The organism is Acinetobacter sp. 797_lipA (assembly GCF_058243025.1).
In genome coordinates this window covers 576,713-692,055 of the sequence record NZ_JBZAYQ010000001.1, presented here as the reverse complement: position 1 = coordinate 692,055, position 115,343 = coordinate 576,713, and the positions used below count along the sequence as shown (strand labels likewise).

At 41.9% G+C, this 115,343-nt stretch carries 102 protein-coding genes, 6 tRNA genes, 3 rRNA genes, 2 pseudogenes and 1 riboswitch; of the genes and pseudogenes, 53 read left to right on the top strand and 60 right to left on the bottom strand.

The annotated features are described in order from the left end of the window. Positions 1-483 precede the first annotated feature (483 nt). The 3 genes from AC4CU2_RS03355 to AC4CU2_RS03345 all read right to left on the bottom strand — a co-directional run bounded on the left by AC4CU2_RS03355 (position 484) and on the right by AC4CU2_RS03345 (position 2,554). On the bottom strand, positions 484-879 hold the full coding sequence (locus AC4CU2_RS03355) for a VOC family protein (protein WP_087012525.1): 396 nt from the start codon (positions 877-879) through the stop codon (positions 484-486). A gap of 587 nt (positions 880-1,466) precedes the next feature. After that, the gene (locus AC4CU2_RS03350) at positions 1,467-1,739 is read right to left on the bottom strand and encodes a hypothetical protein (protein ID WP_005400275.1); all 273 of its coding nucleotides are present in this window, start codon (positions 1,737-1,739) and stop codon (positions 1,467-1,469) included. A 107-nt stretch (positions 1,740-1,846) separates the two neighbouring features. Continuing rightward, positions 1,847-2,554 (bottom strand): hypothetical protein, encoded by a 708-nt coding sequence (locus AC4CU2_RS03345; RefSeq protein ID WP_424904535.1) that lies wholly within the window; start codon positions 2,552-2,554, stop codon positions 1,847-1,849. Positions 2,555-2,931: 377 nt separating this feature from the next. Between AC4CU2_RS03345 and AC4CU2_RS03340 the strand changes: the two genes are divergently transcribed. Continuing rightward, positions 2,932-3,120, top strand: a complete 189-nt coding sequence (locus tag AC4CU2_RS03340; protein WP_227557038.1) for a hypothetical protein — start codon at positions 2,932-2,934, stop codon at positions 3,118-3,120. An 81-nt stretch (positions 3,121-3,201) separates the two neighbouring features. On the opposite strand, the gene AC4CU2_RS03335 is transcribed toward AC4CU2_RS03340, so the two are convergent. The 7 genes from AC4CU2_RS03335 to acnD all read right to left on the bottom strand — a co-directional run bounded on the left by AC4CU2_RS03335 (position 3,202) and on the right by acnD (position 9,456). Next, on the bottom strand, positions 3,202-3,408 hold the full coding sequence (locus tag AC4CU2_RS03335; protein WP_005400272.1) for a hypothetical protein: 207 nt from the start codon (positions 3,406-3,408) through the stop codon (positions 3,202-3,204). A gap of 231 nt (positions 3,409-3,639) precedes the next feature. After that, positions 3,640-4,215: a DUF4126 domain-containing protein gene (locus AC4CU2_RS03330; RefSeq protein ID WP_201952332.1), complete on the bottom strand. Its 576-nt coding sequence runs from the start codon at positions 4,213-4,215 to the stop codon at positions 3,640-3,642. A 118-nt stretch (positions 4,216-4,333) separates the two neighbouring features. Next, positions 4,334-4,477: a zinc ribbon-containing protein gene (locus AC4CU2_RS03325; protein WP_004695201.1), complete on the bottom strand. Its 144-nt coding sequence runs from the start codon at positions 4,475-4,477 to the stop codon at positions 4,334-4,336. Positions 4,478-4,607: 130 nt separating this feature from the next. Beyond that, the gene (gene vapC, locus AC4CU2_RS03320) at positions 4,608-5,027 is read right to left on the bottom strand and encodes a type II toxin-antitoxin system tRNA(fMet)-specific endonuclease VapC (RefSeq protein WP_201952335.1); all 420 of its coding nucleotides are present in this window, start codon (positions 5,025-5,027) and stop codon (positions 4,608-4,610) included. Continuing rightward, positions 5,027-5,257, bottom strand: a complete 231-nt coding sequence (locus tag AC4CU2_RS03315; RefSeq protein ID WP_201952338.1) for an antitoxin — start codon at positions 5,255-5,257, stop codon at positions 5,027-5,029. The genes vapC and AC4CU2_RS03315 overlap by 1 nt, the downstream gene beginning before the upstream one ends. Positions 5,258-5,442: 185 nt before the next feature. Continuing rightward, positions 5,443-6,771: a PIN-like domain-containing protein gene (locus AC4CU2_RS03310; protein WP_279691929.1), complete on the bottom strand. Its 1,329-nt coding sequence runs from the start codon at positions 6,769-6,771 to the stop codon at positions 5,443-5,445. A 78-nt stretch (positions 6,772-6,849) separates the two neighbouring features. Next, the gene (gene acnD / locus AC4CU2_RS03305) at positions 6,850-9,456 is read right to left on the bottom strand and encodes a Fe/S-dependent 2-methylisocitrate dehydratase AcnD (protein ID WP_201952348.1); all 2,607 of its coding nucleotides are present in this window, start codon (positions 9,454-9,456) and stop codon (positions 6,850-6,852) included. 261 nt (positions 9,457-9,717) lie between these two features. Between acnD and ygfZ the strand changes: the two genes are divergently transcribed. After that, complete coding sequence (gene ygfZ, locus AC4CU2_RS03300; RefSeq protein WP_201952351.1) at positions 9,718-10,440, top strand: CAF17-like 4Fe-4S cluster assembly/insertion protein YgfZ; 723 nt, start codon at positions 9,718-9,720, stop codon at positions 10,438-10,440. A gap of 73 nt (positions 10,441-10,513) precedes the next feature. On the opposite strand, the gene AC4CU2_RS03295 is transcribed toward ygfZ, so the two are convergent. Continuing rightward, entirely contained in the window at positions 10,514-11,704 is a 1,191-nt protein-coding gene (locus AC4CU2_RS03295; protein ID WP_201952355.1) for a PQQ-dependent sugar dehydrogenase, read from the bottom strand. Positions 11,705-12,044: 340 nt separating this feature from the next. Further along, positions 12,045-12,290, bottom strand: a complete 246-nt coding sequence (locus AC4CU2_RS03290) for a hypothetical protein (RefSeq protein ID WP_004695190.1) — start codon at positions 12,288-12,290, stop codon at positions 12,045-12,047. A gap of 293 nt (positions 12,291-12,583) precedes the next feature. On the opposite strand from AC4CU2_RS03290, the gene AC4CU2_RS03285 reads away from it, so the two are divergent. After that, the gene (locus tag AC4CU2_RS03285; protein WP_201952358.1) at positions 12,584-13,393 is read left to right on the top strand and encodes a tetratricopeptide repeat protein; all 810 of its coding nucleotides are present in this window, start codon (positions 12,584-12,586) and stop codon (positions 13,391-13,393) included. A gap of 42 nt (positions 13,394-13,435) precedes the next feature. Here the strand turns inward: AC4CU2_RS03285 and AC4CU2_RS03280 are convergent, their stop codons facing one another. The 3 genes from AC4CU2_RS03280 to AC4CU2_RS03270 form a co-directional block, all read right to left on the bottom strand. Beyond that, the gene (locus tag AC4CU2_RS03280) at positions 13,436-14,359 is read right to left on the bottom strand and encodes an AEC family transporter (RefSeq protein WP_183175216.1); all 924 of its coding nucleotides are present in this window, start codon (positions 14,357-14,359) and stop codon (positions 13,436-13,438) included. Between the two features lie 109 nt (positions 14,360-14,468). Then, entirely contained in the window at positions 14,469-15,584 is a 1,116-nt protein-coding gene (locus AC4CU2_RS03275; protein ID WP_201952360.1) for an NADH:flavin oxidoreductase/NADH oxidase, read from the bottom strand. A gap of 108 nt (positions 15,585-15,692) precedes the next feature. Next, a complete protein-coding gene (locus AC4CU2_RS03270; protein ID WP_201952364.1) occupies positions 15,693-16,973 on the bottom strand; it encodes a carbohydrate porin in 1,281 nt (426 codons plus the stop codon). A gap of 353 nt (positions 16,974-17,326) precedes the next feature. On the opposite strand from AC4CU2_RS03270, the gene mutM reads away from it, so the two are divergent. The 3 genes from mutM to AC4CU2_RS03255 are packed head-to-tail and all read left to right on the top strand — an operon-like array spanning position 17,327 to position 18,893. Continuing rightward, positions 17,327-18,181 carry a bifunctional DNA-formamidopyrimidine glycosylase/DNA-(apurinic or apyrimidinic site) lyase gene (gene mutM / locus AC4CU2_RS03265; protein ID WP_201952366.1) on the top strand — a complete coding sequence of 285 codons (855 nt, stop codon included), beginning with the start codon at positions 17,327-17,329 and terminating at the stop codon, positions 18,179-18,181. Further along, complete coding sequence (locus tag AC4CU2_RS03260; protein ID WP_062034147.1) at positions 18,178-18,468, top strand: peptidylprolyl isomerase; 291 nt, start codon at positions 18,178-18,180, stop codon at positions 18,466-18,468. The genes mutM and AC4CU2_RS03260 overlap by 4 nt, the downstream gene beginning before the upstream one ends. Continuing rightward, positions 18,465-18,893 (top strand): hypothetical protein, encoded by a 429-nt coding sequence (locus tag AC4CU2_RS03255; protein WP_125274703.1) that lies wholly within the window; start codon positions 18,465-18,467, stop codon positions 18,891-18,893. Before AC4CU2_RS03260 ends, AC4CU2_RS03255 begins: the two co-directional genes overlap by 4 nt. Position 18,894: 1 nt before the next feature. On the opposite strand, the gene AC4CU2_RS03250 is transcribed toward AC4CU2_RS03255, so the two are convergent. The 3 genes from AC4CU2_RS03250 to typA all read right to left on the bottom strand — a co-directional run bounded on the left by AC4CU2_RS03250 (position 18,895) and on the right by typA (position 21,832). Next, positions 18,895-19,230, bottom strand: coding sequence for a gamma-glutamylcyclotransferase family protein (locus AC4CU2_RS03250; protein WP_201952369.1), 336 nt, complete (start codon positions 19,228-19,230; stop codon positions 18,895-18,897). A gap of 127 nt (positions 19,231-19,357) precedes the next feature. Then, entirely contained in the window at positions 19,358-19,792 is a 435-nt protein-coding gene (gene mscL, locus AC4CU2_RS03245) for a large conductance mechanosensitive channel protein MscL (protein ID WP_004695171.1), read from the bottom strand. 201 nt (positions 19,793-19,993) lie between these two features. Then, on the bottom strand, positions 19,994-21,832 hold the full coding sequence (typA, locus tag AC4CU2_RS03240; protein ID WP_004695169.1) for a translational GTPase TypA: 1,839 nt from the start codon (positions 21,830-21,832) through the stop codon (positions 19,994-19,996). Between the two features lie 171 nt (positions 21,833-22,003). On the opposite strand from typA, the gene AC4CU2_RS03235 reads away from it, so the two are divergent. From AC4CU2_RS03235 to AC4CU2_RS03225, 3 genes are all read left to right on the top strand, one after another. After that, complete coding sequence (locus AC4CU2_RS03235; RefSeq protein WP_201952372.1) at positions 22,004-23,374, top strand: uracil-xanthine permease family protein; 1,371 nt, start codon at positions 22,004-22,006, stop codon at positions 23,372-23,374. Positions 23,375-23,441: 67 nt separating this feature from the next. Next, entirely contained in the window at positions 23,442-24,467 is a 1,026-nt protein-coding gene (locus AC4CU2_RS03230) for a methyltransferase (protein WP_201952374.1), read from the top strand. A gap of 9 nt (positions 24,468-24,476) precedes the next feature. After that, complete coding sequence (locus tag AC4CU2_RS03225; protein WP_490768271.1) at positions 24,477-25,940, top strand: amino acid permease; 1,464 nt, start codon at positions 24,477-24,479, stop codon at positions 25,938-25,940. Positions 25,941-26,586: 646 nt separating this feature from the next. Here AC4CU2_RS03225 and omp38 read toward each other — a convergent pair. Next, positions 26,587-27,594: an outer membrane protein Omp38 gene (omp38, locus tag AC4CU2_RS03220; RefSeq protein WP_126037838.1), complete on the bottom strand. Its 1,008-nt coding sequence runs from the start codon at positions 27,592-27,594 to the stop codon at positions 26,587-26,589. A 374-nt stretch (positions 27,595-27,968) separates the two neighbouring features. Between omp38 and AC4CU2_RS03215 the strand changes: the two genes are divergently transcribed. The 3 genes from AC4CU2_RS03215 (at position 27,969) to AC4CU2_RS03205 (ending at position 30,405) form a co-directional block, all read left to right on the top strand. Continuing rightward, entirely contained in the window at positions 27,969-28,493 is a 525-nt protein-coding gene (locus AC4CU2_RS03215; protein WP_490768270.1) for a GspH/FimT family protein, read from the top strand. 100 nt (positions 28,494-28,593) lie between these two features. Further along, a complete protein-coding gene (locus AC4CU2_RS03210; protein ID WP_004983123.1) occupies positions 28,594-29,769 on the top strand; it encodes a thiolase family protein in 1,176 nt (391 codons plus the stop codon). A 183-nt stretch (positions 29,770-29,952) separates the two neighbouring features. Next, positions 29,953-30,405: a VOC family protein gene (locus AC4CU2_RS03205; protein ID WP_176538226.1), complete on the top strand. Its 453-nt coding sequence runs from the start codon at positions 29,953-29,955 to the stop codon at positions 30,403-30,405. Positions 30,406-30,417: 12 nt separating this feature from the next. On the opposite strand, the gene AC4CU2_RS03200 is transcribed toward AC4CU2_RS03205, so the two are convergent. From AC4CU2_RS03200 to AC4CU2_RS03175, 6 genes are all read right to left on the bottom strand, one after another. After that, on the bottom strand, positions 30,418-30,771 hold the full coding sequence (locus AC4CU2_RS03200; RefSeq protein ID WP_279693732.1) for a DMT family transporter: 354 nt from the start codon (positions 30,769-30,771) through the stop codon (positions 30,418-30,420). Positions 30,772-30,873: 102 nt separating this feature from the next. Continuing rightward, positions 30,874-31,359 (bottom strand): DUF934 domain-containing protein, encoded by a 486-nt coding sequence (locus tag AC4CU2_RS03195; RefSeq protein ID WP_078389032.1) that lies wholly within the window; start codon positions 31,357-31,359, stop codon positions 30,874-30,876. Continuing rightward, positions 31,352-32,995: a nitrite/sulfite reductase gene (locus AC4CU2_RS03190; protein ID WP_178928401.1), complete on the bottom strand. Its 1,644-nt coding sequence runs from the start codon at positions 32,993-32,995 to the stop codon at positions 31,352-31,354. Before AC4CU2_RS03190 ends, AC4CU2_RS03195 begins: the two co-directional genes overlap by 8 nt. Positions 32,996-33,376: 381 nt before the next feature. Beyond that, positions 33,377-35,779 (bottom strand): glucose/quinate/shikimate family membrane-bound PQQ-dependent dehydrogenase, encoded by a 2,403-nt coding sequence (locus tag AC4CU2_RS03185; RefSeq protein ID WP_201952379.1) that lies wholly within the window; start codon positions 35,777-35,779, stop codon positions 33,377-33,379. Between the two features lie 184 nt (positions 35,780-35,963). Next, positions 35,964-37,241, bottom strand: a complete 1,278-nt coding sequence (locus tag AC4CU2_RS03180; RefSeq protein WP_201952381.1) for a carbohydrate porin — start codon at positions 37,239-37,241, stop codon at positions 35,964-35,966. 120 nt (positions 37,242-37,361) lie between these two features. Beyond that, positions 37,362-38,480 carry a CaiB/BaiF CoA transferase family protein gene (locus AC4CU2_RS03175; RefSeq protein WP_201952384.1) on the bottom strand — a complete coding sequence of 373 codons (1,119 nt, stop codon included), beginning with the start codon at positions 38,478-38,480 and terminating at the stop codon, positions 37,362-37,364. Between the two features lie 209 nt (positions 38,481-38,689). Between AC4CU2_RS03175 and AC4CU2_RS03170 the strand changes: the two genes are divergently transcribed. The 4 genes from AC4CU2_RS03170 to AC4CU2_RS03155 all read left to right on the top strand — a co-directional run bounded on the left by AC4CU2_RS03170 (position 38,690) and on the right by AC4CU2_RS03155 (position 44,042). Next, positions 38,690-39,700, top strand: a complete 1,011-nt coding sequence (locus AC4CU2_RS03170; protein WP_490768269.1) for an AraC family transcriptional regulator — start codon at positions 38,690-38,692, stop codon at positions 39,698-39,700. A gap of 190 nt (positions 39,701-39,890) precedes the next feature. Next, complete coding sequence (locus AC4CU2_RS03165) at positions 39,891-41,096, top strand: acetyl-CoA C-acetyltransferase (RefSeq protein WP_490768268.1); 1,206 nt, start codon at positions 39,891-39,893, stop codon at positions 41,094-41,096. Between the two features lie 283 nt (positions 41,097-41,379). After that, positions 41,380-43,512, top strand: coding sequence for a 3-hydroxyacyl-CoA dehydrogenase NAD-binding domain-containing protein (locus tag AC4CU2_RS03160; RefSeq protein ID WP_490768267.1), 2,133 nt, complete (start codon positions 41,380-41,382; stop codon positions 43,510-43,512). Between the two features lie 188 nt (positions 43,513-43,700). Then, entirely contained in the window at positions 43,701-44,042 is a 342-nt protein-coding gene (locus AC4CU2_RS03155; protein ID WP_005400239.1) for a hypothetical protein, read from the top strand. Positions 44,043-44,074: 32 nt separating this feature from the next. On the opposite strand, the gene AC4CU2_RS03150 is transcribed toward AC4CU2_RS03155, so the two are convergent. Both AC4CU2_RS03150 and AC4CU2_RS03145 read right to left on the bottom strand, forming a co-directional pair. Continuing rightward, positions 44,075-44,509 carry a GNAT family N-acetyltransferase gene (locus tag AC4CU2_RS03150; protein ID WP_419276911.1) on the bottom strand — a complete coding sequence of 145 codons (435 nt, stop codon included), beginning with the start codon at positions 44,507-44,509 and terminating at the stop codon, positions 44,075-44,077. A gap of 59 nt (positions 44,510-44,568) precedes the next feature. Further along, positions 44,569-45,783 (bottom strand): class I SAM-dependent methyltransferase, encoded by a 1,215-nt coding sequence (locus AC4CU2_RS03145; protein WP_004695127.1) that lies wholly within the window; start codon positions 45,781-45,783, stop codon positions 44,569-44,571. Between the two features lie 106 nt (positions 45,784-45,889). Between AC4CU2_RS03145 and trhA the strand changes: the two genes are divergently transcribed. The 3 genes from trhA to AC4CU2_RS03130 all read left to right on the top strand — a co-directional run bounded on the left by trhA (position 45,890) and on the right by AC4CU2_RS03130 (position 48,553). After that, positions 45,890-46,531 (top strand): PAQR family membrane homeostasis protein TrhA, encoded by a 642-nt coding sequence (gene trhA, locus AC4CU2_RS03140; RefSeq protein WP_058870232.1) that lies wholly within the window; start codon positions 45,890-45,892, stop codon positions 46,529-46,531. 143 nt (positions 46,532-46,674) lie between these two features. After that, a complete protein-coding gene (locus AC4CU2_RS03135; RefSeq protein ID WP_490768266.1) occupies positions 46,675-47,988 on the top strand; it encodes an MFS transporter in 1,314 nt (437 codons plus the stop codon). Between the two features lie 142 nt (positions 47,989-48,130). After that, positions 48,131-48,553 (top strand): hypothetical protein, encoded by a 423-nt coding sequence (locus AC4CU2_RS03130; protein ID WP_159153300.1) that lies wholly within the window; start codon positions 48,131-48,133, stop codon positions 48,551-48,553. A gap of 7 nt (positions 48,554-48,560) precedes the next feature. On the opposite strand, the gene AC4CU2_RS03125 is transcribed toward AC4CU2_RS03130, so the two are convergent. Continuing rightward, positions 48,561-49,571 carry a metallophosphoesterase gene (locus AC4CU2_RS03125; RefSeq protein ID WP_490768264.1) on the bottom strand — a complete coding sequence of 337 codons (1,011 nt, stop codon included), beginning with the start codon at positions 49,569-49,571 and terminating at the stop codon, positions 48,561-48,563. A 101-nt stretch (positions 49,572-49,672) separates the two neighbouring features. On the opposite strand from AC4CU2_RS03125, the gene AC4CU2_RS03120 reads away from it, so the two are divergent. Next, positions 49,673-51,301, top strand: a complete 1,629-nt coding sequence (locus tag AC4CU2_RS03120; RefSeq protein WP_490768263.1) for a phospholipase D family protein — start codon at positions 49,673-49,675, stop codon at positions 51,299-51,301. Between the two features lie 4 nt (positions 51,302-51,305). On the opposite strand, the gene AC4CU2_RS03115 is transcribed toward AC4CU2_RS03120, so the two are convergent. Continuing rightward, complete coding sequence (locus tag AC4CU2_RS03115; protein ID WP_490769202.1) at positions 51,306-52,130, bottom strand: lysophospholipid acyltransferase family protein; 825 nt, start codon at positions 52,128-52,130, stop codon at positions 51,306-51,308. A 301-nt stretch (positions 52,131-52,431) separates the two neighbouring features. Between AC4CU2_RS03115 and hflX the strand changes: the two genes are divergently transcribed. The 5 genes from hflX (at position 52,432) to AC4CU2_RS03090 (ending at position 56,124) form a co-directional block, all read left to right on the top strand. Next, on the top strand, positions 52,432-53,763 hold the full coding sequence (gene hflX, locus AC4CU2_RS03110; protein WP_004695107.1) for a ribosome rescue GTPase HflX: 1,332 nt from the start codon (positions 52,432-52,434) through the stop codon (positions 53,761-53,763). Positions 53,764-53,806: 43 nt separating this feature from the next. Continuing rightward, positions 53,807-54,178: a hypothetical protein gene (locus tag AC4CU2_RS03105; RefSeq protein WP_004695106.1), complete on the top strand. Its 372-nt coding sequence runs from the start codon at positions 53,807-53,809 to the stop codon at positions 54,176-54,178. A gap of 10 nt (positions 54,179-54,188) precedes the next feature. After that, positions 54,189-54,863: an LrgB family protein gene (locus tag AC4CU2_RS03100; protein WP_201702537.1), complete on the top strand. Its 675-nt coding sequence runs from the start codon at positions 54,189-54,191 to the stop codon at positions 54,861-54,863. A gap of 87 nt (positions 54,864-54,950) precedes the next feature. Continuing rightward, positions 54,951-55,394: a DUF2147 domain-containing protein gene (locus tag AC4CU2_RS03095; RefSeq protein WP_058870235.1), complete on the top strand. Its 444-nt coding sequence runs from the start codon at positions 54,951-54,953 to the stop codon at positions 55,392-55,394. A 280-nt stretch (positions 55,395-55,674) separates the two neighbouring features. Continuing rightward, positions 55,675-56,124: a DUF2147 domain-containing protein gene (locus AC4CU2_RS03090; protein WP_004695101.1), complete on the top strand. Its 450-nt coding sequence runs from the start codon at positions 55,675-55,677 to the stop codon at positions 56,122-56,124. A 43-nt stretch (positions 56,125-56,167) separates the two neighbouring features. Here AC4CU2_RS03090 and AC4CU2_RS03085 read toward each other — a convergent pair whose 3' ends face one another. Genes AC4CU2_RS03085 through pdxA form a run of 3 tightly spaced genes read right to left on the bottom strand, consistent with a single transcriptional unit; the run spans position 56,168 to position 58,831 of the window. Next, a complete protein-coding gene (locus tag AC4CU2_RS03085) occupies positions 56,168-57,016 on the bottom strand; it encodes a symmetrical bis(5'-nucleosyl)-tetraphosphatase (protein ID WP_160362178.1) in 849 nt (282 codons plus the stop codon). 1 nt (position 57,017) lies between these two features. Beyond that, positions 57,018-57,830: a 16S rRNA (adenine(1518)-N(6)/adenine(1519)-N(6))-dimethyltransferase RsmA gene (rsmA, locus tag AC4CU2_RS03080; RefSeq protein ID WP_004695098.1), complete on the bottom strand. Its 813-nt coding sequence runs from the start codon at positions 57,828-57,830 to the stop codon at positions 57,018-57,020. Positions 57,831-57,862: 32 nt separating this feature from the next. Beyond that, the gene (pdxA, locus tag AC4CU2_RS03075; protein ID WP_078426773.1) at positions 57,863-58,831 is read right to left on the bottom strand and encodes a 4-hydroxythreonine-4-phosphate dehydrogenase PdxA; all 969 of its coding nucleotides are present in this window, start codon (positions 58,829-58,831) and stop codon (positions 57,863-57,865) included. Between the two features lie 491 nt (positions 58,832-59,322). Here pdxA and rplM point away from each other — a divergent pair, with 491 nt between their 5' ends. Both rplM and rpsI read left to right on the top strand, forming a co-directional pair. Next, the gene (gene rplM / locus AC4CU2_RS03070) at positions 59,323-59,751 is read left to right on the top strand and encodes a 50S ribosomal protein L13 (protein WP_004695096.1); all 429 of its coding nucleotides are present in this window, start codon (positions 59,323-59,325) and stop codon (positions 59,749-59,751) included. 12 nt (positions 59,752-59,763) lie between these two features. Beyond that, entirely contained in the window at positions 59,764-60,150 is a 387-nt protein-coding gene (rpsI, locus tag AC4CU2_RS03065) for a 30S ribosomal protein S9 (RefSeq protein ID WP_004695095.1), read from the top strand. A gap of 123 nt (positions 60,151-60,273) precedes the next feature. Here rpsI and AC4CU2_RS03060 read toward each other — a convergent pair whose 3' ends face one another. Beyond that, entirely contained in the window at positions 60,274-60,708 is a 435-nt protein-coding gene (locus AC4CU2_RS03060) for a hypothetical protein (protein WP_490768262.1), read from the bottom strand. 123 nt (positions 60,709-60,831) lie between these two features. Between AC4CU2_RS03060 and AC4CU2_RS03055 the strand changes: the two genes are divergently transcribed. From AC4CU2_RS03055 to AC4CU2_RS03025, 7 genes and pseudogenes are all read left to right on the top strand, one after another. After that, on the top strand, positions 60,832-61,485 hold the full coding sequence (locus AC4CU2_RS03055; protein ID WP_490768261.1) for a glutathione S-transferase N-terminal domain-containing protein: 654 nt from the start codon (positions 60,832-60,834) through the stop codon (positions 61,483-61,485). Positions 61,486-61,493: 8 nt separating this feature from the next. Beyond that, positions 61,494-61,925, top strand: a complete 432-nt coding sequence (locus AC4CU2_RS03050) for a ClpXP protease specificity-enhancing factor (protein ID WP_005400226.1) — start codon at positions 61,494-61,496, stop codon at positions 61,923-61,925. A gap of 17 nt (positions 61,926-61,942) precedes the next feature. Continuing rightward, entirely contained in the window at positions 61,943-62,602 is a 660-nt protein-coding gene (locus AC4CU2_RS03045; RefSeq protein ID WP_490768260.1) for a hypothetical protein, read from the top strand. Between the two features lie 395 nt (positions 62,603-62,997). Further along, a pseudogene (locus tag AC4CU2_RS03040) lies at positions 62,998-63,357 on the top strand (roadblock/LC7 domain-containing protein). Between the two features lie 490 nt (positions 63,358-63,847). Further along, the gene (locus tag AC4CU2_RS03035) at positions 63,848-64,405 is read left to right on the top strand and encodes a hypothetical protein (RefSeq protein ID WP_227509230.1); all 558 of its coding nucleotides are present in this window, start codon (positions 63,848-63,850) and stop codon (positions 64,403-64,405) included. A gap of 9 nt (positions 64,406-64,414) precedes the next feature. Further along, on the top strand, positions 64,415-64,963 hold the full coding sequence (locus tag AC4CU2_RS03030) for a GTP-binding protein (RefSeq protein ID WP_490768259.1): 549 nt from the start codon (positions 64,415-64,417) through the stop codon (positions 64,961-64,963). Between the two features lie 18 nt (positions 64,964-64,981). Then, positions 64,982-65,389: pseudogene (locus tag AC4CU2_RS03025) on the top strand (roadblock/LC7 domain-containing protein). A 169-nt stretch (positions 65,390-65,558) separates the two neighbouring features. On the opposite strand, the gene rrf reads toward AC4CU2_RS03025, so the two are convergent. The 5 genes from rrf to AC4CU2_RS03000 form a co-directional block, all read right to left on the bottom strand. Beyond that, positions 65,559-65,673, bottom strand: a 5S ribosomal RNA gene (rrf, locus tag AC4CU2_RS03020). Between the two features lie 218 nt (positions 65,674-65,891). Next, a 23S ribosomal RNA gene (locus AC4CU2_RS03015) occupies positions 65,892-68,785 on the bottom strand. Positions 68,786-69,180: 395 nt separating this feature from the next. Continuing rightward, positions 69,181-69,256 (bottom strand) — tRNA-Ala (locus AC4CU2_RS03010). A gap of 67 nt (positions 69,257-69,323) precedes the next feature. After that, positions 69,324-69,400, bottom strand: a tRNA-Ile gene (locus AC4CU2_RS03005). Positions 69,401-69,461: 61 nt separating this feature from the next. Then, positions 69,462-70,999, bottom strand: a 16S ribosomal RNA gene (locus AC4CU2_RS03000). Together the 16S, 23S and 5S rRNA genes with 2 tRNA genes alongside form the textbook arrangement of a ribosomal RNA operon. Before the next feature lie 507 nt (positions 71,000-71,506). Between AC4CU2_RS03000 and yfiR the strand changes: the two genes are divergently transcribed. From yfiR to yfiB, 3 genes are read left to right on the top strand one after another with little or no spacing between them, the layout of a single operon-like run. Continuing rightward, positions 71,507-72,007: a regulatory sequestration protein YfiR gene (gene yfiR, locus AC4CU2_RS02995; RefSeq protein ID WP_078425718.1), complete on the top strand. Its 501-nt coding sequence runs from the start codon at positions 71,507-71,509 to the stop codon at positions 72,005-72,007. A gap of 4 nt (positions 72,008-72,011) precedes the next feature. After that, positions 72,012-73,250, top strand: a complete 1,239-nt coding sequence (gene dgcN, locus AC4CU2_RS02990; protein WP_490768258.1) for a diguanylate cyclase DgcN/YfiN — start codon at positions 72,012-72,014, stop codon at positions 73,248-73,250. Continuing rightward, positions 73,244-73,720: an outer membrane lipoprotein YfiB gene (gene yfiB, locus AC4CU2_RS02985; protein WP_490768257.1), complete on the top strand. Its 477-nt coding sequence runs from the start codon at positions 73,244-73,246 to the stop codon at positions 73,718-73,720. Before dgcN ends, yfiB begins: the two co-directional genes overlap by 7 nt. A 115-nt stretch (positions 73,721-73,835) precedes the next feature. Here the strand turns inward: yfiB and AC4CU2_RS02980 are convergent. From AC4CU2_RS02980 to AC4CU2_RS02940, 9 genes are all read right to left on the bottom strand, one after another. Next, positions 73,836-73,912 (bottom strand) — tRNA-Pro (locus AC4CU2_RS02980). A gap of 18 nt (positions 73,913-73,930) precedes the next feature. Then, positions 73,931-74,006, bottom strand: a tRNA-His gene (locus AC4CU2_RS02975). 35 nt (positions 74,007-74,041) lie between these two features. Further along, positions 74,042-74,118: transfer RNA gene (locus AC4CU2_RS02970), tRNA-Arg, on the bottom strand. Positions 74,119-74,164: 46 nt separating this feature from the next. Further along, a tRNA-Pro gene (locus AC4CU2_RS02965) sits at positions 74,165-74,241 on the bottom strand. A gap of 153 nt (positions 74,242-74,394) precedes the next feature. Beyond that, positions 74,395-75,462 carry a quinolinate synthase NadA gene (gene nadA, locus AC4CU2_RS02960; RefSeq protein ID WP_151836119.1) on the bottom strand — a complete coding sequence of 356 codons (1,068 nt, stop codon included), beginning with the start codon at positions 75,460-75,462 and terminating at the stop codon, positions 74,395-74,397. Between the two features lie 145 nt (positions 75,463-75,607). Continuing rightward, positions 75,608-76,828, bottom strand: a complete 1,221-nt coding sequence (argJ, locus tag AC4CU2_RS02955; protein ID WP_490768256.1) for a bifunctional glutamate N-acetyltransferase/amino-acid acetyltransferase ArgJ — start codon at positions 76,826-76,828, stop codon at positions 75,608-75,610. A gap of 157 nt (positions 76,829-76,985) precedes the next feature. Beyond that, positions 76,986-77,333, bottom strand: coding sequence for a hypothetical protein (locus tag AC4CU2_RS02950; protein WP_004983653.1), 348 nt, complete (start codon positions 77,331-77,333; stop codon positions 76,986-76,988). 192 nt (positions 77,334-77,525) lie between these two features. Beyond that, entirely contained in the window at positions 77,526-80,249 is a 2,724-nt protein-coding gene (gene secA / locus AC4CU2_RS02945; RefSeq protein ID WP_125274392.1) for a preprotein translocase subunit SecA, read from the bottom strand. Positions 80,250-80,463: 214 nt separating this feature from the next. Next, the gene (locus tag AC4CU2_RS02940; RefSeq protein WP_279692643.1) at positions 80,464-80,883 is read right to left on the bottom strand and encodes a hypothetical protein; all 420 of its coding nucleotides are present in this window, start codon (positions 80,881-80,883) and stop codon (positions 80,464-80,466) included. 357 nt (positions 80,884-81,240) lie between these two features. Here AC4CU2_RS02940 and AC4CU2_RS02935 point away from each other — a divergent pair, with 357 nt between their 5' ends. From AC4CU2_RS02935 to AC4CU2_RS02925, 3 genes are all read left to right on the top strand, one after another. Continuing rightward, positions 81,241-81,882, top strand: coding sequence for a peroxiredoxin (locus AC4CU2_RS02935; RefSeq protein WP_336000366.1), 642 nt, complete (start codon positions 81,241-81,243; stop codon positions 81,880-81,882). A 310-nt stretch (positions 81,883-82,192) separates the two neighbouring features. Continuing rightward, a complete protein-coding gene (locus tag AC4CU2_RS02930; RefSeq protein ID WP_279677567.1) occupies positions 82,193-83,017 on the top strand; it encodes an MBL fold metallo-hydrolase in 825 nt (274 codons plus the stop codon). Next, the gene (locus tag AC4CU2_RS02925; RefSeq protein ID WP_490768255.1) at positions 83,014-83,589 is read left to right on the top strand and encodes a dual specificity protein phosphatase family protein; all 576 of its coding nucleotides are present in this window, start codon (positions 83,014-83,016) and stop codon (positions 83,587-83,589) included. Before AC4CU2_RS02930 ends, AC4CU2_RS02925 begins: the two co-directional genes overlap by 4 nt. Before the next feature lie 26 nt (positions 83,590-83,615). Here the strand turns inward: AC4CU2_RS02925 and AC4CU2_RS02920 are convergent, their stop codons facing one another. Genes AC4CU2_RS02920 through trpA form a run of 4 tightly spaced genes read right to left on the bottom strand, consistent with a single transcriptional unit; the run spans position 83,616 to position 87,596 of the window. Next, positions 83,616-84,629, bottom strand: coding sequence for an SPOR domain-containing protein (locus tag AC4CU2_RS02920; protein ID WP_490768254.1), 1,014 nt, complete (start codon positions 84,627-84,629; stop codon positions 83,616-83,618). Further along, the gene (folC, locus tag AC4CU2_RS02915; RefSeq protein WP_490768253.1) at positions 84,620-85,903 is read right to left on the bottom strand and encodes a bifunctional tetrahydrofolate synthase/dihydrofolate synthase; all 1,284 of its coding nucleotides are present in this window, start codon (positions 85,901-85,903) and stop codon (positions 84,620-84,622) included. The genes AC4CU2_RS02920 and folC overlap by 10 nt, the downstream gene beginning before the upstream one ends. After that, positions 85,900-86,796, bottom strand: coding sequence for an acetyl-CoA carboxylase, carboxyltransferase subunit beta (accD, locus tag AC4CU2_RS02910; RefSeq protein ID WP_004697788.1), 897 nt, complete (start codon positions 86,794-86,796; stop codon positions 85,900-85,902). The genes folC and accD overlap by 4 nt, the downstream gene beginning before the upstream one ends. Beyond that, a complete protein-coding gene (trpA, locus tag AC4CU2_RS02905; protein ID WP_004983629.1) occupies positions 86,793-87,596 on the bottom strand; it encodes a tryptophan synthase subunit alpha in 804 nt (267 codons plus the stop codon). The genes accD and trpA overlap by 4 nt, the downstream gene beginning before the upstream one ends. A 372-nt stretch (positions 87,597-87,968) precedes the next feature. On the opposite strand from trpA, the gene AC4CU2_RS02900 reads away from it, so the two are divergent. Further along, complete coding sequence (locus tag AC4CU2_RS02900) at positions 87,969-89,300, top strand: Na+/H+ antiporter NhaC family protein (RefSeq protein WP_490768252.1); 1,332 nt, start codon at positions 87,969-87,971, stop codon at positions 89,298-89,300. Positions 89,301-89,352: 52 nt separating this feature from the next. Here the strand turns inward: AC4CU2_RS02900 and AC4CU2_RS02895 are convergent, their stop codons facing one another. Then, a complete protein-coding gene (locus AC4CU2_RS02895; protein ID WP_490738238.1) occupies positions 89,353-90,375 on the bottom strand; it encodes an AraC family transcriptional regulator in 1,023 nt (340 codons plus the stop codon). A 135-nt stretch (positions 90,376-90,510) separates the two neighbouring features. Between AC4CU2_RS02895 and AC4CU2_RS02890 the strand changes: the two genes are divergently transcribed. Then, positions 90,511-91,386 (top strand): metal-dependent hydrolase, encoded by an 876-nt coding sequence (locus AC4CU2_RS02890; protein WP_490768251.1) that lies wholly within the window; start codon positions 90,511-90,513, stop codon positions 91,384-91,386. A gap of 60 nt (positions 91,387-91,446) precedes the next feature. Here the strand turns inward: AC4CU2_RS02890 and AC4CU2_RS02885 are convergent, their stop codons facing one another. The 4 genes from AC4CU2_RS02885 to AC4CU2_RS02870 form a co-directional block, all read right to left on the bottom strand. Beyond that, complete coding sequence (locus AC4CU2_RS02885) at positions 91,447-92,439, bottom strand: DUF2804 domain-containing protein (RefSeq protein WP_490768250.1); 993 nt, start codon at positions 92,437-92,439, stop codon at positions 91,447-91,449. 161 nt (positions 92,440-92,600) lie between these two features. Next, positions 92,601-93,113 carry a DUF1543 domain-containing protein gene (locus AC4CU2_RS02880; protein WP_490768249.1) on the bottom strand — a complete coding sequence of 171 codons (513 nt, stop codon included), beginning with the start codon at positions 93,111-93,113 and terminating at the stop codon, positions 92,601-92,603. A gap of 397 nt (positions 93,114-93,510) precedes the next feature. After that, positions 93,511-94,740: a tryptophan synthase subunit beta gene (gene trpB / locus AC4CU2_RS02875; RefSeq protein WP_004697773.1), complete on the bottom strand. Its 1,230-nt coding sequence runs from the start codon at positions 94,738-94,740 to the stop codon at positions 93,511-93,513. After that, positions 94,724-95,365, bottom strand: coding sequence for a phosphoribosylanthranilate isomerase (locus tag AC4CU2_RS02870; RefSeq protein ID WP_490768248.1), 642 nt, complete (start codon positions 95,363-95,365; stop codon positions 94,724-94,726). Before AC4CU2_RS02870 ends, trpB begins: the two co-directional genes overlap by 17 nt. A 143-nt stretch (positions 95,366-95,508) precedes the next feature. Further along, positions 95,509-95,715, top strand: a riboswitch (cobalamin riboswitch). A 35-nt stretch (positions 95,716-95,750) separates the two neighbouring features. On the opposite strand from AC4CU2_RS02870, the gene AC4CU2_RS02865 reads away from it, so the two are divergent. The 7 genes from AC4CU2_RS02865 to AC4CU2_RS02835 all read left to right on the top strand — a co-directional run bounded on the left by AC4CU2_RS02865 (position 95,751) and on the right by AC4CU2_RS02835 (position 103,125). Next, positions 95,751-97,604 (top strand): TonB-dependent receptor plug domain-containing protein, encoded by a 1,854-nt coding sequence (locus tag AC4CU2_RS02865; RefSeq protein WP_490768247.1) that lies wholly within the window; start codon positions 95,751-95,753, stop codon positions 97,602-97,604. A 100-nt stretch (positions 97,605-97,704) separates the two neighbouring features. Then, entirely contained in the window at positions 97,705-98,283 is a 579-nt protein-coding gene (locus AC4CU2_RS02860) for a cob(I)yrinic acid a,c-diamide adenosyltransferase (RefSeq protein ID WP_278345366.1), read from the top strand. A 307-nt stretch (positions 98,284-98,590) separates the two neighbouring features. Continuing rightward, on the top strand, positions 98,591-99,313 hold the full coding sequence (locus tag AC4CU2_RS02855) for a glycerophosphodiester phosphodiesterase (protein ID WP_490768246.1): 723 nt from the start codon (positions 98,591-98,593) through the stop codon (positions 99,311-99,313). A 276-nt stretch (positions 99,314-99,589) separates the two neighbouring features. Then, the gene (locus tag AC4CU2_RS02850) at positions 99,590-100,756 is read left to right on the top strand and encodes an acyl-CoA desaturase (protein ID WP_490768245.1); all 1,167 of its coding nucleotides are present in this window, start codon (positions 99,590-99,592) and stop codon (positions 100,754-100,756) included. A gap of 74 nt (positions 100,757-100,830) precedes the next feature. Next, positions 100,831-101,160: a DHCW motif cupin fold protein gene (locus tag AC4CU2_RS02845; protein WP_490768244.1), complete on the top strand. Its 330-nt coding sequence runs from the start codon at positions 100,831-100,833 to the stop codon at positions 101,158-101,160. A 78-nt stretch (positions 101,161-101,238) separates the two neighbouring features. Beyond that, the gene (locus AC4CU2_RS02840) at positions 101,239-102,684 is read left to right on the top strand and encodes a protein adenylyltransferase SelO (RefSeq protein WP_490439001.1); all 1,446 of its coding nucleotides are present in this window, start codon (positions 101,239-101,241) and stop codon (positions 102,682-102,684) included. 69 nt (positions 102,685-102,753) lie between these two features. Beyond that, complete coding sequence (locus tag AC4CU2_RS02835; protein ID WP_490768243.1) at positions 102,754-103,125, top strand: MmcQ/YjbR family DNA-binding protein; 372 nt, start codon at positions 102,754-102,756, stop codon at positions 103,123-103,125. Positions 103,126-103,951: 826 nt separating this feature from the next. On the opposite strand, the gene AC4CU2_RS02830 is transcribed toward AC4CU2_RS02835, so the two are convergent. Then, positions 103,952-104,884 (bottom strand): IS5 family transposase, encoded by a 933-nt coding sequence (locus AC4CU2_RS02830; RefSeq protein WP_081405714.1) that lies wholly within the window; start codon positions 104,882-104,884, stop codon positions 103,952-103,954. Positions 104,885-105,107: 223 nt separating this feature from the next. On the opposite strand from AC4CU2_RS02830, the gene AC4CU2_RS02825 reads away from it, so the two are divergent. Beyond that, positions 105,108-106,409: an IS4 family transposase gene (locus tag AC4CU2_RS02825; protein WP_039891156.1), complete on the top strand. Its 1,302-nt coding sequence runs from the start codon at positions 105,108-105,110 to the stop codon at positions 106,407-106,409. Positions 106,410-106,460: 51 nt separating this feature from the next. Here the strand turns inward: AC4CU2_RS02825 and AC4CU2_RS02820 are convergent, their stop codons facing one another. From AC4CU2_RS02820 to baeS, 3 genes are all read right to left on the bottom strand, one after another. Further along, entirely contained in the window at positions 106,461-107,816 is a 1,356-nt protein-coding gene (locus tag AC4CU2_RS02820; RefSeq protein WP_490768242.1) for an amino acid permease, read from the bottom strand. A gap of 210 nt (positions 107,817-108,026) precedes the next feature. Continuing rightward, entirely contained in the window at positions 108,027-108,713 is a 687-nt protein-coding gene (locus AC4CU2_RS02815) for a response regulator (protein ID WP_004697755.1), read from the bottom strand. Positions 108,714-108,732: 19 nt separating this feature from the next. Further along, positions 108,733-110,385 carry a sensor histidine kinase efflux regulator BaeS gene (baeS, locus tag AC4CU2_RS02810; RefSeq protein ID WP_490769201.1) on the bottom strand — a complete coding sequence of 551 codons (1,653 nt, stop codon included), beginning with the start codon at positions 110,383-110,385 and terminating at the stop codon, positions 108,733-108,735. 137 nt (positions 110,386-110,522) lie between these two features. On the opposite strand from baeS, the gene AC4CU2_RS02805 reads away from it, so the two are divergent. The 3 genes from AC4CU2_RS02805 (at position 110,523) to AC4CU2_RS02795 (ending at position 115,227) form a co-directional block, all read left to right on the top strand. Continuing rightward, entirely contained in the window at positions 110,523-111,140 is a 618-nt protein-coding gene (locus tag AC4CU2_RS02805) for a hypothetical protein (protein ID WP_279681965.1), read from the top strand. Positions 111,141-111,445: 305 nt separating this feature from the next. Continuing rightward, positions 111,446-113,248: an acyl-CoA dehydrogenase C-terminal domain-containing protein gene (locus tag AC4CU2_RS02800; protein WP_490768241.1), complete on the top strand. Its 1,803-nt coding sequence runs from the start codon at positions 111,446-111,448 to the stop codon at positions 113,246-113,248. A gap of 197 nt (positions 113,249-113,445) precedes the next feature. Then, positions 113,446-115,227 (top strand): acyl-CoA dehydrogenase C-terminal domain-containing protein, encoded by a 1,782-nt coding sequence (locus AC4CU2_RS02795; RefSeq protein ID WP_490768240.1) that lies wholly within the window; start codon positions 113,446-113,448, stop codon positions 115,225-115,227. The last annotated feature ends 116 nt before the right edge of the window (positions 115,228-115,343 follow it).

Below are 115,343 nucleotides of genomic sequence, written 5' to 3'. Positions count from 1 at the left end.
AATTAAATGATGTAAGTGAAACTACAACAGCAGGATTTTTCGATTTTCGCCGGAAATATTAAAATTTATTTTTTTGATTTATATTTTATTCGAGTTCAAATTTTTTAGGGTGTCTGGGAAAACATGTTGTTTACTTCAACTATCATAACTTTGTAAGTGATGACCTTATAGCCTATAAACTTTTGATTTATAGCGTCCTAAGCCGAATCAAGACCTTTTGGGTAAGTACTACTCACGCGTTTTGCGCCACTGGTAGCATGCTACTCTTTTCGATCCCGTCACACCCTTGAGATATAATTTAACAATCCAAGGGCGGGATTGTTTCCCGAAGATAAAGTCTTTTTGGCTATTTTTGGAAAAAAATCTTGGCTTTCAGGTTATCTAAAAAATATTTTCCCAAATGCAGCGTATTTATGATTTTTTTCTCACATAAAAGCGCTTTTCTCAGGATTTTATTTCTTTACTGCATCACAGATGAGAAAATCAACTTCCTGCGCAGACCTGCATCAGCTGAATGAGATTCCCGCAGGTATCATCAAAGACTGCAACTTTAACTTTTCCTGCCCGCATCGGTTCACTGGTAAAACGTACCCCTAAGTTTTTGAGTCGCTCATATTCCGCATCAAGGTCACCCACTTGAAAAGAAGTATAGGGAATCAGATCTGCTTTAATCGCAGCTTTAAACGGCTGTGCCGCAGGATGTGCATCAGGTTCCAGTAGCAGTTCAACACCCTCTGGACTTTCGGGTGAAACCAAGGTCAGCCAGCGATACTCCCCCACAGGTACATCATGTTTGACTTTAAAACCGAGTTTTTCTGTATAAAACTGACAAGCTTTTTCTTGGCTATCGACCATGATGCTGGTGACATATATTTTCATTGTTGTTCCAGATTTTTATCAGACTTTTAATGGTTATAGCAGAACTCTAAGCGTTCCAATGTTATCAAATCGCAATTTTTTAAAGTCTTTTTCACAAACCAAAGCGCCAATTTGTTTTGACACAGTTAGAGCAAATATTTGGATAAATTCAGGGCAATATAGACGCTTAAAATGGAAGAAAATATTTGAATGGATGTATTTTTTATCGTGTTGTTTTTATCGTTTAGTTTCTAGGGATCAGGAGATAACTTCAACGGTTAAAACTGGGTAAGTTCTAAACTTTTGCCTATAAATGGATAATCTATAGCGTCCTAAGCTGAATCGAGACCTTGTGGGTAAGTACGACGCTGATCTGATAGATAACGAGTCGCAAACTACTCTTTTCGATTCCTGTGCCCTTAAACGCTATATTAAGCAAATTGGTGCGGGATGAATTTCCGAAGATTAGCTAATTTCAAGCAATGATGAAAAATATTTCCCTAAATAAAACCAGATTTGATAAAAATATTCATAATGACAATTGAATCATCTATTTCATCGCATAAAAATGAACTTCTATCATTTTTTACACCATCATTTCAGAACGTTTAAGTCCCCATATAACCTTGCAACCAAGTTGCAATAAACCACCACAAACTGATCGCGGACATACCACAGAGTAAATTAGCTAAAACTTTCTGCAGATTACTGAGCTGAGACAGATAGATTTTTCGGTTAATTACATACGCAACCACAGCTAAGGCTCCACCGATTGCACCACCAATCATCACTAAAAACAAAGGCCAGCCTGCCATCAAATGGGCAGCCGTACTCAGCTTAGGTTTCTCTGCAGCACTCAAGAGCAGTTCTTTATTTTCCATCGCTTTCCCCTATACATAATCCAAGCAGTCATGTGACTGATGCCTCAGACTCACGTCACTCATAAAAGTGCATTTTGAGATATAAGTTAGCAAAAACTAAGCCAACACTATTCAAGACTCAGATCATCGATGTCCTGAATTTTGCTCAAATACAGCGGAGCAACACTCACTTTGCTCCATATTTCTTTAAATTTAGGGTCGCTATCCGAGTCTTTGTTGAGATTTTCTCTGACCAGCTTCTTAGCCGTGAGAAAATTGACACTGGTTTCACTGTTCACATAAGGGCCAAAATTATCGGAGCTGTCATAGCCAATCAAGCGCATATCACGCCCCTCTAAACGAAACTGATAGGCCCAATATCCATAACGGCCATGGGCATAATGTAGTTTTAACACGCCTTTTTCGATAGAGGGCACCAACTCAGGCGCAAAGTACACACCGCCATCTTCATTTTCTGAAGAAAACAGTGACAAGTTCTGAACGACTTTTTTGTACTGCCCTTTGGTATTCAACAGCACAATCACACCACGGCGGTTGCGGTCTAGTTTTCCGCGGTATTCATCGGTGACCCACTGTTTCGGATCTGTACCTTTGACGATTAAAACCACATCTTTCAAGCCATCTTTGTTTAAGTCTCCTTGCACGACCTCAAACACCGTATATTTTGCGGGAAGGTAAACTTTGTATTGGCTGGTGGCTTCTTGACGCTGAATATCTGCTATATCCGCTGCGCTTAAGTTTTCAGCATACAAATTGGCGGAGATACCCAACATTGCAACGAACATTAAAGAAGTTTGAATGAACTGTTTTTTCATAGTTTTGTTAATTTTTTAAATAAAGTAGTTAAGCGAGCACGCTAATGAATGCCTCATTTTTGGCATCTGTACTACAGATTAGCATTTATCAGAAGCCTATTTATAGGATGCTCTACAATTAAAACAGATGACTGTATCCATGTCATATTTTGATTGCTCCCGTTGAAAACTTTCGGCTAAAGTGACGGAAGACCATTCAAATACGTTTCATCATGAAAACCAAAACTGCCCTGCTAATGCTGTGCCTTGCGCTTTCCCTCAGTGCATGCAAAATGTTAAAAACACATATCGTTAAAGTCACCAGCTCAACTGGAGCATAGCCACATGAAGTGTTATTAAAAACCACCAAAGGCTACGTGTACTTATCGACACAGAACATGACGGATAAACAGAAGCACATCCTAAAAAATCTGCGTCCCTTTCAGTGCTTAGAAATTAAAACACCTGAACAGTTTGCTATGCAAAACCGAGTAGTGCGATTTTCTGACTTTAAAATTCGCTCACTACTCGAAGCTGACCGAGAGTGTCGAAAAATTAAGGTCACGACCCGAGTTGAAATTCATTAATGTTGTAATGCTTAAAAAATAGAACCTCCATATCCAACAATGAAAAGCTCAGCATAATTCGCAGAGCTTTTTTGCTTTTGGCTATTTGAAACAACACTTGTCACAACCTTCGACTTTTTCTCTGGGCCAGTTCATTCTTGCCCGTTTATAAGCCAGCTCATAATTGGCAAAATAACCAATCAAAATTTGATCCTCCGAGCTGGGTAAATCTGTACAGCCTAAGGATGCATTATGAATATGATGGATGCCTTTTTCACTAGGCTGTTCATTTACAATAAATTTTATCATTTACAGTTCCCCGAATAATTTTTATAAAGTTCAACTACAAACAAACCCATACAAAAAGTATGTATTTATAAAATTAAACGGATTCCGTATAAAAATCAATCATTATTTTAAAAGTGAAACTGACCTCTAAGTCATATCAACCTAAAAGAATTGATGTCCACATAAGCGAAAAATTAGCCACTCTATCTTTAAATTTAGAGGCCCAGCAACACCATAAGAAAACGACTGAAACTATAAAGGTGTGCTGATACTTTCTTGTTTTTTGCGTTTAAACCAACGCACGGCCCAAATCGCCAAAATAATGCCCACAATCACCACCAAGACTGGAACCAGTAGTGAAAGCACGGACAATAAAACGGCACCCACCCACTCCACTGTAGACACCAGTGGGTTGGTGACCCCGCCTGTCGTCGCGGTTGACACCCCTCGAACGGCAACGGTACTCATTTGCACGGCGCCTGCTGTACCGCCACCGACAATGATTGCGGCAGCCCAACTGGCAAACTGCGACATTTCTCCGCTACTGACCGCCATAGTGGTGAGGGTGCCTGCGACCATTGCGGCTGGCGTTGCAATGGTGTCTAAAGCGTTGTCGACCCATGGTATGTAATAGGCTGCGATTTCACAGACAGTTGCAATCGCTAAGGCGATACATACCGATGGCATACTTAACCATTCAAAACCTTGCATGGGTTCGAACCATCCCATAATAGATGCAAGGCTCATGACCAAGAGTGGGACAAAGACACGAAAGCCACAGGCAGCACTTAAGCCAATGCCGATACAAAGTCCTAATATGGTTTCCATGTACTTTTCCTATATCGCCTAAGTCGGGATGTTTTTATCTTTTTTATAACTTAGCAAAAAGCCCTATCGGGTGATAGGGCTTTTCTTTTAAACAGTGGGTAACTGTTAAATCTTTGGCTTAGGCATTCTTATTGTTAAATTGATTGCCTTGGCATTTGGTACACGGGGGTAAACGATCTGTACCAATTTCTAAGTAGACGCGGTGTCCGCATTGAACACAAAAATAGAAGCCTGTTCCAGGTTTTTCGCCAGCAGTAACCATTTTTGTTCTCCATATGTTTAGAAAATGGTCTTACTAGTATATGCATTTTATGATGAATGTCTATTGATCATTTCGACAAATGATGATGGCATTTGGGCAAGAAATAATTTCCATAGAAAATCTAAACGTCTTACAAGATGTTAGACACCCAATTTTCGATCTGCAATCCATCGACACGCAAAAATTCTTTTTCATTATTGGTCACCATCACCCAATTATTCGCACGTGCATGCGCGGCAAGCCACAAATCATTCGCACCAATAATTTGTCCCTTGGATGAAAGATCGTGACGTATTTGTGCATAGTGGTCAGCGACATATTCATCTAACTCAACCACTTGAATCATTGAGGTTAATTCATCTATCACTTTGAGGGCTTTTTCTTTTTGCTGACTTTTCTCTGCACCAAAACGCAACTCCCCCAAAGTAATGACTGAAATTAAAATATTTCGATGTGGGAGATGTTTTTCAAAATGCTGACGGACAATTTCAGGTTGATGTTTGATGATGTAGATACAAATATTCGTATCCAATAAATATTGTGTCTGCATTAGAACTCTTCTCGTTCCTGTGGTGGTTCATCCACTCTTTCTTCTGCATAAAAGTCATTCGGCATTTGCGCTAATACTTTAAATAACCGATCTACGGTAACTGGTTTTTCACGCAGAATCACTTCATCGCCACGACGGAAAATTTCGACTTCTGTACCTTCAAAGCGAAATTCTTTGGGTAAGCGAACAGCTTGACTTCGACCACTCATAAAAACTTTTGCGGTAGTCATGAAGCGACTCCATCAGTTTTGGTATATACCTTATGATAGGTATTTGTTGGGTGTTTTTCAACCTATTTAACCAAACTCAAAAGCTCCATCAACGGATAGAGCTTTTTATAATGATTTTCTATAACAAATTTAACAGATAGCTATGATAGTTATAATTAATTGCTAATAAAGAGCAATTAATTAGATTAATCATCTTTTACATAATCAGGATCACGTCTACATCTAGGACAGAGTGATTCAATATCCCCCTCATCTGTCCAAGGAATATCTATAATCTCCGAGTTGGGCCATCGTTGACCGCACATAGTGCAATCTATTTCAATTTCATCTGAATCTTCATTTTCACAATAAGTACATTTATAACCAGTTGAACTTAATTCATCTGGAATCATAGCTTCTAGCCCACATTCAAGACATTCGAGCACTTCTGTTGGAAATTCTGCTATTCCACCATTTCTATATATTTCATAATTTATACTATCTTCAAATCTTTTTACTTTTTCTAAAGCAATGGCTTTTTTTAACCTTTCAAAAGAAGCCGCTCTATTCTCTTTCATTCTTTGAAAATTTGATTTTGTTATATTTTGATTATAAATTTCAATTGTATCTTTAACCTCTTGAACAGAACTATCAGATACTTCAACTTCCAAATAATTTGAAGAATAACTCAGAAATTTTTCAGAATCATACATAATGAAATGACTTATACCGCCAATATGTAAAGCTTCATCTATTAGTTCTGGTCTAGGTTGATTAAATTTTTCCCCTGATGCATCAAATTTCCACCACCAATCTTCTTTTAAATCATTTGTGATAAATATTACTTTCGTTAACCCTTTAGCTTTTGTATATTCTAATAGTTGATTCCATACAAAATAATCACCAAATTTATTTTTATATATTAATCCTAAGTCCATACATAACTCAGGTTTACCTTCATCTAAATAACCTGGTGGAATTTTATTTTTATATCTAGTTTCAGCAATTTTATTAAGTTCATCTATATATTTCTGATCTTTTGGAGCTTCGCCAACCTTATTTTCAAATAAGTTTTCTAATTGTTCTTTTAAAGCATCTGGTTTTGACAAATGTTGCTGAGTAGATTTTAAAGTTTCCAAACTTTTTTTAAAGCTTTCAACTAGCTCATTAAACTGCTCAACAAAACCATCAATATTTATTTGTGAATGTCTTTTTTTCAATTTTAGCTTTTCAAACTCTACATTTAGAGCTTTTTCAGTACCTTCTAAAGCTTTTTTTGTTTTTGCAAATAATTCTTTTTGTTCAGAAATTACTATTAGTCTATTTCTCTGAAACTCTAAAGCTACATGATAAGGAATCCAAATCCTATCCGAGATTATCCCTAAAACCTTTAAAAACTCATCCCTAGTATCTTCTTGATATCTATATAAATTTAACAGTGTATTAGTATCAAAAACAAATAATGCATTTTCCCAAATATCTTTATATTCTTCTTGAGTATAAAAGTAGTTGTATTGTTTAAACATATTTTTCATATAGTGAGTATCAAAATAAAACCCCACATAAATGTAGGGTCTTTTTACAATAATATCAATTACTTTTAGCTGTAAATATTACGCTACATTCCCTTCCAAAAAATCCTGTGCAAAGCGTTGCAATACACCACCCGCTTCATATACAGACACTTCTTCTTCAGTATCTAGGCGACAGGTTACAGGCACTTCAACGATTTCACTCTTACCATCTTCCGTCGCACGTTCAATCACTAAAGTTAACGTCGAACGCGGTGCGATATTACCAATCACGCTATAAAGTTCAGTACCATCCAAACCTAAAGTTTTACGGTCAACACCCGCTTTAAACTCAAGCGGTAACACGCCCATACCCACTAAGTTAGTACGGTGAATACGCTCAAAACCTTCCGCCACAATCGCTTCAACACCAGCAAGGCGTACACCTTTTGCAGCCCAGTCTCGGCTAGAACCTTGACCATAGTCCTTACCTGCAATAATGATCAACGGTTGCTTACGATTCATATAGGTTTCAATCGCTTCCCACATACGCATTACTTCGCCTTCAGGCTCAACACGTGCTTTCGAACCTTGCTTGATCGTACCGTCCGCACGAACCACCATTTCATTAAACAGTTTCGGGTTAGCAAAGGTTGCACGTTGTGCAGTCAAGTGGTCACCACGGTGCGTTGCATAGGAGTTAAAGTCTTCCTCAGGTACACCCATTTTATGTAGGTATTCGCCTGCTGCCGAATCCATCATGATTGCATTCGATGGTGACAAATGATCCGTAGTGATGTTATCAGGCAAGATAGCAAGCGGACGCATATTTGCCAGTGTACGTGGCGCAGCCAAAGCCCCTTCCCAATACGGCGGACGGCGAATATAAGTACTTTGTGGACGCCAGTCATATAGCGGACTTGCTGCTTTTTCAGTAACCCCCAAGTCAAACATTGGAATATACACTTTACGGAACTGTTCAGGTTTCACCGCTTCTTTGACCAAAGCATCAATTTCTTCATCTGATGGCCAGATGTCTTTCAAGTAAATTGGATTACCCTCTTTATCATGACCCAAAGCATCTTTTTCGATGTCAAAACGGATCGTTCCTGCAATCGCATACGCTACAACGAGCGGAGGTGATGCCAAGAATGCTTGTTTTGCATAAGGATGGATACGACCATCGAAGTTACGGTTACCCGAAAGTACCGCAGTTGCATACAAGTCACGGTCAATAATTTCTTGTTGTAGTTTAGGGTCTAAAGCACCAGACATCCCGTTACAGGTGGTACATGCATAGGCCACAATACCAAAACCGAGTTTTTCTAAGTCATCCAATACGCCTGCTTCTTCAAGATATAAAGCAGCAGCTTTGGAACCCGGTGCAAAAGATGATTTCACCCAAGGTTTACGGGTTAAGCCCAATTCATTGGCTTTACGTGCCAATAAACCTGCGGCAACGGTATTACGTGGGTTTGATGTATTGGTACACGACGTAATTGCGGCAATAATCACAGCACCATCAGGCATTAAACCATCGGTACGGTTTTCAACCACACCTGCTATGCCTTTTTCTTTTAAATCAGCCGTAGAAACACGAGCATGTGGGTTTGATGGGCCTGCAATATTACGTGTTACCGTTGAAAGATCGAAACGCAGTACACGTGGATATTCCGCTTGTTTCATATCCGATGCCCAAAGACCAATTTCTTTGGCATAGTTTTCAACGAGTGCAACTTGCTCAGCTTCACGACCTGTCAGGGTTAAATAATCAATGGTGTTTTGGTCGATATAGAACATTGCCGCAGTTGCGCCATATTCAGGTGTCATATTGGAAATCGTGGCACGATCACCCACTGACATGCTGTCCGCACCTTCACCAAAGAACTCAAGGTACGCACCGACTACACGTTCTTTACGTAAGAATTCAGTCAATGCTAAAACGATATCGGTTGCTGTGATCCCCGCTTGACGTTGTCCAACAAACTCAACCCCGATAATGTCTGGAAGACGCATCCAAGATGCACGACCGAGCATCACATTTTCAGCTTCTAAACCACCGACACCAATCGAAATCACACCAAGCGCATCGGTATGTGGTGTGTGTGAGTCTGTACCGACACACGTATCTGGGAATGCCACGCCTTCACGACTTTGCACCACAGGAGACATTTTCTCCAAGTTGATTTGGTGCATGATGCCATTCCCCGCAGGAATCACATCAACATTTTCAAAAGCGGTCTTGGTCCATTCGATGAAGTGGAAACGGTCTTCGTTACGGCGGTCTTCAATGGCACGGTTTTTCTCAAATGCATCTGGATCAAAACCACCGAATTCCACAGCAAGAGAGTGATCGACAATCAACTGAGTCGGCACAACAGGATTCACTTTCGATGGGTCACCACCTTGGTCTGCAATGGCATCACGTAAACCTGCAAGGTCAACCAATGCCGTTTGTCCAAGAATGTCATGGCAAACGACACGTGCAGGATACCAAGGGAAATCGTGATCTTGTTTTGAGAAAATCAGTTCTTTTAGTGACTGCTCCAAAATGGCAGGATCACAACGACGCACTAACTGTTCAGCCAATACTTTTGAGGTGTATGGAAGTTTTGCATAAGCGCCTGGCTGAATCTGTTCAACGGCTTCTCGCACATCAAAGTATTCTAGCTGAGTGCCTTGCAGTGGTTTGCGGTGATTATTGTTCATAGCGTTCCTGCCTTTGGTGTTTCATTTTTCTTCACTGTCTTTACTAGACAATTCATCTTTGTCTGCTAGGCATACTACACTGTCGAAAACCCATTTCCCAAATCGTTTATATTTCATAAACTTAGATATAAAAACAGGGGTTTTTGAAATATTTGGTTACATTAACTTTTAAATATTTACTCTAAATATGATTTTTTCTGAAAAATAGCGGAAAATAGCCCTAATTCTTTAGTATTAGATTTTAAGGTAGGCGAGCAATTCATGAGCGATCTAACTTTCTCCTCTTTCACTTTAATTGGTGTAGATGCACTCAAATTTTTACAAGGCCAAGTGACGGTCAACGTTGAAGCTTTAGCTGAAAATATAACGCAGTACACCGCCATTTGTGACTTGAAAGGTCGTATCCACTTTGGTTTGTGGCTGACAAAACGTAACCCTGAACATTTTGAAATTGTGACCACTCAAGACCAGTCGGAAGAATTTGCTAAGCACATTAAAAAGTTTGGTGCTTTCTCTAAAATGAAACTTGAACCTATGGGTTCAGTTTTTCCAACCTTTACGCAAGACCGCACCACCTTTTCTGCTGAGCCTACCGATATTGCTGCATGGCAAGTGCAAGCCATTACTCATGGTGAAGCGTTTATCGACCAAGCCATTGAGCATGTGTTTCAACCTCAAGAGCTACGTTTACACCAACGTGAAGGCGTGCACTATGACAAAGGATGTTACTTGGGTCAGGAAGTAATTGCGCGTTTATGGTTTAAAGCCAAACCCAAAGCATGGTTGCATTTAATTCAGGGTACAGGCAGTGCGCCTGCGCAAGCTGAACAGTTGAATAAAGGTATTCAAGTGGTGAATAGCGCTGCGATTGATGGCGGTTATGTCGCACTGGTGGTGGCACGTCCTGAGTCTTTGACCGAACTGGATGTGACGGTTTTAGACTTACCAGAACGCCTAAATGGTGATGTGGCACGACCTGCTTAAGTCTTTAAATTTTATGCTGTTATAATAAATGAGCCTCTAAAACTTATTCTTGGTTTTGGGGGCTTTTTTAAACTTAGAGCGATGAGAACTCTTTCTTCCTCACATAATAAACCACACCGCCCTTATCATCAGAAAAATAAAAGGAATTTGCATCTATACGGTAAATATCCGCAGGTCGACCATACACATTTTTACCCACTAAAAAACCATCCATAAAGGTTTCAAGTTTTTTCCCTTTACGCATAATCACAATTTTATAACCATGACCAATCGTGGCATCCGTAGAACCATGTAAAGCAACTAAAAAAGAGTTTTTAATCGTTTCATCCGTATTTGGATCATCAAAATAGTCAAAGCCTAGTGCAGATGAATGCGATGGGAAATAGGCATAAGGAGGCGGTACATTTTTGCATCCTGTTGGACGTTTGAATTTTGGGTCTGCAAAAATTTTACCATTCGACGAATAACAAGATGGCCAACCATAATCTGCATCACGCTTGAGTGCATAAAAAGTTTCATCAGGTTTATGTTTACCCAAATGGTCTGCACCTTGATTGGTAGCAAATAAAAATTTACCCACCCATTTCAAACCGACGGCATTACGCAAGCCTGTGGCATAAATCTTTTGTTCAGAACCATCGGGGTTCATTTCTAAAACTGTCGCTCTAACTTTCTCTTTCTCGGTACAAGCATTACAACTTGAGCCGACTGAAACATAAATTTTCCCGTTTCCACCCACTGCAATGGTTCGTGTTAGATGCCAGCCACCATATTTATAACTTAAACCATAATCAGGAAAAGTCGCTAAAACTTCAGCTTTAGCCGTTGGTTTTATTTCACCTTGGGTAAATTTCCGTCGGGTGAGCTGATGCGTTTCAGCCAAATATAACCAATCTTGCCCGGAAGTGTCGGTATAAAACTGGACTGAATTTGGATTTTTCAAACCTGTCATATAAGGAACTATTTTGCCGAATTTTCCCGTTTCAGCATTCCATTCATCCAAAATATAAACGATGCCTTTTTTATTGTCGGTCAAATCGTGCATATCTGTGACAAACATTCTACCGTCAGGTGCTTTGCTAAAAAAACGAACACGTTTTAAGCCCTCAGCCGCAGGAATGATTTCGTAATTTTCTGGAAGGTTTAGAGAAAAACGCTTCCCATTTTTCAAGTTGATTTGATGAGGCACAAGATTTGGCTGCCCTGCTAAAACTGCCATTGAACCAACTAAACATATGAATAAGATTGAGAATATTTTTATCATTTTAGATACGTCTCGATTCATCTTATAAAATACAGCATCTTTTTTATAGGATATAACTTGAATGATGAGCAGATAGTCAAACGCTTTTGGTAACAAACACATAGACTCATCATATACAAACTATTATTTTATATTATCTTTTAGCCTGACCACTGCAAGCGTCTTTACAGTGGGTAAAGACATTCACGCTCGTTCTTCGGGTATAAACAGGACATAAAAAAATTGTTGCTTTAGAACTCTATAGCAACCATCAGTCCTTGGGCGAAAGGCTCACTCAAGGACTTAAACCCTTTTTAGAGCCTTATTTAACAATTCACTCATTTTCAATGAATATTAAATATCAAAAATCATGAAACAGCTTATTCATGTCTTTGCAGAGATAGTCTTTAAATGAAAAGTCTCGTGCATGTTTAGCATCAAATTTTGCGGTCACACCATCTTTTTCAAAGATATATACACGGTCATCTTTGCTCACTAAAAACTCACCACCCAATTTCATCAATAAGGCATCAATTTTTTCGCCATCTGGAATCGACTCATCGGCCAAAACTTTTAAATAATTTCGCTTAATTGACTTAATAAACATGCTGAACTCACTACTCATTTTCAGCGCTATTTAAACAGAATCTAAGCCAGAATCCTAATAAAACCCGAAGCTCATCAGCTACAAATACCAATAACACGTTTCAGACTTTTCCACTACACAGCACGCGGTTTGTATTGGAAAAAGATATACCGATCAACACAATCAACGGAAATTTGTAAGACCAAGACACAATTCAGATATTTACATTCACACAATTCAACTTATGATGTGAAATGACTAAAAACAAATACACACATAGATGGACTTATGTGTAAGAAAAAGGTTTATAAAACATGAAGAAACTCGTACTTGCAAGCTTAATTGCACTCTCTAGCCAGCTTGCACTTGCAGCCTCCACTCAAGATACCATTAACCCCGAATTTGCCAAGATTGAGGAAATGGTCAAAGCCAATAATATGACAGGGGCGTATCAGGCTTTAGAAAAACTGGCAAAATCTGGCAACCCACAAGCCATGTACAACTTGGCTTATTTGACTCAGACTGGTCAAGGCACAGCGAAGAATGAGAAGAAAGCCATTCAGCTCTATCAAGATGCTGCAAACAAAGGCTACCCTGTTGCGCATTATGTGCTTGCGAAAAACTATGTCACTGGTACTTTAGGCTTGCCTCAAGACATTAACAAAGCCAAACAACACTTTGAAGCCGCATCTAAATTAGGCTTTGATGATGCAACCGTTGAATATGCCGTGCTGTTATTTTCTGAAAATAAACCAGAGTCTGAAAAGTTAGCCCTTAAGAAACTTGAGCCTTTGGTGAAAAAAGGCAACTATCAAGCCATTCATGCACAAGCCCTGTACGACATCAGCACAGGCTTTAAAAATAAACAAGAAGCACCCATTCAAAAAGGTCTCAACAGCATTCAAGACTTAGCCAAAAAAGGTTACATTCCTGCCCTGATGGCCGTAGGCAATATGTTTGCCAATGGCAATATCATTCCGCAGAACTTGCCTGAAGCGAAGAAAATTTTCACCGCTTTAGCTAAAGAAAATGTACCGCAAGCCAAAGAATCTTTGGCGATGGTTGATAAAATGATTGCCGATCAAGCCAAAGCCCCTGCTGCAACAGCTGCGGTCAAAAAATAAATCTCTTCTTCAAAAAAATACTCTCAATTGAGAGTATTTTTTTCACCACCAAAGACCAATCAAGACACTGACCACCACAAAACTCAATAGCGTGCTAATCATCAGTGGAGTGAGTGCTTTTTCATTTAAGCCATACACTTGCCCAAAAATTCCAAATAGAGAGGGCATCGGTAAAGCTGCAATCAAGGTCCCTGCATAAATCATCTTTGGGTCCAATTCAGTCAAATAGGTCAGCCCTAAATAAACCAAAAGTGGCATACAAATATTTTTAGATACCACCAGATAAATGGTTTGTAAGTTAAACGATTGAATGGTTAGCCCAACCATTCCCCCACCAATAATAAAGAGCGCTAAAGGTGCAGCGGTCTGACCTAACATCGCAAACACTTGGTCGATTAAATGTGGAATTTGAAGTTCAAAAATCGCACAACTCATGCCAAGCATTACCGATAAGAACAACGGATTTTTAAGTAGCGTAAGAAATGTGGTTTTTAAAATAGAGGCTAAATTGGCTTGTCTTTGTCGCCCTATTTCTGCCAGTGTAAGCATCAATGGAACCAAAAATACACTTTCAATGATCACCACCAATGAAATGTATATCATCGCTTCACTTCCCATCAGCAGCGTTAAAATTGCTGCTCCCAATAACCCCGTATTGGACATGGATGCACCCAGTGAAAAAACTGCAGCGTGGGTAAAGTGATTTTTAAACAGCTTTTGACCTAAAATAAAAGCCGTAATAAATAAGCCAAAGGTCACAGCGGCATAAACATAAAAATATGACGGATACCAAATTTCATGCAAATCTTTTGAAGCTAAGGCATGCAACAATAAAGCAGGTAACGCAATTTTGATGACAAAAGCACTGATCGCAGTCATTTGCTCTTTAGCGAGCAACTGGATTTTGACAGAGGCAAAACCAAGGAAGAGCAGGAAAAAAACTGGAAAAATTACCGAAAAAATCATTCAAGCTGTTCCTTTTCCAGATGATGTAAGTAAAGACCTATCCTAGGATACACCTTTACTCAGTTGAAATATTTTATAAGACCAATGGCGAAGCAAAACACTTATGAGATTAGAACGCAGAAAACAAATCTTTGATCCCATGTGGCTGACACCGTAAATACTGCGGTGCGATAGAGACTTTCCCACCCAGTTCTGCGGCTGCATGCCACGGCCATCGTGGGTCATACAACATGGCACGCGCAAGACCAATAGCATCGGCTTCTTGCGCTTCTAAAATATGTTCAGCCTGCTTGGCTTCTGTAATCAATCCCACCGCAATGACTGGAATTTTCATCGCTTGTTTCACTGCGTGGGCAAAAGGCACTTGATATTTGGCCTTAATCTGAATGTCTTGTTCCACATGCAAGCCGCCACTTGAAACATGAATATAAGCCGCACCGAGTTGCTCTAACGCTTTCGACAGCCCCACTGTTGAATCAATATCCCAACTTTCTGTTGCGGTCGACTCCATCCAGTCGGTCGCAGATAAACGTATACCCACGGGATAATGTTCAGGAACAGCTTGTTTAATGGCTTGGAAGACCTCTAAGGTAAATCGAATGCGGTTTTCAAAACTTCCGCCATATTCATCTGTACGTCGGTTCGACAGCGGTGACATGAACTGATGCAACAAATAACCATGGGCTGCATGTAGTTCGATCAGCTCAAAACCTGCATCTACTGCACGTACTGCAGCACTGGCAAAGTCATCAATGATGTCTTGCATCTCCGGCACACTCAAAGCATGTGGTGCGTGCTCTTCGGGCTTAAAGGGCACATCACTGGCAGACACCGTTTGCCAACCATGCGGTTCATTCGGTTTGATCTGACCTTTTCCCGACCAAGGACGATCGGTCGATGCTTTACGTCCCGCATGTGCCAGTTGAATGGCAAAAGGCATTGGAGAGAGTGTTTTGACTTTTTGAAGTAAAGCTTTCATTTGTGCACGTTGCAAATCATTCCACAGTCCTAAATCCGCAAAACTGATCCGTCCTACCGCTTGTACGGCTGTCGCTTCAACAATACATAAGCCCGCACCTGACAATGCATAATTAGCCCATTGTTGCTCATGCCAATAGCTCAACTCACCCGCATCATTGGCTGAATATTGGCACATCGGTGCAATCACGATTTTATTTGTTAAGTTTAGATCCCCAAATTGAATGGGTTGAAATAATAATGGCATCACAGCTCTCCCTTTACTCACTATGATCTATAACAAATAAAGTGCCTTGCATTCAACGCTAAAAGTGCAAATCTGCTGTCAAACCTTTGCACTTTTATGGCTATCCATTTAGAAAATAATACGGCTTCCGAGCCCCAAGACCAGTGCATTATCCACCACATGGCTTGAACCTGAGTTGACCACATACTGAATGTTGGGACGTAACATTAACCACGGCGTAGCGTTATAGCTATAGTTCAGTTCAATATTGTATTCCGCGCTCGCATCATACTGTGCTTTCCCCGCAGTGAATCGCTCATTCAGATGTACACGATTCACCCCCAAACCTAAAATATCCGTCGGATGCTGCTCAAATACCCCAATATATTTCAGCCCCACTTGTTGTGAGTTATCTACTTTATTGGTGATGCGGTCATGCCATGTAAAATTGGCAAAACTATGCAAGCCTTGGCGCCCTGCACCCGTTGAAGTCAGTTGCTGTTCGATGGCAATCCATCCTGCAAATGTTCGGTCTTCGCCAACCACACCTTTGCCATAAGCCACGTCATATTGGTTATTTGGATCATCTGCGGTGTTATATATCCCACCGACCCGATAACTCCCCGCCAAACCATTGAATAGTGCTTTCGGTGTCCAAATCACTTCTACTGGAATAGTCACACCGTCGGCATGTTCTGTGTCTAGGCTCCAACCTTGTCCCTCGGCTTTGCCATTGCCATTATCTGGATTGAATTCATAAACACCCACTTGAGTTGTCACTTCAGGGGTCAGTTGATATTTAATGCGACCGCCCCATTGTGAAACCGGCGTATTCATCCAGATATTGCCCTGCCATTTCCCCATTTGTGCGGCACAAAAGGCATTACTGACAAAATCACACGCCATCACATCAAAATCAGAACCCAAACCCAGTCGCCCAACTTTGACACTGAGCCCTTGTTCTTTAAATCGCTTTTCAATCGAAAGCTCAGATAAACGGCTGCCTTGGTTTCCACGGCCATAGGTGGCTTGCACATTGGCTAATTGCGGTGCAGTAGGATCTTGCAAATCTCGAATTGAGGTACTTTGTCCTTGACGCGCAGTCACAACAAAACGAACAGTGACCCCTTCCCAGCCGGCTAGCTTTTCTAAATCAAATTGTGTACCTAACCAAAACTGCGAAGCGGTACTTGGGCTTACACCTGCATTGCGGCCGCCATCCGCCAAATAGTTGGTATCTGTTAAAGCATTGGCTTCAAACTTAATGCCTTTTTGCGCCAATTCAGTTCGTTTTCCCTGCCAGTCACCAAACAAATACTGACCCTGTACATCTAACATCTGCTCCGCATGACTCACTGTCGCCCAGGCACACATTGCTGTTGCAAATAAAGAGAAAGAAAACTGTCGCATAAAACCTAAGCCCCAAACTAAAATGAAGAACAATTCATTTCATTTAAATGAAAAATTTAATGAAAAGTACATAATTTTTAAACAAAGATCTCAGCAAAATTTTTATCATTAAGTCAAAAAAAAGTTATCAATATCACCCACAGTGATAAATAGAAGATTTGATTTGGGTGATTCATGGCAGTTTTCACACGATTCGAGAACGCAATTTAAAGAGGATAATTCCTGATCACAGCAAGCAATCCCGCAGTTTAGCTTTCTAAAAATGTGCTAAAGCCAAGCCTCTCGCTGAAATCACTTGCAATCTTGCGTGTACACCGCAATATTAGCCTCAAGTTTTATCAGCTCATGTTGCCATGCCAGAATTACCCGAAGTTGAAACCACCAAAGCCAGTTTAGCGCCGTTATTAGATCAGCAAGTGCTCAGTATTGAAGTTCGCCAGTCGAGCCTACGCTGGCCGATTCCCGCAGATCTCAACAAACTGGTGGGTCAGCGTTTAATTCAACTCAAACGCCGCTCTAAATACATTTTGGCCATTTTTGAACAAGACACTATGCTTTGGCATTTGGGCATGTCAGGGAGTTTCCGTATTTGTGAGGTGGGTGAAACGCTGCGTAAACACGATCATTTGATTATTCGTTTTGAAGATGTCGAGCTACGCTATCATGACCCACGCCGCTTCGGCTGTATTTTATGGTTGGATGAATATTCGCAAACCAAGTTAATCGATACCCTTGGGCCTGAACCGCTGAGTGCTGATTTTAACGCTGAATATTTAAGTCAAAAGTTGAAAAACAAACAGGTCGGCATAAAAGTTGCAGTCATGGATAATCATGTGGTGGTTGGTGTCGGAAATATCTATGCCACAGAGAGTTTGTTTAATTTGGGCATACACCCTGCGCAAGTGGCGTCTAGTTTAACGCCCAGCCAAATTGAAAAATTGGTGGTCGAGATTAAACGTATTTTGCAGCAGGCCATCAATTTAGGTGGTTCTACCCTGCGGGACTATTCCAATGCGATGGGTGAAAATGGTTACTTTCAACAAACTTTATTGGCTTATGGTCGAGCAGGTGAAATGTGTGTGAACTGCGAGACTACGCTTGAAAACATCAAACTGGGACAGCGTGCTTCTGTGTTTTGTCCCGAATGCCAACCGCTGAAAAAAGTGCAACCTAAGCCCAAAGCCACAGTTCGAGGAAAAACCAAATGAAAACTGCTATTGTTCGTCATATTTTGGTCAAAGACAAAGACCTCGCTGAACAACTGAAAAAGAAAATCCACGATGGCGCCGATTTCGCCAAAATTGCCAAGCAATATTCCACCTGTAATTCAGCTAAACGCGGTGGTGAACTGGGTGAAGTCAAAAAAGGCCAATTGGTGCCTGTAATTGATAAATTGGTTTTTAGTGCAGCTGAAAAGGTACTACATGGCCCCATCAAGAGCCAATTTGGTTTTCATTTACTAGAAATTAAATTTCGTATGGATGGCTTAAGATGATTAAACAAGATGGTATTAAGCTTACAAAAATTGAATATCGAACACTCAATTCAAAAGCACAAGAAACATATAATTTCCATAAAATGGCAGCGATACTAGCAGATTATGGCTACAACTGTCTTTGGCTTAATGACGACTGGAATGGCGCAGATTGTATTGCTGTTCATATTGATGGTATTTCAGATTTTAAAATTCAGCTAAAGGGCAGTATTTCCTTTGCACGAAAATATTGGGCAAAGAATATCTATATTGCCTTTTTTGAACAAGGTGATTTATATATTTACCCTCATGACTATATATTAGCACAAGTAGAAAATAATATTGCAGATAAGACATGGTTGGAAAAAGGCACATATTTCCAAACTAAAATTACCAAAAAATTTAGAGAAATTCTTGAGCCTTATAAAGTTCCTAAAGTAAACTAGTTCATCGTTGCTTTGGTTTCATCTCATAAGTCCACGCATCAACAGGTTCACCAGAGGCTAACACTCCCTGCACCTTTACCCGTTGGTACTGTATCCCTTCAAACTCATCCAACGCATCCCAATGTTCGGTTAATTTTTCACTGCTAAAAAAATATCCTTCAACTGCTGCTGCTTGCGGATCTAAAACAATGGCGAATAAGCCTTTGTCGGGTCCCCAATCCAAAATATGCACCACGCCATGCACATAGCCTTTTTGCCATGTTCCACCTATACGCTCTAAAAGATGGGCATTTTCATGATTGGGACGAAGTGTCCCATAGACAAATAATTGGTTCATTCGGCATCACCACAGCTATTCAATCAGCGCGCATCATAAAGTCAAAATTGTACAAAAACCAGTCTTCGGATAAGTCTCAGACATAAAAAAATGGCACTTGATGTGCCGTTTTTTTGTAACCGTTCGATTACTGACGTTTTTTCAATTCATCACGAATTTCACGTAGCAACTCGATATCTTCTGGCGTTGCTGCTGGTTCTGGCGCTGCTTCTTCTTGTTTACGACGCATACGATTAATCATTTTCACCATTAAGAACACCACCCATGCCAAAATGATGAAGTTAATTAAAATCGTAAGGAAGTTACCATAAGTCAGGACGTTCACCCCAGCTTTGGTCAACTCATCTAAAGACTGTAAATTGTTTGGGTTATCCCCTAAAACAAAGAATTTCTGTGTGAAATCTACACCACCACCAGTCACAACCGTGATCAATGGCATGATGATGTCTTTCACCAATGAATCGACAATTTTACCAAATGCTCCCCCGATGATCACACCGACAGCCAAATCAATCATGTTACCTTTTACCGCAAATTCGCGGAATTCTTGAACAATACTCATCTAAATCTCCAGTTATTTTTTGACTTTAATTTATGTAACGAAGTATACATTAATTTTATAGCTTCATTTCCACGTAATTTACTCGGAAATCATCTGCTTTTATATATTGGTTTGCTAATTTTAAACAAAAAAATGCCATCAATAAATTGATGGCATTTTTAAATGTTGTGGCCCCGCATGGGGCAACATCATTTTTAAAACTTATTTACCAGAACGGTTACGTTTACGTTCGTTTTCAGTCAAGTAACGCTTACGAATACGAATTGACTTAGGTGTTACTTCAACTAATTCATCATCTTCAATGAATTCAAGCGCTTGTTCAAGCGTATATTCAACAGCAGGAACAAGAGTCAAGGCATCATCAGTACCAGAAGCACGTACGTTTGTTAACTGTTTTGCTTTAGTTGGGTTAACTGTCATGTCATCTGAACGAGAGTTAATACCAATGATCATACCTTCGTAAACTTCTAACTGAGGTTTAGCAAATAGACGACCACGGTCCTGCAATGTGAACAATGCATAGCCAAGGCAAGTACCTTGAACCATAGAAATCAACACACCGTTTTGACGTTTCGCAACAGTACCTTGTTTCATTGGACCGTAGTGCGAGAAGCTTGATGTCATGATTCCTGTACCAGAAGTCATGGTCAAGAATTCTGAACGGAAACCAATTAAGCCACGTGAAGGAACAGTTGCTTCAATACGGATACGGCCTTTACCGTCAACTTCCATATTCGTCATTTCGCCTTTACGGTGACCCATTTGTTCCATTACAGAACCTTGGTGCTGTTCTTCAACGTCAAATGTTACGTTTTCGTATGGCTCTTGCTTTTCGCCATCAACTTCTTTCAAGATTACTTGTGGACGAGATACGCCCATCTCGAAGCCTTCACGACGCATGTTTTCAATAAGAACTGAAAGGTGAAGTTCACCACGACCAGATACTTTGAAGCGGTCTGGACTATCAGTGTCTTCAACACGTAACGCTACGTTATGAATTAATTCACGGTCTAAACGCTCACGGATGTTACGTGAAGTTACGAACTTACCTTCTTTACCAGCAAACGGTGAGTTGTTTACTTGGAAAGTCATCGTTACTGTAGGTTCATCTACAGACAATGGTGGTAAAGCTTCAACATTTTTCGGATCACAAATTGTGTCAGAGATATGAAGTTCATCAATACCTGTGATACATACGATATCGCCTGCTTGAGCAGAATCAACATCAACACGTTCTAAACCGTGGTAACCCATGATTTTTAAGATACGACCGTTACGAGTCTTACCTTCTTTATCAATTACAGTAACTTGAGTGTTCAGACCAACTGAACCACGTTGAATACGACCAACACCGATAACACCTACGAAGCTGTTATAGTCAAGTGAAGAAATCTGCATTTGGAATGGACCATCAACATCAACTGCTGGTGGCTCAACAATGTCTACGATGGTTTGGAACAACGGCGTCATATCTTCAGCAAGTTCTTCTGGAGATGGACCAGCAACACCACGAAGACCTGAAGCGTAAACAACTGGGAAGTCTAACTGTTCGTCAGAACCACCAAGGTTATCAAACAAATCAAATACTTGGTCAATAACCCAATCTGGACGCGCGCTTGGCTTGTCGACTTTGTTGATAATTACGATTGGCTTCAAACCACGTGCGAACGCTTTTTGCGTTACGAAACGAGTTTGTGGCATTGGGCCTTCTTGAGAGTCAACAAGAAGAAGTACACAGTCAACCATCGACATTACACGTTCAACTTCACCACCGAAGTCCGCGTGTCCTGGAGTGTCGACGATGTTAATACGGTATTCTGTATTGGTACGTGCATCTAACCATTTGATTGCAGTGTTTTTTGCAAGAATGGTAATACCACGTTCACTTTCAATCGCGCCTGAATCCATGACACGCTCAATCTCGCCTGCACGATCGCCAAGTGCACCTGATTGCTGTAAAAGTTTGTCTACTAGAGTGGTTTTACCGTGGTCAACGTGCGCAATGATGGCAATGTTGCGGAGAGTTTTGATATCTGACATGTAAATTCGATACGCCTAAAGTTTGAGGGCAAATTATACAGAAAAATAATAGAATTTAGTAGTGACAGTTTATTGACAGACTCATTTTTTTTGATAAGTGGTGTGTAATTAATTTTGTAAAGCTGTGTAAAGCGATTAGAATAGCGCCACCTTGCTAACACCCTTTGACATATGTCTGATCAGAAACTCTCTCCCAATCAAACAGATCAACTCGATTTGGTCTATGGTTTAAACGACCGCCCTCGCCCAATCATTGCTTTTCTTGCTGCCTTTCAACATCTTCTTGCAATTATTGTCCCAATTGTGACACCAGGCTTACTCATCTGTCTAGCGCTTGGTGTGTCGAAAGAAGACACCAACATGATTTTATCCATGTCTTTGGTCATTTCAGGGATTGCAACCTTCTTACAATGTAAAAAAGTTGGACCTTTTGGTGCAGGCTTATTGATTGTTCAGGGTACCAGTTTTAACTTTATCGGGCCGATTATTGGAATTGGCTCTGGCATGGTTGCTGCAGGTACTCCTGTAGAGTCTGTCATGGCTGCAATTTTTGGTGTGGTAATCGCAGGTTCATTTATTGAAATGGGCGTGTCACGTATTCTGCCTTGGGTGAAAATGCTCATTACCCCATTGGTAACAGGCATTGTGGTGTTATTGATTGGTTTGACTCTCATTAAAGAAGGTCTGATCAGCATGGGTGGTGGCTATCAAGCCATGTCAAACAATACCTTTGCCAATGCAGACAACTTAATCATGTCGTGTACAGTATTGGCACTGATCATTATATTGAACCGCATTCGTATTACTTGGGTGAAAAGCTCGGCTATTTTAATCGCACTGATTGTCGGTTATGTGTTGGCAGGGTTTATGGGGCATCTCGACTTTTCAGGTCTTCAGGATGCACCTTTGGTTCAAATTCCAACCCCAATGCACTTTGGTTTAGACTTCTCTTGGAGTTTGTTTATTCCAATGGCCTTTATTTACCTTGTGACCTCTTTAGAGGCAATTGGTGATATTACAGCAACCTCTAAACTCTCGAACCAACCTGTCGATGATGCTACATGGATGGAGCGTATTAAAGGTGGTGTCTTGGTGAATGGTGCAAACTCTTTCCTTGCGGGTATTTTCAACACCTTCCCTAGCTCGGTCTTTGCACAAAACAATGGCGTAATTCAACTCACTGGCGTTGCGAGCCGTTATGTCGGCATCTGGATTGCCGCATTATTGGTGATTCTAGGTTTACTCCCTGCTGTTGCAGGTGTGATTCAGGCAGTGCCTCAAGCTGTTTTAGGCGGCGCTGTAATGGTGATGTTTGGAGCTGTAGCAGCTTCTGGAATTAACATTCTGTCAGGTATTCATCTTGACCGCCGCGCACTACTGATTATTGCCATTTCATTGGCACTCGGCTTAGGTGTTGCACAAGTTCCACAAATTTTGGAACACTTACCTGAATTATTCCGTAACATCTTCAGTTCAGGTGTTGCGACAGGTGGTATTGCAGCCTTGTTATTAAATATTATTCTTCCTGAAACGAAGAAATAATTGTTCATTTCAGTATGCACTTTGCCCAGCACTGTCTGGGCATCGTTTTTACAATGGAGTATATAAAATGGATCCACGAAGTGAAGTTGTTCTTCGCCAGCAAGAATTTCTCTCTGGTTCAGTTTTACTGGTCAATGCACCGTGTGACGAATTAAACACACAGTTAATTGGTACTGTAGAACCACATTTTTGGACATGGAATTTTAACGAATTACAATATTTCCAAAACCAACAAAGTGATGTGCATTTTGGTACAGATTTGCCTGATGTCGCTTTTGATCAAGCCATCGTGTTTGTTCCAAAGTCAAAAGAACTACTCAATTATGTACTACACCAACTGGTGAGTCGTTTGGCCGTAGGCGCATCGATCTTTTTAGTTGGTGAAAAGAAAGGCGGTGTAGAGCGCGCCTCTAAACAACTACAACCTTTTGGTAAAACCCTCAAATTAGACAGTGCTCGACATTGTCAAATGTGGCAATTGGTCACCGAAAAAACCGTAACCGCAAAACCTTTGGCCGATTGGGCACAACTCTATACAGTGCCAACCCCGAAAGGTGAATTACAGATTTGCGCATTACCGGGTGTATTTAGTCAAAATCGTCTGGACGTGGGTACAGCCGTGTTATTGCCTCATCTTTCACAGGTCACTTCTGGAAAAATTGCAGACTTTGGCTGTGGTGCAGGCGTGATCAGTGCTTATTTAGCCAAGTTAAATCCGAAAAATCGCATTTTTGCACTCGATGTCGATGCCTTTGCATTAGCTTCAACAAAAATGACTTTTGAGAAGAATAACCTTTTACCAGAACAACTTGAGATTAAAGCAGTACACGGAATTGAGGATGCTCCTCTGTTTTTACACGCAATCGTCAGTAATCCCCCATTCCATCAAGGCATTCATACAGATTACAATGCCAGCGAAAATTTATGCAAAACATCCCGTCACCATCTTAAATCGGATGGCGAGTTGTTGATTGTTGCCAACCGCTTTCTGAATTATCCATTACTCATTGAGCAAAGTTTTGGCCAATGTACAACCAAAGCCGATCAACAAGGCTTTAAAGTGCTGTTTGCCAGCACACAAAAGAAATCTTAAGGAACAATGATGAGCGAAACGACTCAACCAGCTCAACTCAAGCGGAAGCTTGGAGCTCGCCATCTGAATATGATCGCCATTGGTGGTTCAATTGGTACAGGTTTATTCCTTGCCTCAGGTGCAACCATTGCAAATGCTGGCCCTGGCGGGGCGTTATTGGCCTACTGCTTAATTGGTGTGATGATTTACTTTCTCATGACCAGTCTGGGTGAGTTGGCAACACACAACCCAACATCGGGTGCATTTTTCACCTATGGCACCAAGTATGTTGAAGGCGGTTTTGGTTTCGCCCTTGGCTGGAACTATTGGTATAACTGGGCCATTACGGTTGCATTTGAATTGGTTGCAGTCCAATTCATCATGAAATTCTGGTTTCCCGACCTGCCCGGTTTCTACTGGAGTGCTCTCTTCTTAGCTGTTGTCTTTGGGATCAATGCACTGACAGTCAAAGGCTTTGGTGAAAGTGAGTTCTTCTTCTCCTTGGTTAAAGTCCTTGCCATCATTGTGTTTATCATCATTGGTATTTTCATGATTGCTAAAATCATGATGACGCCTGGTATCGCAACTTTTGCCAACTGGACCAAAGGTGAAGCGCCCTTCGTTGGCGGCTTATCTGCACTGATTGGTGTGGCGATGATTGCAGGGTTCTCGTTCCAAGGTACCGAAATGGTCGGTGTTGCTGCAGGTGAATCGAAAGATCCACAAAAGACGATCCCGATTGCCATCAAACAGATTTTTTGGCGCATTTTACTGTTTTATGTGGTGTGTATTTTCATTATCGGCACACTCATTTCATATGATGATCCACTTCTATTACAAGCAGCTTCATCAGAGAATATTGCACTCTCGCCATTTACCCTCCTCTATGAAAAAGCTGGATTTGCCTTTGCTGCCAGCGTAATGAATGCCGTAATTTTAACCGCAATTCTATCTGCTGGTAACTCAGGGATGTATTCATCGACGCGTATGCTGTTCAATATGGCTCAAAATGGCAGTGCACCTAAAGTGTTTGCCAAATTAGACCCACGCGGCGTACCCATGAATGCGCTTTATGCAACAACAGCAATTGCTGCACTTTGCTTCTTAACCACCTTCATTGGCGAAGAACAGGTCTTTAATTGGCTGCTCAACATGTCGGGTATGTGTGGCTTTATTGTTTGGTTAGGGATTGCTGTTTCACACTATCGTTTCCGTAAAGGCTATGTTGCCCAAGGGTATAAGGTTGAAGACTTAGCTTATCGTGCAAAATTCTTCCCATTTGCTCCGTGGTTTGCCTTTATCCTGTGTGCGATTGTTGTTTTAGGTCAAAACTACCAAGCAGTGCTTGATGGCGAATGGCTCTCTGTTTTATCGACCTATATTGGTATTTTCTTATTCTTGGCGATTTGGCTAGGCTATAAATGGAAATACAAAACCAAACTGGTTTCTTACCAAGAAATGGATGTCAGTCCAATGAGTCCTGATCGCGAATAAAATCCTTTCATCATAAAAGACAGCCTTCGGGCTGTTTTTTTATTATCATTTATCCATTTGCTAAAGCCGTAAAGCATAAATTAATAACGTAATTTTCAATAAGACAGTTTAATTATTGAAGTTACATAGAATCGATAGTTATGACTCGGATCCATCCTAAACTTAGTTAATATTCTGCAACCAGCATCCGCTCACTTATACGATTAACAATTTACATATCTAGGTTGTAAAAATTTAGCCTCTCAATTCGCACAGCAATAACTAAATGTTACGGTTCATTGAGTACTGATCTCTATCTAATTCTTAGCCCCTAGATATCAAGCCAGAAATATTATCTCGCTGGCAAACAAATCTTTATAAAAATAAATATAAATATCCATTCATTCTAAAGACAAAATTATTATCGATGTCGTGAAGCATGAGTAATAGAAATCCCCCTTTTCATTCTTCTTATATTCATCCTCTAAAATTAAATACTTCTAACTGTATTTAATATCCTATACGTAACTAACCATGACCACCGTAAACCTTAAAGGCTCTTGCATTGAGCTCAAGTTTATTTTCAACGACACGAGTTAACATAAATTTCATTGGTTTAGACATAAAAAAACGACTCCGAAGAGTCGTTTTTTAGTTAAAACTCAGATTATTGAGCTTGAACTGTACGGCTGCCAGAAATTGTCGCGAATACACGACGGTTCATAGCACGACCTTCTTTAGTGTTGTTGTCAGCAATCGGTTGGTCCCAAGCGAAACCTTGAGTAGACAAACGAGCTGGGTCAACGTTGTATTCGTTTACTAGAGACGATTTAACAGAGTTAGCACGAGCTAAAGATAAACGTTCGTTCAATGCACGTGGACCAGTGTTGTCTGTGTGACCTTCGATGCGAGCAGTAGCGTTTGGATATTCAACTAACTTCTCAGCAACTTTAGCGATTTCTGGCTTGTATTGGTCTTTGATGTTTGATTTGTTTGTATCAAAGAACACACGAAGTTCCATGTTAAGGTCTTCAGTTAACTCTTGTGGTTGAACTGGAGCAACTGGCTCAACTGGAGCAACTTCTACTACTGGAGCAGCAGGTTTCAAGTGACCACCAAGAACGACATTAAGACCAGCAAGTGCTGTGTAGTTCCAGAAATCTTCATCGATGTTGTAAGTAGCACGAGCTTCAGTACGTAGAGACAAAGCATCGTTCAAGCGCCAGAAAGCACCGAAACCAGCATTACCTAAAGTACCTTCTTCGTCTTTAGCAATACCATCGATGTCATATTTGTAGTGACCAGCACCTAAAAGTACGTATGGCTTGATTTTGCTGTCGTAGTTTTTAGTGATCAAATCAGAAGTAGCATAGAAGTTACCGTTGATTTGAGTTTGCTTATATTCAGCACCAGCAGCAAGACCGTCTACATCACCTTTAACTTGGTTGTATTCAGCTTCGAAACCTAACCAAGGAGTCAATTCAACACCAAGTGCAGCGCCAACGAATAAATCGTCTTGAATTTCAGGAGCAGAAGTTAAATGGTCAACACCGTTGTTGTGTTGACTATCTTGCCAAGTGTAACCAAGCATTAATGGAGTAACAGTTACGCCCGCGTTTGCAGCAGCTAAAGGAGCAGCTACGAGCATTGCTAATGCAATACGACTCATTTTCATGGATTTATCCTCCAGAGATAACAATTGTTTTTCAAGCTTAAGCTTAAAATTATTTAACCATTCTGAGATAGGCTTTTTTATACCCCAGTTTTATTTTTAAGCTATTCGCAATGAATCATACAAACACTTTATTTTTTTTCCAAGTGCTTGATAACTTTAATCAAGTAAATTATTGACAAAATTACTTACAATGTCCGTTGTAATTCGGTAATTTTTTACTCAATTTTTACTTGCGAATAGCTTATTTTCACTTGTCTTACATTTTAACAGCTTTTTAAACAAGTTGAGTACTACTAATTATGTATAAAATTTGTTTGATAAACAAAGCTTTAATAAATAAAAAATAACTCTATAACAAAAAACCGGATAACCATATGTTTTTTATCAATAAAAAAGGGCTCACTTTATTTGAACTCACGATCGCTATTAGCATTATTATGATCATTTGTACAATCGCACTTCCTCATTTTCATCAGTACATGGCTTCGCAAGAGCGAATCAAAACATTGAATACATTACGAAATAGTATTCAGACAGCCAAAAATATGGCCAATCTGCAACGTCAAAATATCACCATTTGTCCAAGTCAAGACCTCGTTCAATGTCAGAATCATCAATGGAACACAGGCTTTATTGTATTTATCGATAATAATAAAAACCGACGAGTAGATACCAACGAAACGATTATTCGGACAGAACAACAGCAGCTCAAATATGGCAATCTTGATTGGCGTGGCGCACTCAGTCTTCCATCATTAAGCTTTAAAGCTGAAAATGGCTTACCCCTTGGCTCAAATGGAACCTTCTATTACTGTTCTACACAAAGTCAGGATCACTTTAAACTGGTCATGAGCAAAATGGGACAGGTCCGCCCCGAACCACTCAATACCTGTAACTAGACCCATGAGTCCATAATCACGTTTTCAGCTTTTCTCGCTAGCAAATTTGCATATACTGCTTAAGTTTCCAACAAAACGCATAAGTGATTCGGAGAAGAAAATGACAGACATCGTAATTGTGAATGGTGCTCGTACGGCAATGGGCGGTTTTCAAGGCAGTTTAGCCAGTGTAACCGCGCCTGAACTCGGTGCTGTGACGATTAAAGAAGCGATTGCTCGTGCTGGCCTACACGCAAACGATGTAGAAGAAGTAATCATGGGTTGTGTTCTACCTGCGGGATTAAAGCAAGGTCCAGCGCGTCAAGCGATGCGCCAAGCAGGTTTACCTGATTCAACAGGTGCTGTGACCATCAATAAATTATGTGGTTCTGGCATGAAAGCGGTAATGCAAGCTGCGGATATGATCAAAGCAGGTTCAGCAAATATCGTGGTTGCAGGTGGCATGGAGTCGATGACCAATGCTCCTTATATTTTAACCAAAGCACGCGCAGGCTACCGTATGGGGCATGGCGATGTTAAAGACCACATGTTCCTTGATGGCTTAGAAGATGCTGAAACAGGCCGATTGATGGGTTCTTTTGCACAAGATATGGCCAACACCCGAGGCTATACGCGTGAGCAAATGGATGCATTCGCGATTCGCTCTTTAGAGCGCGCACAAACAGCGGTCAACGAAGGTTACTTTGCCGATGAAATCGTGCCTGTGACAGTTTCATCTCGCAAAGGTGATGTTGTCGTTGATAAAGATGAACAACCGTTCAATGCCAACATTGCAAAAATTCCAAGCCTTCGCCCTGCTTTTGCTAAAGACGGCACCATCACTGCAGCAAATGCAAGTTCAATCTCGGATGGCGCATCCGCACTAGTTTTAACTTCAGCAGAAAATGCATCGAACAAAGGTTTAGCACCATTAGCCAAAATTGTGGCTTATGCATCGAATTCACAACATCCATCAGAGTTCACCATTGCACCAGTCGGTGCAATTGAAAAAGTGCTTAAGAAAACAGGTTGGAATGCGCAGGACGTAGACCTTTGGGAAATCAATGAAGCTTTTGCGATGGTAACTATGTGTCCAATCGACGACTTCAAACTTGATCCAGCAAAAGTGAACATCAATGGTGGAGCTTGCGCATTGGGTCACCCTGTCGGCTCAACTGGTTCACGTATTATCCTGACTTTAATTCATGCGCTTAAACGTACAGGTGGTAAAAAAGGGATTGCGGCACTCTGCATCGGCGGTGGTGAAGCGACTGCTGTAGCGATTGAATTACTTTAAGATTCAAGCAACTTTCTTTTATTGACATATTTTATACAATAAAAGATTGGATGATTAGCTGATATAAAAGCGATATTTATGAAAATCCCTCGACTGCGAGGGATTTTTTATTACAAGATTGTATTAGGGTCGATCTCAACGACTTGTTAAAATAACGACGAAAAAAACAACAAGGATAAGACAATGCAACTGAATCACTACCTCAACTTTGATGGTCAAACTGAAGCCGCTTTTAATTTTTACAAGTCTGTCTTTGGTGGAGAGTTTGCAACGTTTATGCGTTATGGAGACTTACCTCCAGATGAAAGTTCAGTCACCCTTTCCGACGTTGATCAAAAAAAAATCATCCATGTTTCGCTTCCCATCAATGCCAGCACGATTCTGATGGCTTCGGATACCAATGATCAGTTTTGCGCCCAAAGCAATACTGTCTTTACTGTAGGCAACAACCATTATATTTCGATTAACTTGGATGCCCATGAACAAGCCGATGCAAAACGCTTATTTGATGCACTTTCAGTCAATGGAAAAATAGAGATGCCTCTGGAGAAAACCTTCTGGGGCGCACTCTATGGTGCATTTACCGATCAATTTGGAGTGAAGTGGATGGTGAATTGCCAATTAGAAGAAGGATAAAAGCGTCTTCTTTTAAACATCAATATTTGAAAATTGCGCAATAATGGTAAGCCCCACGGTAATAAAACCGATACCGAGCCATCCAGCCAAATCAATATTCTGTCCTAAGAATGTTTTAGCAAGGAGTGTTGTGGCAATGACACCAATGCCAGACCACAGCACATATAAAATTCCCGCTTGCATAAATTTTAAGGCATAGGCGGCACACGCAAAAGAAATCATGTAAAGCACCAGTGCAATACCTTGATCCAATTTATTGACCAAGCCATTACCTTTTGCGGAATAAAAAGTCGAAAGCACATCTGTAGCAATAGCAATAAGTAGCCAAATGACACCGGGATTAATTTTTGCAAAAAGTGCCATCATGTCCAATCTACCTGCTTCTTTTTCTTCAATTTGTTCATCAAAAATGCTGCGTATAAATACAAAAAGCTGAACCGAAGTCCAGCTTTTTATTCACTTGAAAATTTAAGCGCCCGTTTGATAACTGGCTTGTGCAACGGCTGTTGATGCTTGATATGGATTTCTAAAATCATTTAAACCCGCAGCAGCTTCAAGAATGTCTTTACCTTCCTTAATAACAAAGGTATCAAAGCCTGAACGTTTCATGTAATTCAAGACATCTTTAAACACATCACCTGTTGCACGTAGTTCACCTTGAAAACCTTGGCGACGTAAGAGCGCTGCAAATGAATAGCCACGACCATCGTTAAAGCCCGCAAAATCAATAAAGATGGCATCTAACTGATCTAAAGGGAACTCATGCGTTTCAGGAGAAGCATCGACTGTAACAAGGAGTGCTTTTTTACCTGAAACTTGAGCCAATTGATCTAACTGCTCAACCGTTAAAACCACATCACCTTGCGGTAAAACACCATCTTCACCAATCACCTGATAAGTATTGTCTGCAATCGAGCCATCTTTAGAGAGGACTTGTAGTGCTGTATTAAGCATATGCACGCTCCTTAAAGGGTTGAATGCCCACACGGCGATAAGTATCGATGAATTCTTCACCCTCAGCACGAAGGTCAAGATAGGTATTTAAAATTTCTTCAACGATATCTGGCACAACTTCAGCTGCAAATGATGGGCCTAAGATGTCACCAATTGAAGCATCATGATCGGCATTACCACCCAAAGTGATTTGGTAGAATTCAGCGCCTTTTTTGTCCACACCTAGAATACCAATGTTGCCCACATGGTGATGACCACATGCATTCATACAACCTGAAATATTCAGATCCAGTTTGCCAAGGTTATAAATGGTATCTAAGTCATCAAAACGACGTGAAATCGCTTCTGAAATAGGAATTGATTTCGCATTTGCCAGTGAACAGAAGTCACCGCCTGGGCAGCAAATAATGTCGGTTAAGAAACCAATGTGCGCACGAGCTAAATTGTTTTTCTCAAGAATAGTCCACAATTCAAACAAATCTTTCTGCGGAACATCCACCAAAGAAATATTTTGCTCATGCGTGGTCCGCAGTTCACCAAAGGTGTATTTGTCTGCAAGGTCTGCAATCAAATTCATCTCTTCCGTGGTCACGTCACCCGGTGCAATACCCGTACGTTTCAACGAAATCGTTACAATACGGTAGCCCTTCACTTTGTGAGCATTGGTGTTGATATTGAACCACTGTTTGAATTTTGGATGTGCAGCAAACTGTTCAGAAAAATCTTCATCTGCATAATCTTGATAATCAAACGGCATAAATTCTTCGTCTAATTTCTGCAAAATTTCAGGCTGAATTTTTAAAGTTTTAATGGTGTGCTCAAACTCAGCTTCGACTTTTTCAGCAAAGACTTGAGGCGTCAACGCTTTCACTAAAATTTTGATACGTGCTTTGTATTTGTTATCACGACGACCGTGTAAGTTATAAACACGCAGTACGGCTTCTAAGTAAGCAATCAGGTCTTCACGTGGCAAGAAGTCACGAATGAAACTACCAATCACAGGGGTACGACCTAAGCCACCACCGACTTTAATTTTATAGCCAATTTCGCCCGCTTCATTTTTAACGATATACACCCCAATATCATGGAATGAGGTCGCTGCACGATCGGTTTCTTCAAGTGCTGATACAGCAATCTTGAACTTACGTGGCAAGAAAGCAAACTCTGGGTGGAAGGTTGACCATTGACGGATCAATTCACACGTTGGACGTGGGTCAGCCACTTCACCAGCAACCACACCTGCATATTGGTCTGTAGTCGTGTTACGAATACAGTTACCCGAAGTTTGGATCGCATGCATTTGTACAGAAGCTAGCTCTTGAAGCATGTCTGGAACATTTTCTAGCGCAGGCCAGTTAAACTGAATATTCTGACGCGTTGAAACGTGTGCATAACCACGGTCAAACTCAGTTGCAAGTTCTGCAACTTTGCGCAATTGCGTTGAGTTCATTAAGCCATAAGGCACAGCAATACGTAACATTGGCGCATAGCGTTGTACATAGAGACCGTTTTGAAGACGTAATGGGCGGTACTCATCTTCAGTGAGTTTTCCAGCTAAATAACGTTCCGTTTGGTCACGGAACTGTGCAACACGTTCATTGATCAGTTGCTGATCGAAATCAGTATATAAATACATGGCGTACAGCTAGTAGTTTCATTATAACGGCTGACAGCATAACGAGATTTAAACTATCAACAAAATGCGTTTTTTACATATTTCATAGCTGTTTTATTGATAAGGATAAGTAGATGTACTGTTTGTCCCTAATCCTAAAGGTTTTTTCTGATTAAAGTATTTTTTATTAGATACTTATACATTATTCAGCTAACTCCGTTCAGCTGATCACATACACACTAATTCATTCATTGCTACCACGTAAATTTTAAACTCGGCTTATCTGGGTAGAACTCAATTTTTCTATTCTTTTCTCGTCGTTACTTTGCCCTTTTAAACCGACTGCATATAAAAATAGCCTGACGAATCAGGCTATTTTAAAGTTTAAATAACTACAGACGATTATTTTGCATCGGGTAAGGCATACGCCACCAAAGCATCTCCCATCTTAGTACCAAATGAACCATGACCACCCGCCATAATGACCACATACTGTTTGCCATTGGCTTCATAGGTCATTGGTGTTGCTTGACCACCTGCTGGTAGACGACCTTTCCAAAGTTCATCACCATTGGTCACGTTGATGGCACGGATATAATTATCCTGCGTACCACCGACAAACATCACATTACCCGCAGTTGAGATTGAACCACCAAGCATAGGAACCCCCATTTTAAATGGTGGTAATTGAATCCCCGGTAAGCTGTCACGGATCGTACCAATACGACGTTTCCATGCAACTTCGTGAGTATTTAAATCCACACCCGCCACAAAGCCCCAAGCAGGCTGTTTACATGGCAAACCAAATGGAGACAAGAACGCACTGATCTCTACACCGTAAGGCACACCATACATCGGTTGTACACCCGCTTCGGTGCCTGCACCTTTGGCTGTTTTCGGACGGTTTGGATCGGCTGGAATGAGTCGAGAAACAAACGGTAAACCGATTGGGTTCATCACCGCGATTTGACGATCAGGGTTAACGGACATACCGCCCCATTCAAATACACCCAAGTTGCCTGGGAAAACTAAAGTTCCATTTTCTGAAGGTGGGGTATAAATACCGTCATAGTTCAGTTTGTGGAAAGACACACGGCACATCAACTGGTCAAACATGGTTGCACCCCACATTTGCTTATCCGTCAGTTTCTCTTTTGGCGCAAGATCAAAGTCAGAGAAAGGTTGTGTCGCAGAGTAACGCTCACCTTTGGTTTGCGGCCCACGTTTCACTGTTTGTGGTACAGGTTTTTCCGTAATTGGAACAATGGCTGCACCAGTACGACGGTCTAGAACAAAGGCATTGCCTGTTTTCGTTAACACGTAAATGGCAGGAACCATTTTGCCTGACTTATCTTTAATATCCGTCAATGTCGGCTGTGATGGTACATCCATATCCCACAAATCATGATGCGTAGTTTGGAAATTCCACACCAACTTACCTGTTGAGGCATTCAGTGCCAGCATTGAGTTGGCATAACGCTCATGCAACTCAGTACGGTTACCACCCCAAATATCTGGCGTACCCACACCCGTTGGAATGTAAACGATATCCAAAGCTGCATCATAGGCTAATGGGGCCCATGCATTCGGTGAGTTTTGAACATACTTTTGACCCGGAGCTGGAATCGCATTTGGATCTTCTGCACCTGTGTCAAAGACCCACAACAATGCGCCGGTATTCACATCATAACCCCGGATCACACCTGAAGGTTCTTCAGTTGAATAGTTATCTGTGGTTGAACCCGCAATAATAATCGTCGTTCCTGTGACCACAGGTGGCGACGTTGGGATATAACCGCCAGGATAAGGGAACGGCATATCTTTTTGTAAATCGACTTCACCATTTTTACCAAAGTCAGTACATGCCTTCCCTGTATCTGCATTTACAGCAACAAGACGGCCATCATTGACAGGTAAAATCACTTTTTTTGGACATTCAGTCGATGTTGATTTTTTTGAAGCCAAACTGGTTTCAAAACCAGCCATATTGTTCGCATCATAATAAGACACGCCACGACAGGTTAAATGCTGAAAAGTATTGTCCGCTTTGAGTTTCGGATCAAAAGTCCATTTCGCCTTACCTGTCGCTGGGTCAAGTGCAACCAGTTTTTGGTGCGTGGTACAGATATACATATTGTCCCCAACTTTAATTGGGGTGACCTGATTGGTGGTTTCACCAGAGTCATTTTCTGTTTTAAAGTCGCCTGTGTTATAGGTCCAAGCAACTTTTAAATCCTTAACATTCTCAGAATTAATTTGCGTTAAAGGAGAATAGCGCAAGCCAGATTGAGTACGGCCATATGCAGGCCAGTCGCCATCAGCAACACCTGGAATGGACTGCGCGGTTGCAGGCTGCTTACTGCCCAGCTCACCTCGAATTTCTTGAGGGTCATTAAATACAGCATAGATCATCACTGCAATGGTAATTGCCAGTGAACCTGTTAAAGCAATTTTTGCACCTTTAGCATTGTCAAAACCACGCGTTACCGCTGGAATGAGTAACCATAAGCCAAATAAACCAAGGATATCTAAACGTGGCGCCAAGGCAAAGAAGTCTGAACCCACTTCCCATAAGCCCCAAACCACTGTACCCAAGACCAACAACGCATAAACGATTAATGCCGTACTTTTTAATTTTTGCAGTAGAACTGCAGTCGCGATGAAGAGTAAACCTGCAATGATGTAGTACCAAGACCCACCAAGCACTGCAAGATAAATCCCTCCTATCAGCAGGACTAAACCAAAGATCACAGCAATCACAGCTGTAAAAGTTTTAAGCCCTGAACCTGAAGACGGAGTACTCATATTGACCACCTTTTTCTTAGATTCTGTTAAAAGCCCATATCGCTTCAATATCGATATGAGCACCTAGACAGTTTTTAGATTTTAAGTATCTGTCCAAACGACTTATTTCGAACAGTTTTATGCTTTGAACAACCGTAAAAAGTATTTATCAACCTTGTTGTACAAATACTTATCGATCTAGAAACTAAAATGCGGTCTGGAATTTAATTCCGCCGACCCATGCATTTTCACCATTTTTATACGCGCCTACATGGCGGATATATTGGATATTGGGACGAATGGTTAACCAATTGGCTGCATGTATACCGTAGTAAATCTCGGCATCATATTCTTCACTTTGTAGACCACGGGCATCGACGCTGCTATTGGTAATATTCACGTCATTGACATCATCATTGATATTAATACGGGCTAAGCCAATCGCGATTTCGTCTTGAGGACGAGCATCAAAAGCGCCTTTATAGACCAAACCAATGTTCTGCATGTCGCGAACCGTATTGGTATCTGAATCATGTAGCGTGAGATTCACAAAACCTGTTAAACCACGTGCAGCATCACCGTGATGTGCTGTGAGTTGCTGCTTGGCAACCACCCAGCCGCCTTGTTTATGTGAGGTTTGCTGTGGGTTTTGAATGTCTGTGGCATCTGCCGAACTGTAGTAATAACCCGCACGATATTCGCCAGGTAACTTATTTATACCTACAGCAGGTTGCCACACCACTTCAGCAGGAATAATGGCCCCCTGCGAACCATCGGTACTTAAGTTCCAGCCTTTGCCACGTTCTAAGTTTTCAGGGTTATATTCATACACCCCAACTTGTGCATACAGGTCTGGCCGAAGATTATATTTGACTCGCGCAGCCCATTGGCTGACAGGCCAGTTGTACCACTGGTCACCGACCCCGTTACCAACTTGAGAGCCACAGAGCGCAAGGTTTTGGAAATCACAGTCGAAACTGTTGAAGTCTTCGCCTTCACCAAAGCGACCGACTTTGATGTCTAACTTTTGATCCATGAACTTTTTCTTAATCCACAAATCGGTTAAACGCCACGTCTGTCCACGTCCCCACACTTCTTGAGTGGAACTTAAATGTCCATCTAAAGCATCGGATGTTTGAGAAAGTGAACGCCCATTGCGCTGGGTAATGGTGATTTGAGCCTCAGTATCCTGCCAGCCCAAAATCTTGTCTAAATCGAAGTGCGTACCGAATGCAAACTGGTCTGCATATTCGGTACCATGACTTGAAGAATGTGAGGCATCGAGCAACGTTGCCATTTCACCCGTATAACCAAAGCTAAAGTCGTAGCCTTTTTGCTGCAATGCGCTGCGCTGACCATTCCAGTCACCCAGCATCCAAGGGCTTTCTGCCTCAAAGGCATTTGCAGCATACACACTTTGAAAGCAGCAACTGAGCGCTAAGAGACTGAGGTTAAAACACCAACTTCTTTTACATTTATTCATAATTGGTGACCTTTCTTACAAAATTACAACTAATCGATATGATACGCTTTATTTGTATAAAAACCCATTTTATGACGTTTTTTTTGTTTTAAATATATCCAAATTATCGTTATATGATATTTACAAGGAATCAAAACCAAGTGGTTTGCCTATAAATTCATATCTTATTTTTGAACGTGAAAACTTAATTGGACAAGCTAATTGTTGTTCGCTTTTTGTACTCCCCTCTTGTAAAGGTACAGAAATCACCCATGCACGATCTTTGGCTAACTGCGAATCGAGTGCTTCATCCAACTTTAATACAGGCTCAACGCAGACATCTTGCTGCTGAAAAATTGCGTTCCACGTGGCAAAATCTTGAGTTTTAATTTTGTCTTTTATTGCTTGTTTCACCACCTGACGGTCTTCGGTTGTCAATGAGGCTCCTTTTTCAGCCACAATCGGCAATTCTAAAATCTGGGCCAACCCATGTAAAAACTGTGGCTCTAAACTCCCAATCGATAAATAACGTCCATCTTGCGTTTCATAATAGTCATAAAAAGTCGCACCATTGAGATAGCTTTGCTCAGGCCCTTGTTTTTCCTGTCCTGCTAAGCTCGCAGCTGCGGCCATGCTACTGAGCCCTACCACACAGTCGGTCATAGAAATATCAATAAACTGCCCCAAACCACTCCGCTGCCTTTCAATTACTGCCGCTAAAATCCCAATCACACTATGCAAAGAGCCTCCAGCAATATCCGCAATTTGAATCCCCATTGGTGGTGGTCCACTGTGCTGTCGGCCACTATGTCCCGCAATCCCTGACAAAGCCACATAGTTGATATCGTGTCCTGCTTTATTTTGATACCCTCCTGTTTGCCCATAACCCGTAATGGAACAATAGATCAAGCGCGGATTAATTTCAGATAAGGTCTGATAGTCGAGTCCCAATCTTTGCATCACGCCTGGACGGAATTGTTCAATCACAATGTCATAGTCTGAAATTTTCGATTTGATCAGTTCAATATTGGCAGGATCTTTCAAATCAAGAGCGACAGCATGTTTATTTCGGTTGAGATAACTATGTGCAGTGGCCTGTCCATTGGCATAAGGTGGCATTAAACGGATCAGATCGGGGCGGGTTGGAGACTCGATGTGGAGCACTTCTGCACCTAGGTCTGCTAAGTACATTGTTGCAAAAGGTCCGGGCAAAAGTGTAGAAAAATCGAGAACTTTCAATCCTTTCAATGCCATATCCATGTTTATTTTCTCTTTTTATGTTGATTTTTTAGCTATTTTAGAAATATAAAAGCAACAAAACAATGTCATGTTCAGCCATTTACCTTGATCATTTCGGCAATTTAACATGTAAAAAGGCAAAAAACTTTAGTGTAAATTGCCTAAAATACTTTTTTTAGCGTCATTTAGGTCAAACGCAAGTGAATATAAAAGAGACTGAAGGATTAAATATGAGCCGCGATACCATTAGTATCCATTTCGTCAATGCGGCTTTAACTGGCGTAAAACGTCTCGGCATGGATGTCGAAACATTACTTTCTCACGTAGGGATTGAGGCAGAACTGCTACGTCAACCTAAAGCCCGTATTTCTCCAGAACAATATACTCGCTTCGTTAAAATGTTATGGATGGTGACTCAAGACGAACATGTTGGCTTCGATAAGCAACCACGGCGTTTAGGTACGTTTGCCATCATGTGTCAGCTGATTATTCATGCCAAAACCTTAGGTGATGCTTTAGAACTGTCTTCACAGTTTTATAAATTGTTTGGCGATGAGTGGTCGGTGACATTAGAGCGCGACAAGCATGAAGCTCGTCTTGTTCCTCAGATTCCAAAATCGATGGATCCAGATCACTTCATTACCGAAAGTATGCTAATGATTTGGCATGGTCTCGCGTCGTGGTTGATTGAACGTCGTTTACCACTGGAACGTGTACACTTTGGTTATGAACGTCCGACTCATGCAGATGAGTATGATGCCCTGTTCTTCGCACCTGTGATGCAGTTCGACATGCCGCGTACCGAAATCACTTTTGCCGCAGATTATTTGGACTTACCAATTCGTCAAAATGAAGAAACGTTAGAAGAATTTTTAAAAGCCGCGCCTGCACAGTTGTTGGTGAAATTTAAAAACACCAACTCACTCACTTCACGTATTCGTGATGTGTTGAAGAGCCAAATTGGTGAAGAAATGCCAACTCTGAATGATGTGGCTTCTATGCTGTATTTATCTCCACAAACGCTGCGTCGCCGCTTAGCTGCTGAAGGTAAAAGTTACCAAGGCGTGAAAGATGCATTACGTCGTGATGCCGCGATCCACCTACTATTAAACCCTGATTTGACGTTGGAAGATGTGGCACAACAAGTGGGCTTTAGTGAAACCAGTACCTTCCACCGTGCCTTTAAAAAATGGACTGGTGTTACACCTGGTTTATATCGCCAACTACACGGCTATCACTAATTTTCTAGTTTAACGACGGTTCGGCACATTGCTAAACCCAAGATTTCGATCTTGGGTTTTTTTATGCTGCAATCTTCAGTCTATTGGCAAAAACACTCATCTGACCTGACCCGTTCTAGTCATTGCATCACAGCCATTAATTTGTACACTCAAATGCATAACAACTTAAAAGTCATAACAAGGAACAGCTATGAGCGAGGCTTATATCATTGACGCCATTCGCACACCACGCGGAAAAGGAAAGAAAGATGGTTCATTGCATGAAGTAAAGCCGATTACTTTACTGACAACATTATTGAATGAACTTAAAGATCGCCATCACTTAGATACCTCTAAAGTAGACGATATTGTCTTGGGGTGTGTTACTCCAATTGCAGACCAAGGTGGTGATATTGCTAAAACTGCGGCAATTGCGGCAGGTTGGGACAATGATGTTGCTGGTGTGCAAATCAACCGTTTCTGTGCTTCAGGTCTTGAAGCTGTCAATATGGCTGCGCAAAAAGTACGTTCAGGCTGGGAAGATGTGGTTGTTGCAGGTGGTGTTGAGTCAATGTCACGTATTGCAATGGGTTCAGATGGTGGGCCATGGGCATTAGACCCTGAAACAAATTTAAAATCACACTTTGTTCCGCAAGGGATTGGCGCAGATTTAATTGCAACATTGGATGGTTATACACGTTCAGATGTCGACGCATTTGCAGCAAATTCGCAACGCAAAGCAGCAGCTGCGCAAGCTGCGGGTTATTTCAATCAATCAGTGGTTGCGATTAAAGACAAAGCAGGCGTGACCATTTTAGATCAAGATGAATTTATTAAACCGTCAACAACAGCAGAAGGTTTAGCAAAACTCAATCCAAGTTTTGAAATGATGGGTGCTATGGGTTTTGATGCAATTGCATTACAACAATATCCAGAAGCGCAAAAAATTAACCATGTACATCATGCAGGAAACTCATCGGGTATTGTCGATGGTGCGGCACTTGTATTACTTGCTTCCGAGAAAGCGGTCAAAGAACAAGGTTTAAAACCACGTGCCAAAGTATTGGCGACCGCTTTGGTGGGTTCAGATCCAACCATTATGCTGACAGGGCCTGCGCCTGCTGCTCGTAAAGCATTGGCAAAAGCTGGTTTAACGATTGATGATATTGATCTATTGGAAGTCAATGAAGCCTTTGCATCAGTGGTGATGCGTTTTATGACGGAATTAAAAGTTCCTGCTGAGAAAGTCAATGTGAATGGTGGTGCAATTGCGATGGGACATCCATTGGGTGCGACAGGTGCGATGATTCTTGGAACTTTACTGGATGAGTTAGAGCGTCAAGGTAAAAAGCGTGGTTTGGCAACATTATGTGTAGGTGGTGGTATGGGTATTGCGACCATTATTGAGTTGGTATAACCACCTAAATTTTATTGAGCATTTGATACACAAATCAGTCATACGCAACCTACCCATTTTTTGAATCTAATGTTTTTGCAATCCTTTCGATAGGAATAGTCATTAAAACAGGTTTTGCGTATGACAATGGTTTTGCCTACTTTTGCCGAAACAAAAGTAGGTCGAACCGAAGGTTAAACCCGAAATTAAAATAAATTTGGAATGACTCTGCGATGCTGAAAATTCATACAACTATGCAGAAGTATACATTTCAAGTTCAAAAAATCATTTGGATAAAAACTTTATGAGCGCAATTCAATATTTAAAAAATGACGATGGCATTATTATTCTGACTTTAGATTCTCCAAACCAATCTGCAAATACCATGAATGGTGATTTTCGGGTAGCTCTGGAAAATATTGTTTCTAAACTGAAATCTGAAACATCGATTACTGGGATTATTTTCCGTTCAGCGAAAAAAACCTTTTTTGCAGGCGGTGACTTGGATGAGCTAATCCAAGCACGTTTGGAAGATGCCACACCTTTTTTTGAAATGATTCAGAAAATGAAAGCAGAGTTTCGCTATATCGAAACTCTAGGTGTTCCTGTCGTTGCAGCATTGAATGGTACAGCTTTAGGTGGTGGTTGGGAAATCGCTTTAGGTTGTCATGCACGTATTGCATTGAATGATCCTAAAACGAAGTTTGGTTTGCCTGAAGTGACTTTAGGTCTACTGCCGGGTGGTGGTGGTATCGTGCGTATGGTACGCCTTTTAGGCTTACAAAATGCTTTTCCATTCTTAATGGAAGGTAAGCAGTTTGGTGTGGATAAAGCAAAATCTCTTGGTTTAATTCAAGACATTGCGGAAACACCTGAAGAGTTGATGGATAAAGCCATCGCTTGGGTAAAAGAACACCCAAAGTCGCAACAACCGTTTGATGTAAAAGGTTATAAAATTCCGGGTGGTGATCCTAAAACACCTGCGGTTGCGCAAATGCTGGCGATTGCTCCAGCGATGCTCCGTGATAAAACCAAAGGTTGCTATCCTGCACCTGAAGCAATCATGGCGGCTGCCGTTGAAGGTGCGCAAGTGGATGTAGATACAGCGCTGACTATTGAATCACGTTACTTTACTTATCTTGCCACAGGTCAAGTTTCAAAAAACATGATCGGTACTTTTTGGCATGGAATGAATGCAATTAAGGCAGGTGCGAGTCGTCCTAAAGACGTTGCAAAATGGCAAGCGACCAAAGTTGGTGTGCTTGGTGCAGGGATGATGGGTGCAGGCATTGCTTATTCAACAGCAATTAAAGGCATTCCCGTTGTACTCAAAGATGTTTCTGTTGAAAATGCAGAAAAAGGCAAAGCCTATAGCCAAAAATTATTGGATAAAAAAGTATCGCAAGGTCGTATGACTGCTGAAAAGTGTGATCAGATTTTAAGCTTAATTACTGCAACAGCATCTGCGGAAGATTTAAAAGGCTGTGATTTAATAATCGAAGCGGTATTTGAAAATCAAGAACTCAAAGCGAAAGTTACCCAAGAAGCCGAAGCATTCCTTGTAGAAGGTGGTGTGATGGCTTCAAATACCTCGACATTACCAATTACTGGTTTGGCAAATGCATCGAAAGATCAAGCAAACTTCATTGGTCTGCATTTCTTTAGTCCAGTCGATAAAATGCAATTGGTTGAAATTATTAAAGGTAAAAACACTTCTGCTGAAACTTTGGCAAAAGCATATGACTATGTACAGCAAATTGGCAAAATTCCGATTGTTGTGAATGATAGCCGTGGTTTCTTCACCAGTCGTGTATTTGGTACTTTTGTTCAGGAAGGTCTGCGTTTACTGCATGAAGGTGTACATCCAGCTCGTATTGAAATGGCAGCACTCAAAGCAGGCATGCCAGTTGGCCCATTAGCCATTCAAGATGAAGTTGCATTGACACTTTCTGAACATGTTGCCAATGAAACGCGTAAGGCGCTTCAAGCTGAAGGTAAAGATTTACCTCGTTCAGGTGCAGATGATGTGATTCAAACCATGATTCATACTTTTGACCGTAAAGGTAAAGCTGCTGGTGCAGGTTTCTATGATTACCCGGAAGGTGGTAAAAAACATCTTTGGGAGGGTTTGAACCATTGGAAGCAAGATGTAGATATTTCTGAACAAGAAATGATAGACCGCTTCCTGTTTGTACAATCACTAGATACTTTACGTTGTTATGAAGAAAATGTTCTTGAGTCTGTAATTGACGCCAATATCGGTTCGATCTTTGGGATTGGTTTTGCGCCGTGGACAGGTGGTGCAATTCAGTTTTTAAATCAATATGGTTTAGACCAAGCTGTACAACGTGCCAATGAACTTGAAGCGAAATACGGTGAGCGTTTCAAAGCACCGCAACGTCTGGTTGAGTCGGTATCATCGGGTCAGATTCGCTAAAACTTCCACCTTAAAAAAGGGATCGGCAGATCCCTTTTTTATGTTCTCAGCACACAACAAAATTAACCTGCTGATTCAGCATCTAATTTTGACTTATTTTAGTGCATTCTTTTCAAGCCCGACACCGTTTTTTGTGTTATAAAGTTACATAGTTTTAGATTTATTTTTATTCAATTGGGCTGTTGCACATGACTGACAATACTTCTCCTGAAAAATCACCATGGGGTTGGAAAGCACTGATTATTGCTTTCATTTTAAGTGGAATTTTCTTAGGTATCTTCTACCTTGCGATTACCAATGAGCCTGACTATATGCCAAGTCAGCAAACGCAGCAAAACTCTCAGCAACATGCTTTTAAAAATGCGCCTGCAATGTCTGAAGAGGCGATGGCCAAAGCACAAGCGGATAAAGATGCGCGCGAAGCAAGAGCTCAAGCAGCTTCTGAAGATACCACAGAACATGCAACCGCTGATGAGCACGACATGAGTGCCGATGAACATGCCAAAATGTCAACTGAACATGGTCACTAATATGCTGTGACTAATAAAAAAGCCCTGAAAGATCAGGGCTTTTTTATGGATGATAAACGCATATGGATATGTGGAATACCACAATCCAAATACTCCTCACCCTCTTGTATAAAGCCCAAAGCCTGATAAAACGCTTGCGCATGTACTTGAGAGGATAAGACTAAAAATGGATGCTGTTGCTGTTGAGCATATGCAATCGCCGCCTGCATCAGAACTTTGCCCACGCCCAAACCACGATGTGACTTCAAAACTGCAACACGACCAATACTATGATTTTGCAAAAGTCGTGCGGTGGCGATGGCTTGATCTTGTTCATAGACCACAAAATGAACTGCGACTTCATCTTGCTCATCCCATTCATCTTCAGCAGCAATGTTTTGCTCTTGAATAAAGACCTGCTCACGAATCATTTTCGCAGCCTGTTGTAACTCTTCCCATGTTCCATGCGTAATCTTCAAGCTTGGCATTTTCGTTTCCCTATAAATCATCTCTATATTGGTCATTGCACTAAAAAGTGATGTTCAGATCAGCATTTACAGCCTACATCTTGCTGATCCCATTGATTATTCAATAGCAATTCCAGTGAGTGTTTTTGAATACCATACATCTCTTTCAAGGCTTGAATTTGTGCCAAGACTGCAACATCTGGCGCTTGATAATCCTTACGCTTGGTTGCCAAAATCATTTTATTCTTACTGGTATGCTCAAGTGCTACAAACTCAAACACTTTGGTTTCATAGCCATAGGCTTTGAGTAATAAGGCACGAATAGTATCCGTCAGCATTTCAGCTTGCTGTCCTGCATGAATGCCAAACTGCAACATCGGTTGCAACACGAGTGGAGCTTTCAGCTGTGGACGTAATTCTTTATGACAACACGGCGCACACATGATCATTTCAGCATTTAAACGAATGCCGGTATGAATCGCAAAGTCAGTCGCGACATCACATGCATGCAGCGCAATCATCACATCGAGACGTTCAGGTTGGTACGTCCGAACATCACCCTGAAAAAAATCAAGTTGCTGAAAATCTGACTTGTTCGCAACCTCCTGACAGAATTGTACCATCTTGCTGTTTAGCTCAACCCCAGTCACAAAAGGATTGATATCTTGCTTCAGCAAATAATCATACAAAGCGAAGGTTAAGTAGCCCTTTCCTGAGCCAAAATCGACCACGCGCAGTTGTTCAGGCAGTTGAATATGACTTAATGCCCCTGAGAAAATTTCGACAAACTTATTAATCTGCTTCCACTTACGCGCCATACTGGGAATGATGTGCGCTTTTGCATCGGTAATACCAAGCGGCTGTAAGAAATAACTGTCTTGATCTACAAAACGCTGTTTGACACGGTCATGACCTTGCTGCTCAACAGCTTTGGTTACCGTTTTATTTTTACTTTGCGTCAGCATAGCTTTCTTCTTGTTCTTCTTCAGTTGCAACTCTTGTTCAGTTGTCAGCAGATTGGCTTGTTTACACTGCGCCAAAAGTGCAGTTACCGTATCAAGTGCTGTGTCTAATGAATAATTTTTGGTGACATCTTGGGTTTTATGGCGATATAAACAGCTCAATACAGGCTGTCCTTGTAACATGACGACTCGAAAAGTCATCTTCTCGAGTTGCTCAAGTTCACCCTGATATTGACTCAGAATCATCCGATCAAAACTTTGAGATTCAAGCGCTTGCTGGAAGGCTTGAAGGAATTGCTGCTCTTGTGCAGAGGACGATACCGAAACGGTCATAATAGAAACCAAAAAAAGAATTGCGATTAAATTTTAAAGCGTCTTACGCTAAATGCAAATTTGAATTACGATACAGTTGTATATTTTATGAAAATGCACACGACTTATGAGCACTCACCCTGTTGTCAACTACGATCCTGCTGAAGAAAGAATCAATTTCATTAGCCATGCTATTGGTGCAGCTCTTGCACTCATAGCAGGTATTTTATTGATTATCAAAGGGTCTTACTTAGAAACAGCGCAGTGGATCGGGCTGTGGGTCTATGCTTTGAGCCTATTTTTATTATTTGCCGCATCAAGCTTGTATCATTTTGCCGAATCTCCAGAGCGTCGCGGCTGGTATAAAAAATTAGATCACACTGCCATTTATTATCTGATTGCGGGCACCTACACTCCATTTTTGTCTATTGCACTGCCCACACAAAAAGCCCATTACCTACTCATTGCACTTTGGGTGATTGCAATCATTGGTACACTATTCAAGTTAGTTTTCATTCATCGCTTTGAAAAAATTTCACTGATTGCTTATCTGCTCATGGGATGGCTGGCTGTGCTGGTAATGGATGATATGCAACGCTTTTTATCTAAACCTGCTTTGACTTTTTTAATCATTGGTGGACTTTCCTATACCATCGGTGCATTGTTTTATGCGCTAAAAAAGGTAAGATATACGCACGCTATCTGGCATATTTTTGTATTGATTGGTGCAGGATCACATTTCCTGTCCATCTATCTTTACGTGATATAACCCGCGCACACTACATTTTTTAGCAACCCTAATTCCGTAGTCTGCCCGAGGAACATTCGTATTTTTTTAAAAAATTACGCCTTTTTTAAAAAGATGACGCTTTTAAAACTCAGTTCGACTATTTTTTAAGTGTAAGGTCTACCATGGCGTCATTAAATACTGCTGTTGCTGAACAGCAGCCTGTAAACTCAAAATTCCGCGTACTTACAGCCAGTCTGGTAGGTACAACTATCGAATTCTTCGATTTTTATATTTATGCCACTGCGGCTGTCATTATTTTTCCGTACCTGTTCTTTCCAGCAAGTACCGATCCAATGACTGCAACCATTCAGTCTTTGGCAACTTTCGCCATTGCCTTTATTGCACGCCCGATTGGCGCTGCACTCTTTGGACATTTAGGTGATCGTATCGGCCGAAAGGCGACCTTGGTTGCAGCTTTGCTGACCATGGGACTTTCAACCGTGTGTATCGGCATATTGCCCACCTATGCACAAATTGGAATTGCCGCACCATTACTGCTTGCGCTGTGTCGTTTAGGTCAAGGTCTCGGCTTAGGTGGTGAATGGTCGGGTGCGGTATTACTTGCCACAGAAAATGCACCTGAAGGTAAGCGTGCTTGGTATGGCATGTTCCCCCAACTGGGCGCGCCGATTGGCTTTATCTTAGCAACTGGTTCATTCTTAACGCTGGGTCATTTTATGACTGAAGAAGCGTTTATGACATGGGGCTGGCGTATTCCCTTTATCTCAAGTGCGTTATTGGTGATTGTAGGTCTGTGGATTCGTTTACAACTCCATGAAACTCCCGCGTTCCAGAGAGTTTTAGACAAGCAAAAAGAAGTTAATATTCCATTTAAAGAAGTGATCACCAAACACTGGGGCATGTTGATTTTAGGTACCATTGCAGCCATTTGTACCTTTGTGGTGTTCTACCTCACGACGGTATTTGCTTTGCAATGGGGTACCAAACAGCTGGGTTACACCCGCGAACAGTTCTTACAACTTCAACTGGTCGCAACCCTGTGCTTTGCTGCATTCATCCCCTTGTCAGCAGTTTTAGCGGAAAAATTTGGTCGTAAAACCACATCTATTGCTGTCTGTGTTGCTGCGGCGTTATTTGGTTTAGTGTTCTCAAGCATGTTGGAATCAGGCAGTACCCTTGTTGTGTTCTTGTTCCTATGTATTGGTTTATCCATCATGGGTTTAACCTATGGACCGATTGGCACCGTGCTCTCTGAAATTTTTCCAATATCCGTTCGCTATACAGGCTCAGCACTGACCTTTAACCTTGCGGGGATCTTTGGGGCATCATTTGCACCTCTCATTGCCACCAAGCTTGCAACCACCTATGGTTTACACGCAGTAGGTTACTACCTCACGGCGGCATCGCTTCTGTCTTTATGTGCGTTCTTAATGATCCGTGAAACCAAAAATGATGATGTAAATAATCAAATTTAACCCTGAATTTGATGCCTAAAAACCAGCACAATGATGCTGGTTTTTTTATACCAATGCGTTAACAAACGCTACAAAAACCATATTTAAAATCTGTCGTTTTACTTCAAAAATAGAGAGAGATACAGATGAATAGGACCAAAAAATGGATGAAAAAATACAACAACTCACCAATGAACAACTCCTTGATGTCATCGTATTAGTTGAAGAAAATAAAATTATTCAAGCCATTCAATACATCGCCACACATACCGCTTTTCAATACGATGATGCACAAGAGATCGTGACTGAACTCACGAAGCGGCATGATGCTGCACTAAAAAGCATGTATCGCCATAAACGACATCAACAACCACGCATATCAACCGCTGAACTAAGACACCACAGCTCCCTTGTGTCTGAAGGACGGAGCTTTACACAACAACAGCCACAAAGCCCGCATAGCACAGCAGTGAATAACCTCGATGCAATACAAGACCTACAAGCGCTTCATACAAAAAATCACAACCTTTGGATCGTCTTGGCTGTGGTCATTTTGGTTTTAAGCTTTATTTTTTATTGGTTCTAAACCCAACTTAAATCAGTTCAATAATATCGATCGTCGGTGGTACGCGAAAACGAAACGGCACACCCACCATACCTGTTCCAACCGTGACAAACACATCCGCATGTTCATGTCGGTACAAGCCTTTTTTGTGTCCTAATATAGATACTTTTTTCATTACATAGTCTGTGAGCCATGGCAGCTCAACTTGACCACCATGCGTATGACCCGAAAGCATTAAAGGACGGCTGGGTAAAGCGGGTATCATATCGACCGTGTCTGGATTGTGCGATAGGATGACCCACGGTTTGTCCTGCGGTAAATGCGGCATAAAACGCATATCCGCCTTGCCTGCCCACAAATCCCCGACTCCAATCAGACGAAACTCTTCAAATTCAACAATCTGACCTTCAATATCAATCACATTATTCACCTTCAAAGCATGTCTTAACAAATTTTGAATCGGCGGACCTGGATATTGCTCATCATGATTGCCATTGACCGAATAGACTGGCGCATTAATTTCTTGCAACACCTCTAATTCTTCTGCCAGTGTATTTTCAGGTTCATAAGTCCAGTCGCCTGCAACCACCACCAAATCAGGTTTTTGCTCATTCAGTCGCTTGACGATGGTTTTCAGCTGTCGCTCATGCCCTGAAAATAGACCAATGTGTAGATCGGCAATTAACGCAATACGAACGGGTTTGAGTAATTTATAATCTTCTTGGATTTGATATTGAGTGGTTTTGACATGTACAAAATGCGGTTCAATGAAACGTGCATAACAAAGTACACCACTGACCAAAAACACAAAAATAGCTTCATGCCATGAATAATACCCCTGAAAACCAGCATACAAGCTAAAGAAAAACAAAGGAATGAGTAAATAAGAGAGATAAAAAGCCAACAAATGCACAAAGGCTTTAAACGGATGAATAGTCTCCGTATTGGTTTGGCTGATCCATGCCTGATACACCGCCCACCCCGCAAGCAAGGCCATCGCAATATAAAAATAGAACACGACGGAGTGTGTATTGATCATAGACTTTTACTCACAAATTGTTCATCAAGAACACATAATCTTCTGTTTATCTTTTCACAGCTCAGAATTATACTCAAACCAAATTTATAGACTTTACGACGATGGAAAAACCTCACGGCTTAGCGAAACAAACTTTTTTCCGCTCATCTTCGACTCAGCAAGGTGCCAAACTGTTGTTGCTGAGCTGTATGGTTTTGACTGTCCCAGCGTGTAACACCTTACCCAAACAGATCCCACAGACGCCCGTCTATGCCTTTGATTTGCCAACAGATAAAACCAGTTTAGGCAAAATCGTACTGCCTTTACGTGAACAAAATCCGGGCCTTACAGGTTTCCATGTTCTCTATAATCCACTCGAAGCATTGGCCGCGCGTATCCATCTCATTGATAAGGCAGAAAAGACCTTAGATCTACAATACTATATTTGGGACAACGATCGTATTGGTTCTTTAGCGCTTTATTCTATTTTGAAAGCCGCTGATCGCGGGGTGAAGGTTCGATTACTAATCGATGATAACAATGCCAAGAAAATGGAAGGCATTTATTTAGCGCTCGACCAACACGCCAATATCGACATCAAACTGTATAACCCCTACCGCTTCCGTCACTATCGTGCGATGGATATGGTCTTAAATCTAAAACGCATCAACCGTCGTATGCACAACAAAAGCTTCATTGCCGATAATCAAATTTCGTTGATTGGTGGGCGTAACATGAGCAATCAATATTATAACGTCAGCGACAGTTATCAGTTTTCCGATGTTGATGTGATGTTGGTCGGCTCTGCCTCAGATGAAATTGTGCATTCCTTCGATGAATACTGGAATGACGACTATGCCTTTCCAGTGCGTCAAATTGTCAACGCCAACCATTACAGCTTGCGTTATGAGGGTTTAAAAACCCAGTTAGAGCAGCACTATCAGGAAGTGACCGTACAAAATTATTTGGATCTGGCCAATCGTTCGCAGGCCTTTGAACACTGGCTAAATGATAGTATCCAGTTCGATTGGGTCAAAGCCGAAGTGGTGAAAGACTCACCAAGCAAAACCAAGTCTCGTGCGAAAAAAGAAGAACATTTAAACTTCCAGTTGCAAACCCATTTAGAAAAGCCAATGGAAAGCATCGACATTATTTCGGCCTATTTTGTGCCTGAACGTAAAGGCAAAAAACATCTGGCAAACCTCGCTCAAAGTGACATTCAAGTTCGCGTACTGACCAACTCATTTAAAGCCAATGATGTGCCGTTGGTACATGCTTTCTATGGAAAATATCGTGAAGACTTGCTGGAAAGCGGTGTTCAACTCTATGAGTTTTTAGCCACGCCTGCGGCCGAAGCCCTAAACGAAAACAATGAAGAAATTTCGAAAAAAGCCAAAGTCAGCATCAAAGGATTAAGCCGCTCGAGTCTGCATGCCAAACTCATGGCCATTGATGAGAAACAGGTTTTTATTGGTTCATTTAATTTTGATCCCCGCTCTGCCAACTTAAATACAGAAATTGGGGTTTTACTGAACAGTCCGCCGCTGGCTAAAGCAGTACACTACACCATGGACCAAAACCTCAGTAAATATGCCTATAAACTGGTTTTAGATGCAAATAAAAACATTAACTGGCAAATTAAACAAGCTGATGGCTCTACCAAAACCTATACTACTGAACCCAAAATGAATTGGTTCAAACGTGCTGGTCTCAAAGTCGTTTCTTGGCTACCGATTGAAGGCTTTATGTAAGCCTTCAAGCTTGTTGCATGTTGGGTTGGGACTTCAAAACTTTGTGATGTAAATCAGCCAAACCTTGCACCATTTTTTGTTGGACCAGTGCCGTTAAACTCTCAACCGTATGTCCTGCGGTACAAATGGCTGGGAGCGCAACTAAATGTGCCGTGACTTGTGGCATTTCTAGTACTTTTTTAACATGCTCGGCAAAACTAATGTTACCGATAAACGGAGAGACTTGGTCAAGTCCGCCCTGTTGATTCACATAGCAAATCAAACAAATTTGCACATCACGCTGGGCCTCAATTGCTGCGCCTAATATACGTCCATGAACTTTTTTCACTTTAGAACCATCGGTCGTGGTCGCTTCCGGGAAAAACAACACAGGAATATCTTGTTTTAAAAACGCTGTAATTTGCTCTCGAATTTTGATGGAATCGCCTGAACCACGTTGAATAAACAAGGTTCCACCACTTTTTGCCAATTTGCCAAACACAGGCCATTTTTCAATTTCAGCCTTGGCCAAAAAGAAAACTCGTGCGCCTGAGCCTAAAACCGCGACATCTAACCATGAAATATGATTGCTGACCCAAAGGGCAGGCTTACGTGGAATATCCCCGTGGACATGAACATCAATGTTAAAAACCTTGCACAGTCGACGACAGAAATACTGCACGTAACGGGTATTTTGTGGATTGTTAATGTCTTTATACAAGCCATGTCGATATACCAAATAAAACCCTACGGACACGGCGCCAAGCCCTGAAGCCAGCTTTTTACCATACAGAAAAAGCTTAGAGACACCTTTTATTGATGTTGTTTTTATTTCAGTATTCGATTGCATAGACGGTTCACTTGGCACAGCTTCATTCAACATTTAATCATTGATTTCGGCTCATTCTATACTGATCTTGAGCAACTTGCATTAACATGGTGTGTATATGAACGATCAAATGAATCCTCCAGCTCCGCCGTTAAATCCTGTTCAGGCACTGAAATTTATTATAGGGCTCAGTATTTTATACTTTGGCACCTTGCTGCTTTTGGTTCACTTATTTCGCTCAATGTAAGGCAACGGCATAACTATTTCGCTCAATCTCAGCAAATTCATCTACACTAGAGTTTTCAATGTGAGATCGAATTTAGTGGAATATTTTGAGCAGAAGCAAGGTGGCGAAAAAACCATTTTAGTCAGTGTTGCCATCCATATTCTGGAAGACCTTGATGCAGAAGAATTTCGTTTGCTTGCTAAGTCGGCAGGTGCAGAAATTCTGGAGCATGTTCACGCTCAAAGATTCAAACCCGATGCTAAATATTTCATTGGTTCAGGCAAAGCAGAAGAAATTGCTGCTCGTGTTGAGGAGCTTGAAGCCACACTAGTGATTATAGACCATGCCCTGACGCCCAGTCAGGAACGTAATCTGAGTCGCATTATTAAGTGCCGTGTTATTGACCGTACACGCCTTATTCTAGATATCTTTGCACAACGTGCCCGTACCCATGAAGGGAAACTTCAAGTCGAATTGGCTCAATTGGATCACTTGTCTTCTCGACTGGTCGGTACAGGCATTAGCCTCGATAGCCAAAAAGGCGGGATTGGACTCCGTGGTCCAGGTGAAACACAACTCGAAACTGACCGTCGTTTACTCCGTGTCCGGGTTGGACAACTTAAAGATAAATTAGAAAAAGTCCGTCAGACCCGTATTCAAGGGCGTGCTGCACGTCAAAAAGCCGCGATTCCAACCGTTTCTTTGGTTGGTTATACCAATGCGGGCAAATCGACCCTGTTTAACACCCTTGCCAAATCTGATGTTTATGCCGCAGATCAATTATTTGCAACCTTAGATCCAACCTTAAGACGTTTGGAATGGGATGGTATTGGCCCGTTGGTCTTAGCCGACACGGTTGGTTTTGTGCGTAATCTTGCGCATGCTTTAGTGGAATCGTTTAAAGCGACGCTAGAGGAAACATTAGAAGCCAGTTTGCTGTTGCATGTGATTGACTCGAGCAGTCCTGACCATATGGAACAAATTGAAGCTGTTGAAAAAGTGCTCAAAGAAATTGGCGCAGATATTCCAATTCTACGGGTGTATAACAAGATCGATCAAAGTGGCGAACAAGCCAAAATCATTTACGCTGAACCAAATGTACCTGAGCGTGTCTATGTCTCAGCACATACAGGCGAAGGATTTGATCTACTACGCCAAGCGGTCCAAGAGTGCTTGATGGGCCAAATTCAAAATTTTGACGTCCTGCTCAAACCTGCCTATGGAAAATTGCGTAATCAACTGTACGCCCTAAATGTGATTCAATCTGAAAATTATGATGATGAGGGCAACCTACACCTACAAGTGTATATTGCGCCACATAAACTTGAACAATTGATCAAACAAGCACATTTACCGATTAATGAAATTTTAGGTTTGAAAGCAAAACAATTTCATCGTGAACTCGAAGAATTTGAAATCAAAAGCTAAATCGGTTAAAACGTGATAAGTAAAATTTTAATGACAGAACAAAATGGAATGGATAAAAACTGTTGATTGGAAAGCATGGATCGGCACGGTTGCCCTGATCATCATCTTTCGTGAAGCGGCCGTGTGGATCACTGGACGTTTTGGACATCCTGAACTGGGCAATTTAATTGGACTGATTAGTTTATTAATCGTCCTTTTGGGTTGGAGAAAATTTCATAAAATTCCAGCACGTTTGGTCGATACCAACAATAAAATCATGAAAGAAAGTGCCTTTGCTTTTCTACCTATCAGTGCAGGCTCCCTGCTGATGATGACGCATTTAGGCAGTGAAATCCCAATGTTTTTGGTGGTGCTATTTGTCAGCACACTAATTCCACTGTGGGTTTACGCAAAAATGTCTAAGAAATGGCTTTAGGAGTGTGCACATGATTCCCATTATTTTCGGTTTTTTCCTAACCCTCGTTGCCTACTTACTGGCAAAGCCACTCAACAAAAAACTGCCACAAATTCCCGTGATTGTTTTTGGCATGTGCTTTGTGATTGCCCTGCTGTTGTTTTTAAACATTCCGTATGAGCAATATATGGCACAGGTAAATCCAGTGTTTAACCATCTGCTCGGTTATGTGACGGTCGCATTAGCTATTCCATTGGCTGCTATGCGCTATGATGACCTCCCCCTCAAAGCAGTGGTGGGCATCTTAGTCTTTGCCAGTATCAGTGCGGTCGGACTGCCGATGGGACTGGCTTATCTATTACATTTGTCCGATCCTACCATTATGGCATTTGCCACACGCGCAGTCACAACGCCAATTGCGATTAACATTGCAACACTGCTGCAAGCCCCTGTGAGTCTGGCAATTTTAATCGTTATTTTATCCGGTGTGATTGGTGCTGCATTTTCACCACTGATCCTCAAACATATTAATGATGAACGAGCATCGGGCTTAGCGCTAGGTCTTGCAGCTCATGCCATCGGTACAGCTCAAGCATGGCAACGGGGAAGTATTGCTGGACGTTATGCAGCCTTTGGAATGGCTGTCAATGCGGTATTTACAGCAATCTGGTTACCGTTGTTTATTCTATACTTGCAAAAAATGTGATATGTTCCTCACATAAACAATTGTATTGTTTAAAAAATCGACTTAAGATGAGTTTGTCGTTGATTAAATGATAAAAGGATTTTGTTCATGAGCAAATTGACACTTGCAATCGCATTCGCTACAACCGTTATAGGTAGTACAGCTTTCGCTGAAGATATTAGCGGCACTTGGAAAAATATTGATGACAAAACTGGGTCGTCAAAAGCCATCCTTGAGATTCGCCAAGAATCAAATGGGACATATACCGCTAAGATCGTTAAAGTAACGCCTCGTCCGGGTTATACACCAAAAGAAACTTGTATTAATTGCCCTGCGCCGTATACCAATAAGCCTATTTTAGGCATGGATGTGATGAAAGGTTTGAAACACAGCGGTGATACCAATTACACGGGTGGAAAAATCATTGATCCACTGTCTGGTAATATTTATAGCTGTAAAGCAAAACTCAGTTCGAATGGCAAACGCTTAACCTTGCGAGGATACGTGGGCATATCTGCTCTAGGTCGTAGTCAAACGTGGATTCGAGAATAATCTAGGTTCTTATTACTGAACAGGCTTGGTCTACGCAATCACGTGATCAATTCATTTTAGATTTTGTAGACCACCACTGAGTCACTCATACATTGCATCAAACTTAGTCTGATTGTTTCAAATTCAATGAATAAAAGAGTTTCAGCTAAGCATGTATGATTTTTCAATTTTTAAAGGCAACTGCCTAACTCATATCTAAACACAAAACAGTTTGCCTTGTGCAAACTGTTTATTTTTCTGTGTCTTGGATATCTTTTTGTGAAACTATAGAGAACCTTATATGAAAAGTAAGTTTTTTATCGCGGGATTAACATTGTCCATGCTTTGCGGGGGAGCATTTGCACAGGACTTAACAGGGACATGGCAACAAATTGATGATAAGTCAGGCTCACCAAAAGCCATTATCGAAATTCGTAAAGAGTCAAATAATACTTACACTGGAAAAATTGTAAAAATTACACCACGCCCAGGTTATACACCAAAAGAAACTTGCGTGAATTGCCCTACGCCATATACCAACAAACCAATTTTGGGTATGGACATTATTAAAGGCTTAAAGCATGTCGACGGCACCAATAACTATGAAAAAGGTCGTGTGATTGATCCACTGTCTGGCAAACTTTATGATGCGAAAATGAAACTGAATGCCACAGGAAAGCGTCTTTCTCTACGTGCATACATCGGTGTTTCTGCTTTAGGTCGTAACCAAACCTGGTTAAGAATCGACTAAGAATAAAAAAGCCACGAACTTCGTGGCTTTTTTAATGCATGTGCTATTGAACTGGATTATCAACGGCAAATAAGGTCTCATCTTCTAAACGGTAAGCCATTAATTGATGCCCCCAAACACAACCGCCATCTACATTTTGAATCGAGTCTGAAATGGTTTTGCCTTGTAAAGCAGCCCAGTGACCAAACACAACTTTATGGGTTTGCGCTGCTTGTGAAGCAAATTCAAACCATGGTTTGAAGCCTTCAGGCATCGGGTCGTTGAGCGAGTCTTTAAAACTAAACTCCAAACGCCCAGCACTATCGGTTAAACGCATACGAGTCAAATAATTTACGATACAACGTAAACGCGCATGCCCCGTCAGTTCATCCGACCATAAGGTAGGCTCTTTGCCATACATTTCTTTTAAAAAGGCATCGACAACATCAAAATCATCCGCTGCAATGACCGCCTCAACTTCTGCGGCTAAAGCAGCAGTTTGTTCTGCTGTCCAATTGGTTGGAATGCCTGCATGCGTCAGAACCGTGGTTGCGTTCGGAAACACACACAAGGGTTGTTTACGTAGCCAATCAATCAAATCATCACTATCAATCGCATCAATCACATCACGAATGTTATCTTTGTCTTTAATTGCTTTAATGCCACGTGCAGCCGCCAGCAAAGTTAAATCATGATTTCCTAAAACTGTTGCAGCCGCATTACGCTCTACTAATTTTTTAATAAAGCGTAAAGCACCCAATGAGTTTTCACCACGAGCAACCAAATCCCCTGCAAACCAAATAAAATCTTGGTCAGGATCAAACTGAATAGTCTTTAGCAAGGCTTTTAGTGCTTCAAAACAACCCTGCACATCACCAATGACATAATTGTATCGAATCTCTGCACCTGTCACCTTAAGCCACCATTTGATCTGCTAATGCCACAAATTGAGCCAGTGTTAAAGTCTCTGGACGTGCCATCGGATCAACACCCGCTTGTTCAAAACCATCTTCAACCAACATGCCTTTTAAGCTATTACGCAAAGTTTTACGACGCTGAGTAAAGACGTGCGAGACCAAACGTGCCAAGGCTTTTTCATTTTTTGCCACAATAGGCTTAACCGCATATGGCTCTAAACGGAACACCGCAGAAGTCACTTTTGGTGGCGGGTTAAATGAACCCGGTGGTACTTCAAACAAGAACGTAGGTTTACAGAAATACTGAATCATCACCGACAAACGACCATATTCTTTGCTATTTGGAGAAGCAGTAATACGGTCAACCACTTCTTTTTGTAGCATAAAGTGCATGTCTTTAACTTTGTCACCAAACTCCAAGAGGTGAAACAAAAGTGGCGTTGAGATGTTATACGGCAAATTACCCACAACACGTAAAGGACGACCATCTTCAAATAAGTTGGTGAAGTCGTACTTCAGTGCATCGGTTTCAATAATGGTTAAACGTTCAGGATGTGGCACACGCCCTGGCAAACCTGCCGCCAAATCACGGTCTAATTCGACCACCGTAAGTGCGTCACACTCACCAATCAACGGAGAGGTTAAGGCTGCCAAACCCGGGCCAATTTCTACAATATTATCGCCCGAACGTGGTGCAACTGAACGTACAATCTTGGCAATCACACGTTGGTCATGTAAGAAGTTTTGCCCAAAACGCTTACGCGTATGGTGCCCTTCATCTTTAGGGTTTAAGGCATTAATTTGATACATAAAATTTTCCAACGTGAGTTAATCACTGAACATTAGTGACGAGCTAATTCTAACGCTAAATCAACAGCGACCTGTAAGCTTGAGCTTTTCGCAAGACCTGTGCCTGCGAGGGAGAGAGCTGTGCCATGATCAACTGAGGTACGAATAAACGGCAAGCCCAAAGTAATATTAATGGCTTCACCAAACCCTTGCGATTTTAACACAGGTAAGCCCTGATCGTGATACATCGCCAAAACAGCATCGGCATCTTTTAAGTTTTCTGGGGTAAATAAAGTGTCGGCAGGTAGGCTCAGGCTCATATTTATGCCTTGAGCACGGTAGCTTTCCAGCACAGGGTTAATCACCTCAATTTCCTCCATACCCAAATAACCATCCTCCCCTGCATGTGGGTTTAGGCCACACACTAAAATGTGCGGATGCTCTTTTTTGAATTTGCTTTTTAAGTCCTGAATTAAAATATCAAGCACTTGATGCAGTCGCTCTTTAGTAATCGCATCAGCTACAGCTCTTAAGGGCAAATGTGTAGTCGCCAGCGCAACACGCAAGGTCTTGGTTGCGAGCATCATCACCACACGTTCAACACCAGCAAATTCTTGGTAGTATTCGGTATGTCCACTAAAGTGAATCCCAGCATCATTGATGACTGACTTTTGTACAGGTGCAGTTGCAACACCTACACTTTTACCGGACATAGCATAATCGGCCGAACGTCGTAGCTGCTCTAAGACATAAGGCGCATTTTCAGGATTGAGCTCACCCATTACAACAGCTTTGCTTAAAGGCACATGCTCAACATAAAGTTGACCCTGAGTTGATGATGCTTCTTGCCCTGAATATTCAATCAGTTCAATGTCCAATCCCAAACATGCTGCACGTGTACGTAGCAAGTTAATATCACCAAGGACCACGATCGGACGCTCATCTATACGAGCAGCAAGGCTTAAACAAATATCTGGACCAATCCCAGCAGGTTCACCACTGGTGACATATAAAGGCAGCATGATCAACTCAAGTAAAATGCGTTTTGACTATTATACAACGTCTCACCCAGTATCTCCGCATTCACCGCACTCAACTTGAACCTATTCTTTTATATTTAAATCCTCACTTATCCTGTTTTCACATTCCATCGACTTTCAAAGAAAAAATAAAGCCTCAAACATATAAAACATGAGCAAAGAAATTGCGAGTCGTAACTCCTGTACTATCCGTTATTTTAAAATGGTTCTATGGTCATGATCCCGTATTTCATTCAGTGAAGTCATAAAGTTCAATATCACTGTTCCCCATTTTTTTAAAGTTTGAATTCTTTTGTGGTTTTTTAAAAAGAATAAACTTTGATCTCTTCCTTTATGCAGGGAAATACCTTAAAATACGGCTCTTGAAATTTTATATTTTCATTTGTGATTCTGAGCAACTTCGTTTAGAATCGCGTCTCCTTTTGTTTGGACAGATTCCATAGTCCAAACCAACTATAATAGGTAGTGGTTTAATGAAAACTCTCAGCGCTAAGCCTGCTGAAGTTCAACACGACTGGTACGTTGTTGATGCTTCTGGCAAAACTTTAGGTCGCCTTGCGACTGAAATCGCTCGTCGTCTACGTGGTAAGCACAAGACTTCTTATACTCCTCACGTTGACACTGGCGATTATATCGTTGTAATCAATGCTGAAGAAATTCAAGTGACTGGTAAAAAAGCACTTGATAAAAAATACTATCGCCACACTGGCTTCCCTGGTGGTATCCGTGAGACTAACTTTGAAAAGTTAATCGCTCACAAACCTGAAGCAGTTTTAGAAAAAGCTGTTAAAGGTATGTTACCAAAAGGTCCTCTTGGTTATGCAATGATCAAGAAAATGAAAGTGTATGCAGGTACAGAGCATCCACACGCTGCTCAACAGCCACAAGTTTTGGACATCTAAGGGATACAGCACATGGCTACTAATTATGGTACAGGTCGCCGTAAGACCGCAACTGCACGTGTTTTCTTGTCAGCTGGTACAGGCAAGCTCGTAATTAACAACCGTACTCTTGAGCAATACTTCGGTCGTGAAACTGCTCGTATGGTTGTTCGTCAACCTTTAGAGCTTCTTGAAGTTACTGAAAAGTATGACCTTTACATCACTGTTGCTGGTGGTGGTATCGGTGGTCAAGCTGGCGCTATCCGTCACGGTATTACTCGTGCGTTGATCGCTTCTGACGAAACACTTAAACCTGCTCTTCGTCAAGCTGGTTTCGTTACTCGTGATGCTCGTGAAGTTGAACGTAAGAAACTTGGTTTACGTAAAGCTCGTAAACGTCCTCAATTCTCTAAACGTTAATTCGTTTACCGAATCGGACAAAAAACCTCGGAATTTTCCGAGGTTTTTTTATACTATATTTTTCTTCAAAATTATTTACTTACGTTTAAATAGATCGATTAAATTCTAGTTTTAGATGTTATTTTACCGACCTCTCTTTGAGCAGTCCATTGTCGCATCAGCAGCACCATCCATACTAATCTGTTCGGTAACGATGCAATCATTTTCTTGATATGTATGTACTTCTTTAGAATTAGAGAATTGATGATCTTTGGGAAGTGGTGCATTACACGGCTCGTCGGTTTTCTCATCGACCATTTTCACAGGCCCACCATTATAAACAGTGACCTTACAGCCTTTTACTGTATATTCTTGCTGAATGCCGCCATACATCTCATCCTCAGATACAGAAGTAGCAACATCACAGGCTTCATCGGCAATACAAGCTGCATATTCAGCAGTCTGCTGCGCTACATCTACTTGATCGGCTGCATCTTGATTTTGAGCATAACTATTTGAGATAGAAGTCATTAATATAATAACTGCGATCAATTGGGTGATTCTGAGCATAAGCTGCATGGTTCTATCCTTATTTTTCATTTATTCCAAGTTGTTCGATTGTATAAGCATATTAAAGTTAAGATGATTTTATTGGCTATTTTTAGTATTCTAACCGATTCACTTCACCTAGTTTCTTGAAATATGTCTGTCGAAACTACTCCGCTTCAAGGAATTACGCTGTATAGCCATGCAGATGATTTTCGCTCCCATTGGATTCGTTATGTACTTGCAGAGAAGCAAATCAAATACCATTTGGTTTTAAGTGATGCCGATGATGAAGATCTCGCCAGCTTAAACCCTTATAATCAGCTGCCGATGTTGATTGAAAATGATTTAAAACTATTTAATGCCAATATCATCTCCGAGTATTTAGACGATCGTTATCGTCAAAACAAGCTCTATGCCGACGCGCCTATGCCTCGTGCGGAACAGCGTCAGTATATTTGGCGCTTTGAACAAGATTGGTTAAAACTTGCCGATATGATGCTACGCCATCCAGATACACTCGATGAACAAGCAAAACTGCAAGCACAAAAAAAACTGAAAGATACACTCATTTCCCTAACACCATTGTTCCAGCATTTCCCCTATTTCATGTCGGAAAGCTTTAGTATTTTAGATTGCATGCTTGCGCCTATCTTTCTACGCTTAAACAGCATGGGCGTGCATTTACCCAAACAGCAATGCCGCCCAATCTATTTATATTGTCAACGTATTTTTAGTCGTCCTGCATTTTTAAAGTCTTTAACTTTGCAGGAGAACAACCATTATCAATCTGAATTTAAACAGCCGTAGAGAATATTATGTCTGATCAAGAATTAAACCTTACGCCGACTCGTCCATATTTAGCTCGCGCCATTTATGAATGGATTTGTGATAACCAACTAACACCGCATTTATTGGTCGATGCAACCCAACCAAATACCCTCGTTCCTGAACAGTTTATTCAAGATGGCCAAATTGTCTTAAACATCGTCCCTCATGCCGTACATGCGCTACATATGAGCAACGATGCGATTACCTTCTCTGCACGTTTTGGTGGGGTATCTCGTGATATTTATGTCCCACTTAATGCCGTGATTGGCATTTATGCCCGTGAAAATGGACAAGGCTTATTCTTCGATCCAAGTGAGTATGACAATCATACCCAAAGTGAGCAAAATGCTTTAAAATCAGACAATGAAGAAAAAACTGAACCCGCTAAGAAAAAACCAAGTTTAAGGTTATTAGATTAATAAAATGGAGTAATTATATGGCTTTTGATTTAGTACAATATTTTGCAGAGCAGATTAAAATTCAAAAGCCTGAGCTTCTGAGTCAATATTCAGATGAGGAGCGACTTCAATATCTATCTGAGGCCAACACTCTCTCGCTTGGAAAACTCATCACCTTGATGCGTCAAGATGGCACCAAGCTCTATCAAGAGATTCAAACTCAAGATCACCTCTATATTCAAGAACTTGCAAGGCATCTCACCACGTCTCCGCAAAATGAATCACAGTTAGCAAAGGCAGACTTAGAGCACAGCCTAACCAGCATGTTGAGCCTGCAGTTTGCTGAACTCAAACAACTTGATGTCACGGGAAACTTTGGCGAACATGGAATACGCGAGTTGCTTGTCGGTCAAATCGAGCACCTCTCTGGTCTGGCTGATGACTGGGTTTGGACAACAAGTGAGCTAACAGAGCTGATTGGCTCTAAACCAAAGCCTGAAGAAGAGCTATCATTAGAAGAGACGATGAAGGAGTTTAATCAAATGGTAAATCAACACGCAACAGACCACTCAGATCAGCTACACACACAGGTAGCAGAGCAAAATCCAACGCCAACATGGGCAAAACTGATTGAGCCTGCTGTCGCTATCGCGATTTTATGGGGACTTTATTGCGCAGCAAGTCAAATGTTTGTCTAATCTCCAAGGGATGCACTCATTTTGCGCATCCCTTTATTTTTTAATGAAAAATAATTATATGTTTCATCTTTAAAAATCAAAAAAATCGATTTCTTTTTATTTTTATTTGTCCAAATGGTAAAAGTTACATTTTGTTACAATAGCAAATAAATTAAACACTTTTTCAAATAACAATAAACTTTCTCACACTCCTTTTTAAAATACGCAAACTTAATCACAGAATCTGTAGCAAAAACTGACTAAAAGCCTCGGGTTTAATCGTATATTTATTCATCTTTTTTTTTGTTACATTTATTTATATTGATAATTTTTTCACTCCGTCCATATAATTAAATCGACTTGTGAAACAACAAGTTAAAAGGATTTCAAAACTCATAAAATTAAAGAGAAAAACTATGGCTAAAGTGTCATTGGAAGCATTAGCAAATATCGATGGATTCTATGCAGCAGCATTGGTCGATGGGGAAAGCGGCTTGGCCCTAGCAACTCAAGGCGGTGGAAGCATCGATTTAGAACTCGCGGCTGCAGGTAATAGTGAAGTCGTTCGCTCAAAACGACGTGTTGCACAAGCATTGAACTTGAATGACACCATCGAAGATATTTTAATTACGCTGGGTAAGTAGTATCACCTTATTCGTCCTTTAGAAGGCAATGACAAAATTTTCTTATATCTTGTCCTTGAACGCTCTAAAGCAAATCTTGCCATGGCTCGCCATGAACTCAAAGGATATGAAAAAGGCCTAGATTTTTCTTAATTTGAATTGCCCCTTTCTCATCCTTTTGGGAAAGGGGTTGTATGCGTTGTCCTCTTCAACCTAATTAAATTAAAGAAACACTATGAATAAGCAATATATTAATATTGCGATTACCGGCCTGAGTTCAAACCATTCTGACGAACGTAAAACACAGCTACGTAATCTCATTCCTTAAGAGTATCAAATTAACTGGAGCTCCGCTGCTGACCCAACTATTGATTGTTTATTTATCCATGAAAGTTTTTATGAAACCGAAGGGATCCAAAAGATCATTCGAAGTCGTCAGTTCCCATGGCTAAAAATTTCTAAGCAAAACTATAACGAAAACCGACTCCACGAAAACATACTTTCTTTACCAATTACACATCTTGAAAGCTTCTCGAATTGGATTATTCAACATCTACTACATCCCTCTTTTAACAATCAACAAATCCTTCCTATCGAAACTCAGAATAAAAAAACACCCTATAAATTAGAATATTTCAGCAAAATGCTGGATACCGAACGCAACTCAAAGCTACATCTTTTTGATACTTTGGGCACCATTGCCATTATTGATATTCAGAAAAATATCGCTTGGCTCAATATAGAACGAGAACAAACCTTTACAGATTCTGGTTTTGATTATGACATTGCCAGCACCAGTAACTTCATGAAAGTCTCACGTAAGCAACCCCATATACTTAGCGACTGGTTATGGCAGTTTTTTTGGGACTCACCCATATTTTTGAAAGAAATTGCACCTGAAGATGGGCACTTTAAGATCCATATGTGGCCTAAGCCAGCAAGCAATGTGGACAGGAAAACTATTTTTCAACTTTCCAGCTGCTTTATTCAAGGTGGTAAAGTTTCAAAAATTGCAACGCAGTTGAACCTGCCTATTGAAACTGTGCAGCGCTTTATTGCAGCCAATATCGCGACCCATAATCTCTCAAAAATCAATATTTGGGATAAACACTTTAACCCACCAGAAATGCCTCAAGTTACAGAAGAAGCAGGATTAATTAAAAGCTTTTTTGGAAAACTAAGAAAAAAACTAGGCATATAGGATAATAATATGATTTTACAACGCTTTAAAATTGTTTTTGCTGGTGGTATGGGCGCGGGTAAGACAGAGGCGATTCGATCACTCTCAGAGATTCCTGTACTGCAAACGGAGGCTTTCAACACAGATGCACAGAGCCATACCAAATTGGAAACTACTGTTGGTATTGATTATGGTGAAATCACGCTTGATGAAAACCTGACCATTGGGCTATATGGTACACCTGGGCAAAGCCGCTTCGACTTTATTTGGTCTGCCATTACTAAAGGTGCTATTGGTGCTGTAATTTTGATTGACCATCATTCAGACAACCCTATTCAAGAATTAGAAAGTTATCTGGAAACCTTTCAAAACTTTACCTACAATATTGCGATCGGTATTACACATACCGATCTTCTTTCTGAGTCAACCAAATCAACCACTATCTATAAAGACTGGTTATTACAAAATGATCTCTTTTCTCCACTCTTCTTTATCGATGCAAGGAAGAAAGATGACGTTTTGTTATTATTAGAAGCGCTTATTACATCCATTGAGATCAACTCAAATATTGCCAATTAACCCTTAACGAGGTTCTATATGTTTACTTTAGCGCAAAGCCGCACAGCACCAAAAGAGTTAATTGATTTTGCAAAGAATGAGATCCAAGATGTTCTCATGAATGTTCGCAGTGTCAATTAGGTCATGCTGTGTAGCACAGATGGCTTCGAGTTAGCCCATGTTTATAAGAGAGATGGTTATAACAGTACTAAGCTTGCAGCAGTTAGTAGCTCGATTTTAGCTATGGTTGCGGCCTTTATGAATGAAATTCATCTCGAAGGTTGTCAATCAATTACTTTGGATGCAGACAATGGTAAAGCCATTTTAACCTCGATCCCTTCTTCAAATCATCCAATGATTATCGTAACCTTGACTGAAAAAGATGTACTCTTAGGACAGCTACTCTATACCCTAAAAAATGCCAGCAGTCGAATCATGCAATACTGATCCATCTGATAAAAATATAAACAAATTTAGTTTTTAATAGCAACTAAACCTATTAAATATTAACGGCTATTTTTAGCTAATATTCTTCTTGTCTCTCATTTATTATTTAATATATTCAGCATAAAAAAATCCCCCTCTGCTTTAAGCGGAGGGGGATTTAGAATTAATGAGCTGGCGATGACTTACTCTCACATGGATAACTCCACACTACCATCAGCGCTAAGAGGTTTCACTTCTGAGTTCGGGAAGGGATCAGGTGGTTCACTCTTGCTATTGTCGCCAGCACAACTGTTATGGACTTGTTCGGGTCTTATTTCAACTGTACTTACAGTCTATGCCTTACTTCGTTCCAAATAGAATACATTAACAGGTATATCTGAGTTTCTTGCGATAATCTAAAGCAGTGCTTTATCTTATCTCATTGCGCATTGTACTTAGCTTTATAACTAAATCAAGTTGTTTGCAGTGATTTGAACCACAACACCAACTGTTTGGGTGTTGTATAGTCAAGCCTCACGAGCAATTAGTATTGGTCAGCTTCACATATCACTATGCTTCCACATCCAACCTATCAACGTCGTAGTCTTCAACGGCTCTTTAGAGGACATAAAGTCCTAGGGAAATCTTATCTTGAGGTAGGCTTCCCGCTTAGATGCTTTCAGCGGTTATCCCTTCCGAACATAGCTACCCGGCGATGCGACTGGCGTCACAACCGGTACACCAGAGGTTCGTCCACTCTGGTCCTCTCGTACTAGGAGCAGATCCTCTCAAATTTCCAACGCCCACGGTAGATAGGGACCGAACTGTCTCACGACGTTCTAAACCCAGCTCGCGTACCTCTTTAAATGGCGAACAGCCATACCCTTGGGACCTGCTTCAGCCCCAGGATGAGATGAGCCGACATCGAGGTGCCAAACACCGCCGTCGATATGAACTCTTGGGCGGTATCAGCCTGTTATCCCCAGAGTACCTTTTATCCGTTGAGCGATGGCCCTTCCATACAGAACCACCGGATCACTAAGACCTACTTTCGTACCTGCTCGACTTGTGGGTCTCGCAGTTAAGCGCGCTTTTGCCTTTATACTCTACGCGTGATTTCCGACCACGCTGAGCGCACCTTCGTACTCCTCCGTTACTCTTTAGGAGGAGACCGCCCCAGTCAAACTACCCACCAGACATGGTCCTCGTCCCGGATAACGGGACAGAGTTAGAACCTCAATATTACCAGGGTGGTATTTCAAGATTGGCTCCACCGAAACTAGCGTCTCGGTTTCAAAGCCTCCCACCTATCCTACACAAGTAAGATCAAAGTTCAATGTCAAGCTGCAGTAAAGGTTCACGGGGTCTTTCCGTCTAGCCGCGGGTACACCGCATCTTCACGGCGAATTCGATTTCACTGAGTCTCTGCTGGAGACAGCGCCCCCATCATTATGCCATTCGTGCAGGTCGGAACTTACCCGACAAGGAATTTCGCTACCTTAGGACCGTTATAGTTACGGCCGCCGTTTACTGGGGCTTCGATCAAGAGCTTCGCTTACGCTAACCCCATCAATTAACCTTCCAGCACCGGGCAGGCATCACACCCTATACGTCCACTTTCGTGTTTGCAGAGTGCTATGTTTTTAATAAACAGTTGCAGGGGCCTGGTTTCTGTGGCTGCCAATAGCTCAAGGAGTAAATCCTATCACCGTCGGCAGCGTACCTTCTCCCGAAGTTACGGTACCATTTTGCCTAGTTCCTTCAGCAGAGTTCTCTCAAGCGCTTTGGTCTACTCGACCTGACCACCTGTGTCGGTTTCGGGTACGATTCCTATGTAACTGAAGCTTAGAGACTTTTCCTGGAAGCATGGTATCAGCCACTTCACTGTACAAGTACAGCTTGCTATCAGTTCTCAGCATACAGTACCCCGGATTTGCCTAAGATACATGCCTACAACCTTCCACCTGGACAACCAACGCCAGGCTGACTTAACCTTCTCCGTCCTCTCATCGCATTACATAGAAGTATTGGAATATTAACCAATTTCCCATCGACTACGCCTCTCGGCCTCGCCTTAGGGGTCGACTCACCCAGCCCCGATTAACGTTGGACTGGAACCCTTGGTCTTTCAGCGTGCGAGTTTTTCACTCGCATTGTCGTTACTCACGTCAGCATTCGCACTTCTGATACCTCCAGCATACTTCTCAATACACCTTCATCGGCTTACAGAACGCTCCCCTACCACTTGCAATAAATTGCAAATCCGCAGCTTCGGCATATAGTTTTAGCCCCGTTACATCTTCCGCGCAGGCCGACTCGACTAGTGAGCTATTACGCTTTCTTTAAAGGGTGGCTGCTTCTAAGCCAACCTCCTAGCTGTCTATGCCTTCCCACATCGTTTCCCACTTAACTATAATTTTGGGGCCTTAGCTGGCGGTCTGGATTGTTTTCCTCTTGACTACGGACGTTAGCACCCGCAGTCTGTCTCCCGGATAGTACTCATTGGTATTCGGAGTTTGCATCGGTTTGGTAAGTCGGGATGACCCCCTAGCCGAAACAGTGCTCTACCCCCAATGGTATTCGTCCGAGGCGCTACCTAAATAGCTTTCGGGGAGAACCAGCTATCACCGAGTTTGATTAGCCTTTCACCCCTATCCACAAGTCATCCCCTGGCTTTTCAACGACAGTGGGTTCGGTCCTCCAGTTAGTGTTACCCAACCTTCAACCTGCTCATGGATAGATCACCCGGTTTCGGGTCTACACCCAGCAACTAAACGCCCTATTAAGACTCGATTTCTCTACGGCTCCCCTATGCGGTTAACCTTGCTACTGAATGTAAGTCGCTGACCCATTATACAAAAGGTACGCAGTCACCGAACAAGTCGGCTCCCACTGCTTGTATGCATGCGGTTTCAGGATCTATTTCACTCCCCTCACAGGGGTTCTTTTCGCCTTTCCCTCACGGTACTGGTTCACTATCGGTCAGTCAGGAGTATTTAGCCTTGGAGGATGGTCCCCCCATATTCAGACAAGGTTTCACGTGCCCCGCCCTACTCGACATCATCATATAAGCCCTTTCGTGTACAGGACTATCACCCACTATGGTTGCACTTCCCAGAGCATTCCACTAGAACTTATATGACTTAATGGGCTTTTCCCCGTTCGCTCGCCGCTACTGAGGGAATCTCAATTGATTTCTTTTCCTAAGGGTACTGAGATGTTTCACTTCCCCTCGTTCGCCTCGTATGACTATGTATTCATCATACGATACCTGCCTTATGACAGGTGGGTTTCCCCATTCAGAAATCTCCGGATCACAGGATATTTGCCGCCTCCCCGGAGCTTATCGCAGGCTATTACGTCTTTCATCGCCTCTGACTGCCAAGGCATCCACCACATGCACTTAATTACTTGACTATACAACCCCAAACAGTCGTTAATCCCTACAAGTAGGATTAAGACAGTCTATGATGATTTCTCATCACTTCCTTACAGTTTGTTGTTCTGTGTACTTAAACACTGTACAGCTTCAATTCAATTCACATACCAAAACGCTTGATTCAGTTAATTTCGCTAGTAACTCATTTCTTCAATCTTCATCAATCAGTAATAAATCACTGTTAATGTCGATCTTAAAAACGAGTATGAACAAATTATTTCAACTCAAATATATTCTGTTAATGATTTTTCCAGCCTTCGTCAGGTCAGGAAACTGTGATAAATCACAGAAGTTAATAAAATGCAAACTAATGTCTACTTCTTACTAATTTCTATAATCTAACTACTTAGCTTATATATTGATGAACAATATATGGTGGAGACTAGGAGAGTCGAACTCCTGACCTCCTGCGTGCAAAGCAGGCGCTCTACCAACTAAGCTAAGTCCCCAGCTTATCAATAAGTCAATGTTTCTGTTTTCTGTATTCAGCATTTAACAATGCTTGTTAGTCAGATTTGGTGGGTCTGACAAGACTTGAACTTGTGACCCCACGCTTATCAAGCGTGTGCTCTAACCAACTGAGCTACAGACCCTCAGATACATCGTCATGAAGAACAACTTGTTGTGGATTCTTACCAATCGTCAATCTTTCGTTAAGGAGGTGATCCAGCCGCAGGTTCCCCTACGGCTACCTTGTTACGACTTCACCCCAGTCATCGGCCACACCGTGGTAAGCGTCCTCCTTGCGGTTAGACTACCTACTTCTGGTGCAACAAATTCCCATGGTGTGACGGGCGGTGTGTACAAGGCCCGGGAACGTATTCACCGCGGCATTCTGATCCGCGATTACTAGCGATTCCGACTTCATGGAGTCGAGTTGCAGACTCCAATCCGGACTACGATCGGCTTTTTGAGATTAGCATCCTATCGCTAGGTAGCAACCCTTTGTACCGACCATTGTAGCACGTGTGTAGCCCTGGTCGTAAGGGCCATGATGACTTGACGTCGTCCCCGCCTTCCTCCAGTTTGTCACTGGCAGTATCCTTAAAGTTCCCGGCTTAACCCGCTGGCAAATAAGGAAAAGGGTTGCGCTCGTTGCGGGACTTAACCCAACATCTCACGACACGAGCTGACGACAGCCATGCAGCACCTGTATGTAAGTTCCCGAAGGCACCAATCCATCTCTGGAAAGTTCTTACTATGTCAAGACCAGGTAAGGTTCTTCGCGTTGCATCGAATTAAACCACATGCTCCACCGCTTGTGCGGGCCCCCGTCAATTCATTTGAGTTTTAGTCTTGCGACCGTACTCCCCAGGCGGTCTACTTATCGCGTTAGCTGCGCCACTAAAGCCTCAAAGGCCCCAACGGCTAGTAGACATCGTTTACGGCATGGACTACCAGGGTATCTAATCCTGTTTGCTCCCCATGCTTTCGTACCTCAGCGTCAGTATTAGGCCAGATGGCTGCCTTCGCCATCGGTATTCCTCCAGATCTCTACGCATTTCACCGCTACACCTGGAATTCTACCATCCTCTCCCATACTCTAGCTTCCCAGTATCGAATGCAATTCCTAAGTTAAGCTCAGGGATTTCACATCCGACTTAAAAAGCCGCCTACGCACGCTTTACGCCCAGTAAATCCGATTAACGCTCGCACCCTCTGTATTACCGCGGCTGCTGGCACAGAGTTAGCCGGTGCTTATTCTGCGAGTAACGTCCACTATCCTAGAGTATTAATCCAAGTAGCCTCCTCCTCGCTTAAAGTGCTTTACAACCAAAAGGCCTTCTTCACACACGCGGCATGGCTGGATCAGGCTTTCGCCCATTGTCCAATATTCCCCACTGCTGCCTCCCGTAGGAGTCTGGGCCGTGTCTCAGTCCCAGTGTGGCGGATCATCCTCTCAGACCCGCTACAGATCGTCGCCTTGGTAGGCCTTTACCCCACCAACTAGCTAATCTGACTTAGGCTCATCTATTAGCGCAAGGTCCGAAGATCCCCTGCTTTCCCCCGTAGGGCGTATGCGGTATTAGCATTCCTTTCGGAATGTTGTCCCCCACTAATAGGCAGATTCCTAAGCATTACTCACCCGTCCGCCGCTAGGTAATGTAGCAAGCTACATCACCCCGCTCGACTTGCATGTGTTAAGCCTGCCGCCAGCGTTCAATCTGAGCCATGATCAAACTCTTCAGTTAAAAATCATTAGTAGCTTATGGCTACAAATCTTGGCTCATCAATTTTCTGACAAATATTTCTCAAATAAACTTCGAGTAATTTCTACCATCAATCAATGAAATATTTTCGATCGATCAATCAGTAAAAATCCACACAAGTTGTTCTTCATAATCTCTTAATGATCTTCTTGCTGATTCGTCATCAGCAAGCTAGGTCGGCTATACTACTCTCTTTCCAGAGAAAGTCAACTGGTTTTGTTAATTATTTTCAAACTTATTCAAGGCTTTCAGATTCTACCGCTTGGGCTAAATCCTTGTTTCTCAACAAGTTTTAATCAACATCACCGCCGATGGATGTGCATTCTACAGTATTTCTAATCCCTTGCAACACCTTTTTCTATTATTTTATCTCAAGCGCATATTTTTTGGTCAAAAATGTGATTTTTGTCGATTATTAAAGCAATTTTAACCATCACTGTTTATTTTTCGTTAAAATAAGCTCACTTTCGCTGCCAAGCAAAATGAATAATGACAGCTTTTAAATACAAAATTTATTTAACCCTCTTGTACTGTTTAATGATTTCTCAGGTACAGGCACAACCACAACTAAATCTCCCCGCAACCACATTGACGATTTTGAGCTATGTGCGCTGGAATACTCCCAATCCTATTTCTTTATGTATTTTAAATAACAGCCAATTATCCAATCAGTTCATTCAAGTGAATCAGCAACTCAAGAGTGCGTATCAAATTCAAGCGGTCAGTTTGTCTGAATTAAATAAGGTCATGTGTAATGCTGTTTTTTTCTCAACCTACACACCACGTGAAGAGCAAAATATTATAAATAACCTAAAAGATGCTCCACTGACTTTTAGCTCTAACAATACTGAATGCGAATTAGGTAGCGCATTTTGCTTATATCAAAATAAAACGCGAACTTCCTTTAAGGTAAACTTGGCCAGCCTGTCCCAGTCCCAAGTGCGTGTAGATCCACGTGTTTTATTATTAGCAAAATCTACGGAGCCTTAAGTCAATGTTTCGTAAAAGCTCTAATACTTCCCTACAAAAAATTTTTAGTCAGTCTCAATTACTGATTTTTGCTCTTACTCTTGGAATTTGTAGTTTAATTTTCGTGGTGATTTCCATCTACACTATGAATACTTATGCCAAACAAAGCCTTAATATTTTTAGCGCAACCTTAAGTGAGCAAATTCAACCTGCTGTCATTTTCAATGATCGTATTACGCTACAGCAAACACTGAACAATCATATTCAGCAATATCCAATTCGCGCTATTCAAGTCATTAACCTACAAGGAAAACCACTGGCCGAAGCATACAAACCTACACCTGAGTTTGCATGGATGGAAAATCTGTTTGATAAGGTCTTCTTTAAACACCCTGTGACACGCACCATCAAACATCAAAATAACCAGTACGGAACGTTGATCATTTACGGTAGTGCCACTCAACTCATGAGCTTTTTCTTTCAGCTCTTGATTTGTCTCTCCGCTGGGATTTTTATCATCCTGTTGATTATGTTGTGGTTGGTACATTCAACCTATCAAAAACTGATGCACTCGATTCAACCTATGGTCAATACCGTTGAAAGCCTTAATTTTGATACTCAATATCAAGCACGTCTTCCATCATCCCCCATTTATGAATTTCGCGTCATCAGTGGTGCATTTAATAATTTATTAGATAAAGTGCAGCGTACCAATGAAAAACTACAAAGCGAAAACTCTAAGTTATCACATCAAGCGTTGCATGATCAGTTAACTGAACTCCCGAATCGTCATTATTTTTACAATATTTTGTTTAATCAATTTGAACACCCTGAGAAAAACCAGACAGCTCTCTTTTTTATCGACAACAATAACTTTAAAAACATTAATGATGTTTATGGGCACTTAGCAGGTGATGCCGTACTCAAAGAAATGGCTCAACGCTTAAAAAAGAATGTCAGAAGCCACGATGTGGTTGCTCGTTTAGGTGGTGATGAGTTTGCAATTCTGCTCCGTAATATCAAACACTATGATCATTTAGAACTAATTTGCGAGCATTTAATCGAATGCAGTAAAGCACCATTATCTTTTGATCAACATCAGATTCATTTTAGTTTCAGCATTGGCGTTGCTTTCTCAAAATGTGCAACAACGCCTGAAGATTTGATTGCTGAAGCAGACAATGCAATGTATAAAGCCAAAAACTTAGCTCAAGGGTGGTACATCACACCTTGCCTAAATCCTGATCAGGAATCCTCATGTTAAAACATGTTTGCAAATTTATGCTTATCGCAGGTCTTATCACTGCTTTATCTGGCTGTCTCAGTTTAGGGCACCTCAACTATAAACAAGCGCGAATGCTGAAGAAACAAGGCTTTACCTTGACCGAAGAAGGCTGGACGCTGAGACTGCCTGAAAAATTATTGTTCGGCTTTGACCAATCAGATATTCAAGCCTCTCAAAAACCCGCACTCGAAGCACTTTCCAAACAATTGCAGCAGTATAATTTGAATAAAATTAAAGTGGTTGGACATACAGACAATATTGGTGACCCAAGCTACAATCAAACACTCTCGGAGAAACGCGCATCAACAGTTAGCCAGATTTTTATCAAAACAGGGTTTAAAACTCAAAATATTCAGAGCATGGGTCGCGGTGCATCACAACCTCTGGTAGAAAATAGCAGCGAGGAAAATCGAGCGCTGAATCGTCGTGTAAATATTATTATTCCTTAAGCATTTATGTTTTATCTTTAGCCTTCGTCACGAAGGCTTTTTTATGTACTTTATTAAATTTTAGGCATAAAAAAACCGCTTAACGCGGTATCTTTATCTCGACCATTTCAATAAATGGTCGGAGCAGTAGGATTCGAACCTACGACCCCCTGGTCCCAAACCAGGTGCACTACCAGGCTGTGCTATGCTCCGATTTCAACTTTTTAAAGTTGGGGTGAATGACGGGATTCGAACCCGCGACAACTGGAATCACAATCCAGGGCTCTACCAACTGAGCTACATCCACCATAACGTGTCGGTTCTTAATACCAAGCTACCTAATGGCGCGCCTGACAGGATTCGAACCTGTGACCATCCGCTTAGAAGGCGGATGCTCTATCCAACTGAGCTACAGGCGCATGACCAATAATACGAGGTATTATGGATAACCTTGCCTTGAAGAATTGGTCGGAGCAGTAGGATTCGAACCTACGACCCCCTGGTCCCAAACCAGGTGCACTACCAGGCTGTGCTATGCTCCGATTCATCTCAGCTTTTGTATCGAACATCTCGTTCGGTACGGTGTGCATTCTAGGCGTGACGCTTGATAACGTCAACACCTATATTTAAAAAAAATAAAAAAATCACGTCAAATGTATATTAATCAAGCGTTTCAGGCATTTTTTATACAAATTTTAACGTTTTAGCGATGCACTGAAATCCAACATGCGATCTAAAGGTAATTTCGCACGCTCAGCAAGTGCTGGGTCTACAAATATTTCCTGATCGCCACGCTGCAATACCTCTAAAATACCATCCAGCTCATTCATTGCCATCCACGGACAATGTGCACAAGAACGACAGGTTGCTCCCTCTCCGGCTGTTGGTGCTTCAACCAAAATTTTGTTGGGCACTGCTTGTTGCATTTTGTAGAAAATACCCCGATCGGTTGCCACAATCAGTCGTTCATTGGGTAAGGTTTGCGCCGCTTTAATCAGTTGTGACGTACTTCCAACGGCATCAGCAACATCCACCACTGACTCAGGTGACTCAGGATGTACCAGCACCGCAGCATCAGGATAAAGCGCCTTCATTTGCGCGATGCCACGTGCACGAAATTCTTCATGCACAATACATGCACCATCCCAAAGCAACATGTCTGCGCCTGTTTTCTTTTGGATATAACGGCCTAAATGCTGATCAGGCGCCCAAATAATCTTTTCACCTAAACTGTCTAGATGCTCAATAATTTCGACCGCACAGCTTGAGGTCACTACCCAATCAGCACGAGCTTTAACTGCTGCTGAAGTGTTGGCATAGACCACTACTGTATGGTCTGGATGGGCATCACAAAACTGACTAAATTCTTCAACAGGACAACCCAAATCTAAAGAACATGTGGCCTCTAAAGTTGGCATCAGAATGGTTTTATTCGGTGATAAAATTTTTGAGGTTTCACCCATAAATTTAACGCCTGCCACCACCAAGGTTGATGCTGGATGATCACGACCAAAGCGGGCCATTTCCAATGAATCAGAAACACATCCACCACTTAACTCGGCCAATTCCTGTACTTCAGGATCGCAATAGTAGTGCGCCACCAATACCGCATCGCGCTTTTTCAACTCGTCCAAGATTAAAGCAAATTTTTCTTGCTTCAGTTCTTCACTGAGCTTTGAGTCTTTGGTTTCACCCAAACGGTCCAAATGCGCCTGCACAATTGATTTTGCGTCATTGGCAATTAAATTGGTCGCATTGTTCATCATTCATTCATCCCTTCATGCTTATCGGCAAGCAAGTCCCGCACTTAATTTATTGGCCAAATGGCTTCTCGGCTTTTGACCAATCATTCAAAAGTTCTTATGGTAAAAAAGCCTCCAAAGGAGGCTTTTTTTAAACTCGTTAAGATTAAGAGCGATAATCCGCATTAATCTTTACATAGTCATAAGATAAGTCACAGGTATACACTGTGTCTTTCGCTGCCCCGCGTCCTAGATCTACACGAATGGTCATTTCAGCTTGTGACATTACACGAGCACCTTCCGCTTCCGTGTAATCGGCAGCCGCGCCACCATCCTTACAGATTTGCACATCATCTAACCAAACTTGGATTTTTTCAACATCTAAATTTTTAACCCCAGCATAACCAATCGCAGCCAAGATACGTCCCCAGTTCGGATCTGACGCAAAAATCGCGGTTTTAACCAAAGGTGAATGCGCAATACTATAAGCAATATCGCAGCATTCTTGCGTGTCATGACCACCCTCAACAGCAACCGTAATAAACTTAGTTGCACCTTCACCATCACGCACAATTAGTTGTGCAAGACGTTTCATCATACGTGTGAGTACATCTAGTACTACGGTATAGCGTGCATCTTGGGTTGAGCTAATTTCAACACCACCCGCTTGACCCGTAGCCGCAAAGATACAGGAGTCATTGGTTGAAGTATCACCGTCAATGGTAATTCGGTTGAACGAAACATTAACCGTTTCGCTCAACAGTTGCTGAACCAACTCGCGGCTGATAGGTGCATCGGTTGCAACATAGCCCAACATCGTTGCCATGTTGGGACGAATCATGCCTGCACCCTTAGAAATACCCGTCATGGTATACATGATGCCATCCAATTCAAATTGCTCAGATGCGCCTTTCGGTGTGGTGTCTGTGGTCATAATCCCGGTAGCAGCAGCACTCCAAGCATCAGCACTCAAACTATTTAATGCAGGCTGTAATCCATTTAACAAACGCTCCAACGGCAATTGTTCACCAATCACCCCTGTTGAAAACGGTAACACTTCCGTTGCTTGCACACCAGCAAGCTCAGCCAATTTTGCACAAGTACGTTCAGCATTCAGCATGCCTGTCTTGCCTGTACCAGCATTGGCATTGCCAGTGTTGATAATAAGGTAGCGCGGATTCGCCACTTGTAAGTGCGCTTTTGACACATGCACGGGCGCTGCACAGAACGCATTTTGAGTGAAAACACCCGCAACATTCGTTCCTTTAGCAAATTCGAAAATGACAAGATCACGTCGGTTCTGATAGCGCACATAAGCTTCAGCCGTTCCGATTCTCACCCCTTTCACCACGTGCATTTGTGGCATTGATACGTCACCTACTGGCATTTTAAACGTCCAATTCATTTGTTAGAAAAAACACAGCTTATTAGAATTTTCAGAAAAAATCGAGCAGAAGACTTTGTTTGCTTTAACTTTTCAATGCACACTCATTTTTGACATAAAAAAACCAATCCGAAGATTGGTTTTATGCACTAGCATTTGATTAATTTGAAGCAAGCTGTGCTGAGCTAGACAAAAGCGCTTGTTTAGCATTTTCTTGGCTTACAGGAGAAAGCGCTGGATTTGAAGCCACAATACGGTTCACTGTTGCTGCATTTACAGGAGCAATAGCAGCCGTTTGCAGAACCACTGGGCGTTGATTTGGATTGGCAAAGGTATAACGAATCCCTGTACGCGGACTTTGTACCGTAATATTGCCATTGGCTTGTGCCGCAGGTGCTGTAGTTGCACCGCGCGCTTGTTGAACTTTAGCTGCGGTAGTGGTATCTGCAAATGCAAAAGTTGGAAGCGCTAAAGCTACAATCATGATTGGTTTTAATACTTTTTTCATTGTCTTTCCACTTTAGAGGTTTAGATGATGAGCAACTAAATAGCATTTAATGCCTAACACTGCAAATGCTATTCACATTATGCAACGCTTTAGCTGTAATCAGAATCGTATTTGGATTGATCTTAACGTCAATTTTTCAGTCATACCAATAAAAAGCAGAACCGAAGTTCTGCTTTTTCACTCGTTCACAGTTTAGATTTTACCGTGACACTGTTTGTATTTTAAGCCTGAACCACATGGGCAAGGCGCGTTACGACTCGCAGGTGCCGCAAACTCTTCTACAGGCTCGTATTGTGCATCTACTTCTGCGAAGTGGCTTTGATCATCGGCCAACAAACCATCAAAATCTGCATGCGACAAGTTCAATTGCATCGCTTCAGCTTGAGCTTGCTTTTGAGCTTCCATTTCAGCCAGCTCTTCAGCCGTTGGTACATGTACGCGAGATAAATCAGTCACAACATCCGATTTGATAATCGCCAACATATTTACAAATAAGTTATACGCTTCTTTTTTGTATTCTTGCTCAGGATTTTTCTGCGCATAACCACGCAAGTGAATGCCTTGGCGTAAATAATCCATCGCCGCCAAGTGATCTTTCCAGTGACGATCCAGCGAGTTCAACATGAAGTGACGCTCCAGCATAACTGCTGTTTCATCCCCCATTTGTTCACGGCGGCTACGGTAGCGCTGTACCACTTCATCAGTAATACGCTCAACCAAAGACTCTTCATCTAAACGACGGTCATCTTCCAACCATTGGTTGATTGGCAAATCAATCGCAAGGTCTTCACGTAACGCTTTTTCAAGCCCATCAATATCCCATTGGTCATGAATTGACTCAGGTGGGATATAGTTAGAAATCACGCCTTTCATCACATCACGTTGCATCTCTTCGATGTAATCTTGTAATGTGCTTTCAGCCAAAACTTCATCACGTTGCGAGTAAATAATTTTACGCTGTTCGTTGTTGACGTCATCGTATTTCAATAAGTTCTTACGAATATCGAAGTTACGTGCTTCAACTTTGCGCTGCGCATTTTCAATCGAACGTGACACCATTTTATGCTCAATGGCTTCGTCTTCTTGTAAGCCCATCGCACGCATCATGCCCACAACACGATCACCTGCAAAGATACGCATTAAGTCATCTTCAAGTGACAAGTAGAAACGTGACACACCAGGGTCACCCTGACGACCTGCACGACCACGAAGCTGGTTATCAATACGACGTGATTCGTGACGCTCAGAACCAATGATGTGTAAGCCACCAGAACTTAATACCATTTCATGGTTTTGTTCCCATTCGGCTTTTAAGCGCGCTTCATCTTCATGGGTTGGGTTTTCAATTTTTGCCAGTAAAGCTTTCCAGTTACCACCGAGCAGAATGTCTGTACCACGACCAGCCATGTTGGTTGCAATCGTTACTGCTCGCGGTGCACCCGCTTGCGCAATAATATCTGCTTCACGTTCGTGTTGTTTCGCATTTAACACTTCGTGCTGAATGCCTGCATCACGCAATTTATCCGAGAGAATCTCAGAAGCTTCAATGGTTGCTGTACCAATCAAAATTGGGGCTACACCAGACTCATGCACGCGTTGAATTTCTTGAATAATCGCGTTGTATTTACCATTACGATTTAAATAGATTAAATCGTTTTGATCGAGACGAACCATTGGACGGTGCGTCGGAATAATGACTACATCTAGACCATAAATTTCTTTCATTTCCGCTGCTTCAGTATCGGCAGTACCGGTCATACCAGAAAGCTTTTTGTATAGACGGAAATAGTTCTGGAAAGTTGTAGTTGCGAGCGTTTGGTTTTCAGGCTGGATTTCTAAGCCTTCTTTTGCTTCAACCGCTTGGTGTAAACCTTCAGACCAGCGACGACCTGGCATGGTACGCCCTGTGTTTTCATCGACAATGATCACTTCACCATCATTGATGATGTAATGCACATTGCGTTGATACAAGTAATGCGCACGAATGGCAGCAGTAACATGATGAACTAGATTTAGGTTGGTCGATGAATACAGGCTTTCACCTTCAGCCAACAAACCCATTTCAATCAGTTCATTTTCAACCGTTTCAAAACCAATTTCTGTCATTTCAACAGAACGTTGTTTTTCATCAATCCAGAAATGACCACCATCCGCGACTTTTTCTTCTTTCTGCGCATGCAGCTTGGGCGGAATACTGTTGATTGCGGCATACAACTGTGAAGAGTCATCACTTTGACCTGAAATAATCAAAGGCGTACGCGCTTCATCAATTAAGATCGAATCGACTTCATCGATGATGGCATAGATCAAACCACGTTGTTTTTTCTCAGCAAGCGAGAACACCATGTTGTCACGTAGATAGTCAAAGCCAAATTCGTTGTTGGTACCGTAGGTAATATCAGCACGATAGGCTTCAGCTTTCTCTGTTGGATCTTGCATGGAATAGATAATACCAATGCTTAAACCCAAGAATTCAAAGAGCGGACGGTTTAATTCAGCATCACGCTGTGCCAAATAGTCATTCACGGTAATAACGTGAACACCTTGAGCACTAATCGCGTTTAAATAACACGCCAAGGTACCCATCAGGGTTTTACCTTCACCTGTACGCATCTCTGCAATTTTACCTTCGTGTAAGGTAATGCCACCGATCAACTGTACATCGTAATGACGCATGCCCATGACACGCTTAGCTGCTTCACGGCAGACGGCAAATGCTTCTGGGAGTAATTTATCGAGGCTTTCGCCCTTGTTATATCGTTGTTTAAATTCTTCAGTTTTTGCAGATAAGTCTGCATCGCCAAGAGCGGATATCGTCGGCTCGAGCGCATTAATCTTGTCTACGATTTTACGCATGCGTTTGAGTTCGCGCTCATTTTTGGTACCGAAGATTCCTCCGATCAGACTTGCCAACATGAATAGACTCTCTAAATCTTGCTTGTCAAATGAATATGTTTTCTTAGTCGTTATTATGGTGCTAGAAATTTGAAGTACAAGGGCTTTACACAAAACCATTTAAAAAATCTATTCATTGTTTCTAGCCCGTCGAATCTAAGGCAAACTAATGTAACAAATTTTAAACAGCCGATATAGAGATTTCATCCGAACTCATCAGGATTCACGGTCTTTTTTAAAGTAGCGACTTTAATTGTTTGCAGTTGTTCAAGGTTTTGCTTTCAAGTGCATGATTTTGCCGCAGCGAGGCTTTCACCCCGTTGTTGGACTGATTTGGATTCATGCTCTGTAAGAAACCCAAGAGTTGTTCATCATTGACTCGCATTGCGGTAAGAATTGGAACAAGCTGTACACAAGCAACTTGATAAATATTATTCGCATTCTGACCTCGAGCTAACTCCTGTTCGAGAGCCTGAGACAGCGCCACTTTCCGCTGTGTAAGGCTTTTTTGGGACGCTAGATATTGATCTGTAATTTGTTGTGGCGTTTGACGAGCAGTACTCACTTGGGCTTGTTTCAATTGCCCACCATTCTGCGCATGGGTTACTTCCAGTCCCCATAACACTAAAGTCAGGGCGATACCTATTTTTTTCATTGTTCTAATACTCAAGTTTTTTATACTTTGTGAATTTGCTTTAAAAAACAAATATAAATCAATCATGAAAAGAATTATATCCAATCATAAACCGATCGAATGCGCAATCAATTCTATAGAGCGATACACTTCACAGAAGCAGAAAAAATCTCGTCTAAACACCGTTACCAAATATGCAAATAAACGGTCTCTAGAGCAACAATGAGGTCATCTTTGGCATCCCCAAATACATAACAGCTATCCGACCAATTATGAATATTTTGTATAAACAAATAATAAAACACTATTTTTCATGCAAAAGAAATTGCGCCATAGTGATGTTCATTCCATAGACATAAAGATAATTTGAGGTTCAACATGAGTTTACGTTTAGGCGACATCGCACCCAACTTTCAACAGGCTTCGAGCGAAGGCAAAATCGATTTTTATCAATTTTTAGGCGATAGCTGGGGAGTACTGTTTTCACATCCTGCTGACTACACGCCAGTATGTACCACCGAGCTTGGCTTTACCGCAAAACTCAAAGATGAATTTGAAAAACGTGGGGTAAAAGCCATTGCTCTCTCGGTCGATGATGTTGAGTCACATCTAGGTTGGATTAAAGACATCAATGCAACCCAAAATACCACGGTGAATTTCCCGATCATTGCCGACCAAGACCGTAAAGTGTCTGAGCTATATGGTTTTATCCATCCTAATGCCAGTGAAACATTAACAGTTCGCTCTTTAGTGATTATCGATCCAAACAAAAAAGTCCGTTTGATTATCACTTATCCTGCATCGACTGGTCGTAATTTCCATGAAATCTTACGCGTGATTGACTCACTGCAACTGACCGATCACCACAAAGTTGCAACTCCTGCGAACTGGCAACAAGGCGAAGATGTGGTGATTGTGCCGTCACTCAAAGATGAAGCTGAAATCGCACAGCGCTTTCCGAAAGGTTATAAAGCAATCACCCCGTATTTACGCCTGACTCCACAGCCCGAGCAAGGATAAAATACTCTGCTGTTGCAGCAGACAAGCGAAGCTCGAAGTTTTAACCGAGCAGACCGATTGAAAACAAAAATGGGGCACTAAACTCCAAGCAATCCAAAAGAGGAAACTAACCCATAAAAATACGTTCTGAGTCACCTTGTATGATCGTTACAAACTCCAATGACGAGCCGAGTTTGAACTTTTGAAAGCCTGTCAATCGACAGGCTTTTTTCCGTTTAAAGCAGATACACATAACTCTTTAACAAAATCAAACTGTTAAAACTCAAGTCTTCCGCTATAACAGTCAAAACAATACGATAAAAAAGACTTTATGATTTATAACATTCACCATTTACATTGTGGCACCATGTGTCCAGTGTGTGCCCCACTCTTTGGTCAAAAAGGTTTTCAAGCTAAGGTGGTGTGCCATTGTCTTTTGGTTGAAACAGATCAAGGGCTGGTGCTGATTGATACGGGCTTAGGCATACAGGACTATCTACACACCAAGCAGCGTTTGGGGCAGTTGGTGGCTCGAATTGGAAAAATTGAACAAAACTTAGAATTAACTGCAATTGCACAAATCCAAAAACTTGGCTTTAGCCCAAAGGATGTCAAACACATTTTGGTTTCCCATCTAGATTTTGACCATGCGGGTGGTATTTCTGACTTTCCCAATGCAACCGTACATATCCTGTCTAACGAATATAATGCGGCACAAAACCTGAAGTCATTCAAAAATAAAGCCCGTTATAAAACACAACAATTTCAGCAGCATCGCCATTGGCACTTTATTGAGCCAATTCACGGTGATGCATGGTTTAACTTAACTCAAGTGCAAGGGTTTGACTTATTTCATAATGAGATTCTTTTGATTCCACTGTTTGGGCATACTGAAGGCCACTGTGGCATTGCCATTAAAACCCAGCAGGGTTGGAAACTCTTCTGCGGGGATGCTTACTACTCCCACCTAGAACTTAATCCCCAAAACAAACTTCGCAGCTTAAATACCTTAGAAGTATTTTTTGCCGAAGATAATGCACAGCGTTTAAGCAACTTGCATAAAATTCAACACTTGGCACAGTCGGAACCACGTATCGAAATCTTTTGTGCACATGACCCTGTTGAACTTTCACACCATCAGAGCCTGATCCTATGACCAAATATCTTGTTATGCTTTCTCTGTGTATCAGTGTTTCTAGCTGTATGACTACGCCTGCCCTGCCCGAGACCGAGCGTCCACAACACTGGGGACAGTCGATCCAACCTGTACATAATTTCTATCAAATCAGTGAAACTGTTTTTCGTAGTGAGCAACCCGATCAAGATTTAGTTCAGAGTTTAAAGGCACAAGAAATTGATGTGATTATTAATTTACGCTCCCGCAATCAAGACCTGAAAAAACTGTCCAACCAAGGGTTTGAACTGGTACATATCCCGATTCATACATGGGCGATTGACCGAGAAGATTTGTTAAAGGTGATGCAGCAAATCCAACTTGCAGAGCAAAACCAGCAAAAAGTTTTACTGCATTGCTACCATGGTTCAGACCGTACAGGCGCCAGTGTGGCCATGTACCGCATTATTTTTCAAAACTGGTCTACCACTGATGCCTTGGCTGAGATGAAACATGGGGGTTATGGTTTTCATCCAATTTGGCAAAATATTGAGCCATTATTCAGCCCTGAAAATATAAAATGGATTCAACAGCAACTGTTGAATCCATCTTAGTGAAGGCAATTGGGTTAACCCCGATCTTAACGTTTGTCGAGTGGCACCCAGTCAATCACCCATGCGGACTTCATACCGAGGCTCGCATCTGAAGTGATCTTTTTGCGGGCTGCATCGGCAGTATCACGGTCTTTAGATGGCCCCACCATAATTCGTACGCCTTTAGAGGTTGGACTTTTAGTGACCTTATAGCCCTTGGCACGAAGCTTAGCAGCCAGTGCATCCGCATTGGCTTCATTGGCAGCCAATGCCACCTGTACCATCCATTGCTTATCGCCATGTTCAAGCAAATCACGCGCTTTCTCAGCTTCCGCCTTTTTCTTGGCTTCATCAGCTTTTCGCTTTTCATCTGCCTTACGTTTGTCTTCCGCTTTTTTATCAGCATCTGCTTTACGTTCAGCTTCTTTTTTCGCTTCAGCTTTACGCTCGTCTTCTGCTTTACGTTTAGCCTCTGCTTCTCGCTTAGCTTTATCTTCAAGTGCTTGCTTTTCTGCTAAGGCTTTTTGCTCAGCCAGTTTTTTTGCAGCCGCTGCTTTTTCAGCTTCAGTACGCGCTTGCAGCTTTTGCTGTTCCAACTTCTTCAGCTCAGCGGCTTTATCCGCAGCAATTCGCTGTTGCTTGGCTTTTTCATCTTCAACCAATTCTGGTGGAATGTTGTCCGAGCTTTGCTGTGCAGCATTACGGTGCGCATTCAACGCGGCATATTCTTCCGCTGCTTTACGTGCAGCATCTGCTTCGGCTTGCTGTTGCATTGCTAAAAATTCGGCCGCACGAGCTTCTTGTTCAGCAACCGATTTTTCACGTGCTACACGTTGTTGTTCCAGTAAACGCTTTTCTGTTTCAACATCAACCGTTAACGGCTGAAGTTGAACCAACTCACCTTCGGCATTACGTTGCACATTTTGTGTGACTAGCTCTGGTGTTTTAATATTATTTTGATGTATTTCTTCTTTGCCTTTAAGCAGTAATGCCGCCAAAAGGACACCACCACCTAATAAAACAACGCCACCCATCCAACGTTGTTTGCTATTCATTGACATTCTTCCAAATACTCCCATACCGCTTCTAAGGTATGAAATGAACCACATACCAAAATCAGCTGATTATTCTTTGTTTCGTCGAGCGCTGATTTAAAAGCCAATTTCACACTGTCAAAGTGCTGCACATGTTGCCCTTGCAGCGCTTGATCCAATTGTTCAATTGGAGCTGCACGCGGGACAGTTAATGCCGCAATTTTCCACATTTGTATGGAATCTTTCAATAACTCTGTGACAGATTTCACATCTTTATCTGCCAACATCGAGAAAACACTGACTACTTCAGTGTACTGTTTATTGTATTTTAGGAAATTTCGCAATTGATTTAATAAAAAAGCAACACCATGCGGGTTATGCCCTGCATCAAAAATTACCGTTTTGTTCTGTATTTGGCGAATTTCAAAACGACCTTGCAATTTTGCATTTTGAATTCCTTCAGAAATAGCCGCTTGAGTGACAGTTAAACCACTCAATAAAACAGCAGCAACAGCTGTTGAAATATTCTCAACCGCCAATGTGCCGAGAGGTAAATTTAAAGTGGTGCCGCTAGATGCAAACATCCACGACTGACCATGCTCACTAAGTTGATAAAAATAGTCACGATTCACTGCATAAAGTTTTGCAGCACAAGCATCCGCTTTATCGATAATCGCTTGAGGGATTTGTTGTAAGCCGCCAAACACCACAGGAATATTGGGACGGATGATGCCTGCCTTTTCAAAGGCAATCTTTTCAATGGTATCGCCCAGCCAGTCAGTATGGTCTAAACCAATATTAGTAATCACCGCAACATCGGGTTCAATCACGTTGACCACATCTAAGCGACCACCTAGACCGACTTCAAGGACCCAAACATCACATACTTGGTCTTTAAAAATGACAAAAGCCGCGAGTGTGGTCGCCTCAAAGAACGAGAGGCTTAAATCACAATCACGGCGCGCTTGATCCACTTGTACAAAAGCATTGACCAAGCTTTGGTCATCGACCTCTACACCACGCAATTTGACCCGTTCATTAAAACGGTAAATATGTGGTGACTGATACAGTCCCACCTTATAGCCTTGCGCATTTAAAATGGCAGCCAGTGTGGTGGTGGTCGAACCTTTTCCGTTGGTTCCCGCTACGGTTAAAACTTTGGCATCGGGACGCGTTACACCGAGCTTTTCAGCTACAGGAATGACCCGTTCCAATCCTAAATCAATCCCCGTAACGTGAACATGGCCCCAATAATCGAGCCATGTTTCTAAAGAGTCTGTTGCAAGTGGTGCTGTGTTCAAGACAAATTCATCAGTTTCGCGACAATACGATAAACTGTATCACGTAATGCGTGACGGTGAACAATTTGATCGATTACACCATGATCAAGCAAGTATTCCGCACGCTGAAACGGCTCTTCTAACTTTTCGCGTACCGTTTGTTCGATCACGCGTTTACCTGCAAAACCAATCATCGCTTTCGGCTCAGCAATATGTACATCACCGAGCATTGCTAAAGATGCGGTTACACCACCGTAAACAGGATGCGTCAACACCACCAAATAAGGTAGGCCAGCATCTTTCATTTTTTGGATGGCCGCTGAAGTACGCGCCATTTGCATCAAAGACAACATGCCCTCTTGCATACGCGCACCGCCTGAAGCAGCAAAGCAAATCAGAGGTTGCTTGTCCGCAATGGCTTTTTCAGCCGCTTGCACAAAACGGTCACCAACAACCGTACCCATTGAACCACCCATGAAGTCAAATTCAAAGGCACAGGCAACCAAAGGAATACCTTTAAGTAAACCTTGCATCACCACCAAAGCTTCAGTTTCACCTGTTTTGGTCTGTGCTTCACTCATACGCGCTGGATATGGCTTTGAGTCGACAAATTTCAACGGATCTTTGGCTTTAAATTCTTGTCCCAATTCTGTTTGCACTTGGTCAAAGAACCAATTCAAACGATCACGGGCTTTCATACGCAAATGTTCATCACACTGAGGGCAAACATACGCGTTAAATGACATTGCAGTACGTGTAACAAGTGCATGGCACTCAGGGCATTCAATCGTTGGTTCTGTAAACGTCGCCTTGAGTGAGGTTTGCTCATCAGGTACTTGAATACCGGGTACACCACGTTCAGTCCATGGCGTCGATGGGCTTAGGATTTTCCCTGATTTAACATCTTGACTCATACTAACTCATCGAGCGCTGCTCGAAGCTCCTTGACTTTATTAACCGTTTCAACCACGGCTTGTTCTGGTGCTAAGCTTGCAAATTGCTTAACAAAAGCACTACCAACAATCACAGCATCAGCCACTCCGCCCATTGCTTTGGCAGATGTCGCATCACTGATCCCAAAACCAACACCGACAGGAATATCTGTTTCTGCTTTAATTTTAGCAATTCGGTTCGCAGCTTCAGCAACGTCTAAAGTTGCTGCACCTGTGACCCCTTTTAAAGACACGTAATAGATGAAACCACTCGCTTGTTTCACCACATGTTTAATGCGTTCGTCCGTTGAGGTTGGCGCTAGTAAAAAGATTTGATCCATATCAAATTGCTTCAATACAACATCAAGCTCTGCTGCTTCTTCTGGTGGTAAGTCCACCAGTAGAATGCCATCGACACCACATGCATGCGCAGTCGATACAAACTTTTCATAACCAATGACTTCAACAGGATTCAGATAACCCATCAATACGACTGGGGTCTCTTGATCCTTTTGACGGAACTCTTTGACCATATTCAAAGCATCTAAGGTATTGGTACCACCTGCCAATGCGCGTTCTGCTGCAAGGGCAATCACAGGACCATCTGCCATAGGATCTGAAAATGGAAGACCGAGTTCAATCACATCTACACCCGCCTCGACCATCTGATGTAACAAAGGAACTGTTACCTGTGGATGAGGGTCACCAGCCATAACATAAGAAACCAAAGCTTTACGCTGTTGAGATTTAAGCTGTCCAAAACGAGTGGCTAAACGTGACATAGGGTTGTGCTTTCCTTAACTTGTTTAAAATTAAAACTACTGAGGAGTTGGCTTTGTAAAAATACAAGACGCTGCATTGTAACGCTATTTTTTACTCATTGAATAGAGCACATCGCGTTCGCGTTCCAATTCATTTTTCGTCAAATATTTTCAGAACAACCGTAAAGCACCATTTACTGATATTTCGGTTTTTTTCTCAATGATCAAAGATGCCTAATTTTAGGAAATACCAAAATGTCTAAGTTTTAGATAAACTTATTTTTATTTGAAAAAAAATGATAAAAATAGGCGGTTTAGCTTTTACATTTAAAGTTTTATGAAATAGCAAAACCTGCATTATACTACGCACATTCTTTCATTTCCCTATCTCCTATGACCACCGATAACTCAGGTTTAGTGCAAGCACGTGCGCTTGCGCTGTTACCGCTTATTGTTTTTTTAGCCATTTTCTTAGGCAGTGGTATTTACCATTCTGTGATTGGAACCGAGTTTGCGTTCTATCAAATGAAAGCGCCAGTTGCGGCCATTCCTGCCATTATTTTGGCGGTATTGATTTACCGCGGTGAGCTGAATCAAGGCATCGAAACCTTCCTACGCGGTGCAAGTCACCCGAACCTCATCTTGATGTTCGTGGTGTTCATGCTGGCAGGTGCATTTGCCAGTACCACCAACGCCATTGGTAGTGTAGATGCCACAGTGCAAATGGGCTTGTCTGCGATTCCACCAGCCTTTGTGCTGCCCATGCTATTCATTATTTCAGCGTTCATTGCAACAGCAATGGGCACCTCGATGGGCACCATTGCGGCCTGTGCACCCATTGCTTTTGGTTTCTCTCAAGCCACTGATATTGCTGTAGTCTATGCCATAGGTGCGGTCGTGGGCGGTGCGATGTTTGGTGACAATCTTTCAATGATTTCGGATACCACCATTGCAGCCACCACCAGTCAAAACGTTCAGCTTCGAGACAAGTTTCGCGTTAATGTCTGGATTGCAGTACCTGCGGCTTTAATCACGATCGCTATTTATGTCTTTAGTATCCATCAAACCGAAACCATTCAATCCAAAGACTTTAACCCTTGGCTAGTGTTGCCCTATGTCGTGGTATTTTTTCTCGCCTTCAGTCGTTTACACGTGCTTGCGGTACTTACAGTCGGTGTGGTGCTCTCTGGGGTGATGGGACTGATTACACAGCCAGAATTTACCGTCATTCAACTCAACACAGCCATCTATGATGGTTTTGTCGGTATGTTTGAAGTCGCTTTACTGTCGATGTTCTTGGGCGGTCTTTCGACCATTATGCAAAAAGAAGGTGGTCTCGACTGGCTTATTCAACGCATTTACAGCCTAACCCGTTTATTTAAAGTTGGTCGTGAGCGCGCAGGTGAAATCGGATTGAGCTTTTTGGTGGTTTTCTCCAACATTTTTGTGGCCAACAACACTGTAGCGATTATTTTATCGGGCGATATGGCACGTGAAGTCGCTAAAGAATATGGTGTAGACCCCAAACGTGCAGCAGCTTTGCTCGACATCTTTTCATGTGTTGTACAAGGGCTTATTCCCTATGGTGCACAGCTTCTCTTGGCCTGCTCGATTGCAAAGCTTTCGCCAGTTGAACTCATCGGCAGCATTTACTACTGTTGGATACTGGCGATCTTTGCCATCCTTGCAATTGCATTCCGTTTTCCACGACTGAAATCAGTCTAGTCATTTCATACATTTCAGCGCCTCCCCGAAGGCGCTTTTTTTATGCCTGCTGTTATTTCAGTTGTCGTTTCAACTGCAATAAGGTCTGACCACTATGCTGTTTATAAGCACGCGCTAAAGCAGACTGTCCCGAATAGCCGAGTTGTAAAGCGATTTCAGTCAAACTCAAACCTTGTTGTAATAAATATTCACATCGTTTCATGCGCTCTGACTCAAGTATTCGCTTAAATGAACTATCCCAGTCTTGCAACTGGCGTTGTAAGGTTCGCGTTGACAGGTGTAATTCATTGGCAATCTGTTCAATTTTAGGGGCTTCTGCATGCGCTTTAAGATAATCAGCCACGGCGCTATGAATCTGTTGTAATACGCTCTCATAACGAGGCTTGAGGGCAATTGCTACCTCTGCTTGTTTCAGTAAAAGCTGCGTTAAGGAAGGATCAGCAAAACCCGATTTTAAAGTCAAACTGTCCACACTCATCACATAGGCATAGCAGGCTTGATTAAAGCTCACTTCACAACCATAAAATTTTAGATAATGATACTGTGCCATCTGGGCTGGATGCGCCATTTGGATTTTTAAGATTTGTAATTGATCGGGGAAAATTTTCTTGGCCAAATGCACAATAGATGCCATGGTCATTTCATTCAGTGAAGCATATTTCTCATTGAGAAAAGGCCAAGTCAGCCAAATTTCATTGCCCCTTTGCTGCATCTGCATGGGACTAACTTCTGCACCATCAATCACCAAACGACTAAAACGCATCACATAACTCAGTGCTTCAGCCACGCTATTACTGCGTGTGGCCATATAGCCCAAAACACCAAAATGCTCAGGTTGAATAAATTTTGCCATCTCCATAATCAACTGAGGACAATCCAATTGCTCTCGCGTCAGTTGTAAAATCGTTTGAAAGAATGAAAATGGCGATTGGGTATCGATTGGCAGTTGTAATACATGCTCTAATTCATACTGATATTGCGCTAAAAAACCGAGTTGATGAAAATCAATTCCTTGCTCTATGAGATACATATTCCAGAGCTGAAAATAACCATTGGGGATTTGTAACTCTTGCATGATAGCCCACCCACTATTTGACATGCGATATTTTCACATTGGCGTAAAATGTATAAAAAATGGCAATATCTGTCAAAACAAACTGCATTTTCTCCGACATACTGCAATCATCCAAGGCAAATGAAGTAAAACAAAATGAATGCCATTGTTAAAGCCCCTGTTGAACCGATTGTGCGAACCCAACTCAATTTTAAGCTCGATGAAGTACCCCGTTTTTGGTTTGGCGGCGACCCATTTCGGACGCGCATGTTCGATGCACTCAGCCTCACTTTCCCCGATGGAGAACGCTATTTTATTCAAAGCGTGCGTTTGTTTAGGGACCAAATTACAGACCCAAGCTTAGCTGCACGTGTCACCGATTTTATTAAGCAGGAAGCACAGCATGGCATTGCCCATGACAAAATGAATCAAGTCATGCGAGAACAAGGCATGCCTGTCGATCAGTTTATTCAGCGTTTAAATAAAATTTTTAAGTTCGAATTAAGCAAACGCTCGCCGCAGTACAACATTGCCATGACGGCTGCGGCAGAACATTTAACCGCACTGATGGCCGAGACTTTTTATAGCCATAAAGCCACGTTGGCTGAGGCCCACCCCTATGTGCGTTCTTTATTTGCATGGCATGCCATTGAAGAAATGGAACACCGTGATGTCGCGTTTGATGTGATGAAACAAGTCGGACATGTGCCTGAAGCGACGCGTCTATTTGCATTGGCCTTTACCACGGTGATGATGTTTGGTTTCACCACTTATCGTGCAGATGTCATGCTCAAGCATGATGGCTTTAGCCGTATTCAGCGCTTGCAAATGATGCGTAAAGGGCTGCCTTGGTTCTTTGGTAAAAAAGGGATACTGTCCCGCATGCGTGGTCAATATCTCGATTGGTTTAAGAAAGACTTTCATCCCAATCAACATCCTGTGATTGCACAGTACGATGTTTGGATCGATACCCTTGCAGAAAGTCATGATCCGATTTTAGCGGGTGAAGCTTTTTGGCAAGCAGGGAAATAAATTCATAAACATAACAAAAGAAAAAACCAGCATGATGCTGGTTTTTTTGTTATAGGTCTTTTACCACTTTGCATAGTGCTGTTCGAGCAGTCCATATTCATTTAGCAATACAATTTCTTGATCATCCTGCTGAATCGTACCGCTAATTTTGGCTTGCCACTGACTAAACTGACTGCCCACAAGACGCAAATTTAGGTTTTCAAAACGGCGCCAGCCCGTAATCACAGTTAAATTTAAGCGCTCATCTAGCGAACGAATGCTCCAACGTCCTTCTTCTTCCATCTGGAACAGCACATCACTCACGGTATAGAGCTTTCCATTTACCCACAGACAGTTTTCATTGCCAAAACTTTCATTCACACCAGAGGCTAAGTTCAGACCAATACGCTTACCCTGTGCATCCCAAAAACTACAAGAGAGCCAAAACCAAGCTGTTTCCGGTCGGAGGAAACCACAGGTATCATCTAGCGCAGCTAAGGTCCGCTCATTAAACTGAATGATCTGCCCCGCTTTATTGGTAAAAAAACCCTCACAAGCTAAGGTGGTCAATTTCTGAGTATAAGTCCAGCCATTAATCCCTGTTGGACTACACATACTCAATGGATCAGTGCCTGCACAGAAGATACGGGCGCTCAGCTTAATTTCACCATACTTGGTGACTTGAACATAACGCACCCCATTGGCATGCTGAATTTCAATTTGAAAAGGTGAATTTGCAAATACACTTTGGTTATATAAAGGCTGTTCATCTAATACGGTTTTACGCGCCAGAAAATTGACGGCGTTCCATTCAAGTACTTCATTTTTGAGATGATCATAAATATAAACGAAACCGTGTCCAGCCCAAGCAATATCAGCAATCGCTAAGCCAATGGTGTAGTGTTCATGTTGAATGCTACAAAACTTAAATTTCTTATATTTTAGCTTTTTCCGCCAGCCAGTGAGCACTTCACCATATGGGGTTTTATACTGATACTTATTTAAATCAATGGTTTTTGGAAGTTCGCTAAACCGACCATAATGTGGTTGTCCGTTGGACTGTATCAAATCCATTGATGCTTTATCCTTAAGCAAAAGTTAATTAATATCCATAAGCCTATTATGCCTATAATTTTAAAGGTGAAAAGTATTTAGTTTGTTTTTTCATCAAATTATTCGTTAAACCTGCTTTTCGTTTTAATACATCACTTAAAAGAATTAGGAATAGTTCAAACTTAATTTAACATGAGATATGTATTTTCCCATGTGTTTACATCAAACTCAGCTTCAACCAATGCCACATAACGACCATGTACACAATCAATCGCAATACAGCCATCAACGTCTAAAACACGGTCAGTATGTTGCTTTTGCCACTTTTGATCAAAATATTGTTTGCCAAGTTGTTTGGCTTCTGCGGCATGCGGCGCAACGACGAGTACATAACGATGTAACTCCCCAAATTCACGTGTGTCATAGCCACCTAAATTTATGAGCCACAGTTTTTCATCCTCCGCTTGGGGTTGAGCATCACTAAACTGTATTTGGTATTTTTTCCCTCGACATTCAATACCATTCACTTGCATCCAAGCATCAATATGTAAGCCTTTTTGTTCACCAAACCATGCATTTTTAAGTTGCGGGTAACTCTCTTCTAGACTGTCAGCGACTGCAAATACAACATCATGGACTTCGGTATTTGCACGTGCATGGCGACCACCAAGCATGACCATAAATAGGTTAGGCATGTTTTGCTCCTTTTCAAATTAAAATGTACCTAGCGGAGTCTTACAGTTTGTACTTCTTATTTGCGGAGCTCATCATGTTACTTTGGTTTTGCCCAAAGTAACCAAAGGCATTTCCGTTTGCAAAACTCGGCACATATCATCAATCCGTTCACTATATCGCAGAAACTGTATAGTTCAACTAATAGTCTGCCTCGAACAATTGCAAACGGCCTTTCCTCGAATCAAACAATTATATTAATTTTCAAACTCTTAAATGCTCATTTTTAAACCAAAATTATCTACATAAGAAAAAATCGTGCTGAATCACTTCAGCACGATTTTTGTAATCCACCCAACCCTCATCTATTAAAAGGGGGAGGCTTTTCTCTCTTTTTCAAAAGTGGTTAGTCGAGGATTCTTACATCTCAACCATTTCCACGCCATCAATACGTGCCACAGTCATTAAGTCCTTATCACCACGACCAGAAACCGTCGCAATAATAATTTGATCTTTAGACATGGTTGGCGCAAGTTTAGTCACATAAGCCATCGCATGAGAGCTTTCCAGTGCAGGAATAATCCCTTCAATCTGGGTTAAATCACGGAAACCTTGTAAAGCTTCATTGTCATTGATCGGCACATATTCAACACGGTGCATATCTTTTAAGAAACTATGTTCAGGGCCTACACCTGGATAATCCAAACCTGCTGAAATTGAATGAGTTTCAATGATTTGGCCTTGTTCATCCGACATTAAATAAGTACGGTTACCGTGTAAAACTCCGACATGACCAGCATTCAATGGTGCAGAGTGTTTACCTGTTTCAATGCCATAACCTGCAGCTTCAACACCGTACATTTTCACATCAGCATCGTTTAAGAATGGGTAGAACAAGCCCATTGCATTTGAACCACCACCGACACATGCCACCAAGGCATCAGGTAAACGCCCTGCTTGCTCTTGAATTTGTTTACGTGCTTCACGACCAATAATCGATTGGAAATCACGAACCAATTGTGGATAAGGATGTGGGCCTGCAACCGTACCAATCACATAATAAGTTGAATCAACATTGGTGACCCAATCACGCATCGCTTCGTTCATGGCATCTTTCAATGTTTTAGAGCCACTTTCCACAGGCACAACGGTCGCACCAAGTAAACGCATACGATAGACATTCATGGCTTGACGTTTCACGTCTTCTGCACCCATGAATACCACACATTCAAGCCCTAAACGCGCTGCAATCGTAGCCGTTGCAACACCGTGCTGACCTGCGCCAGTTTCAGCAATAATTCGTTTTTTACCCGACAGTTTTGCCAGTAAAGCCTGACCAATCGTGTTATTCACTTTATGTGAACCTGTATGATTCAGGTCTTCACGTTTTAAGTAAATTTGTGCACCACCCAACTCTTTCGACCATCGCTCAGCATAATATAAAGGACTAGGACGACCTACATAGTAGGCGAGGTCACGGTCGAATTCTGCCAGAAACTGCTCATCATCTTTCATACGGAAATAGAGCTTTTCTAAGTCTTCTAATGCTGCCATTAGAGTTTCTGACACAAAACGTCCGCCATGGATACCAAAATGCCCACGTTCATCTGGGTATTGGGTATAGTCAATCACATTACTTTGCTGATCCACGATGGACTCCTTGCATGAAGTTTTCTATAAGTTGTTGGTCTTTTATACCTTTAGCGGATTCGACGCCTCCGCTGACATCTACAGCATAAGCCCCAGTCGTCTTTATAGCGTTTTCAACATTAGTAGGGGTTAAACCACCAGCTAAAATTAAAGGAATATCCAGTTTGGGGAATTGTGACCAGTCAAAACTGTGTCCTGTTCCCCCTTTCAGTTCGGGATGCCATGCATCTAAAAGGACTGCGCTTGCCCCTGCCTGTTGAAAGCGTTGAACTTCTGCCACCACATTCAGGTCAGGTTTCACTTGAATGGCTTTATACCAACGGCGTCCCACCTGTGCCGCAATTGTCTGACAGTCTTCTGGTGTTTCATCACCATGAAACTGAATGATATCGAGCGCCACTTGTTTTAACACATCGGCAATGTCATCCACCGTTGCATTCACAAAAAGTCCAACAGTTTGCACATAGGCAGGTATATGTTGGATCAGTTCTTTGGCTTGAGCTGCACTGACATGACGTGGACTAAGCGGGAAAAATACAAAACCAATTGCATCAGCCCCGGCATTGACCACAGCTTGAATATCTTGGCTACGGGTAATTCCACAAATTTTGGCACGGGTTCGCATAGGTTATGACTCTGGCTCAACCCTATTTATAGCTGATCTATAAATAACAGGGCGAATCATTGTAATGCAATTTTTTCACCTTGCGTAAAGTTCATCCTGAAAAATCTTTACATAGATTGTTTAATTCACATACAAACCTTATACTTCACCCAAATGCAATAAGTCTAAGCACTATGCTTTAGGGAAGTTGGTGAGAGTCCAACACTGCCCCCGCAACGGTAAAACGAAACGTATATCTTTATAAGTGTTTGCACTTACATCACTGCACTCGTGTGGGAAGATGGATATACCAATATTGTTCGCAATATTTATATTTAAGTCCGGAGACCTGCTTATTGCGCCATTTAACTCAATCATTCACGGGGGGTGAATGTATGGAGCCAGCATGCCAAATTTATTTCAGCCTACAGCTTTAGTGGGCGCAATCGCTATTGCGATGGGTTTCTCCGTTTCTGCATCTGCACAAGACAGTATTAATGCATCTTTAGATACATTGGTTGTCACTGCAACACGTTCTGAAGAAAAGATTAAAGACGTTCCTGCCCGTATTTCTGTCATCAATAAAAATGCGATTGAAAAGAACCCTGCTCTCAATTTATCTGATTTAATCCAACAAGACCCTTCTGTTTACGTGAAACAAAGTGGCGGTATGGGACAAATTTCTGAAATTGGACTACGTGGAACAAAAGCTGTCCATACCTTAGTTTTAAAAGATGGCGCGCGTTTAAATAGTCAAAATGAACTTGGCCCACTTTATCCTGCTTTTTTAGATACTTCAGATGTTCAACAAATTGAGATCTTGAAAGGCCCCGCTTCAGTCCAATATGGTAGTGATGCAATCGGTGGTGTAGTTCAACTTATTTCAAAAAAACCAGTTAAGTCTGGTGCAGAATTAACTGGTATCTATGGTGAAAACAATACCTATAAAACCATCGCAAAAGCAGATTTAGTCACAGATCAAGGTTTCTATGCTCAAGTAGGTGGCCAACGCTTAGAAAGTGATGGAACTCGTATTTTTGAAAGCCAAGATAAAAGTGATAAGGCCAGCTATGATCAAAAAGGCTATAATGCAAAAGTTGGATATTTCCAAGAAAATCAGCTTGATGCTTCTGCTTCGATTAGTGAAAATAAAGGAACAAGTATTTTCAGTAATGACTACATTACCAATACAGCTCCTCGTAATTTTGTTAATCGTGTTATTAATGCGAAAGTTGATTACAATATTCTGCAAAATCTAATTTTAGGTGCACATTTTGCAAATGTTCAAGACAAGCAAGATGTTCCATCATATTTCACACAGTACAACACTGAAAATAACCAAAGTGATTTAAACCTAAAATGGAAATTCACACCAAATCAAAATATTTTAGTTGGTGCAACTTATAATGACGCCAACTACAAAACCAGCTCAATCAAAAATCAAGATCAGAGCGTTAATAGCACAGGTTATTATCTACAACACCAATTTAAAAATGAACTGTTTGACACTCAAGTTGGTCTGCGTGTAGAAGACAATGAGCTTTTTGGAAGCCACACAGTAGGTCAAGGTGCTATTCGCTATCATTTCCTGCCTAATGCAAGCGTTTATGCCAATATTGGCAGTGCATTCCGTGCTCCGACCCTAAATGAACTCTATTCTCAGTGGGGCGGTAATGAAAATTTAGAACCCGAAGAAAGCATCTCTTATGAACTAGGTTTTGATTATGCGATTACGGATAATCTAGCGACTAGTTTTTCTGTTTATCGCACCAATGTGGATAACTTAATCGTCTATAGCGACAGCATGAATCAAAATGTTGGCGAAGCCAATTTTACAGGCGGTGAGGCAGGTCTGAAATGGAAACAAGACGATTTATTCCTCGCGACAGAATATGCTTATGTTGAAACTGAAAATAAAGCAACAGGTTTAGAAATTGCCTATCGCCCAAAACAGACGCTTACTTTCACTGCAGGACTAGAAAATGCTGTCTATGGACTTAGTACTTCGGTAATAGCTCGTTCACATGCCAATGCTAGCAATAGTGCAAATAGCGTAAAAGTTCCAGGTTATGCAACTGTCGACTTCAATGCCTATTGGAATATTAACCCAACAGTTAAAGTGTTTACTAACATTCAAAACATGGGTGATGTTCAATATCGAGAAGCATATAAAGCGGCAAGTTCTTGGGATAACTCCCCAGAAGATTGGTACATCAACGGCGGTCGTTTCGCTTCCGCAGGAGTCACTTTCCGTTATTAATTTAACGTAAAGACTCAAAAAACAATTTAAAACAGCGCAGTTTATGGATAATGTTTTGACCGACATTATCCTTTTTTTCATTCTTTAGACAGGACAAATTATGGGCCACCGTTTAAGTAAAATTTATACCCGTACTGGCGACTCAGGCACCACAGGTTTGGGCGATGGATCACGTGTGACTAAAGATGATCTACGAATTACCGCACTCGGTGATGTCGATGAGCTCAATTCAACGATTGGTGTGCTTCGTGCTCAAATTACTTCAAGCCAAATCACAAACAAAGCCACATGGGACAAAAGCTTAAGCCTCATTCAACATTGGCTTTTCGACTTAGGTGGTGAGGTGTGCATTCCCAACTATCACTTGCTGCAACCGGTTTGTATTGAGTTTCTTGAACAAGAAATTGACCGCATGAATGAAGACTTACCTATGCTTAAAGAGTTTATCTTACCTTCGGGTTCTTTAGCATGTAGCTATGCACATCAAGCACGAGCGGTATGTCGCCGAGCTGAACGTAGCTTAATGTCAGTGCACACCCGTGATCAAAATATTCAAAGCACCGCACTACAGTTGCTCAATCGTTTATCCGACTGGCTTTTTGTTGCATCCCGTGCTTTGCAGCGTGCTGAAGGTGGCTCAGAAGTACTTTGGCAAAAAAATATCAATGAAACTATTTAAACGTTTCTAAGTTTTTAGAACGAAATAGATTTTTTCGGAGTCTTGCAGTGATCAATTCACTGGAAGGCTTTCTTAGCTTACATTTCTTTCGGGAAAAATAACCAAAACCATTTTCCAAGCGTAAAACTCGTCTACTACCATCTCTTATCCTAAATTTCACAGAAGCATTTCATTCAAATTCAGTTCCGCCGCAAACCATTACAAATCGCATTTACGCATATCTAATATCTCCACCTTAGAATCTATCCCCCAATCCAATGTTTTAGCGCTACAATCACTCAAAAGACGTATATAGATCAGGTTCAATATGAGAATCATCGGACATCGTGGTGCACGTGGCGAAGCCCCAGAAAATACACTCGGCGGTTTTCAATATATTCATGATCTGGGCATACGTGCGGTCGAATTTGATGTTCGTCAGCTCAAAGACCATGAGCTGATCATTATGCATGATGACAACATGCTCCGAACCACAGGTAGTGACCAAGCACTCTACCCATTAAACAGCACACAACTCGACACCTATAACCAAGCACATATTTGGCTAGACTGGGAAAAGCAAAGTACGCCAACATTACTACAAGCCCTTCAGATCATGCAGGACTTCGAACATCTTGAAGTTGAAGTCAAAGCTGTAGAAACACAAGCTGAAGCTGAGCGACTGACGCAACATTTAACACAGCAACTTAGAGGCTTTGAACATAGTGCGGTCATCACCAGTTTTGATCTTAAAATCCTACAAGCACTCCAAGATCAACACTCAACATTTAAACGTGGCTTATTGATTGAAGACGATATTCAACATCTTGCGATTGAACAAGCGCTCAAATACGACTGTTGCCAAATCGGCTGGATGAACCAACTGGCAACCGATGACTTGTTAAAAGCCACACAACAAGCGAATTTAGCCATTAGCGTATGGACGGTAAATGATATCGAGGGTGCTAAACATTTACGTGACTGCGGCATTGATGGATTAATTACCGATTTTCCTAAAATGATGCTACAACATTTGACCGATGTGCATTGAACAGGCCACAGATTGACTTGAGTTTTACATGAGTAGTAGCACTGAAAATGTTTATTTTTCATATTGATCGCTCTGCTACTATAAAGCCTAGAAAAGCTTCGGTAATTTCGATATCTAAACATTCGTATTCTGTTACTGTTTAGTACAATACATCTGTACAATAATGCTAGTGAAGCATGGTTCGCTCATGCTAATATGCTGTGGCTTAATCCATGCAAAAAGTAATGGATTGACCTTCCATTTATACCTCCCAAGGTTTCAGGAGTGCTGTTGGAGATGAATGCTCCCCTACCCAAAGCCCCATTTAACTGGGTTGCAATTTTTGCATTGGTTTTTCTTCCGATTGTGGCTGTGATTGCAATTCCCTTATATGCCTTTCAGCATGATTTCAGCTTAGCCGCTTGGATCAGTATGTTTGTATTACTGGGTGTTAGTAGCTTAGGTATTACCGCTGGCTATCACCGTCTATGGTCACACCGTGCTTATGAAGCAAACTTACCTTTAAAAATCATTTTGATGATTATGGGTACCTTTGCTGTGCAAAACAGTATTTTATATTGGGGTTCAGGTCACCGTACACACCACCGCCATGTCGATGATATCGAGAAAGATCCGTACTCGATTAACAATGGTTTTTGGTATGCGCACATGGGTTGGATGCTTCGTGACTATCCGTCAGCAGAACCTGATTTTAAAAATGCACCCGATTTACTGAATGATAAATTGGTGATGTTCCAACACAAATACTATGTTCCTTTAGTAATCATCGTACACACAGGTATTTTATTACCGATTGGTTGGGCGGTAGGTGACTTATGGGGCGTATTATTGTTGGGCGGATTAATGCGTTTAATCCTCAGCCACCATGTCACATTCTTTATTAACTCTTTATGTCATATGTGGGGCAAACGTCCATATACCGACGAAAATACTGCACGTGACAACTTCTGGTTAGCCATTGCCACTTGGGGTGAGGGTTATCATAACTACCACCACATTTTCCAATACGACTATCGTAACGGGGTGAAATGGTGGCAATATGACCCAACCAAATGGTTGATTTGGTCATGCTCAAAACTGGGTTTAGCTAAAAACTTACGTCGTATTCCGAGCTTTAATATTAAAAAAGCTGAACTTGCGATGAAGTTTAAATACGCTGAACAAGACTTAGAAGTTCATGGTCTAAATGTCAGTGATGACATTAGTTCCGCAAAAGCTCGTATTGCACAAGAGTATGATGCATTCACCCAAACCTTAAATGACTGGGCAAAATTGAAAGAACAAGAAATTCAAGCCAAGAAAACAGCAGTGGCTGAAAAAATCCATCAAATGGATGAGAAACTCAAAATTGAGTTTCAATTGGTTGAACAGCGCTTAGGTCATCATCGTCAAACTTTGACCACACTGATGCGTAGCATTAAAAAAGCCCCTGTTTCACAATAATTAATCTCTGATTCACCATTTCAAAAGAAAGCTCCGCAAGGGGCTTTTTTTAGCAGTTCATAAAGGATAACAACATGGATATTAAGAATATTCCTTTCGGTATTACCAACTGGACCGAGATACCAACCACCCGCCATACAGGTGATCAGGGTTATGCCCTATGGCGTACTCAGCAATTTGACGCGATTCGCGTGCGTATGGTGGAGTATTCTGAGAACTATTTGGCCGACCACTGGTGTTCTAAAGGACATATCCTGTTGTGCTTAGAAGGCGAACTACACACGGAACTAGATGATGGTCGTAGCTTTACCCTCACGGCTGGCATGAGTTACCAAGTTGCGGATCAAGCCGAAGCCCATCGCTCGTCCACCTCAAAAGGTGCCAGACTGTTTATAGTTGACTAAAACAGTTGGATATATGTCTTAACACTAAAACTTTGCTATATTGATGGGGTCATGGCTTATCCCTTGTGATCCTTCACTATGCAGTTCAATTCACGCTACTCTCTCCTTCCTTCAAAGCTTTATCACCATCAACAACCCTTGCCACTAGAAGGGGCAAAAGCAGGTCATTTCAATGCCTCTTTAGCAGAACAGTTGCAATGGTCTGAAGCAGACAAACAGTCTTGGGTAGAGATTTGTAGCGGACAAAAAACCTTTAGTGAATTTGAACCATTGGCAATGGTCTATGCAGGACATCAATTTGGTCAGTGGGCAGGACAGCTCGGTGATGGTCGGGGTTTATTGATCGCACAAATTCTTGATCAACATGGACAAACCATTGACCTGCATTTAAAGGGTGCCGGCTCTACTCCTTACTCACGTATGGGAGATGGTCGTGCGGTACTTCGCTCCGTCATTCGTGAGTATTTGGCTGGACATGCGCTGAATAATTTAGGCGTCGCATCGAGTAATGCTGTTGGCTTTACCTCGTCGACTCAAGGCGTGCAGCGGGAGAAATTAGAACTCGGCGCAATGATGTTACGTACATCAGACTGTCATATTCGCTTGGGGCATTTTGAGTGGATCAACCAGTATCAACCTGATTTACTCGAAGAATTTACCCAAAAATGTATCGAATGGCATTACCCCGAGTGTTTAGATTTGGAACAACCTGTTTTGGCATTTGCAACCCAAGTGATTCAACGGACTGCAGTCATGATTGCCAAATGGCAACTGGTCGGCTTCGCACATGGGGTGATGAATACCGATAATTTAAACATTACGGGTTCAACCCTCGATTTTGGCCCTTATGGTTTTATGGAACGCTTCCGTCCGAATTGGATTAACAATCACTCCGACTATCAAGGTCGCTATACCTATCAGCAACAGCCGAGCATTGGACACTGGAACTTATGGACATGGTTGAATAACCTCATTCCGCTTTGTCCACAAGACTATGACAAAGAACAATGGAAGCAAGACCTTGCCACTTGCCTAGAGCACTATGAACCCACGTTCTTGGAGCACTACAAACTGGGTTTAAGTCAGAAAATGGGCTTACCTCATTTCCACACTGACAGTTTTGACTGTGCCATGACCTTCTTACGGATTCTACAAACCGAACAGCTCGACTACACACAGAGCTTTACGCGTTTGCAAGAGCAGCAATATGAAATGATTAAAGATGATTGTCTTGACCGCCGTCATTTTGAAAGTTTCCTCGCACAATATGAACAGATTCGTGCCAATCAAGACACAACAGAACTCGATGCAGCCATGCAACAAGCCAACCCTGTTTATACCCTACGCAATCACATGGCACAAAAAGCGATTGAGCTGGCTGAACGGAATGATTTTTCAGAAGTCGAACGCTTATTTGACCTGCTTAGCCAACCGTTTGAGCGGAATGTAGCACTAGAGAAAGCGGAAGATTTAGCACCTTTGCCAACGGATGTTCCTGAGGTAATGGTGAGTTGTTCCTCTTAAGCGTTTGGCTTAAACTGTGGATAAATTAAACAATATCCACAGGGCTTCGCCCATTGAGTGATGATCACCATGTCCTTACACCTTATTGCTGCAAAAGCTGCACTTGCCCTGCCAGAAGTGACGTGTAGTCAGCCCTTTGGTGAAGGCTGTGATGTTTATAAAGTCATGGACAAAATATTTTTGCTCAATTCATCTTTAAGTGGGGCAGCTTTAAGTAACTTAAAAGTTACGCCTGACCACGGTGCGATGCTACGTGATATTTATCCGTATATTCATGCAGGATGGCATATGAATAAAAAGCATTGGATTTCAATATATGAGGATGAAGACTTAGATTCGGATTTAGCCATTGATCTAGTACACAGCTCTTATGAGCTCGTGGTATCCAAGCTGAATAAACTACAAAGACAGCGAATCGCTGCGCTTAAAGCCATCACCTAAATATGTATTGAATGAAAAAGATTGTTAATTCTTCCTATTACATTTTCTAAAGCGCAACCCAATCACTGCATCAAACAGGTCATGGATTTGAACGTATATTGTCTCGGCTAAACAGTTTTTCAACGTTTTCTACGTATTGCCCACTTTGGAACCCCAAATTCGAAACGAAAAGTGAAATGAGACATTTATAGATGATAAAAAAAAGCCCGACATCCTGTCGGGCTTTTTCGTATTGGTTAGCTAGGTATAACTCCTGTCGTACCTCACATCCTAGTGTTGAACTTATTATTTTTGTTTTATGTTTTGGAACTTCCTGTTCTCTATGACTGCATCATATAAAATATTTCAGAGCTGACCTAGACGCAATCCGCTTGAATTAGTGTAAGCCAAAACGTACATAGAAAAATAAGCTTAATTAGACTTACCCCCAAAATTATCCGCAGAAATTGTGGATAGTTTTCAGGATGACTAAAGCTGAGCCTTACTCCTAAAAATTACTTTTTGCGTGATTTAAAAGCAACTTTATAGCTCAGTACTTCAATCTGTTGGAAATACAATCACTCTTTCTCGATTTTGCCTATTTAATTATCTATACATATCAATCCGAAAAGATGAAGTATGAGAGTAGCTCACTCTCCATCCAAGTTAATCAGAAAGCCATGCTGAACTCGTACAAAGACAGACTGAGAATCAGTAAAGTCTTAGTCATTTTCATATTCAGTTGCTTATTTGAATGTATTGTCGAAAAGTTTGGACGCTATCTTATAGTCCAACGGCTTTGTTGCACAAAGATTGGAAATGCAAAGCGCCCCTAATTGAGCTAAATTTAAGGCGTAACTTGGGTAAGTGGTCGACCTAATTCCGTAAATCTGTTAAGGACTGCTACACGTGCATGGATCTCATTCACTTGGCTATCAAAACTCCTTGCACTGAGTTTATCTCCTAATAATTTGATGCAATGCATCTTAGTTTCAACCAAACTTCGCCGATGATAGCCTGACCATTTTTTCCATAGTGTCCTGCCTAAACGTTTAATTGTTCGAAGTAATTCATTTCGCTCTAGCGAGCTACTCTTTGTATCTTTCCATGGTTTCGCATTTTTTCTAGGTGGAATCACCGCATGCCCTTGCCGATCTGCAATGACCTGACGGCATTGCTTGGTGTCATAAGCTCCATCGGTATAAACAGAGTCAATCCGCTCATCTTGTGGAATCTGATTAAGTAAATCACCAAGCACCTGTGAATCACTGACATTATTGGTTGTAAGCTGAACTGCTCGTATTTGTAGGGTTTTAGCATCTATACCAATATGAAGTTTACGCCATTGGCGACGATATTCAGGTCCATGTTTCTTGCGTTTCCATTCGCCCTCACCTAGAAACTTCATGCCTGTAGAGTCCATGAGTAGATGCAGCCCATCGCTACTTTTTTGGTAGCTGATTACAATATCAATATGCTTTTGTCTTCTACAAAGCGTGGTGTAATCTGGAGCTATCCAATTTAATCCGCAAAGTTTAATCAGACTTTGCACAAAGCCAGTGACCATACGTAAAGACAGACGGAATAAGGATTTAATCATTAAGCAGCATTGGATGGCTGCGTCGGAGTAGGTTTGATTTCGCCCTTGTTTGCCTTTTGATGGCGCATACCATTGCGTAGCAGGATCAAACCAAATGGCAATATTTCCGCGACTCATGAGTGCTCGGTTATATGCGGGCCAATTGGTTGTGCGGTAGATTTTGTGTGTAGGCTTCTTCATTTGAAAATTATATCGCTGAAAAAGCCTTTACAGATAGGTTTGTGCAACAAAGCCAAGACAAACTAAAACATTATTTAAAATGCTTATAACTTACCCATGAATCAGAACCCTCAATGATCAAAAGCCCAATAAAAAAGGACTCATAGTGAGTAATGCTGATCAGTTAAGACAAAATAGCTGAAATGCGGTAAAAATGAGCGTATCCAGATACGCTCATTTTTTTATGACTTTTTCTCAGAATTTAAGTTCAGCATTTCAGCAGACAGCTCCTTCACTTTCTAATTTTAGCGAATTAATTGATTTAAACTGGATTGAAGACTGTTTAAAACGGACCGGGAAAGCATCGGTCAGAAAAAGAAAACTCCCCGCAGAGCATGCTGTATGGCTAGTTATTGGACTTGCATTGTTCCGCGACCAGCCCATCTGGTATGTTGTTCAGCAGCTGCAGCTGGTTTTTGGCACGGCTGAAAGCTGCGCCCCAAGCGCATCAGTGCAGGCCAGACAGCGCTTGGGTCTGGAGCCTTTAAATGTCCTGTTCAATACACTGAGTCAGACATGGTTTGAAGATTCTCAGCCGCAATATTCCGCCTTTCATGGCCTAAGCATCTGCGCTGTAGATGGAGCCGTCTGGTCCATGCCCCACACAGATGAGAACTTCAGGCACTTCGGTTCTTCCAAAGGCAAAACGATAGCAGCACCTTGGCCGCAAGCCAGAGCGGTTTGCCTGATCAACACCAATACTCATGAAGTGATTGATGCCGGGATTGGAAGTATGGATCAAGGCGAGCTGACTTTAGCGAAGAAATTGAAAGTGCCTGCAAATAGCCTGACTTTATTTGACCGGGCCTACTTCTCTGCTGATTTCTTATCAGGGTGGCAGTCTCGGGAAAACTGCCATTGGCTTATGCGGGCTAAAGACAATCTGCGCTATGAAATTATCAGGAAAAACTCAGCGCATGACTTTCAAATCAGAATGCCTGTTTCTCCAAGAGCGAAGAAACTGAATCCGGATTTAGGTGACTATTGGGAAGCCCGCCTGATTGAAACTGAACAGTCTGGAAGGGTTAGACGATACGTTACATCATTATTAGATTCAAAGGCTTATCCTCTGGAAGAGGTCAGTACGCTGTATGCTCAGCGCTGGGAAATCGAGATGTGCTACCGTGAAATCAAGAGCGACCTGCAAGATGGGATGCATTTAAGAAGCAAGCAGCCTGAATTGGTGTATCAGGAATTATGGGGTGTATTGATTGCTTATAATATTCTTAGAAGGCAAATGAAATTTATGGCTCAACGGGCGAAAGTCAGCCCTTTGCGTATCAGTTTCCATATTGCTTCAATCAGCATTATCAATATATTAAGGCATACTCCGCTGGAATCGGCAGGGAATTTGCCCAAGCATTTAGAGCGTTTGCTGGAACAGTCTAAAATGTTTGTTTTGCCTGAAAGAAGATCAAGGCAATGCCCTAGAGTCGTCAAAATAAAGCCTCAAAAGTACCCAAGAAAATGCCAGTCAATTTCTTAACTGACTGGCATTACTCATAGTGAGTCCTTTTTTAACATCATCACCTGCGCTTTAGCTCTTTTTCGTCTTCAATGTTTTAAATAAAACAAATAACACGAGAATCCAAACAGGAAGCATCAACACGGAAAGCATAAAACCTTGATTCCACATGATATATAAAATCATCAGCATAAACACTAAAACAAAATAATTGCTAAACGGTGCAAATAACGCTGGAAACTTAGTTTGAATGCCCTGCTTTTTCATACTCTGTCTAAATTTAAGATGGATCAAACTGATCATCATCCAATTCAGCACAGCCGCACTGACCACAATATAAATCAGATAACTGAGCGCTTTTTCAGGCAAAAAGTAATTCAACAGCACACACCCAAAAATCAGTAATGCTGAAAATAAAACCGCCGCAATCGGTGTCCCTTGTCGATTCACCTGCTTAAAAACTTGTGGAGCATTGCCCTGTTCGGCCAGACCTAATAGCATGCGACTATTGGCATACATCCCGCTATTACAAACAGAAACCGATGCAGTCAGAATAATAAAATTCAGTAAATGCGCTGCCCAATCAATGCCAATTTGCTTAAAAATCAGTACGAATGGACTTTTATCTAAGCCACCCAAATCCAATTGATTCCAAGGTACCAAAGACAAAAGTATCGCCAGCGAGCAAATATAGAACAGGAAAACCCGAATCACCGTTTGATTGACTGCTTTTGGAATGTTCTTTTCAGGATCTTCGGTTTCCGCAGCCGCCATACTGATCAGCTCAATGCCGCCAAAGGCAAACATCATAAAGGCCAGCATATAAAACAAGCCTTCAAAGCCATGTGGGAAAAACCCACCATGTGCCCATAAGTTCGTGACAGATGCAGTTGAACCGACATCAGCCGTCAACAACAGATAAACTCCGAAGATGATCATGGCGATAATCGCCACAACTTTAATCATCGACAGCCAAAACTCAGACTCCGCATACAGTTTGACATTGGCAAGATTGGCCAGTGTGATCACCACAAAAAACACCAGCACCGAGACCCAAGCAGAAATATGTGGCCACCAGTAATTGACGTATTTACCAATCGCGGTCAGCTCAGTCATCACCACCAAGATGTACAATACCCAGTAGTTCCAGCCCGTTAAAAAGCCTGAAAACCGCCCCCAATATTTAAAGGCAAAGTAGCTGAATGAACCCGTCACTGGCTCATGCACAATCATTTCACCGAGCTGACGCATAATTAAAAATGCAATCAAACCGCCAATCATATAACCCAAAATAATAGATGGGCCAGCAGACTCAATTATATGTGCTGAACCTAAGAACAACCCTGTGCCAATTGCACCGCCCATGGCGATCAACTGGATATGGCGATTCTTTAAACGGCGCTGAAGTTTAGGCGTCTCGCTGCTCAAAACACATGCTCATCTGATAAAAAAATGAATTGTACCGCTTGCACAGACGATCAACCAGTCTTGCCCTTTAAAATCGCCGATTGCTCGGCTTCATTCACCAGCTGGAGATTTAAGCGAACTGCTGATTTTGATTGCCATCTTTGCTTGAATCCCATAAAAAAGCGGATAGCCCAAGGCTGATCCGCTTCTTCTATCGTTCAGAAAACTGAATTAATCTTCAGGATATTCAAAACGGTAGCCTACCCCATATACCGCCTGAACCCATTCATGACGGTTACCTGTTTCAGCTGCATCCGAAATCTTACGACGTAAGTTCTTAATATGACTATCAATCACACGATCAGCCACTTCAAAACTGTCTGGATTGATATGATCCAGTAGCTGTGCACGTGAATAGACTTGACCCACATGCTCTAAAAACAACTCCAGTAAACGAAACTCGGTCGGCGTTAAGTTTAAAGGCTTTTGTTGATACCAAATGCGTTGTTGCGCTTTATCCATACGGAACAAAGACTGATCTTCAGGCTCAGCTTTACGCTCTAAACGACGTAACACGGCTTGGACACGTGCCACCAATTCTTTCGGGCTAAAAGGTTTACACACATAGTCGTCAGCCCCCATGTTCAAGCCAAGCACACGGTCAATTTCTTCCGTACGTGCAGTGACCATAATAATCGGTAAGTCCGACTGTTCACGAACTTTACGGCAAATGGTCAAACCATCCATACGCGGCACCATCAAGTCTAAAATCATCAGACTGGGTTTACGCTGTGTAAAGCTATCGTAGGCTTCCTGACCATCATGAAACATACTGACTTCAAAGCCCGCTGCTTCAAGATAATCGCGGACCAATTGTGCAAGTTCTACTTCATCTTCAACCAGCATAATATGTTTCATACATACTTCCTTTTGTGTTTCATTTTTTTGGGAACGTTAACTTGCAACGTAAACCACCCAAAGGTGAATGATCAAAACTCAATTCGCCGCCTAAAGCCTGTGCCAGTTTAGCCGATAAAGCCAAACCTAAACCTGTACCACCTGTGCTACGCGTACGCGAGTCATCGACTCGGTAGAAACGCTCACCGAGTCTTGCTAGTTGCTCATCACTTAAACCATAAGGACTGTCATCGACATAGACCGTCCAATCTGTTGCGGACTGTTCCGTATGGACTCGAACCTGACCACCCGCTTCGGTATAACGAATGCTATTGCCCAACAAATGGACCATGATTTGCTTAAAGCGGTCAATATCAAGTTGTAACTCAGCGCCCTCACCTTCGACACTAATGCTTAAATGGGCCTGTTCAAATTTAGGCTTAAAGTTTTCCACTTCTTGCTCAATCACCGCCCACGGGTTCACGGTTGCAAAGTAACAGTTTAATTGCTGTGCTTCCGCTTGTGCCAAATCAGCCAAGTCATGTGTGAGTTTTTTCAAGCTGGTGACTTGGCGTAACATCGATTCAAAATGCTCAGGCGTTGGTTTTCGAATTCCGTCTTGCATCGCTTCGATCTGCGCTTGTAACACTGCCAGCGGTGTTTTCAACTCGTGCGAAGTATCTGACACCCACTGACGACGCGAAATTTCATGCTGATCTAAAATCACCGCCAGTTGGTTCAGTTCATTGGATAAATCACCCAGCTCATCGTTTCGATTCACTTTAACTTGATGCTGAAAATTACCCTTTGTTAATTCACGCGTACCATTCAACAAGCGTTGAATCGGTGTCTTAAAATAAGTCGCAAGCAACAACGCAGCAATTAAACTAGCAAAAACGGTTAAACCATAGACCAGCAATAAATAACGTTTTTGGTTACTAAAGAAGTTGATACTCAATGCATCATCTTGATCAAGGACTGGTTTCAGCCCCAAGTACCCCACCACCTGGTTATTCACCACAATAGGCCGGAATGAAAATTGATCATCCGAAGGTTCACCGACCACAAACTGACGCTGCGTATCGTATAAAGACAAACGCGAGCTAAGCCCCAAACGGTCAGGCGTGGAAATAAACTGTTTTTTGCCTGTGTTTTGTTTGCTCTCTTGTTCAATCTCTTCTTTTTTACGATCTGGACGGAACACATTTTGATTGGCGCTGAGCGGGAACTTTAAACCTTCAAAGGGTTGGAACTCCGAAGGTAAGTTTTCCTCCAAAGCTTGCAGTTCTTGTTCAGTTAAAATCTGTTTTTCATGTTTGACTTCTGTGGTAGAGACATCACTGAGTAAGGTTTTGGTATTCTCTTTAAAATAACGCTGTTGCAGAGCAATATCATACTGGCGGCGCAGCCACCAACGAGAGAGACGGTCATAATCATCTGGCGCGGCATGTCCTTCAATCTGCAAAATTTGCGCTTGAATGGCATTGCCCCAGTCATGATAAGTGCTATAAACGCCAGCCAAGTTATCAATCAGATGATCAAGCTTTTGCATTTCCACGTCCGCCACATATTTGGCAAAATTCTTTTGCATCGTCCAATGCAGCACACCTAAACTCACCGTGGTAATCACCAAAGTGGTCAGCAATACAGTGAGGAATAAGCGTAAAGCAATCGGTACGCGGCGAATCTTCAAAAGCAATCTCTCGGTCATTCTTTTGCCTTGTTATTGTATAGAACACTGCATCAAAAAACTCTCCATTGTTTCTACATCTTTATTATTTAATCTTTAATCATCCAAAATCACATGCTCTTGTATGGGGGAGTTATAGAATGAATAAGATGACAAAAATTGCTTTAGCCACTGCCAGCGTTTTATCTGTAGGTGCGTTAACTGCCTGTCAATCCACCCAAGCACCAAAAGATATGGAGCAGTCGCAACATATGCATGGTCATTATCAGAAAGACCGTCACATGACACCTGAACAACGCGAACAATTTGAAAAAATGCGTACTGAACGTAAACAAGTCATGCAAGACATTAAAAAAGCCTGCGATGGCAAAGCGGTGGGTTCAGCAGTCCAAGTCAAAGCAGGTGAGCAAACACTAGAAGGCACATGTGCGATTTCGTTTAAACCGAACCGTGATGAAATGAAACGTGGTGAACATCGCCCAATGCGTGGTGATCAAGCCGGTCGTGGTGAATTCCGTGGCATGCATATGCAACGCGGCGAACCACTAACCGATGCGAAACGTGCTGAGTTAACCCAGCAATACGATCAACGTTTAGCTGAACGTCAAGCGCGCCAACAAGCTGCGACCAAAGCCTGCCAAGGTCAAACCGATGGTAAAGTCGTGCAGTTAAAAGTCGGCACACAAACAGTAGATGGCAAATGTATCGTTCACTTCCAACCTAAAGCTCCTGTTTCAGCACCCAATAAGGCTGCTTAAACCACTCTAAAAAGTATAAATAGATCAAAAAGGCGCAAATTGCGCCTTTTTTATTGGACATAACTTTTTACGCTTTTTGACTATTTATGTCATGCCAAAAGCAGCAAAACTGTTTACACTCAGTGCACTTAGCGATTTTGAATAATATTTATTTGACTTTACAGTCACCAAGAAAAGCACCTGAACCGCTTGTACCAAATTAGAAGATGTTGCACGATTAAGTTATTCCAATCCGTGTCAAAGAAGACACGTTTTTATGTTTATTAGGATTATAAGCTGGTTAAACCAGTATTGAGGAAACCGATATGCCACAATACAAAGCGCCCTTACGTGATATGCAATTCGTACTGCATGAGCTATTGAATGCAGAAGAACACTATTCTAAATTGCCTGCATTTCAGGAAACCGTAAGCCGTGAATTGGTTGACCAATATTTAGAAGCTGCTGCAGATTTCTGTGAAAACGAATTGTCTCCAATCAACCAAAGCGGCGACCGCGAAGGTTGTACTTGGAATGATGGCGTTGTTACAACTCCAACTGGCTTTAAAGAAGCGTATCAAAAATATATCGAACTTGGCTTCCCCTCTCTTTCTGCTGAAGAGCAATACGGCGGTCAAGCATTACCTGTTTCTTTGGGTAACGTGATTTCAGAAATGGTCGGTACTGCAAACTGGGCATGGGGCATGTACCCAGGTCTTTCTCATGGTGCAGTTCGTACTTTAGAACATCACGGTTCAGCTGAACAAAAAGATGCTTACTTACCAAACCTTGTTTCAGGTGTTTGGACAGGTACGATGTGCTTAACAGAATCACACGCTGGTTCTGACTTGGGTATTATCCGTACTAAAGCTGAGCCACAAGCTGACGGTAGCTATGCAATCACTGGTGAGAAAATCTTTATCTCAGCGGGTGAACATGACATGGCTGAGAACATTGTTCACATTGTACTTGCTCGTCTTCCTGGCGCACCTAAAGGCACCAAAGGTATTTCTTTATTCATCGTACCGAAGTTCAACTTAAACGCAGACGGTACTGTGGGTGAGCGTAACGCGGTGCGTTGTGGTTCTATCGAACACAAAATGGGGATCCATGGTAACTCAACTTGCGTAATCAACTTTGACAATGCAAAAGGCTTCCTGATTGGCCCTGAAAACCGTGGCTTAAACTGCATGTTCACTTTCATGAACACCGCACGTATTGGTACTGCTGTTCAAGGTCTTGCTGCATCTGAAGGTGCATTCCAAGGTGCATTAACCTATGCGAAAGACCGTCTGGCAATGCGTTCTTTGACAGGTCCTAAAGCACCAGAAAAAGAAGCCGATCCAATTATTGTTCACCCTGCTGTTCGTAACATGCTGTTAACTCAAAAAGCATTTGCTGAAGGTGGTCGTGCACTGGTTTACTTATTGTCTCTACATGCGGACGTGGTTGAGCAAGGTGCGACGGAAGAAGAGCGTAAATCTTCTGACAACATCTTGTCACTGCTTACTCCAATTGCAAAAGCATTCTTGACTGAAACGGGTTCTGAATCTGCAAATCACGGCGTTCAAGTGTTTGGTGGTCACGGCTTTATTTCAGAGCATGGCATGGAACAAATCGTTCGTGATACACGTATTGCGTGTTTATACGAAGGGACAACTGAAATCCAAGCGCTTGACTTGTTAGGTCGTAAAGTTTTGGGTACTCAAGGTGCAATGTTGAAAGACTTCACTAAGATTATTCACAAATTTGTTGAAGCAAACAAAGACAATGCTGCAATGAAAGAGTTTGTTGAACCTCTTGCTGCTCTAAACAAAGAGTGGGGCGACTTAACCATGCAAATTGGTATGAAAGCAATGCAAAACCCAGATGAAGTCGGTGCTGCTGCGGTCGATTACCTATACTTCTCTGGTTATGTAACGCTTGCTTACCTATGGGCACGTATGGCACTTGTGGCTCAAGAAACATTGGCTGCAGGCACAACTGACGTTGACTTCTATAATGCGAAAGTCACGACAGCTCGTTTCTACTTCAAGAAGATTCTTCCACGTGTTCGCTCACACGTTGATGTGATTGCTGGTGGCGTAGAACCGTTACTTGCATTAGATGCAGAGCACTTTGCATTCTAAGTAATTAATAACTAATTCGATATTCGAAATAGTTGTACTCTTGAGTACAGAAATGAAAAAGGACAGTCATAGCTTTGGCGGTCCTTTTTCTTTATAAATAGAGCGTTATTTCGCTTGGGTCATTTAACAACACTATCCGTTGTTAATTAAGCTGTCCTAAGTCTACAGAGATTCAAACAATAAACAGGTGAACGAACATGCCAATTTATAATGCCCCACTTGCGGATATGAAATTTATCCTCAATGACGTTTTCAATGCAGATCAGTTCTGGCAGTCTAATGAAAATCTAGCTCATGTAGACAGTGCGACGGCTGAAGCGATCCTCGAGGAAATGGCTAAATTTGCGCAGAACGTAACCCTGCCTTTAAACCGTACAGGTGATGAAGAAGGTGCAACATTTAGCAATGGAGCAGTGACTACGCCTGCGGGTTTTAAAGAAGCGTTTAAGCAATATGCTGAAGGCGGCTGGATTGGCTTAGCGGCTGATGAAGAATGGGGCGGTCAAGGCATGCCAAAAATGCTGACGGTTCTTGCAGATGAAATGCTATTCGCAACTAACCCATCGTTCATGCTCTACCCACTTCTTTCTGTCGGTGCTGGCATGGCGCTGAACAGCTACGCATCGCAAGAACAAAAAGAAACCTATTTACCTAAAATTTACTCAGGCGAATGGTCTGGGACCATGTGTTTAACTGAGCCTCATGCAGGTACAGATTTAGGCATTATCAAAACTAAAGCTGAACGTAATGAAGACGGCACCTATAACATTACAGGGACCAAAATCTTTATTACTGGTGGTGACCACGACTTAGCTGAAAACATCATTCACTTAGTTCTAGCGAAAACACCAGATGCGCCTGCGGGTTCACGTGGTATTTCACTCTTCATCGTGCCTAAATTCCTAGTCAATGCAGATGGTTCTGTAGGCGAGCGTAATGCGGCAGGTCCAGGTTCAATTGAACACAAAATGGGGATCAAAGCGTCTGCAACTTGTGTAATGAACTTTGACGGTGCCAAAGGTTACTTGGTCGGTAAAGAAAATGAAGGCCTTGCGGCAATGTTCGTGATGATGAACTACGAACGTTTATCGATGGGTATTCAAGGTTTAGGCGCATCTGAATTTGCTTACCAAAATGCTGCACAGTACGCAACAGACCGTCTACAAGGTCGTAGTGCGTCGGGTGTTCAATCGCCAGCTAAACCCGCGGACAGCATTTTAGTTCATGGTGATGTACGTCGCATGTTGCTTAATGCACGTGCGAATAATGAAGCATCTCGCGCATTTGCAGTTTACGTGGGTCAGCAACTGGATATCACCAAGTTCTCAACAGACCCTGAAGCGGTGAAAGCAGCCAATGACCGTGTTGCATTGTTAACCCCTATTGCAAAAGCGTATTTAACCGACACAGCATTCCAAGCAACTTTAGATGCACAAATGGTCTTCGGTGGACATGGTTATATTCGTGAATGGGGCATGGAGCAGTGTGTACGTGACTTACGTATTGCACAAATCTATGAAGGCACCAACGGCGTTCAGTCTCAAGATTTAATCGGTCGTAAAACCATTAAATGTGGTGGTGCTTTCATCGCAGACTACATTACTGAAATCCGTGACTTTGCTAACAGCTTAGATGCAGACCTAAACTTCATTAAAGATGCAACACTCGATGCAGCAACTGAAGTGGAAGAAGTGACCAAGTATATCCTTGAACGTGCTGCTGAAAGTGCAGAGTTCCCGAATGCAGCAGCAGTAGATTACTTACATGCAGTCGGCCTACTCAGCTTTGCCTATATGTTTGCAAGAATTGCCAATGCGGCAAAAGCCAAAGATGGTGACTTCTATCAAAACAAACTGGCGCTCGCAGCTTATTTTGCTCAACGTATTTTGCCTGAAATCGACTTACGTATTGTAAAAGTAAAAGCAGGTGCAGAAGTCATCACGAACTTCTCTGAAGACTACTTCACCAGCCAAGCTTAATCGCTTAATGACTGAATAAAAAAACGCCTGCTTCATCAGGCGTTTTTTTATGGCTCAGCTTTATTTTTGCTTTTATACGTCATGTGCATGAAATTTGCTTATGATGCAATAAACCA

Excerpts from the sequence above, each read along its gene's own strand:
- AC4CU2_RS03355 (WP_087012525.1), bottom strand. The coding sequence starts at position 879 with ATGAAAATATATGTCACCAGCATCATGGTCGATAGCCAAGAAAAAGCT.
- AC4CU2_RS03350 (WP_005400275.1), bottom strand. The coding sequence starts at position 1,739 with ATGGAAAATAAAGAACTGCTCTTGAGTGCTGCAGAGAAACCTAAGCTG.
- AC4CU2_RS03345 (WP_424904535.1), bottom strand. The coding sequence starts at position 2,554 with ATGAAAAAACAGTTCATTCAAACTTCTTTAATGTTCGTTGCAATGTTG.
- AC4CU2_RS03340 (WP_227557038.1), top strand. The coding sequence starts at position 2,932 with ATGACGGATAAACAGAAGCACATCCTAAAAAATCTGCGTCCCTTTCAG.
- AC4CU2_RS03335 (WP_005400272.1), bottom strand. The coding sequence starts at position 3,408 with ATGATAAAATTTATTGTAAATGAACAGCCTAGTGAAAAAGGCATCCAT.
- AC4CU2_RS03330 (WP_201952332.1), bottom strand. The coding sequence starts at position 4,215 with ATGGAAACCATATTAGGACTTTGTATCGGCATTGGCTTAAGTGCTGCC.
- AC4CU2_RS03325 (WP_004695201.1), bottom strand. The coding sequence starts at position 4,477 with ATGGTTACTGCTGGCGAAAAACCTGGAACAGGCTTCTATTTTTGTGTT.
- vapC (WP_201952335.1), bottom strand. The coding sequence starts at position 5,027 with ATGCAGACACAATATTTATTGGATACGAATATTTGTATCTACATCATC.
- AC4CU2_RS03315 (WP_201952338.1), bottom strand. The coding sequence starts at position 5,257 with ATGACTACCGCAAAAGTTTTTATGAGTGGTCGAAGTCAAGCTGTTCGC.
- AC4CU2_RS03310 (WP_279691929.1), bottom strand. The coding sequence starts at position 6,771 with ATGAAAAATATGTTTAAACAATACAACTACTTTTATACTCAAGAAGAA.
- acnD (WP_201952348.1), bottom strand. The coding sequence starts at position 9,456 with ATGAACAATAATCACCGCAAACCACTGCAAGGCACTCAGCTAGAATAC.
- ygfZ (WP_201952351.1), top strand. The coding sequence starts at position 9,718 with ATGAGCGATCTAACTTTCTCCTCTTTCACTTTAATTGGTGTAGATGCA.
- AC4CU2_RS03295 (WP_201952355.1), bottom strand. The coding sequence starts at position 11,704 with ATGATAAAAATATTCTCAATCTTATTCATATGTTTAGTTGGTTCAATG.
- AC4CU2_RS03290 (WP_004695190.1), bottom strand. The coding sequence starts at position 12,290 with ATGTTTATTAAGTCAATTAAGCGAAATTATTTAAAAGTTTTGGCCGAT.
- AC4CU2_RS03285 (WP_201952358.1), top strand. The coding sequence starts at position 12,584 with ATGAAGAAACTCGTACTTGCAAGCTTAATTGCACTCTCTAGCCAGCTT.
- AC4CU2_RS03280 (WP_183175216.1), bottom strand. The coding sequence starts at position 14,359 with ATGATTTTTTCGGTAATTTTTCCAGTTTTTTTCCTGCTCTTCCTTGGT.
- AC4CU2_RS03275 (WP_201952360.1), bottom strand. The coding sequence starts at position 15,584 with ATGCCATTATTATTTCAACCCATTCAATTTGGGGATCTAAACTTAACA.
- AC4CU2_RS03270 (WP_201952364.1), bottom strand. The coding sequence starts at position 16,973 with ATGCGACAGTTTTCTTTCTCTTTATTTGCAACAGCAATGTGTGCCTGG.
- mutM (WP_201952366.1), top strand. The coding sequence starts at position 17,327 with ATGCCAGAATTACCCGAAGTTGAAACCACCAAAGCCAGTTTAGCGCCG.
- AC4CU2_RS03260 (WP_062034147.1), top strand. The coding sequence starts at position 18,178 with ATGAAAACTGCTATTGTTCGTCATATTTTGGTCAAAGACAAAGACCTC.
- AC4CU2_RS03255 (WP_125274703.1), top strand. The coding sequence starts at position 18,465 with ATGATTAAACAAGATGGTATTAAGCTTACAAAAATTGAATATCGAACA.
- AC4CU2_RS03250 (WP_201952369.1), bottom strand. The coding sequence starts at position 19,230 with ATGAACCAATTATTTGTCTATGGGACACTTCGTCCCAATCATGAAAAT.
- mscL (WP_004695171.1), bottom strand. The coding sequence starts at position 19,792 with ATGAGTATTGTTCAAGAATTCCGCGAATTTGCGGTAAAAGGTAACATG.
- typA (WP_004695169.1), bottom strand. The coding sequence starts at position 21,832 with ATGTCAGATATCAAAACTCTCCGCAACATTGCCATCATTGCGCACGTT.
- AC4CU2_RS03235 (WP_201952372.1), top strand. The coding sequence starts at position 22,004 with ATGTCTGATCAGAAACTCTCTCCCAATCAAACAGATCAACTCGATTTG.
- AC4CU2_RS03230 (WP_201952374.1), top strand. The coding sequence starts at position 23,442 with ATGGATCCACGAAGTGAAGTTGTTCTTCGCCAGCAAGAATTTCTCTCT.
- AC4CU2_RS03225 (WP_490768271.1), top strand. The coding sequence starts at position 24,477 with ATGAGCGAAACGACTCAACCAGCTCAACTCAAGCGGAAGCTTGGAGCT.
- omp38 (WP_126037838.1), bottom strand. The coding sequence starts at position 27,594 with ATGAAAATGAGTCGTATTGCATTAGCAATGCTCGTAGCTGCTCCTTTA.
- AC4CU2_RS03215 (WP_490768270.1), top strand. The coding sequence starts at position 27,969 with ATGTTTTTTATCAATAAAAAAGGGCTCACTTTATTTGAACTCACGATC.
- AC4CU2_RS03210 (WP_004983123.1), top strand. The coding sequence starts at position 28,594 with ATGACAGACATCGTAATTGTGAATGGTGCTCGTACGGCAATGGGCGGT.
- AC4CU2_RS03205 (WP_176538226.1), top strand. The coding sequence starts at position 29,953 with ATGCAACTGAATCACTACCTCAACTTTGATGGTCAAACTGAAGCCGCT.
- AC4CU2_RS03200 (WP_279693732.1), bottom strand. The coding sequence starts at position 30,771 with ATGATGGCACTTTTTGCAAAAATTAATCCCGGTGTCATTTGGCTACTT.
- AC4CU2_RS03195 (WP_078389032.1), bottom strand. The coding sequence starts at position 31,359 with ATGCTTAATACAGCACTACAAGTCCTCTCTAAAGATGGCTCGATTGCA.
- AC4CU2_RS03190 (WP_178928401.1), bottom strand. The coding sequence starts at position 32,995 with ATGTATTTATATACTGATTTCGATCAGCAACTGATCAATGAACGTGTT.
- AC4CU2_RS03185 (WP_201952379.1), bottom strand. The coding sequence starts at position 35,779 with ATGAGTACTCCGTCTTCAGGTTCAGGGCTTAAAACTTTTACAGCTGTG.
- AC4CU2_RS03180 (WP_201952381.1), bottom strand. The coding sequence starts at position 37,241 with ATGAATAAATGTAAAAGAAGTTGGTGTTTTAACCTCAGTCTCTTAGCG.
- AC4CU2_RS03175 (WP_201952384.1), bottom strand. The coding sequence starts at position 38,480 with ATGGATATGGCATTGAAAGGATTGAAAGTTCTCGATTTTTCTACACTT.
- AC4CU2_RS03170 (WP_490768269.1), top strand. The coding sequence starts at position 38,690 with ATGAGCCGCGATACCATTAGTATCCATTTCGTCAATGCGGCTTTAACT.
- AC4CU2_RS03165 (WP_490768268.1), top strand. The coding sequence starts at position 39,891 with ATGAGCGAGGCTTATATCATTGACGCCATTCGCACACCACGCGGAAAA.
- AC4CU2_RS03160 (WP_490768267.1), top strand. The coding sequence starts at position 41,380 with ATGAGCGCAATTCAATATTTAAAAAATGACGATGGCATTATTATTCTG.
- AC4CU2_RS03155 (WP_005400239.1), top strand. The coding sequence starts at position 43,701 with ATGACTGACAATACTTCTCCTGAAAAATCACCATGGGGTTGGAAAGCA.
- AC4CU2_RS03150 (WP_419276911.1), bottom strand. The coding sequence starts at position 44,509 with ATGCCAAGCTTGAAGATTACGCATGGAACATGGGAAGAGTTACAACAG.
- AC4CU2_RS03145 (WP_004695127.1), bottom strand. The coding sequence starts at position 45,783 with ATGACCGTTTCGGTATCGTCCTCTGCACAAGAGCAGCAATTCCTTCAA.
- trhA (WP_058870232.1), top strand. The coding sequence starts at position 45,890 with ATGAGCACTCACCCTGTTGTCAACTACGATCCTGCTGAAGAAAGAATC.
- AC4CU2_RS03135 (WP_490768266.1), top strand. The coding sequence starts at position 46,675 with ATGGCGTCATTAAATACTGCTGTTGCTGAACAGCAGCCTGTAAACTCA.
- AC4CU2_RS03130 (WP_159153300.1), top strand. The coding sequence starts at position 48,131 with ATGGATGAAAAAATACAACAACTCACCAATGAACAACTCCTTGATGTC.
- AC4CU2_RS03125 (WP_490768264.1), bottom strand. The coding sequence starts at position 49,571 with ATGATCAATACACACTCCGTCGTGTTCTATTTTTATATTGCGATGGCC.
- AC4CU2_RS03120 (WP_490768263.1), top strand. The coding sequence starts at position 49,673 with ATGGAAAAACCTCACGGCTTAGCGAAACAAACTTTTTTCCGCTCATCT.
- AC4CU2_RS03115 (WP_490769202.1), bottom strand. The coding sequence starts at position 52,130 with ATGCAATCGAATACTGAAATAAAAACAACATCAATAAAAGGTGTCTCT.
- AC4CU2_RS03105 (WP_004695106.1), top strand. The coding sequence starts at position 53,807 with ATGGAATGGATAAAAACTGTTGATTGGAAAGCATGGATCGGCACGGTT.
- AC4CU2_RS03100 (WP_201702537.1), top strand. The coding sequence starts at position 54,189 with ATGATTCCCATTATTTTCGGTTTTTTCCTAACCCTCGTTGCCTACTTA.
- AC4CU2_RS03095 (WP_058870235.1), top strand. The coding sequence starts at position 54,951 with ATGAGCAAATTGACACTTGCAATCGCATTCGCTACAACCGTTATAGGT.
- AC4CU2_RS03090 (WP_004695101.1), top strand. The coding sequence starts at position 55,675 with ATGAAAAGTAAGTTTTTTATCGCGGGATTAACATTGTCCATGCTTTGC.
- rsmA (WP_004695098.1), bottom strand. The coding sequence starts at position 57,830 with ATGTATCAAATTAATGCCTTAAACCCTAAAGATGAAGGGCACCATACG.
- pdxA (WP_078426773.1), bottom strand. The coding sequence starts at position 58,831 with ATGCTGCCTTTATATGTCACCAGTGGTGAACCTGCTGGGATTGGTCCA.
- rplM (WP_004695096.1), top strand. The coding sequence starts at position 59,323 with ATGAAAACTCTCAGCGCTAAGCCTGCTGAAGTTCAACACGACTGGTAC.
- rpsI (WP_004695095.1), top strand. The coding sequence starts at position 59,764 with ATGGCTACTAATTATGGTACAGGTCGCCGTAAGACCGCAACTGCACGT.
- AC4CU2_RS03060 (WP_490768262.1), bottom strand. The coding sequence starts at position 60,708 with ATGCAGCTTATGCTCAGAATCACCCAATTGATCGCAGTTATTATATTA.
- AC4CU2_RS03055 (WP_490768261.1), top strand. The coding sequence starts at position 60,832 with ATGTCTGTCGAAACTACTCCGCTTCAAGGAATTACGCTGTATAGCCAT.
- AC4CU2_RS03050 (WP_005400226.1), top strand. The coding sequence starts at position 61,494 with ATGTCTGATCAAGAATTAAACCTTACGCCGACTCGTCCATATTTAGCT.
- AC4CU2_RS03045 (WP_490768260.1), top strand. The coding sequence starts at position 61,943 with ATGGCTTTTGATTTAGTACAATATTTTGCAGAGCAGATTAAAATTCAA.
- AC4CU2_RS03035 (WP_227509230.1), top strand. The coding sequence starts at position 63,848 with ATGCTGGATACCGAACGCAACTCAAAGCTACATCTTTTTGATACTTTG.
- AC4CU2_RS03030 (WP_490768259.1), top strand. The coding sequence starts at position 64,415 with ATGATTTTACAACGCTTTAAAATTGTTTTTGCTGGTGGTATGGGCGCG.
- yfiR (WP_078425718.1), top strand. The coding sequence starts at position 71,507 with ATGACAGCTTTTAAATACAAAATTTATTTAACCCTCTTGTACTGTTTA.
- dgcN (WP_490768258.1), top strand. The coding sequence starts at position 72,012 with ATGTTTCGTAAAAGCTCTAATACTTCCCTACAAAAAATTTTTAGTCAG.
- yfiB (WP_490768257.1), top strand. The coding sequence starts at position 73,244 with ATGTTAAAACATGTTTGCAAATTTATGCTTATCGCAGGTCTTATCACT.
- nadA (WP_151836119.1), bottom strand. The coding sequence starts at position 75,462 with ATGAACAATGCGACCAATTTAATTGCCAATGACGCAAAATCAATTGTG.
- argJ (WP_490768256.1), bottom strand. The coding sequence starts at position 76,828 with ATGCCAGTAGGTGACGTATCAATGCCACAAATGCACGTGGTGAAAGGG.
- AC4CU2_RS02950 (WP_004983653.1), bottom strand. The coding sequence starts at position 77,333 with ATGAAAAAAGTATTAAAACCAATCATGATTGTAGCTTTAGCGCTTCCA.
- secA (WP_125274392.1), bottom strand. The coding sequence starts at position 80,249 with ATGTTGGCAAGTCTGATCGGAGGAATCTTCGGTACCAAAAATGAGCGC.
- AC4CU2_RS02940 (WP_279692643.1), bottom strand. The coding sequence starts at position 80,883 with ATGAAAAAAATAGGTATCGCCCTGACTTTAGTGTTATGGGGACTGGAA.
- AC4CU2_RS02935 (WP_336000366.1), top strand. The coding sequence starts at position 81,241 with ATGAGTTTACGTTTAGGCGACATCGCACCCAACTTTCAACAGGCTTCG.
- AC4CU2_RS02930 (WP_279677567.1), top strand. The coding sequence starts at position 82,193 with ATGATTTATAACATTCACCATTTACATTGTGGCACCATGTGTCCAGTG.
- AC4CU2_RS02925 (WP_490768255.1), top strand. The coding sequence starts at position 83,014 with ATGACCAAATATCTTGTTATGCTTTCTCTGTGTATCAGTGTTTCTAGC.
- AC4CU2_RS02920 (WP_490768254.1), bottom strand. The coding sequence starts at position 84,629 with ATGTCAATGAATAGCAAACAACGTTGGATGGGTGGCGTTGTTTTATTA.
- accD (WP_004697788.1), bottom strand. The coding sequence starts at position 86,796 with ATGAGTCAAGATGTTAAATCAGGGAAAATCCTAAGCCCATCGACGCCA.
- trpA (WP_004983629.1), bottom strand. The coding sequence starts at position 87,596 with ATGTCACGTTTAGCCACTCGTTTTGGACAGCTTAAATCTCAACAGCGT.
- AC4CU2_RS02900 (WP_490768252.1), top strand. The coding sequence starts at position 87,969 with ATGACCACCGATAACTCAGGTTTAGTGCAAGCACGTGCGCTTGCGCTG.
- AC4CU2_RS02895 (WP_490738238.1), bottom strand. The coding sequence starts at position 90,375 with ATGCAAGAGTTACAAATCCCCAATGGTTATTTTCAGCTCTGGAATATG.
- AC4CU2_RS02890 (WP_490768251.1), top strand. The coding sequence starts at position 90,511 with ATGAATGCCATTGTTAAAGCCCCTGTTGAACCGATTGTGCGAACCCAA.
- AC4CU2_RS02885 (WP_490768250.1), bottom strand. The coding sequence starts at position 92,439 with ATGGATTTGATACAGTCCAACGGACAACCACATTATGGTCGGTTTAGC.
- AC4CU2_RS02880 (WP_490768249.1), bottom strand. The coding sequence starts at position 93,113 with ATGCCTAACCTATTTATGGTCATGCTTGGTGGTCGCCATGCACGTGCA.
- AC4CU2_RS02870 (WP_490768248.1), bottom strand. The coding sequence starts at position 95,365 with ATGCGAACCCGTGCCAAAATTTGTGGAATTACCCGTAGCCAAGATATT.
- AC4CU2_RS02865 (WP_490768247.1), top strand. The coding sequence starts at position 95,751 with ATGCCAAATTTATTTCAGCCTACAGCTTTAGTGGGCGCAATCGCTATT.
- AC4CU2_RS02860 (WP_278345366.1), top strand. The coding sequence starts at position 97,705 with ATGGGCCACCGTTTAAGTAAAATTTATACCCGTACTGGCGACTCAGGC.
- AC4CU2_RS02855 (WP_490768246.1), top strand. The coding sequence starts at position 98,591 with ATGAGAATCATCGGACATCGTGGTGCACGTGGCGAAGCCCCAGAAAAT.
- AC4CU2_RS02850 (WP_490768245.1), top strand. The coding sequence starts at position 99,590 with ATGAATGCTCCCCTACCCAAAGCCCCATTTAACTGGGTTGCAATTTTT.
- AC4CU2_RS02845 (WP_490768244.1), top strand. The coding sequence starts at position 100,831 with ATGGATATTAAGAATATTCCTTTCGGTATTACCAACTGGACCGAGATA.
- AC4CU2_RS02840 (WP_490439001.1), top strand. The coding sequence starts at position 101,239 with ATGCAGTTCAATTCACGCTACTCTCTCCTTCCTTCAAAGCTTTATCAC.
- AC4CU2_RS02835 (WP_490768243.1), top strand. The coding sequence starts at position 102,754 with ATGTCCTTACACCTTATTGCTGCAAAAGCTGCACTTGCCCTGCCAGAA.
- AC4CU2_RS02830 (WP_081405714.1), bottom strand. The coding sequence starts at position 104,884 with ATGAAGAAGCCTACACACAAAATCTACCGCACAACCAATTGGCCCGCA.
- AC4CU2_RS02825 (WP_039891156.1), top strand. The coding sequence starts at position 105,108 with ATGACTTTTTCTCAGAATTTAAGTTCAGCATTTCAGCAGACAGCTCCT.
- AC4CU2_RS02815 (WP_004697755.1), bottom strand. The coding sequence starts at position 108,713 with ATGAAACATATTATGCTGGTTGAAGATGAAGTAGAACTTGCACAATTG.
- AC4CU2_RS02805 (WP_279681965.1), top strand. The coding sequence starts at position 110,523 with ATGAATAAGATGACAAAAATTGCTTTAGCCACTGCCAGCGTTTTATCT.
- AC4CU2_RS02800 (WP_490768241.1), top strand. The coding sequence starts at position 111,446 with ATGCCACAATACAAAGCGCCCTTACGTGATATGCAATTCGTACTGCAT.
- AC4CU2_RS02795 (WP_490768240.1), top strand. The coding sequence starts at position 113,446 with ATGCCAATTTATAATGCCCCACTTGCGGATATGAAATTTATCCTCAAT.